Origin of the sequence: Cupriavidus sp. DB3 (assembly GCF_020418465.1) — a bacterium.
In the GTDB taxonomy this organism is placed as follows: domain Bacteria; phylum Pseudomonadota; class Gammaproteobacteria; order Burkholderiales; family Burkholderiaceae; genus Cupriavidus; species Cupriavidus cauae.
This window is the reverse complement of record NZ_JAIZPL010000008.1, coordinates 115,344-227,319: the sequence shown is the minus strand read 5'-3', so window position 1 is coordinate 227,319 and position 111,976 is coordinate 115,344. Positions and strand designations below refer to the sequence as shown.

The window sequence follows — 111,976 nt, the reverse complement described above, 5'->3', positions numbered from 1 at the left end:
GCCAGCGGGCTGGCGGCCAATGCCTCCGAGACCGCGGTCAAGGGCGGCGAGGTGGTGGGCCGCGTGGTGCAGACCATGGACGAGATCAACGGGGCCTCGAAGAAGATCGTCGACATCATCGGCGTGATCGAGGGCATCGCGTTCCAGACCAACATCCTGGCGCTGAACGCGGCGGTGGAAGCGGCGCGAGCCGGCGAGCAGGGCCGCGGCTTCGCGGTGGTGGCCGGCGAGGTGCGCAGCCTGGCGCAGCGCAGTGCCAACGCGGCCAAGGAGATCAAGGGCCTGATCGGCGATACGGTGGCGCGGGTGGACAACGGCTCGGCGCTGGTGGGCCAGGCCGGGCAGACGATGGGCGAGATCGTGCAGGCGGTCAAGCGCGTGACGGACATCATGGGCGAGATCAGCGCGGCGTCGGCCGAGCAGAGCTCGGGCATCGAGCAGGTGAACCAGGCGGTGGCGCAGATGGACGAGGTCACGCAGCAGAACGCGGCGCTGGTCGAGCAGGCCGCCGCCGCGGCCGGTTCGCTCGAAGACCAGGCCGCCCGCCTGCAGGCGTCGCTGGCCCGCTTCCGCCTGGCCGCCGACGAGCTGTTCGCCCCGTCGCTGCAGGCCCCGTCGGTTGCCAGGCCGATCGCCGCACCTGCCGCACCGGCATCGGCCGCAGCGGCAGCCAGCCGCCACGACGAGCCCGCTGGGGCCGATCGCGCCGACCGCGCAGAGCGTACCGAACGCACGGAACCGGCCTCGGCCAAGTCCGCCCCGCGCCTGCCGGGCCGTCCGGCGCCGCGCGCCGCGACAGCCGCTGCCGCCACCGCCGGTGCCGACAGCGACTGGAGCGCCTTCTGAACACCCCGCCGCGGCGGGGCGGGCGCGGCCGGCATGGCGCGCCCCCGACCATGACAGACGATGAACAGCGAAATCACCCTGTCCCTGCCGCGTGAGGCCGCGGACAAGCTGCGCGGCGAGTTTGACCATTTCGTCCGGCTCTCCACGGGGCTGGACCGGCAGTTCGTGCCGCCCTCGTTCGAGGACTTCCTGCGTGCGCGCGTGATGCACCAGGACGGGCCGCTGACCGAGCGCGCGGTCACGCGGCTGCTGAGCGGCGGCGAGTACGCGTGGGCCAAGCGTGTGTTCGACAAGCAGCTGCCGCACGCGCTGGCCAATCTGATGCGCGACGCCGAACGCTTCGGCTTCGGGCTCGCGGTGCGTTCGGAATGGTCGCAGTCCGAGCGGCTGGCGCAGGCGCGCAAGTGGGCGGTCGAGATTCTCGACCACGCCGGCGCCGATCCGGCGCTGGCCGATACGCTGGCCGAACACATCGCCAACGCCGCGGTCGACGTGCGCACGATCGAGGAACAGATGCAGACGCCCGCATGGCGCCTGGCGGACAGCCTGCGCCGGCGCGTCTACGACCTGCTGTACCTGGTGCAGACCGAACGCGGCACCGGCGCCGCGCTGACGCGGCTGGGCGAACTGCGCGCGATGGTGGGCCTCGCGCTCGACTACGGCGCGATCGACGCGCAGGAAGCGGGCCGTGTGATGGAGCAGATCGAGCATGCCCGCCCGCACCTGTTCCGCGACGAGCCGGACGATGTCTTCGCGCGGCTCGCGGCGTGGCTGCGCCGCGTTTTCAAGCCGATGCCGGCCGCGCCGTCAATGGTGGAAAGCGACAGGCGCTCGCCCTGAACGCGAAGCGTTTTCAGTCACGGGGAAATCGCCCTCGAAAACTGCGCGGAATTGCTGTGGAAGTGATTCGCGCAGCATGTCTGCTGTTACAGATTTGATCCAGATCACGTTACAAGGTTGTTACATCTTCCCGTGTCGTTTCGGCCATGTATCATCCGTACGACAATGCGCATCCCCAACGTAAGTAGGGATTGGCAGCGGCATGCGATTGCCGATATAAAGCGGACAGTCCATTTACATTCCGTAACATTTGTTACCAGATGTGAGTTTTGTAACTGGACCGGAGTAGTTCCGATCAGATGTAGTACCCGTCGCACACGCACTGAAACGATCTGGACGCCGGAGGTCTGCCACCGGTAAGCGCTGGACAAGCGGGCGAGGGTTCCTTGGTAGCGGGGATAAATTGGAAAGCAGTGAACTTCTGCAGGAGATCAGGGAGGTCAACCTCGCCTATCTGCTGCTCGCGCAACGCCTGGTGCGCGAAAACCAACTCGAAGCCATGTTCCGCCTGGGCGTCAGCAAGGAAATCGCTGACATCCTGGTCAAGCTGACGCCTGCTCAGCTGGTCAAGCTGGCGGCCTCCAACATGGTCCTGTGCCGCTTCCGGTTCGACGACCATGCGTTGCTCTCCACGCTGACGCATACCGCCAAGAGCCACGATATGCAGCAGATCCACGCTGCGATCCTGCTCGCGCGCCAGCCGGTGGAGTCGCTCAATTGAGCGCGCTGCTGCAGGCCCAACCGGCCCGGAGCTACACGGCCGCTCCGGCTGCCCCGCGCAAGAGCGTACTCCAGGATGCCAACCAGACCCAGCTCGCCATCGAGCTGATCGGCCTGGGCGCGCGCCTGCAGGTGCTCGAAGCCGAGACCACGCTCTCGCGCGACCGGCTGATCCGTCTGTACAAGGAACTGCGCGGCGTGTCCCCGCCCAAGGGCATGCTGCCGTTCTCGACGGACTGGTTCACGACCTGGCTGCCGAACATCCACTCGTCGCTGTTCTTCTCGGCCTACCAGTTCATGGTCGAGCAGGGCGAGGCGAGCGGCATTCGTGCCGTGGTCGCCGCATACCGTCTCTACCTCGAGCATGTGTCCCTGCTCGGCGGCGAAATTGTCTTAAGTTTTACGCGTGCCTGGACGTTAGTACGGTTCTTCGAGAGCAATATGCTGCAGCTTTCCAGTTGCACATGCTGCGGAGGACAGTTCGTCACTCACGCCTACGAGCCGAACGCGAACTTCGTCTGCAGCCTGTGCCGGCCGCCATCGCGCGCGGGCAAGGCAAAGAAGCCCTCGAAGGACGCCACGCCAGCGCAACCCGCCTGATTCACGCCGGGCTTGCGCGGCGAGCCAGACCGAGGCGGCACGGCGCGCAGCTTGCCGTGTCCTTCCGAGGTCCGACTCGCGCGTGTCCGACGCGTGTTTTTCTGACGGGGAATCGATCGTGCTAGTTGTTCTTGGCTATGTCGTCGTAGTGGCGGCGGTGCTTGGTGGTTACGCCATGACTGGCGGCCACATGGGCGCGCTATATCAACCGGCAGAACTGGTGATCATTGGCGGCGCCGCGGTCGGCGCCTTCATCAGCGCCAACAGCGGCAAGGCCATCAAGGCGACCTTGCGCGCGCTGCCGCAGCTGCTGCGCAGCAGCAAATACAACAAGGCGCTGTACATGGAGGTGATGGCGCTGCTGTACGTGCTGCTGTCCAAGGCGCGCCGCGAGGGCATCCTGTTCCTCGAGAAGGAAATCGCCGATCCGGCCGCCAGCAGCGTCTTCAGCCAGTATCCGCGCATCCTCGCCGACCCGGCGATGATGGAATTCCTGACCGACTATCTGCGCATGATGGTCAACGGCAACATGAATGCCTTCGAGATCGAGGCCCTGATGGACCACGAGATCGAGACCTTCAAGCACGAGGCCGAAGTGCCCGCCCACGCGCTGGCGCGGGTCGGCGATGCGCTGCCGGCCTTCGGCATCGTCGCCGCGGTGATGGGCGTGGTGCATGCGCTGGCCTCGGCCGACCTGCCCCCGTCCGTGCTGGGCGCGCTGATCGCCCATGCGATGGTCGGCACCTTCCTGGGCATCCTGCTGGCTTACGGCTTCGTCTCGCCGCTGGCCTCGCGGGTCGAGCACCAGGTTGCCGAGACGGTCAAGATGTACCAGTGCATCAAGGTCACGCTGCTGGCTTCGCTCAACGGCTATGCGCCGCTGGTCGCGGTCGAGTTCGGCCGCAAGGTGCTGTACTCGAGCGAGCGTCCGTCGTTCCTGGAACTGGACGACCACGTGCGCGAAGTCAAGAGCCTGACGTAAGCGCGCCGGCCAGCCAGTCCCCGAGCCAGTCCATTCGTCCGTCCAACGCAGGCCAAGCATGACCGATCACGCGCGCCCCATCGTCGTCCGCCGCGCTGCCGCCCACGGCAAGCCGCACGGCAACCACAGCTGGAAGATCGCCTACGCCGACTTCATGACGGCGATGATGGCCTTCTTCCTGGTGCTGTGGCTGCTGAGCACCTCGACGCCGAAGGACCTGGTGCAGGTGGCCGAGTACTTCCGCACGCCGCTGAAGGTGGCGATTGCCGGTGGGCAGAAGGTCAGCGAGTCGCCAAGCGTGATTCCCGGCGGCGGCATCGATCCGGCCAGCAAGGACGGCGAAACGCGCCGCATGCGCGAGGACGATCCGCAGTCGCTGCAGAAGCGCCGCGACCAGCTCGAGACCGAGCGCCTGCGCGCACTCAAGCAGCGGCTCGAGCAGCTGATCGAGAACAACCCGGTGCTGCGCCAGTTCCGTCCGCAGCTGCTGCTGGACATCACCAGCGAAGGGCTGCGCATCCAGATCCTCGATACGCAGAACCGGCCGATGTTCCGCACCGGCAAGGCCGTGGTCGAGCCCTACATGCGCGACATCCTGCGCGAGATCGGCCCGGTGCTCAACGAGATGCCGAACAAGGTCAGCCTGTCGGGCCATACCGATTCGTCCAACTACATGAACGGCGAGCGGACCTACTCGAACTGGGAGCTGTCGGCCGATCGCGCCAACGCCTCGCGCCAGGAGCTGATCGCCGGCGGCATGCAGGAAGGCAAGGTGCTGCGCGTGCTGGGCCTGGCCGCCACCATGCCGCTGGACAAGAACGACTCGCTGGCCCCGGTCAACCGCCGCATCAGCATCGTGGTGCTGAACCAGCGCGCGCAGGCCCGCTTCGAGGCGGAGAACGCCAGCGCGGCCGACGTCGCGGTGCGCGCCAAGGCCGGCGAGTCGGCGCAGGCGCTGCAGCAGGGCATGGAAGAGGCGACGGGCGCAGCGGCGCCCCAGGCGCGGCAGTAGCCGGCACTTAAATCAGTAACAAAATTTAATAAGACCGTCGGCGAGGTCGATAACCAGCTGGTAACGGCTCAATGCTTAGCAATCAGTGATTCAGGACGGTCATGTCTGTCGATATCGATATCACGCAGTTCTACCAGACCTTCTTCGAGGAAGCGGAAGAGCTGCTCGTTGAAATGGAGCAGTTGCTGCTCGGCCTCGACATCGAGGCGCCCGACGCGGAAGACCTCAATGCGATCTTCCGCGCGGCGCATTCGATCAAGGGCGGCGCGGCGACCTTCGGCTTCAGCGCGCTGACCGAAACCACCCACCTGCTCGAGAACCTGCTGGACCGCACGCGCCGGCGGGAACTGGCGTTGTCCAGGGCCATCATCGATACCTTTCTGGAAACCAAGGACGTGTTGCAAGACCAGCTCAACGCCTACCGCAACGGTACCGAACCCGATCCGCAGACCCTTGCGCGCATCTGTGCGGTGCTGCAGCAGCTGGCCTACGAGACCGGCGGCGAGGCCCCGGCCCCCGCACCGGTAGCGGCCGCGCCCGCCCCGGCCCCTGCTTCCGCTTCCCCCGCCGCGGCAGCTGCCCCGGCCGGCGGCGCGCTGAAGGTGCGTCTGCTCAACGTGTCGAAGGACGACCAGGCGCTGCTGCGCGAAGAACTCGGCAACCTCGGCGAGATCCTCGGCGAGACCCAGGGCGACAGCGAACTGGCGATCGAGCTGGCGACGCAATGCAGCCCGGATGACATCGTCGCGGTCTGCTGCTTCGTGATCGACGGCGAGCAGATCGTGATCGAGCCCTCGACCGGTGCAGCCGCGGCTGCGCCTGGCCCGGCGCCCGCGGCCGTGGCCGAGGCGGCGGCTGCTCCGGCGCCGGCCCCCTCCGTGCCCGCACCGGCCGCCGCCCCCGCCGCCAAGGACAAGGAGCGCGCCAAGGCCGGCGCCGCGGCCGCCCATCAGGAATCCGGCTCGATCCGCGTGCCGACCGAGAAGGTCGACCAGATCATCAACCTGGTCGGCGAACTGGTGATCACGCAGTCGATGCTGGCGCAGACCGCGTCGTCGCTCGACCCGGTGCTGTTCGACCGCCTGTTCTCCGGCATGGGCCAGCTCGAGCGCAATGCGCGCGATCTGCAGGAAGCGGTGATGTCGATCCGCATGATGCCGATGGACTATGTGTTCTCGCGCTTCCCGCGCCTGGTGCGCGACCTGGCCGCCAAGCTCGGCAAGCAGATCGACCTGGTGACCTTCGGCAAGGCCACCGAACTGGACAAGAGCCTGATCGAGCGGATCATCGACCCGCTGACCCACCTGGTGCGCAACAGCCTGGACCACGGCATCGAGACGCCCGACAAGCGCGTCGCCGCGGGCAAGGACCCGACCGGCCAGCTGATCCTGTCGGCGCAGCACCACGGCGGCAACATCGTGATCGAGGTCAGCGACGACGGCGGCGGCCTGCGCCGCGACAAGATCCTGGCCAAGGCGATGCAGAACGGCCTGCCGGTGTCGGAGAGCATGAGCGACGAGGAAGTGTGGCAGCTGATCTTCGCGCCGGGCTTCTCGACCGCCGAGGCCGTCACCGACCTGTCCGGCCGCGGCGTCGGCATGGACGTGGTCAAGCGCAACATCCAGGAGATGGGCGGCCATGTCGAGATCAGCTCGCGCCCGGGCAACGGCACCACCACCCGCATCGTGCTGCCGCTGACGCTGGCGATCCTCGACGGCATGTCGGTCAAGGTCGGCGAGGAGACCTTCATCCTGCCGCTGAACTGCGTGATGGAGTCGCTGCAGCCGAAGGCCGACGACGTGCGCACCGCCGCCAATACCGAGCGGGTGATGCACGTGCGCGGCGAATACCTGCCGCTGCTGGAGCTGCACCGCGTCTTCAACGTCGAGAACGCCGTACAGGAGCCGACCCAGGGCATCGCCATCATCCTGCAGGCCGAAGGCAAGCGTTTCGCGCTGCTGGTCGACCAGCTGATCGGCCAGCACCAGGTCGTGCTGAAGAACCTGGAGACCAACTACCGCAAGGTGCCGGGCATCTCGGCCGCGACCATCCTGGGCGACGGCAGCGTGGCGCTGATCGTCGACGTCGCCGCGCTGCAGCGCACCGGCGTGCGGCGCCAGGAGCCGGCGCTGGCTTGAGGCGAAGGCAAGAATCAACAAGGAGCAACACATCATGGCCGGCATCGGACATAGCGACACCCCCGGAAGCGAGGCGGCGGGCCAGGAGTTCCTGGTGTTCACGCTGGGCTCCGAGGAATACGGCATCGACATCCTGAAGGTGCAGGAGATCCGCAGCTACGACGGCGTGACGCGGATCGCCAATGCGCCGGACTTCATCAAGGGCGTGACCAACCTGCGCGGCGTGATCGTGCCGATCGTCGACCTGCGCATGAAGTTCCGCCTGGGCAACGTCAAGTACGACCACCAGACCGTCGTCATCATCCTGAACATCGCCGGCCGCGTGGTCGGCATCGTGGTCGATGGCGTGTCGGACGTGCTGACGCTGACCGGCGAGGCGATCAAGCCCGCGCCGGAGTTCGGCGTGTCGGTGTCGACCGAGCACCTGACCGGCCTGGCGACCGTCGAAGGCCGCATGCTGATCCTGCTCGACATCGAACGGATGATGACCAGCCCCGAGATGGCGCTGATCGAGGGCGAGGTCGCCTGAGCGGGCCTGGGCCCCAGCTGGCCCGCCGCTCGGGTTCGCCAGCCCTTCGCTACATCACGATCCCGCCGCCGTACCGCAGCCAACTACGTCCCACCCTCGTCGATCCACCGCAGACATGACGCCGCATCGAACCCCCGCTCCCCGCGCCGCGGCCCCCGCCATGCCGCTCGCCACGCTGCGGGACGACGCGCGCGACTTCCTGCTGACCGACCGCGACTTTGACAAGGTGCGGGCGCTGATCCACCGCCGCGCCGGCATTTCGCTGGGCGCGCAGAAGCGCGAGATGGTCTACAGCCGGCTGGCACGCCGCCTGCGCGCGCTGCATCTGAACGACTTCGCCAGCTACCTGGCGCTGCTGGAAGGCGACGAGTATTCCGGCGAGTGGGAATTCTTCACCAACGCGCTGACCACCAACCTGACCTCGTTCTTCCGCGAGGCGCACCATTTCCCGCTGCTGGCCGAGCATGCCAAGCGGATCGGCCGGCCGTACTCGGTCTGGTGCGCGGCGGCATCGACCGGCGAGGAACCGTATTCGATCGCGATCACGCTGGCCGAGGCGCTCGGCGAGCGCGCCGCGACGGTGCTGGCCACCGACATCGACACCCAGGTGCTGGCCAAGGCGCGTACCGGCGTCTATTCGGCCGAGCAGGTCGCGCGGCTGTCGCAAGAACGGCTCAAGCGCTTCTTCCTGAAAGGCACCGGGCAGCGTGCCGGCCAGGTCAAGGTCAAGCCCGAGCTGGCTTCGACGATCGCCTTCGAACCGCTGAACCTGCTCGCGCCAGACTGGGGCATCCGCGAGCGCTTCGATGCGATCTTCTGCCGCAACGTGATGATCTATTTCGACAAGCCGACCCAGGGCCGCATCCTGGAGCGCTTCGTCCCGCTGCTCAAGCCGCATGGCCTGCTGTTCGCCGGCCATTCGGAGAACTTCTCCTACGTGACGCGCGCCTTCCAGCTGCGCGGGCAGACCGTCTACGAACTGGCGCCGGGCGCGGCCAGGGCCGGAGCCGCCTGATGCAGACGCCGCACCTGCCGGAGGCGATCGCCACCCGCACCTACTTCGACCGCGAGTTCGGCAAGCAAGCCATCAAGCTGCTGCCCAACGAGTACTACGTCACGCGCGAGGACGTGGTGCTGACCACGGTGCTCGGCTCCTGCGTGGCCGCCTGCATCCGCGACGAGAAGGCCGGCGTCGGCGGCATGAACCACTTCATGCTGCCGGACGACGAGAACGCCGGGCCCGACCGCGTGCTGTCGGCGTCCATGCGCTACGGCTGCTATGCGCTCGAGGTGCTGATCAACGAGCTGCTGAAGATGGGCGCGCGCCGCGAGCGGCTCGAGGCCAAGGTGTTCGGCGGCGGCGCGGTGCTGGCCAACATGACCACGCTGAACATCGGCGACCGCAACGCCGAGTTCGTGCTGCGCTATCTGAAGACCGAGGAGATCCGGGTCGCGGCGCAGGACCTGCGCGGACCGCACGCGCGCCGGGTCAGCTATTTCCCGCAGACGGGCCTGGCGCTGGTGCGCCGGCTGACGCGCCAGGACGACCAGGCGGTCGTCGAACGCAGCGAGCGCGCGCTGGCGCGCGCCATTTCCGCGACGCCGGTACGCGGCGGCGTCGAGCTGTTCGGGCGGCGCGGCACCGCTTCCACCGTTTCCTGAATTCGAAGGACCCGTTTTCGACATGACCGCCGCCGCCAAGATCAAGGTGCTCTGCGTGGACGACTCCGCGCTGATCCGCAGCCTGATGACGGAGATCATCAACAGCCAGCCCGACATGGAGGTGGTCGGCACCGCGCCGGACCCGCTGGTCGCGCGCGAGATGATCAAGCGCCTGAACCCCGATGTGCTGACGCTGGACGTCGAAATGCCGCGCATGGACGGCCTCGATTTCCTCGAGCGGCTGATGCGGCTGCGGCCGATGCCGGTGCTGATGGTGTCCTCGCTGACCGAGCGCGGGTCCGAGATCACGATGCGCGCGCTGGAACTGGGCGCGGTGGACTTCATCACCAAGCCCAAGCTCGGCATCCGCGACGGCCTGCTCGAATACACCGACACCATCGCCGACAAGCTGCGCGCCGCCTCGCGCGCGCGCCCGCGGCCGGCGGCGGCGCCCGGCGCCCAGCCCGCCGAGCCCGCGCCGATGCTGCGCACGCCGCTGCTGTCGACCGAGAAGCTGATCATCGTCGGCGCGTCCACCGGCGGCACCGAGGCCATCAAGGAATTCCTGATGCCGCTGCCGCCCGATGCGCCGGCGGTGCTGATCGTCCAGCATATGCCGGCCGGCTTCACGCGCTCGTTCGCGCAGCGGCTCGACGGCCTGTGCCGCATCAAGGTCAAGGAGGCCGAGCATGGCGAACGCGTGCTGCCGGGCTACGCCTATATCGCGCCGGGCGACCAGCATCTGCTGCTGGCGCGCAGCGGCGCCAACTATGTTGCGCACCTGTCGCAGGACCCGCCGGTCAACCGGCATCGGCCGTCGGTCGACGTGCTGTTCGATTCGGCCGCCGTGCATGCGGGCAAGAACGCCATCGGCGTGATCCTGACCGGCATGGGCCGCGACGGCGCGCGCGGCATGCTGCGGATGCGCGAGGCCGGCGCCTACAACCTGGCGCAGGACGAGCAGAGCTGCATCGTGTTCGGCATGCCGAAGGAGGCGATCGCCGCCGGCGGCGCGCACGAGGTGGTGCCGCTGTCCGCGATGAGCCAGCGCGTGATGGCACGGCTGGCGACCTTCGGCACACGCGCGCAGCGCGTTTGACAACCACGCGGACGCGGCGCGGCTGGCCTGCGCGGCGCGTCCGGATAGACGCAATCATCCACAACCGTAATGGAGCCGTAGAGTGGACAAGAACATGAAGATCCTGGTGGTCGACGACTTCCCGACCATGCGCCGCATCATCCGCAACCTGCTCAAGGAGCTGGGTTTCGCCAACGTCGAGGAAGCCGAAGACGGCGCCGCCGGCCTGGAGAAGGTCAAGGACGGCAGCTTCCAGTTCGTGGTCTCGGACTGGAACATGCCCAACATGGATGGCCTGACCATGCTGCAGGGCATTCGCGCCGATCCGGCCATTGCGAAGACGCCGGTGCTGATGGTGACGGCCGAGGCCAAGAAGGAAAACATCATCGCGGCGGCGCAGGCCGGCGCCAATGGCTATGTGGTCAAGCCGTTCACCGCGGCGACGCTGGACGAGAAGATCACCAAGATCTTCGAGAAGATCGCCAAGGAAGGGGCCTGAGGCAGCCGCTATGTCCACCACGTCGAATATCAATATCGAGTCCGCCGAGCAGATCATCCAGCGCATCGGCAGCCTGACGCGCATGCTGCGCGACAGCATGCGCGAACTGGGCCTGGACAAGGAGATCGAGCGCGCGGCGCAGGCTATCCCCGACGCGCGCGATCGCCTGAGCTACATCGCCAACATGACCGAGAAGGCGGCCGAGCGCACGCTGAACGCCGTCGAGCTGGCGCAGCCGATCCAGGCCGACCTGGAGAAGCACGCCGAGGCGCTCGACAAGCGTTGGGAGGACTGGTTTGCACGGCCGGTCGAACTGGCCGACGCGCGCGAGCTGGTGCTCGACACGCGCGCCTTCCTGACCGAGGTGCCGACGCAGGCCCGCGCCACCGGCAGCCATCTGCTCGACATCATGATGGCGCAGGACTTCCAGGATCTGACCGGCCAGGTCATCAAGAAGATGATGGACATGATCCAGACGCTGGAGCAGGAACTGCTGCAGATGCTGATCGACAATGTCCCGGCCGAGCGCCGCGTCGAGGCCGGCCCGGCCACGCTGATGAACGGACCGCAGGTCAATCCGGAAGGCAAGCACGACGTGGTATCGGACCAGTCGCAGGTCGACGATCTGCTGGCAAGCCTGGGGTTCTGAGCGGCCTGTCGCTGGGCTATTCCGGCAGGTCCTTTCGCTTGCCGGAGACCGCTGTGCCGTCGGGCCGGTCCGGGGCAAAATGCGCGCCGACATGATCGATGAAGCGGTGCCAGCGCGGGGCATCGCCGGGAATATTGTCGGCCAGTGTCGCCAGCAGACTGGCCTGATCCTGCGATGGGCATGTCTCGATGAGGCGCGGCCAGGCATCGAGGGTCGGTACCGGGGTCTTCTGTTGCTGGGCCTGGGCCGTGCGAGCGCGATCCAGTGCCGCCGCCACGGCGTCGAACGGCATTGTCGACGGCGGTGTCAGGTGCGGCTGCAACAATGTGCGCGCGCGCTTGTCCAGCCCGGGATAGAGGTGCTGCACCCGCTGCTCCAGCCTGCGGAACAGCGCGTCCCGCAGGCCGGCGGGCGCGGCCAGCACGCCCCGGATGGCCGCTTCGAAGGCCGATACGCCGCAAATCCAGCGAATCCGTTCGGCCAGGCGCAGGGGTTCGAGGATGTCGCGGTGCAGCGCAGCGTTCATGCCGCGGCAGCTCTGGCTCAGCGCAAAGGCGTCGGTCCGGCGCAGGTAGCGGGCCACATGGACCAGGATCTCCACGGGCATCGCGTCCAGCCGCCGCCGGCCGGCTTCGCCTTCCGGCTGGACAGTGGCGTCGGACGGGAGGGGAGCCGGAATGTCGGGCGTGGAACGCGGCGCGGGCAAGGGGAACAAGGTACCGAAAGGCATCGGGAAGCTCGAAGAAATGAGGAGGACGATGGGGTGGGTTGCTACCGTGCGCGGACGTCGACGCGTGCCCGTGGCCTCCGGCATGGGAGCGGCAGGTGAGCGGCAGGTGAGCGGCATTGGCATCGAACCCTCGACCAAAGCGGCGAACTTCGCGAGGGTCTTTCCGAATCGCGGCCGCATTACCGCTCTCGCTTGCGCCCTTGCCCACAAAAGAAAACCCGCACGCTGCCGTTAACTCGCTGACAGGACCGTTCCCCCGGCCTCCGCTGCGCAACCCCCCATCCCATCGCCCAAATAGCGCCGCAATCCCCCGCCTATTCGGCCTAATACCCGCCGCCGCCGACTCCGATAATCGACCCCGTCGAAGGGCGGCATGCCGCTTCGCCACGGAGCGGCCATGTCCGAAGAAAGCGATCTCGAAAAAACCGAACCCGCCTCACCCCGGCGCCTGGAAAAGGCGCGCGAGGAGGGGCAGGTGGTGCGTTCGCGCGAGCTCGGCACCTTCGTGATGCTGATGGCCGGCGTGGCCGGCCTGTGGGGGCTCGGCGGCATGCTGGGCCGCAAGCTCGATACCGTGATGCGCGCCGCGCTGTCGTTCGAGCCCGCCGTGGCCCACGATCCGGCCCGCATGCTGGCCGGCTTCGCGCAGCTGGTCTGGGAATCGCTGCTGGGCGTGCTGCCCCTGCTGCTGCTGTTTGCCGCCGCGGCGCTGCTGGCGCCGATGGTGCTGGGCGGCTGGCTGTTCTCGACCAAGTCGCTGCTGCCCGATTTCTCCCGGCTGTCTCCGTTCAAGGGGCTGGGCCGGCTGTTCTCGGCGCAGTCGCTGGTCGAGCTGACCAAGGCCGTCGCCAAGTCGCTGCTGGTGGGCGGCGTGGGTTTCTGGGTGCTGTGGCGCCATCTGCCGGATGCCGTGGCGCTGATGAACGCGCCGGTGCAGGAGGCGCTGCTGCGCCTGCTCGAACTGGTGCTGCTGTGCTGCGCGCTGGCCGCCGGTTCGCTGCTGCTGGTGGCGGGCATCGACGTGCCCTGGCAATTCTGGGACTACTTCAAGAAGCTGCGCATGACCAAGGAAGAGGTCAAGCAGGAGCACAAGGAAAGCGAGGGCAACCCGCACGTCAAGGGCCGCATCCGCCAGCTGCAACGCCAGATGGCGCGGCGCCGGATGATGGCCGAAGTGCCGAAGGCCGACGTGGTGGTCACCAACCCGACCCATTTCGCCGTGGCGCTGCGCTACGAGGAAGGCCGCATGGGCGCGCCCCGCGTGGTCGCAAAGGGCACCGAGGAGGTGGCCGCGCGCATTCGCGAGCTGGCCGCCGAGCATCGCGTGCCGATCCTGTCGGCGCCGCCGCTGGCGCGCGCGCTGCACCGCCATGTCGAACTGGGCCACGAGATCCCGTCCGGGCTGTACACCGCCGTGGCGGAAGTGCTGGCCTGGGTCTACCAACTGAAACACTGGCACCACGCCAACGGGCCGCTGCCCGAGGCCCCGACCGGCCTGCCGGTGCCCGATGAACTTGCCGTACCGGAAAGCCGCGCATGAATGCATTGAACTCGCTGTTCCGACTGACGGGCGGGCAGTCCGCCGGCCAGCTGAAGGCACTGGCCGGGCCGCTGCTGATCGTGATGATCCTCGGCATGATGGTGCTGCCGCTGCCGCCCTTCCTGCTCGATCTGCTGTTCACCTTCAATATCGCGCTGTCGATCATGGTGCTGCTGGTCGGCATGTACACGCAGCGTCCGCTGGACTTCGCCGCGTTTCCGGCCGTGCTGCTGTTCTCGACGCTGCTGCGGCTGTCGCTGAACGTCGCCTCCACGCGCGTGGTGCTGCTCGAGGGCCATACCGGCCCCGACGCGGCCGGCAAGGTCATCGAGGCCTTCGGCCACTTCCTGGTCGGCGGCAATTTCGCGGTCGGCATCGTGGTCTTCGCGATCCTGGTGGTGATCAACTTCATGGTGATCACCAAGGGCGCGGGCCGTATCGCCGAGGTCGGCGCGCGCTTCATGCTGGACGCGATGCCCGGCAAGCAGATGGCGATCGACGCGGATCTGAACGCGGGCCTGATCAACGAGGAAGGCGCGCGCAAGCGCCGCGCCGAGGTCGCGCAGGAATCGGATTTCTACGGCGCGATGGACGGTGCCAGCAAGTTCGTGCGCGGCGATGCGATCGCCGGCCTGCTGATCATGTTCATCAATGTCTTTGCCGGCATGGTGGTCGGCATGGTGCAGCATGACCTGGACTTCTCGACGGCGGTGCGCAACTACACGCTGCTGACCATTGGCGACGGCCTGGTCGCGCAGATTCCGGCGCTGGTGATCTCGACCGCCGCCGGTGTCATCGTCTCGCGCGTGTCGAACAACCAGGACGTCGGCGAGCAGCTGACCGGCCAGCTGTTTTCCGATCCGCGCGTGCTGTACATCACCGGCGGCATCATCGGTTTGCTCGGCATCATCCCCGGCATGCCGCACATCGCCTTCCTGCTGCTGGCGGGTGCGCTGATCTGGTTCGGCACCTATGTCGGCAAGCGCCAGCAGGCGGCCAGGCAGACCGCCAAGCGCGAAGAACGTGCGCCGGCGCTGGCCAACGAGAACACCGAGGCCACCTGGGACGACGTCACGCTGGTCGATCCGCTGGGCATGGAAGTCGGCTACCGGCTGATTCCGCTGGTCGATCGCGCGCAGAACGGCGAACTGCTGGGCCGCATCAAGAGCATCCGCAAGAAGGTGGCGCAGGAGATCGGCTTCCTGGTGCCGGTGGTCCATATCCGCGACAACCTGGAACTGAAGCCCAACGCCTACCGCATCACGCTCAAGGGCGTGGAGATCGGCTACGGCGAGGCCGTGCCCGGCCAGTGGATGGCGATCGACCCGGGCCAGGTCAGCGGCACGCTGCCCGGCACGCCGACGCGCGATCCGGCCTTCGGCCTGCCGGCGGTCTGGATCGACAGCGGCATCAAGGAACAGGCGCAGGCGCTCGGCTACACCGTGGTCGACGCCAGCACCGTGGTGGCCACGCACCTGAACCATCTGATCCATCAGCACGCGGCCGAACTGCTGGGCCGCCAGGAAGTGCAGCAGCTGCTGGACCGCATCGCCAAGGAATCGCCGAAGCTGACCGAGGACCTGGTGCCCAAGACGATCACGCTGACGGCGCTGCAGAAGGTGCTGCAGAACCTGCTGGACGAAAGCGTGCCGATCCGCGACATGCGCACCATCCTCGATGTGATCGCCGAGCATGCGCCGAAGATCAGCGACCCGAACGAGCTGACCGCGCTGGTGCGCATGGCGCTGGGCCGCGCGATCACGCAGCAGTGGTTCCCGAACGGCGCCGACCTGCAGGTGATCGGCCTGGATGCGGGCCTGGAGCGCGTGCTGTCGCAGGCTTTGAACTCGGGCGGCAGCATCGAGCCGGGCCTGGCCGATGCGCTGCTGCAGCAGGCGCAGGGGGCGGTGGCACGTCAGGAGCAGATGGGTCTCGATCCGGTGCTGCTGGTTCCGCATGCGCTGCGGCCGCTGCTGTCCCGCTTCCTGCGGCGGACCATGCCGCAGCTCAGGGTGCTGTCGCACGCCGAGGTGCCGGACAACCGCAATATCCGCATCACCGCGATGATCGGCGGCGCGGGCTGAGTCCGCCCGGTTTCGCGTTTCGCGGCGGTACCGATCAAGGCGAGGGCGCGCTCACCGTAGCGTTCACAGCGGCGTTCACAGCGGCTTTCACTGCGGCGCCCCCTTCCGTTTGCGCGAGCCCGTCGCAACGGCAACGTCCTCGGCGGGCAGCGCCCACATCTCGGCGAGCCACCGATCGCGCGATGGCTGGTCCTTCAGCAGGCGCTCGATCAGCGAACTGAGCATGAACGAAGACGAGGCGCGTGCATCGGCCGGCAGTGCCCGCACCGCGCTCTCCAGCAGCGGCAGCAGCGCGCGGGCGTCTGCTTCGTTGCGGCATCGCAATGCCACCGCGCGCAACACGTTGGCCACGATGCCGATGCCATGGTGCTGAAGCGGGGCAAGCTTCAAGGCCTCTTCCAGCAACCAGCGCGCACGCGGGACGCTCCACTGTTCGGCGCCCCAACGGCCCTGCATCGGTGACAGCGACAGCAGCACGGCGCCGCGATGGGCCAGCGGCAGCAGGGTCAGCATTTCCGACAGCGCGTTGAGCGCCTCGGCGAGCGTGCGAGGCATCCTCGCGCAGAGCAGCTCGCCCGGATCCGCGGCAACGTCATCCGATGCCTGCACAAAGACCCCCTGCGCCGGGTAGTCGAACAGCACGGTGGCCAGCTTGCTTGCAAGCATTCGCCGGGCGGCACGCGGCAGATCCTCCAGCTCGGCGATCTGCATGCGCCACCTGTGCGGCGTGATGTCGCGCGTGGTGGCCATCGCGGCGGACAGGCGGCCGCGCTCCTCCACAGGCAGCCGTACACCGATCCGGACCAGCGCGGCATGGTGCTGGGGCGGCAGCGGCGCCAGGCCGTGGCTGGCCAGTTCCAACAGGACCGGCAGCATGGCCCCCGGGTTCACGGCCGTCTCGGCGCAATGCGCCAGCGCATGCCAGCGGTTCTCCTGGATGTCGATGGGCAGGCAGGCGACCACGTTGGCCAGGTCGCTGTACACGGCCACGGCGTGCTCCGGCGGCACGGCCGCGGCGGCGACGAACACCTGATCCCATCGCGCGGCCATTCCCGGGTCGTCGGGCGGGGTGTAGCGCAGCACCCGCGCCAGCAACGTCACGCGCCATTCCCCGGGCAGCGCCTGGGCAGCCTGCGCGATCGCCTCGCGGATCGGTCTTTCCAGTTGGTTCGCTTCCGCCTCGTCGTCGTCGTCCAGGCCGTAGTCTTCCAGGCGGTTATGCTCGGCGAGCCGGCCGAGGATCATGGCGACGTCGGCCGGCGGCAGGTGCGAGCCCACGTAGCCGATGAACGCCTGCCAACGCGGGGCAAGCTGCGCCGGCCTGTCCGCCGGATCGGCATGGTCGCGATGCACGAATTCGGTGAGCTCGGCAAGGACGTTTCGCTGCGCGGGCAGCGGAAGGCGGCGCGTCAGCGATTCGATCTCGTCCCAAGCCTGCGCGAGCCGGGCGGCCTGATCACGGGGCGCGTCCCAGACCAGCCGTTTGGCCAGGTTCGCCAGCACGTTGGCGTGGTCCTCCGGCAAGGGCATGCCGGCAGCAGCCGAGTTTCGCACTGCTGCCAGCACAATGGCCTGCGCGTGCGCGTATTCGGCTTCCTGCTTCGGTATGCCATTGGCCATCAGGGCCAGCATCCGGCCGCGCGCGTTCGGCGGCAAGGCGGACACGATACGGCTCCATTGACCGACCGCCGGCAACGGCGTGCCTGCCGTGCCGAACCACCGCAACAGCAGGCGTACCCGTGTCTCCGGCGGCGAGGCGAGCACCCGCTCGAGTAATTCGCCATGGGCCTCCGTGCAGCTGCGCGCCTGGGCGAGACGCTCCCGCGCCGGGTCCTCGGCCGCATAGAGCTCATCCCACCAAGGCCTGGCGCACGCCTGCAGCTGGGGCGCCAGCAGCTCGCCCGACGGTTCCGTCAGCAGGGGGTGCAAGGCTTGCGCGCGCTGGGCAACGGCATGGAACAAGGCGGGGCGGCTTTCCGCCGGCGCCGCCAGCACGCCGCGAATCGCGCCCTGGACGCCGGTCAGGCTGTTGATCCAGCGGATCCGCTCGCCAAGGCGCAGCGGCTCGATGACGTCGCGGCGCAACGCCTCGAATATCGGCCAGCAGGCGCGGCCAAGGGCCAGCGCCGCATTCGGCCGCAGGTAGCCGGCGATGCGTACAAGGATCTCGGTGGGCAGCAACACCAGCCGCAGATCGTCGGCGCCACGCCTGTGGGCCCGCATGACGCCGGATGGCACGGTGGCAGTCGGGAGGCAGTCGCGCGGTGTCGAATCGCAGGGGCGGACGGACAAGGGGGGCGAGGTATCGAGCGGCATGGCGGGCTGGTCGCGATCGAGCGGTCGATCGGCGGGAATCGTGAAAAAGCAGCGAGTCTGTCAGGGGCGAACGGTCACCACTTCCAAAAAGATCCGCGCTGTCGACGCAACGGAGAGCCTTCCTTGCCGCCTGCCAGCCATCGTGGGCGAAATAAAACCGCATGGCTGCCGTTAACCGGTAATCAGACCGTGCTGCCGCGATTCGCCCGGCCGGCGGCACCGTCATCGTCCAAATAGCGCCGCAATCCCCCGCCTATTCGCCCTAATAGCGCCATGCCCCCGCTCGGATAATCGAGACGTCGAAGGGGCAGGCTGCCGCTTCGCCGAGCGGCGCGCGGCGACCACACGAGAGTCGCCCCACGGCCGCCGATTCGCCGGTGCACCGAAACACCGGCGCAGGGAAAGCGGGACGGCCGACCGTTCACCTCGATCCGAACCGCTTGCTTGCCGGCGGGCACATGGCCGCCGCGCAAGACGTTGTTCCGGCCCACCGTACCGGAGCCGGACCACCGGAAGATCGGAATCGTTGCCATACCGGCGTTGCCGCGGGAACCCACTGAATCAAGGGTCGCAAGACATGAGCGTAGCCAAATTTGTGGCGGCCACCGGCCGCGAAGCCTTGCGCCAGGTGCGCGAAGCCATGGGGCCGGACGCCGTGGTGCTGTCCAACCGCACCGTCGACGGCGGCGTGGAAATCGTGGCGATGCGCGATACCGATCTCGGTGCGATCTCCGACAGCGCGCCCCGGTTCCAGCCGCCGGTGCGCGAGCCGATCCAGGTCGCGGCCGCGGAAGACATCGACGGCATCCGCGGCGAATTGCAATCGATGCGCGCGCTGATCGAGCGGCAACTGTCGGGCATCGCGGTTCCCGCCGTGCCGGCCGCCGCCGCGGATCCGCTGCGCGAGTCGCTGTTCGAATGGCTGGTCGGCGCGGGCTTTTCCGCGCAACTGGCGCGCACGCTGCTGGCGCGGCTGCCGGCCGGCTACGACCGTCCGGCCGCGATGGGCTGGATCCGCCAGGAGATCGCCAGCAAGGTGCCGGTACTGGCCGACGAGGACGCGCTGTTCGGCCAGGGCGGCGTGCTGGCGCTGGTCGGGCCCACCGGGGTCGGCAAGACCACCACCACCGCCAAGCTGGCCGCGCGCTTCGTGCTCAAGCACGGCGCCGACAAGCTGGCGCTGCTGACCACCGACACCTTCCGTATCGGCGCGCACGAGCAGCTGCGCATCTATGGCGACATCCTTGGCGTGCCGGTGCATGCGGTCAAGGACGCGTCCGACCTGCGCCTCGCGCTGGGCGCGCTGTCGCAGAAGCATCTGGTCATCATCGATACCGTCGGCATGAGCCAGCGCGACCGCAATCTGTCCGAGCAGATCGCGATGCTGGCGGACGCGCCCGCGCCGGTGCAGCGCGTGCTGCTGCTCAACGGCGCCAGCCACGGCGATACGCTCAACGAGGTGGTGCACGCCTACCGCCACGACGCCGCGCCGGGCGCCGGCATCGACGGCTGCATCATCAGCAAGCTCGACGAGGCCACCCATCTGGGTTCGGTGCTCGATGTCGTGATCCGGCATCGGCTGCCGGTGTTCTACGCCTCGACCGGCCAGCGCGTGCCCGAACACTTGGAACTGGCGCGCGGCGACGCGCTGGTTGAGCGCGCCTTCCTGATGCCGCGGCGCGGTTCGGTGTTCGCCGACGCGCAGGCCGCACGGCGTGCGCTGGCTGCTCAAGGTGCGGACGACGCCGCCGATGCGTGCCGGGGCGCGAGCAACGAAGCGCACGACGTGCTGCGCTCGATCGCGGACAGCGGCCACGCCGTGGGCGCCTGCGTCAACGCACTGCGCGACGGCTCCTATGGCTTTGCGCTGCTGCGCGAGCTGTGGGCGAGCCGCGCGGCGCAGGCCGAGCTGCGTCCGCTGGTACGCCAGGTCCGCGATGCGATCTGCCAGGACGCAAGCCGCCATTGCGAACACTTCGTGCTGTCCGCCTCGGTGACGCTGCCCTGCGCGGTACCGGGCCGGCGCGCGCCGCAGCCGTGGCAACACACGCTGTGGCTTGGCGATCGCGACGGCATGCCGCTGATGGCCACCGTGACGCCGCTGGCGCGCGCGCAGCAGGCCGGCGGCTGGGACGCCGAGATGGCCGACTGGCGCGCCGCGCTGGCCGCGCGCCGTACCGTCGTCCATCTGCTCGACACGATGCCGGCCGGCGCCACGCTGCAACGCTGGCAGTCGAGCGGCGAGCGCTGGCTGGCGTCCGTGCGCAAGAGCGCGCGCGTGCTGTGCGATGGCACGGCATGGAAGCTCGACGCGCTGGCCGACACGCTGACCTTCCACGCGCAGGCCGAACTGCGCTGGCGCGACCGCGACGCGGTGCAATGGATGGCGCAGACCCGCGTGCGCGTGGTCGAAGGGCAGGCGCGCGCGGCGCGCGGCGCCACCAGCGAAGGCGGCATCGATGCCGTGCTGCTGGCAGTGCGTACCATCGAGCGCGACAGCGGGCAGACGCTGGCCGTCGACTATCTGCTGGCCGATCCGGCGCTGGCCGGGGCCGGCGCGCAGCTCGCCCAGTGGGCGCGCTGGGGCGATGCCGCGGCGCTGCAATGCCGCACGCTGCGCCATGCGCTGGACCACCTCGGCCGCCCGGCCGGCACCTCGCCGCAAGTGTTCGACGTCGACGCGCTGGTCGCGCTGCAGGCCGGCATGACCGCCTTGCGGCTGGCCCATGCGCCGGCCGCGGCGGCGATCGATTGCCTGGCCGGTCTGGCCGGCCGCGCCGCCGCCAGGGACGCGGCGCCGGGCGCCGCCGCGCTGCTCGAAGGCCTGGGCCGCCTGCTGGCCTTGCTCGACGTGCTGGAGAACTTCCCGGGCCGCAACGCCGCGCCAGCGTCCAATGCGGTGGCGAACGAGAAGAAGGCGGGGCTTGACGCCATCGCCGTCAACAACGCCCCCACGGACGCCGTGACTACCGCCGCCACCACTGCCGTCACTTCGGCTGCCACTTCGGCTGCCACTTCGGCTGCCACTTCGGCCGCCACTTCGGCCGCCAGGCATGCCACCACGGAACCGATGCTGGCGACGCCGGCCTTGCCGGAATCCGCCCAGCATCTGGCGCAACGGATGACGCAGACGGCCGCGGGCGCGCAAGCCAACGCGTCGGCCAGGTTCGACCTGGCCGCGCTCGGAGACTGACCCAACATGCTCGCCGTCGATCAGGCCGAAAGCCTGCGCCGCATGCTGGCGCCGCGCGCCACCCGCCGTATCGCCGTGCTGGGTTGCGAGCCCGGCGCCGGTGCGACCACGGTCGCGCTGGGGCTGGCCCATGCGCTGGCGTTGCAGGGCGAGCGCGTGCTGCTGGTCGATGAAGACCTGGCGCACGCGCGCGCCACGCGCCTTGCCGGCGCTTCGCCGTCGGGCACGCTGGCCCAGGTGCTCGCCGGCGCCATCGCGGCCGAGGCCGCGGTGGGGCGCCGCGAAGCCGGCATGCCGGCGCTGCTGCCCGGCGATGCGTCGGCGTGGGGCCCGCTGCAGGCGCTGCAGGGCTTTCGCACCGTCGTCAGCGATGCGCGTCTCGGCGCCGATGGCGCGCTGTCGCGCTTCTCCGGCGCCGCGCACAACCTGGTGGTGGTGATGCGGCCCGAACGCGAATCGCTGACCGCGGCGTATGCCTGCATCAAGCGGCTGCATCACCGCTATGCCTGCCGGCAGTTCGAGCTGGTCGTCAATGGCGCCGCCAGCGAAGCGTCGGCGATGGCGATCGCCGGCAATCTGGCGCGCACCGCGGGCCAGTACCTGGGCGTGCAGGCGCGCTGCGCCGGCGTGCTGCCCGCCGACCCGCTGGTCGCGCGCGGCACGGCGCTCTCGCGCGGCGTCGTCGATGCCTTCCCTGGCGCGCCGGCCACCGCCATGCTGCGCCGACTTGCCGCCAGCATCGCTGGCTGGCCTCTTTCACCCGATCCCGAACCGATGCCCGCCGCGGGCGCGCCGGGCGCAGCGACTGCTGCCGCCGGCGCCGCGCCGCCCGCATCGGCGATGGCCTGCTAGCACTCGCGAGAATTCCACCATGTACACGATCCAGGGAAAGCTCGAACAGACCGACACCGTCCAGACCCATGCGCCGCTGGTACGGCGCATTGCCCTGCAACTGGCGGCGAAGCTGCCGGCCAGCGTGCAACTGGACGACCTGATCCAGGCCGGCATGATCGGCCTGCTCGACGCCGCCCGCCGCTACGAAGACACCCACGGCGCGCGCTTCGAAACCTACGCCAGCCAGCGTATCCGCGGCGCGATGCTCGACGAGGTGCGCGCCAACGACTGGCAGTCCCGCAGCCTGCGCCAGTCGACGCGCCGGATCGAGCGGACCGTGCGCGCGCTGGAGCAGAAGCTCGGCCGCACGCCGCTGGACTCCGAGGTCGCCGAAGAACTGGAGATGCCGCTGGACGAATACCAGAGCATGCTCAACGAGGTCTATGGCTGCCAGCTGCTGCACTACGAGGATTTCGAGCGCTCCGGCGAGGAGGATTTCCTCGATCGCCACCTGACCGTCAGCGAGGACGGCAATCCGCTGACGCTGCTGATGGAGAGCGGCATGCGCGGCGCGTTGATCCGCGCGATCGAGCGCTTGCCCGAACGCGAGAAGCTGGTGCTGTCGCTGTGCTACGACCAGGAACTGAACCTGCGCGAGATCGGCGCGGTGCTCGAGGTCACGGAGTCGCGCGTGTGCCAGATCCGCAGCCAGGCGATCAACCGTCTGCGCAGCCAGTTGCGCGGGCTGCTGTGATGGATCGCATGCCAGCTCGCCCGGTCCGGTGGTGCCGCGCGCTGCGGCGCCCGATCTCCCGGCCGATGGTGGCGGTTGCAACGGTGGCCGCGGCGACGGTGGCGGCGATGATGGCGGCCCCCGTCGCCGCCTCGCCGCTGATCCACACCAACTTCGGCGGCGAGTCGCGCCATGCCTGGACCGCCTCGGTGGTGGCGCCCGCGCTGCATGGCCGCGGCGTGCGCGCCTTGTCGGCGCCTATCCTGCCCAGCGGCTATCTGACGCAGTCCGAAGGCGTGATCACCGCGGTGCGCTGGCGTTACCGTTTTGCGCGTGTGCCACCGCCAAATCTGCAAGCCTATCTCTGTAATGCCAATCGCTGCGTGCTGCTGCCCGGGGCCGAAGGCAAGACCGATGCCTTCCGCGGCGACGACGCCGACAAGGGCTTTGTGTTCGCGTTCCGCATACCGGGACAGGGCCCGCTGACCCCCGTGTTGCAAGGCCAGGCCAGCCAGGTCACGGTCAGCTATCGCTGATGGCGGGGGCCGCGGGGACGCGGCAAGGTGACCTCGAAGTCGCCGTCATGACGATGTGATTTGCGATGTTCTTGCCGGCCCGCTACGGGTGGCATTGAATGTGCTTGTTGCCTACCGAGAATATGGCAGCGAGACATCGAAATGAGCCCCAACCGAACCAGCGGTAATCGCATCCGCCTGCTGGAAAACGGCGACGAATATTTCCCGCGTGTGTTTGCCGCGATCGCCGCCGCGCAGACCAGCGTCCTGCTGGAAACCTTCATCCTGTTCGACGACCGCGTCGGCGTGGCGCTGCGCGAGGCCTTGATCGCCGCGGCCAGCCGCGGTGTGCATGTGGCGATCACCGTCGACGGCTACGGCTCGCCCGATCTGCCGCCGGAGTTCGTCTCCGGCATGGTCGCGGCCGGCGTGCGCTTCCATATCTTCGCGCCGCGCCGGCGGCTGCTGGGCGTGCGGACCAATCTGTTCCGCCGGCTGCATCGCAAGCTGGTCGCGATCGACGGGCGCATCGCCTTCATCGGCGGCATCAACTTCTCCGCGCAGCACCTGACCGATCACGGCCCGCAGGCCAAGCAGGACTATGCGGTCGAGGTCGAGGGGCCGGCCGCCGCCGAGGTACATCGCTTCCTCGTGCAGACGCTGCCGCCGGGCGATGTCGACGTGCCCTCCGTACCGCCCGCGCCGCCGGCCGGCAACATGGCCGCCTGGCTCGTCACGCGCGACAACGACGCGCATCCGACCGACATCGAATGGGAGTACCTGCAGGCGATCCGCGCCGCGCGGCATCAGGTGGTGATCGCCAACGCCTACTTCCTGCCCGGCTATCGCCTGCTGCATGCGATCTGCGAGGCGGCGCAGCGTGGCGTCGACGTGCGACTGATCCTGCAGGGCAATCCCGACATGCTGTGGGTCAAGCGCATGGCCGACATGCTGTACGCCCATCTGCAGGACGCCGGCGTGCGCATCTTCGAGTATTGCGAGCGGCCGCTGCACGGCAAGGTTGCCGTGATCGACCGCGACTGGTCCACCGTCGGCTCCAGCAACCTGGATCCGCTGAGCCTGTCGCTGAATCTCGAGGCCAATCTGGTGATCCGCGACGCCGGCTTCGCGCGCGAGCTGCGCGCCAACCTCGACACGCTGATGGCCAATGCCTGCCGCGAGATCCCGCCCGATCGCGAGACGCCGCGCGCGCCGCTGCAACTGGCGGCCACCACGCTGATGTTCCACTTCCTGCGCCGCTTCCCCGCGTGGGCCGGCTGGCTGCCGGCGCACACGCCGAAGCTGGTGGTGGCCACCGCCGAGCCCCCGCGCCGGCCCTGGCGATTTCCCATCCTGAAGCGGGGCGCCGAATAGATGACGGCAAGACAGGCGAGTCATCCCACGGGAGCACGGCGGCGCAGCCGCTGGGCGCAGGTGCGCCGCATACTCGGCATCGCCTTCGTGGCGCTGGTGGTGGTGCTGGTGGTCAGGAAGCTGGCCGAGGTCGAATGGGCCGAGGTCTGGGTCACGCTGCAGGAATACGACTACCGCACGCTGACGCCGGCGGTGCTGCTGGTGATGCTCAGCTATTTCTGGCATTCGGCGTTCGACCTGCTGGGCCGCTGGTATGCGCGGCATCGGCTGTCGTCGCCGCGCGTGCTGGTGATTGCCTTCGTCAGCTATGCCTTCAACCTGAACCTGGGCGCGCTGGTCGGCGGCCTCGGCATTCGCTACCGGCTCTATTCGGGGGCGGGACTGTCGGGCGCACAGATCGCCTCGGTCTATACCATCGGCGTGGTCAGCAACTGGATCGGCTATCTGGCGCTGCTCGGCGCGGTGCTGGCCGCGCGCACGGTGGTGCTGCCGGTCGAATGGGGGCTCAATGCCACGTTGCTGCAGATCGCCGGATTTGCGCTGCTGGGCGTGGTCGCCGCGTATCTGGTCGCCTGCGCCAAGGCCAGGCGGCGCCGCTGGACGGTACGCGGGCATGCCTTCCATCTGCCGCCGCTGCGCTTCGCGGTGATGCAGTGCGCGCTGTCGATCACCAACTGGCTGACCATCTCGGCCATCATCCAGACCCTGCTGCCGTCGTCGGTGCCGCTGCTGGTGGTGCTGGGCGTGGTGCTGATCGGCAGCATCGCCGGGGCGGTGGCCCATATCCCGGCGGGCCTGGGCGTGCTGGAGACCGTGTTCGTGGTGCTGCTGGGCGACCGCGTCCCGCACCACGCACTGCTGGCGGCGCTGCTGGCCTATCGGGCGATGTACTACCTGTTGCCGATGCTGCCGGCGACGGTGGGATATTTCCTGCTGGAGGCGCGCGGACGGCGCGCCAGCACGGTCGAGCCGACCGCGTGAGGGAAGGGCGGACGCTTTAGCCGCTGGCCAGGCTGACGCCGCGCGGGCCGGCTTGCGCGCGGCCGTTGCGGCCGTAGACCGTCGCCGTGTCGCCGCGCTGGCGCAGCGTCTGCAGCGCGTCCTGCGTGTATTCCAGATGCGCGGACACCACGGCCCCGCTCAGCGCATTGGCCTCGGCCGCGCCGCGCGCGGTCAGCACCAGCGTGCGCCACGCGGTGGCGACGCCTTCGTCGATATGCAGTCCCACCAGCTGCCGGCCGCCGCCCACGCGAATGCCGAGCGCGGCCATCTGCGCCTGGCGCGCGGTGCCCAGCTGGGCGATCTGCTGTGCCAGTTCCTGCTTGTGCTGCACCAGCTCGCCCAGCGACTGGAAGTCGCCGGTGCGAATCGCGTTCCGTTCCTGCTGCAGGGCATCGACAAAGGCCGCGATGGCTTGCGTTTCGTGCTGCATGCTGGCGATCAGGGCTTGGCTCATGGGCGCGAAGTCGAAGGAAGTCGGTGGGGAATCGGGGGCCGGGCGGCGCGGATATCGGGATCGAACGCAGGATCGACGCAGGATCAACGCGATATCGATGCCTGCTCAGCGGCCGTTGTCCTGCGTCAGTTCGCGCAGCGTGGCCAGCAGACCGTCGGCGATCTTGCTGGGGTCCATCTTCAGGCGGCCCTCGGCGATGGCCTGGCGGATCTCGTCCACCTTGGCCTGGTCGATATCGCCGTCGGCCTCATGGGCGAGGCGCGTGCCGATATCGCGAACCTGGGTACCCAGCGGGCTCATGGTCAGGCCGCCCGCGGCCGGTGCGGCGCCCGCAACGGGGCTCGACGCGGTGCGTCCAGTGCTTTCAGCGGCACCTTCGCCGGTGCGCGGCAGAGTCGATTGGTGGATCTTCACGGGATGTCCTTGCTGGGTTTGCTCAGCTTAACGGCGCGGGGTCGCCAAACTTTAGGACGCGAATTGTGACACGCTGTAACGAAGTCGGGGGCTTGGGGGCTATTGCTGCAGCACCACCGTGTCCGCGTCCCGGACCAGCCCGTTGACCACCTGGCCGCTCTTGAGCCGCACCTGCACGGTATTGCCCGCGGCGGCGTCGGCCAGGATCTTGCCCTCGCTGCGGATCTGGAAGGCCTCGCCTTCGATGGTCACCGAGACCATCTGGCCCTGCTTGACCGCGATCGCCTTCCTGACCATGTCCATCCGCAGCGGCGAGCCGGCGGCGATCCGGTTGGCCGTGACCGCGCCTTCGAGCTGGGCCGGGTCGGTGACGACCGCGCGCGGCAGGCCGGCCAGATCGCCCTGGCGCTGTTCCAGGTCGGCCGGACCGATCGGCTGGCCGGGCGCCAGCGCATGCGCGGCGACATAGTAATCGGCCACCACCGAGACGCGCGCCTGGACGTAGCGTGTCCACGGCCGCTCGCCGCCGCAGCGCACGCCGACCGAGACGCGGCCCCAGGCCGCCGCGCCGCCCGGCAGGAACGGCTGCGGCGACACGCATTCGCGCGCGCGCCCGCCCGACGGCGGCACCACCTGGATGCTGGCCTTGCCCGGCAGCCCGGCGGTCTCGCGCAGCAGGAACTGCTCGACCGCGACGCGCACCGGATCATCGGTGAACGGCGACGGCTGCGCAGCGTGCGGCGGCGCGGAGGACGAGGGCGCGGGCGGCACGGGCGTCGTCGTGGCGGTCGCCGCCAGCGCGGCGGTGCAATGCAGCGCCGCGCAGAGCGCCACCAAGGCGAGGCGGGCCGGTGCCGATCGGTTCGAGCGATGGTGCGAGCGACGGAGCGAGCAGCGGGGCGAGCTGGACATGGCGTGATCCCGGCAGGCGGAGCGAAAAAGAAAACGGGGAAGCCGGGCGCAGGCACGCGCGTAGCGCGTGTGGGGGCGCGTGTAGACGCGATGAGCCCGGCAACGAGACCTCATTGTAGGCAGCGGCCCGCGCGCCCTCGGCCCGAAATGCGCAGATTTCCCCGTCCTATTCGTCCGATTGCACTGGCCACCCGCCACCTAAGATGGCACCCGTAAAGAAGGCCGGGTCCATTCCCGGCCGCCCTCACGCCCTTGCCGACGCAGGGGCGCGTGGTTTCGTCACACGTTCCTCGATAGCGAGAGATAGCGAGATACGGACATGATCGACAGACTCGATGCGTCGTTCCGTTTCCAGCAGGAAGCGTTGAACTTGCGCAATCAGCGGCAATCGGTAATCGCCGCCAATATCGCCAATGCCGATACGCCGGGCTTCAAGGCCCGCGACTTCGACTTTGCCAGCCAGCTGTCCGAATCGGTCGAGCGGGGGCGGCAGGCCAACGGCGTGTCGCTGTCGACCACGTCGACGCGCCATCTGCCGGGCCAGGCCTCGGTCGCCAGCGAGTTCGAACTGGCGTACCGCATTCCGATGCAATCGAGCATCGACGGCAACACCGTCGAAATGGACACCGAGCGGGTGGCCTTCGCCGACAACGCGGTCAAGTACGAGTTCGGCCTGACGGTGATGAACGCGAAGATCAAGGGCATGTTGTCCGCCATCCAGTCGTGAGGAAACCATGCCGGCAATGAATATCTTCGACGTGACGGGCTCGGCGATGGCCGCGCAGTCGCAGCGCATGAACGTCACGGCCTCGAACCTGGCCAACGCGGACAGCGCGGTGGCGCCCAACGGCCAGCCGTATCGCGCCAAGCAGGTCGTGTTCGGCCTCGCGCCGACGCCGGGCCAGGCCGATATCGGCGGCGTGCAGGTGCGTGGCGTGATGGAAGATCCGTCGCCGCCCCGCATGGTGCACAACCCCACCCATCCGCTGGCCAATGCCGACGGCTATGTGGTGATGCCCAACGTCAATCCGGTGGAGGAGATGGTCAACATGATTTCGGCGTCGCGGTCCTACCAGGCCAACGTCGAGGTGTTGAACTCCGCCAAGAACATGATGCTCAAGACGCTGACCATCGGTCAGTGATTCCGCCATATCAACGGGACCAACCGGACCAACGGGACCAACGATGACCACCACGCCACCCGTCAGCAACAACAACAGCGCGTCGAATCAGCTGGCCAACAGCGCGTCCAGCGCCGCGGACCTGCAGAACAACTTCCTGAAGATGCTCGTCACGCAGATGAACAACCAGGATCCGCTCAAGCCGATGGACAACTCGCAGCTGACCTCGCAGCTCGCGCAGATCAGCACGGTCAGCAGCATGCAGACGATGAACGCGACGCTGGGCCAGCTGCTGGCCCAGGTGAGCGCCGGCCGTGCGATGGACTCGGCCGCGCTGATCGGCCGCACGGTGATGGTACCGGGCAAGGAAGTCGCGGTTTCCGGCGGCAAGCCGAGCCAGTTCGGCATCGACCTGCCGGCCACCGCCGACGCGGTCACCGTCGACGTGCTCGACAAGGACGGCAACGTGGTGCGCACCATCGACCTGAAGGGCCAGACCGCCGGCGTGCACGACGTGACCTGGGACGGCAAGAACAACGCCGGCGGCACCGTGCCGGACGGCGAATACACGTTCAAGGTCAGCGCGACCGCGGACGGCAAGAGCGTGGAGCCGGTGGCGCTCGTCTACGGCAAGGTGCAGGCCATCAGCGGCGACGCCAATGGCGTGCTGGTCGATATCGGCGGCGGTCATACCGCGCTGGTCGACGACGTCCGCAAGATTCTTTAATCGGTAATCGGTATTCAACAGAACGCCAGCGCGGCGGTGCCATCGGCGCCGGCGCGGGCAACTTCGTACGACGCGTAACAAGGGGAAATCATGGGTTTCGGTCAAGGAGTCAGCGGCATCAATGCCGCGGCACAGAATCTGGACGTGATCGGCAACAACATCGCCAACGCGAACACCGTCGGCTTCAAGCAATCGACCGCGCAGTTCGCCGACGTGTACGCCGGCTCGAAGGTCGGCCTGGGCACGCGCGTGAACTCGGTGGTGCAGTCGTTCACGCAGGGCAATATCGAGGCGAGCGGCCGCTCGCTTGACGTGGCCATCACCGGCGGCAACGGCTTCTTCCGCATGGTCGGCACCGACGGCTCGGTCTTCTTCTCGCGCAACGGCCAGTTCCTGCGCACCGACGACGGGCGCATCACCAATGCGCAGGGCCTGCAGCTGACCGGCTACCCCGCCGGCGTGCAGCCGGGCGGCGGCGTGCAGCCGCAACCGCTGGTGGTGTCGAACGCCCAGATGCCGCCGAAGGCCACCGACCGCATCACCGCGCAGTACAACCTGGACTCGCGCGGCACCGCGCCGACCGTGCCGTTCGCCACCTCGGCCGGCAACCCGCCGGCTGCGGCGATGTTCAACTACAGCAGCACCATCGAAGTGTTCGACTCGCTGGGCAACGCGCAGCAGGTCACGGCCTACTTCCGCAAGGGCGCCACCGACGCGACCGGCACCGACTGGCAGGTCTACGTGACCGACGCCACCGGCGCGCAGCTGTCGGGTCCGAACGCGATGCGCTTCGACCTGAACGGCGCGCTGGTCACGCCGGCGCCGGGCGCGACGATTCCGGTGACCGTGCCCGCCGCCGGCGGCGCCGCCGCGATGAACATCCAGCTGGATCTGGCCGGCACCACGCAGTTCGGCGACGACAACGATCCGAAGTCGATCGTGCAGAACGGCTATACCACGGGCGCGCTGCTGGGCTTCTCGATCGAAGCCGACGGCACCATCCTGGGCAGCTACTCGAACGAGGAAACCCAGGCGCTGGGCCAGGTCGTGATGGCTTCGTTCGGCAACGTCGAAGGGCTGAAGCCCGAAGGCGACAACGTCTGGAGCGCCACCGGCGCCTCGGGCCAGCCGCTGCTCGGCTCGCCGGGCGGCAGCATGGGCCAGCTGCAATCGAACGCGGTCGAGGCTTCGAACGTCGACCTGTCCGGCCAGCTGGTCAACCTGATCATTGCCCAGCGCAACTACCAGGCCAACGCGCAGACCATCCAGGCGCAGGACCAGGTGCTGCAGACGCTGGTCAACATCTGATCGGCATGATCGGCATGATCGGCATCACCGCGCAACCACGGAAAGCCGCAGCAGTGGCCGCAAGCATTGGATAGGAATCGCAGATGGACCGCCTGATCTACACCGCCCTGTCGGGCGCCAAACAGACGCTGGACCAGCAAGCCGCGGTGGCCAACAACCTGGCCAACGTGTCGACCACGGGCTTTCGCGCGCAGGTCAACATGTTCCGCGCGGTGCCGGTGGTCGGGCAGGAGACGCCCACCCGCGCCTTCACGCTGGCCAGCACACCTGGCGCCGACATGAAGGCCGGGCCGCTGACCTATACCGAGCGTCCGCTCGATATCGCGATCAAGGGCAACGGCTGGCTGGCGGTGCAGGGGCGCGACGGCGCGGAGGGTTATACCCGCGCCGGCTCGCTGCAGGTGGGCCCGGACGGCCAGCTGCTGACCTCGAACGGCCTGCAGGTGCTCGGCGACGGCGGCCCGATCGCGGTGCCGCCCGGCTCGACGGTGACCATCGGCAGCGACGGCACCATCACCGCGCGCGGCCCCGGCGAGACCGCCAATGGCCTCGCGCAGGTGGGCCGGCTGCGGCTGGTCAATCCGCCGCCCGATGCGATCGCGCGCGGCGACGACGGCCTGTTCCGGCTGCGGCCGGGCGCCGCGCCGCTGGAGACCGACCAGACCGTGCGCGTGATCGCCGGCGCGCTGGAAGGCAGCAACGTCAATCCGGTCGAGGCGATGGTCGACATGATCGCCAACGCGCGCCGCTTCGAGATGCAGATCAAGATGATCCAGGGCGCCGACGCCAACGAGCAGCGCGCCAACGCGCTGCTGTCGAACCGCTGATCGCCCGCCCTGAGCGCCCACGCCAGGCGCCCACCAATGAATCGACAGGGCACGCCGCCGCGCGTGCCCGCCACCAAGGAACACCATGAACCGCTCTCTCTGGATTGCGAAGACCGGCCTCGATGCGCAGCAGACGCAGATGGACGTGATCTCGAACAACCTGGCCAACGTGTCGACCACGGGCTTCAAGCGCAGCCGCGCGGTGTTCGAGGAACTGATGTACCAGACCATCCGCCAGCCGGGCGCGCTGTCGTCCGACCAGACCACGCTGCCGTCGGGCCTGCAGCTCGGTACCGGCGTGCGTCCGGTCGCCACCGAGCGCATCCACACGCAGGGCAATCCGCAGCAGACCGGCAATGCCAAGGACGTGGCCATCATCGGCCAGGGCTTCTTCCAGGTCACGCTGCCGGACGGCACCACCGCGTACACCCGCGACGGCTCGTTCCAGGTCGATCAGAACGGCCAGCTGGTGACCGCCAGCGGCTTCGTGATCGAGCCGGCCATCGCCATCCCGGCCAACTCGACCTCGCTGACGATCGCGCGTGACGGCACCGTGTCGGTGACGCAACCGGGCAATGCGAACAACGTGCAGGTTGGCCAGCTGCAACTGGCGACCTTCATGAACCCGACCGGTCTGGAAAGCCTGGGCGAGAACCTGTACGTGCAGACCGACGCGTCCGGCGCACCGAACCCGACCGTGCCCGGCCTGAACGGCGCCGGCATTCTGCAGCAGAACTACGTCGAAGCGTCGAACGTCAACGTGGTCGAGGAGCTGGTCAGCATGATCCAGACCCAGCGCGCCTACGAAATCAACAGCAAGGCCGTACAGACGTCCGACCAGATGCTGCAACGCCTGACTCAACTGGGTTGAACATGAACGCCATGCTGTTCCGTCTGGGCCGGTCGGCCTGCCGTCTGGCCTGCATTCTCGGGCCGCTGCTGGCCACCGGCTGCGCGCTGGTGCCGCGCGAGCCGCTGGTGCAGATGCCGACCACGGCCCGGGCCGAGCAGCGGCCGACGATCGCGCCGACCGGCTCGATCTATCAGAACTCCTACGCCGGCAACCCGCTGTTCGAGGATCGCCGCCCGCGCAATGTCGGCGACATCCTGACCATCGTGATCAGCGAGAACGTCAACGCGTCGAAGAACTCGGGCACCAACGCCTCGCGCACCAGCAACGCGGCGCTGGCCTTCGACGCGGTGCCCCGCGCGCTCGGCGGCCTGTTCGGCGCCAGCCAGAACGCCAACATGAGCGGCGAGAACGGGATCCGCTCCAGCGGCGGTTCCAGCGCGGCCAATACCTTCAACGGCACCATTACGGTCACCGTGATCGAGGTGCTGGCCAACGGCAACCTGGTGGTCTCCGGCGAGAAGCAGATGGCCATCAACCAGGGCGCGGAATTCATCCGCTTCTCGGGCGTGGTCAATCCCCGCACGATCACCGGCGACAACGCGGTGCCGTCGACCCAGGTGGCCGACGCGCGCATCGAATACACCGCCAAGGGCTATATCGACGAAGCGCAGAACATGGGTTGGCTGCAGCGCTTCTTCCTCAACGTTTCACCGTTCTGAATCGCGTCATGTCTTTGCGCCTGGCTGTTTGCCTCCGCGGTAGTTTCCGCTCAAGCCGTCCCGGCATCTCGACGCCGGGCTTCCTGCCGCTGCTCGCGCTGGCGCTTGCGCTCGCGCTCGGCCTGCTGCTGCCGGCAGGCGCGGCCCATGCCGAGCGCCTGAAGAACCTGGCCACCATCCAGGGCGTGCGCGACAACCCGCTGGTCGGCTACGGCCTGGTGGTCGGTCTGGACAACACCGGCGACCAGACCATGCAGACGCCGTTCACCACGCAGAGCCTGAGCAACATGCTGTCGCAGCTGGGCATCACGTTGCCGGCCGGCCGCAACATGCAGCTCAAGAACGTGGCCGCGGTGATGGTGACCGCGACGCTGCCGCCGTTCGCGCAGCCGGGCAGCCAGATCGACATCGTGGTGTCGTCGATGGGCAATGCCAAGAGCCTGCGCGGCGGCACGCTGTTGATGACGCCGCTCAAGGGCGCCGACGGCCAGGTCTATGCGATCGCGCAGGGCAATCTGCTGGTCGGCGGCGCGGGCGCGTCCGCCAACGGCAGCAAGGTGCAGATCAACCAGCTGGCGGTCGGTCGCATCGCCAACGGCGCCATCGTCGAACGCGCGGTGCCGGCGTTCCAGGCGGACAACGGCGTGCTGACGCTCGAGCTCAAGAGCTCGGACTACGGCACCGCCGAGCGCGTGGTCGAGGCGATCAACCGCAACCTGGGCGGCGGCGTGGCGAGCGCGCTCGACGCGCGCGTGGTGCAGGTGCGCGTGCCGCAGGCCTCGTCGCAGCGCGTGGCGATGCTGGCGCGCATCGAGAACATCGACGTCACGCCGGCCCGTGCCGCGGCCAAGGTCATCCTGAACGCCCGCACCGGCTCGATCGTGATGAACCAGGACGTCACCGTGCAGGACTGCGCGATCGCGCACGGCAACCTGTCGGTGGTCATCAATACGCAGCCGGTGATCAGCCAGCCGGCGCCGTTCAGCGGCGGCGAAACCGTGGTGGCGCCGGTCTCCGAGATCAACCTGAAGCGCGACGGCGGCTCGCTGCAGCTGGTGCGCGCCGGCGCCTCGCTGTCGGCGGTGGTGCGCGGCCTGAACTCGCTGGGCGCGACACCGGCCGATCTGCAGACCATCCTGGAAGCGATGCGGGCGGCGGGCGCGCTGCGCGCCGAGCTCGAAATCATCTGATCGCACGGGCCATCGCATGAGCCAACCGATCCACGCTCAAGCCGATCTGTCGCAGCGCTTCGCGCTCGACACGCAGGGATTCGAAGCGCTGAAGCAGAGCGCGCGCGACGGCAGCGCCGACACGCTGAAGGCGGCCGCCAGGCAGTTCGAGGCCGTCTTCACGCAGATGGTGCTCAAGAGCATGCGCGAGGCGACGCCGCAGGACGGACTGTTCGACAACGAGCAGACCAAGCTATATATGTCGATGCTGGACCAGCAGCTGGCCCAGCACCTGTCGTCCAAGGGCATTGGCCTGGCCGAAGTCATGGCGCGCCAGCTGGCGCGTGCCAGCGGCCAGCCGCTGCCGCCGGAGGCCACCGCCGCCAGCCGCATGGACGAGGTGGCCGGCACGCTCGGTCCTCTGCTGGACGGACGCAGCACCGCAGCCGCCGGCGACGACGAGCAGGTGCCGCGCGCCGGCACCGTGGTGCCCGGCGGCAACTGGAATCCCACCGCCGGCCTGCGCCAGTACCAGGCGCAGCAGACCGGCCAGTGGCAGGGCGGCGCGGCGATGCCCGAGGACACGCCCGCCCATATCAGCGCCTTCGTCAGCCGCATGGCCGGGCCCGCGGTAACCGCCTCGCGCGCCAGCGGCGTGCCGGCACGGCTGATCCTTGGCCAGGCCGCGCTCGAATCCGGCTGGGGCCGCCGCGAGATCACGCATGCGGACGGCAGCACGACCCACAATGTGTTCGGCATCAAGGCCGGTGCGAACTGGAAGGGTCCGGTTGCCGAGATCACCACCACCGAATACGTCGACGGCCAGCCGCAGAAGATCAAGGCGAAGTTCCGCGCCTATGGCTCGTACGAGGAAGCCTTCTCCGACTACGCGCGGCTGCTCGCCAACAACCCGCGCTATGCCGGCGTGGTATCGGCCGGCTCCGCCGAGGAAGCCGCCCACGGCCTGCAGCGCGCCGGCTATGCCACCGATCCCGAGTACGGCGCCAAGCTGGTCCGGATCATGAAGAAGGTGCCGGTCTAAGGCCGGCTGCCGGTGCCCGGCCGAAGGCCACCACCGGTTCTCGCCGCTCTCCCGTCCGCGGGAGAGCGGCGGGGGAGAGGGCAAGTGACGGCCGCTGTGCCGCCAGGTCCAAAAAGCAAGCCCCGATCCCTAAAGTCCGCCGCCAAAACTGCCGTTACCACCCTCATCCACCGCCACGGTCGCGACTGCATCGCGCGGCCATGGCGACCAACAGAATCCGGGGCTAGTGCATGTCTCTCTTCAATATCGGCCTGTCCGGCCTGAACACGGCACAGAACGCGCTGACGACCATCGGCCACAACGTCAGCAACGCGGCGACCGCCGGTTACACGCGCCAGAACACCATCATCGCCTCGTCGGGCGGGCAGTACACCAGCCAGGGCTTCTTCGGCCAGGGCTCGACCACCACCACGGTGATGCGGGTCTACGATGAATTCCTGACCAGCCAGCTGCGCAGCGCCGAAACGTCGAGCGCCCATCTGGCGACGTACTCGGAACAGATCAGCCAGATCGACAGCCTGCTGGCCGACCAGAAGGGCGGCATCGCGCCGCTGATGCAGAAATTCTTCGCCGCGGTGCAGGGCGTGGCCGACAAGCCGGGCGATACCGCGGTGCGCCAGAACATGCTGAACGCCGCTCAGTCGCTGGCCGGCCAGCTGCGTTCCGCGGCCTCGTACTTCCAGAACCAGCAGGAAGGCATCAACAGCGAGATCCAGAGCTCGGTCACGCAGGTGAACGCCTATGCCAAGCAGATCGCCTCGTTGAACAGCGAAATCGCCAAGGCCACCGCGGCCAGCGGCGGCCAACCCCCCAACGACCTGCTGGACCAGCGCGACGAGGTCATCGCGCAGATGAACAAGGTCGTCGGCGTCAAGGTGGTCGCGCAGGACGGCGGCAGCTACAACGTGTTCGTCGGCAACGGCCAGCCGCTGGTGGTCGGCGCCAACTCGTACGACCTGAAGGCCGTGCGTTCGTCGGCCGACCCGTCGCGCATGGGCATCGCCTATACGCTGCCGGACGGTACCGCGATCGAGATGGATGACACGCTCTTCAGCGGCGGCAGCATCGGCGGCCTGATGCAGTTCCGCAGCGAGACGCTCGACGCCGCGCAAAACGCGATCGGCCGCCTGTCGCTGGCGATCGGCCAGACCTTCAACGCGCAGCACCGCCTCGGCATGGACCTGAAGGGCCAGATCGGCGGCGACATGTTCGCGCTGGGCTCGCCGACGGTGATCGGCAACACCCGCAATACCGGCACCGGTACCGTTGCCGCCACGATTGCCGATGCGACCGCGCTGACCACCAGCGACTACACGGTGACGTACGACGGCACCAGCTACAGCCTGGTGCGGATGTCCGACAACGAGGTGGTCGCCAGCGGCGCCGGCCCGACCTTCACGGCCGACGGCCTGAGCATCACGGTCGGCGGCACCATGGGCGCCGGCGACAGCTTCCAGATCCAGCCGACCCGCAATGTCGCGGGTTCGTTCGACCTGATCATCACCGATCCCGCCAAGGTCGCCGCCGCCTCGCCGGTGCTGGCCGAAAGCAGCGCCTCCAATGTCGGCACGGGCACCGCCAAGGTCAGCAACGTCGCGCAGGGCTTCAACGTGCCGCCCTCGAAGATCGTCGCGACCTTCGACGGCACCGCCTATACGTTCGCCGACGCCGCCGGCAATCCGGTGACGCCGGACGCCGGCCCGGTGACCAACGGCAGCGCGGTCGAATATACGTTCGACGGCGTGACGGTCAGCTTCGACGGCGCGCCCAAGGTCGGCGACAGCTTCACCATCGGCTCCAATGTCGGCGGCTCGTCCGACAACGGCAATGCGCTGGTGCTGGCCAAGCTGCAGACCGCCAAGACCATCAACGGCGTGTCGAGCTTCAATGACGCCTACGCCCAGCTGGTCAACGACATCGGCAGCCGCACCAAGTCGATCAATATCGCATCGACCTCGCAGAACAGCATCACGACGCAGGTGCGTACCGCCCAACAGTCGGTCTCCGGCGTCAACATGGACGAGGAAACCGTCAACCTGCTGCGCTTCCAGCAGCTCTATCAGGCGAGCGCCCAGGTGATCCAGACCGCCTCGTCGCTGTTCGACGCCATCATCAATATCCGCTGACGGGCCGCCCGCCTACCGAGACCAGGAAACCATCATGCGTGTCGCCACTTCCACGTTCTACCAGCTCGGCCTGTCCGCGATGAACGGCCAGCAGTCCTCGCTGCTGCACGTGCAGCAGCAGCTCGGCACCGGCCGCCGTGTGCTGAACCCGTCCGACGATCCGATCGCCGCCACGCGCGCACTGGGCGTGGCGCAGGCCGGCGCCGTCAACGAGCAGTACGCGACCTCGCGCACCCAGGCCAACATCAGCCTGGCGCTTGAGGAAAAGACGTTGCAAAGCGTGATCACCACGATCCAGAACGTGCAGACGCTGATCGTCTCCGGCGGCAACGGCACCATCAGCAACGCCGACCGGGCGTCGATCGCGGCCGAACTGCAGAGCTACTACGAGCAGCTGCTGGGCCTGGCCAATGCCGACGACGGCAACGGCCAGTACCTGTTTGCCGGCTTCAAGTCGGGCACGCCGCCGTTCGCCGCCAATGGCGGCACGGTGCAATACGTCGGCGACACCGGTTCCCAGCTGCTGCAGGTCGACGTCGCCCGTCAGATGGCGGCCGGCGATAACGGCCGCGATGTGTTCCTCAGCGTCACGGGCTCGGCCGACTACGTGATGACCGCCGACGGTGGCAACACCGGCACGGCGCTCTACGGCGCGCTGTCGGTGACCGACCCGACCGACCCGCTGTACGGCCACGCGTTCTCGATCGACTTCACCGTCGACGGCAGCGGCAATACCACTTACACCGTCACCGACAACAGCGCCGTGCCCCCCACGGCCATCGTGCCCGCGACCCCGTACGTCGCCGGCGATGCGATCCAGTTCGGCGGCGTGTCGTTCACCGTCAAGGGCGCGCCGGCCAACGGCGACTCGATGACGCTGGCCCCGGCCAAGCAGGCCGGCACCGACATCTTCGCCAACATCAAGGCGGCCATCGATGCGCTGAAGCAGCCGGTGACCACAGAAGCCGATCGCGCGCGGCTGGACAACGCCCTGGCGACCGCCAACCGCAAGATGTCCAACTCGCTCGACAACGTGCTGACGGTACGCGCGTCGGTCGGCTCGCGGATGCAGGAACTCGATGCGCTCGACACCATCGGGGCCAATCGCGACCTGAACTACGAGCAGACGCTGTCGGGATTGCAGGATCTGGACTATGCGTCGGCCATTGCCGAGTACTACCAGCGCCAGACGGCGCTGCAGGCGGCGCAGCAGTCGTTCATGCAGATTCAGGGGATGAATCTGTTCAACTATCTGCGGTAAGGGCAGGGACCATCCGTCCGGGGTGGTCCTCTTGCACGACAGGTGGGGCTGGCATCAGACCAGCACCTTTTGCATCACGCCCTGCTCACGCCCCACACGCCCCACACGCCCCACACGCCCCACTCACGTGCCGGACGGCCCGCCCGCGGGCGCCTGCTCGCCGGGGCGTTGCGCGGCCACCGACATCAGGCGCGCCTCGATATAGATGCGCCTGACCGCAGGGTAGCGAGCGCGGATCTGCCGCTCGACCCGCTCCACCGCACGCGCCATGTCGTCGCGGCCGGCGTCGGCCATGAACTGCACATCGAGCGTGACCAGTACGTCGTCGGGGCCAAAATGCATGGTCAGCGGCCTGCCTGCACGTTCAATGCACGGATCCTCCTGCGCGAGACGCTGGATTCCCAGCGCCATCTCCCGGTTCACGCCCTCGCCGACCAGCAGGCTGCGGCTCTCCACCACCAGCACCGTCGCGACGCCGGCCAGGAGCACGCCGATCGCCACTGATGCCGCGCCGTCGAGGACTGGCATGTTCCAGCGATGACTGGCGTATACGCCGAGCGCGGCGAGCACCAGGCCCGCCAGCGCGGCCGCATCCTCGGCGAGCACGGTGACGGTGGTGGGGTCCTTGCTTGCGCGCAGGGCGGTCCAGAACGGCACGTCGCCCTTTTCCCGCTGGAACTGGCGCAACGCAATGCCGAAGCTGATGCCTTCGAACACCGCGGCGCTGGCGAGTACGACGTAGTTCCAGTGCGGGTCGCGCAACGGCTCCGGATCCATCATGTGCAGGACGCCCTCGTACGCCGAGATGCCGCCGCCGACGCCGAAGATCAGCACCGCCACGATCAAGCTCCAGAAGTACAGTTCCTTGCCGTAGCCGAACGGATGCTGCGGATCGGCGGCGCGGCGGCTGCGCGCAATCCCGATCAGCAGCAGGACCTCGTTGCCGGTGTCGACCGTGGAGTGAATGGCTTCCGAGATCATTGCCGAGCTTCCCGTGACGCCGGCCACGATGAACTTCGTGATCGCGATGGCGGAATTGGCCGCGATCGCTCCATAAATGGCGACGGGAGATTTCGCGGATTTGCCCGTTGACGACGGCGCGAGGTCGCGAGGCGGGGAGTCCTTGTAGCCGATCATGGTGCCCATTTGCCAATTGACCATTTGCCCATTGCTCGGCGGCGCATTCGCGATGATGCCGCCGCTCGGTGTGCGAAGGTGGTCGTCCACCCTGATGAATGGGTCGTGATGCAACAGGCGTTCCCGAGCGGCCCTTGGCCTGCCGGTGCGGCACAGAGCGGGGCGGCACCGACTCAAGGCCGTCCGCCGCCCGGTAAATTGTTCTTGTTGCGATGTAAAACGTACGTCGGGGCAGGGCCTGCCCGTGTTCCGCGCGCCAGGATGACGGGCGGACATCTTCGACTTGCGCCGGTATTGCGCCCTGCGCGCAGGCCGGCGCCCCGCGGTTGATAGTCAGCTGGCTGCCTTTTCCTTGCGATGGGACTTCGCCTTTTGCACGGCATGGTGCGACCGCTTGTGCTTCGCCTTCGCGGTCTTGGTGGCATGGTCTTTCGTTGCAGCCGGCGCAGCGGGCTTTGCTGGCGTGGCCGGGCTGGCAGGCGTGGCTGGTGTCGCCGGGGATGCCGCCTGAGCCTGGACCGTGCCAGAAACCAGGAAGGACATGGCGGCGGCGAATACTGCCAGTTTGCCGATGGACGGAATGCGCATGACGTCTTCTCCTTGGTCGAAGGGAGAACTGCAATACGAAACGGCCGACAGCGTCGGCTTTCGGATGTCGCGGGGAAGCGCCACGGGCACCGCCCACGCGCTCCGTCCCGCTTCGATGCCGAAATCGGGACCGACAGTCCGATAACGCGCGCGTCGCGTCGAACGTTGACGGCTTCCGCATGGCGGCGGCCCGCGGAACGCATCCGGGGCGGGTCTTGGCCCGCCCTCACCTCGGCGGCATTGGGGCCGCACGCCTGCGATCAGAACAACAGGATGCCCCCCAACGCGCCGCCCCGCTGTCTTGCCGACAGCCCGTCGAACGACTTCGATCGCGTCTCGCCGACCTCAGCGACCAGCGTGATGCTCTTGGTCAGGCTGTAGTACAGGCCCGCGGTGAGATTGGCGTTGGACTTGAGGCCGGTCCCGGGGTTGTCGCTGTTGCGGCTCTGGCCATAGCCAAGGCCCAGCTTGATCCGGTCCGTTGCCTTGTAGGTCCCTTGCACAAGGTAGGCCGAACTCCGCACGTCGCCCTGGTCGGCGTCCGAAAGGATGCCCAGGCCCTTGCCGGTCTGGAAGTTTGCCAGCAGACCAAAACGCCCCGCGTTCACGGAGCCGCCGACTTCCACTGCAGTCATGTTCAGCGATCTTCCGGCAGCATCTTCGAGCCGCTGGGACTTGCCGCCGAGCCACAGCTTGTACTGGTCGGCGCCGAAATTGACGCGGCCCTGGAACTGCGGCGTGTTCTTTGCCGTGTAGTCGGGTACGCCAATCACGGGCTGCTGGTCGACCGGGCTCATCACCGCCACGTCGAAGGACAAGCCGCTGAAGGACGGCGTGGTGTAGACGAACTGGCCATAGGTGCCGACATAGGCGTAGCCCGCGCCGATATGACCCAGCGATACGCGACCGCGCTGCGTGGCACGCGTCGCGGCACCGACGCCGAGCAACGTCATGTCGTTGATGATCGCGTTGTAGCCGTACAGCCCATAGTCGCGACCGAGCTTGACCGTGCCCATGCTGCCATTGCCGAACGTCAGGTAGGCCTGGCGCACGTCCACCACGTTGTTCTGCGAGATGGCATCTCCGGTGGCAGCCGCGGCGCCGATACCGATCAGCGCGGCCACATCGTATTCGTCCTGGCGCGACTTCGCGCCAACGGACAGATAGCTCGGCAGCAGGCCATTGCCGATGACCGTGCTGTTGTCCTTGCCGCCGCAAGCGAGCGCGCGGCTGCCAAGCGCGAGGCCGCCGATGTTGTCGCCCGAGCACGAGTTTGTCGTATAAAAGGCATTGATGTTGCCGCCTACCGTCAGCGTCCAGTCGCCGGCCTGGAACTCCGCCGCGCCCGCATGGCTGGCGCAGGCCAGCGCACCGATGACGCAGGCAAGACGAATGGACAGCTGGCGCGGTTTCCGCACCGGGTGTTGGTGATGCATGGATGTCTCCTCTTGTGTTGTTGATCTGATGCGGCCGGTTCGCCGGCCGGGCGCATTGCGCAAGCGGCGTGCCGGAGCAGTGGAAGAAGAGGAGCAGATGGAAGGGTTGTGGCGCGGTGAGGCAGCGATGTGCACGCTTGAAGCAGCCGTGCCGATCGATGCGGAAAAACGAAACAGTACACTCGCCATGGGCGTGGCGAGGCGCCGCGTTCAATGACCGGCCGATGCGCCGTCCGAGAACAGTTGTTGCGGAATCGGTCAGCGACGCGCCGGCACGCCGGACAGGCGGTTCGCAACGTGCCGTGTGTCATTTCCGCTCACTGTGCTGCGCGACGAAACAAGCCGGAACAAGGATGCGATTCCGGCCGATCAGGTACAGTCAGCGGATCGAAAAGCGGAGGGAGACATGATCGTCGCTAACCGTTCGGCGGGACTGGTGGTGGTGCGCCGGATAGAAGACGAATGGCGTTGCCTGGTCCTGCGCGCGTACCGCAATTGGGACCTTCCGAAGGGAAGGCCGGAGCCTGGTGAGGCGCTGTTGGAGACGGCGCTGCGCGAGACCGCCGAGGAAACGGGTTTGTCGGCGCTGGCGATGCCTTGGGGCGATGACTATCGTGAGACCGAGCCCTACGCCAAAGGCAAGGTCGCGCGCTTCTACATTGCCTTGTCCTGCGAAGGGCAGGTCAGCCTTCCGCTCAGCGCGGAGCTCGGACGGCCGGAACATCACGAATTTCGCTGGGTGTCGTTCGCCGCGGCGCTCGAACTGCTGCCGCCGCGCTTCGGACCGATTCTGCAATGGGCGCAGACGGTGGTGGAAGCCAGCACTAAACAATATACGCAGTAAGGGATGGCAGCCGGGAAACTCACGCGGGCCAATATCGTCCAACCCGGATTCCGACCGAATTGAGAACCGTCATGCAGAAAATCTTCCTCAGTGCCGCCAGCCTTGTCTTGCTGCTGGGCGTTGTGTCCGGCTGCAGTAGTACCGGTGCCCCGGGCGACCGGCAATCCGGCATCACCATGTACGGCACCGTCGACGCCGGCGTCAGCGTCACGCGGGACAGGTAGGGCGGGACCAGCCCGTCCCGATTCGTGTTCATCCGACTGTCTGTCCGAACCGCAGTGCGTCGAGCCATTCGCCGATGACGGCACGCGCGGCGCGCTCGAGTACCGAACCATGCCGCGCCGCATCCGCGCGGATCGCCGCGATGTCCAGTCGATGCGCCGCCAGTTCATGCGCATGGCCGATCAACCAGGGCTCGATCTGCCGGTGATCGGCCTCGAGATGAAATTGCAGGCCGAGAATATGCGGCCCTAGCGCAAATGCCTGATTGGGGAATCCCGCGGTTTCAGCCAAACGCGATGCCCTCTCCGGAATCGCGAACTGGTCGCCATGCCAATGCAGTACTGGAATTTCGCCGACATGCCGCAATGGCGAGGCTCGGCCTTCCCCGGTCAGAGTCAGTGCCCCGTAGCCGATTTCCACCTTGCCTGTCGGCGTCACCGTTGCCCCCAACGCTGCCGCCATCAGTTGCGCGCCGAGGCAGATGCCCAGGGTCGGCTTGTCCAGCCTGAGCCGCGCCGCGATGGCGTCCTTCTCCGCGGCGAGAAAGGGGTAGCGATCGGTCTCGTACACACCGATCGGGCCACCCAGCACCACCAACAGATCCGCCGCCGTCACTGTCGCGCTGTCGATCGCGTCGACACCGGCCTCCAGATAGCGGACCGTATAGCCGCGCTCGATCAATAGCGGTTCAATGATGCCGAGGTCTTCAAAGGCAACATGACGGATCGCCAATGCGGTGCGATGCATGCGGTTCTGCTCCATTCAATCAAGCGATTTGCGATATTGGCTGGCAATTCGATCGGCGGGGCGGGGGCGGATGCTCCGGCCGCCCCGACGCCATGGCGAGCCCGCTTACGCCGCGGCGCGCAGCTTCACCGCCGGAAAGTCCACCGGCACGGCGAATGCCACATTGACGTAATTGGTGAACAGGTTCAGCGCCACGTGCGCGAGGATCTCGACGATTTCCTCGTCGCTGAAGCCTGCCTCACGAACGGCCCGCACATCGGCATCGTTGACCTGCCCGCGCGCCTCGACGACTCTCAACGCGAAGCGCAGGGCCGCGGCGGTCTTGGGATCGGTGGATTCGCCACCCTGCGCGGCGGACATGTCCTCGGCGCTGGCGCCCGCCTTGCGGCCCAGCGCCGTGTGGGCCGCGAGGCAGTATTCGCACGCATTGCGGTTCGCTATCGCCACGGCGATCTGCTCGCCAAGCCGAGCCGGAATGACGCCGCTGCCGAGCGCGCCGAAGCTGCCCCACATGCTCCGCAGCGCGGCAGGAGAGTTGGCCACGGCCTTGAACATGTTCGGCGTGGCGCCGAACGCGCCATGGATCTGCGCCAGCAGCGCCTGGCGCTCGGCGGTGGTGTGATTGGGATCGATCAGCGGGACGCGAGACATGTGGTCACTCCTTGAGGTGGAAGGCTGCCGTCCGAATGGAGCGGTCGGAATCAATGGTAGGTAGAATGGCTGGACGCAAAGTGCAATAACGTCCATGAAACTTGTCCTTCCATCCGAAACGCTCGCGCAGTCCACGGCCGATCCGGTGGATCGGCTGACCGCATTGCTGGACCGGTTCCGTGTCCGCACCAGGCTGTTCCATACCGGCAAGCTGTGCGGACGATCGACCTTCGAGCCGCTGCCGGGTCGCGCCTTCCTGCACGTCCTTCGCCGTGGCGAGATGGAGGTACGGCACCGGCCCGGCGACACAGATGTGCCGCGTTTCCACCTTGCCGAGCCGACGCTGCTGCTCTATCCCCGGCCCGTGCACCATCAGTTCGTCAATCCGCCCGAGGACGGCTCGGATTTCACTTGTGCGACGCTGGATTTCGACGGCGGCGAACGCAACCCGATCGTGCAATCGCTACCGTCGCTGGTGCGGGTGCCGCTGGATGCGGTGGAAGGGCTGCGGCCTGCGCTGGACCTGCTGTTCGCCGAGGCGGATCACGTCCGCTGCGGCTCGCGCGTGCTGGCCGACCGATTGTTCGAGGTCGTGCTGATCCAGCTGCTGCGCTGGATCATCGACCATCCCGCGGAGGTCGGTGTGACGAGCGGATTGATCATGGGGCTGTCCGACCCGCGCCTGGCGAAGGCGCTCGTCGCGCTGCATCGTTCGCCGTATGAGGACTGGTCGCTGGCACGGATGGCCTCGACCGCGGGCATGTCCCGCAGCGCGTTTGCCGCGGCGTTCAAGGACGCGACCGGTACGACGCCAGCGGCGTATCTGACGGACTGGCGGCTCAGCCTCGGCGCATCGATGATGCGCTCCGGGCGACCGGTGAACCTGATCGCCACGGAGCTCGGGTTTGCCAGCGCGTCGTCTTTCTCGAAGGCATTCCGGCAGCGGATGGGGATGTCGCCGCGAAAGTGGCTGGCGGAGTCCCTGTAGCGAGCGCCGCCGTCAATCGGGCGACGAGGCGGGCTTTCGCGTTCCGCCCACGCGTTGCCTTGCGAGTTTCTCTGCAGGCGAGCGCAATACCTGGGTCAGCGAACCACCGCGGCGCGGCCGCGTATGGCCGCCAGCACCAGCACGGTCGCGCACGCCTCCAGGAACGCCACGAAGTACAGGCCCGACGACAGCTGGCCGGTATTGGTCTTGAACCAGCCGATCATGTACGGCGCCACGAATCCAGCAAGGTTGCCGATCGAGTTGATCAGCGCGATGCCGCCGGCGGCAGCGGTGCCGGCGAGAAAGGCCGACGGCAGCGACCAGAACACCGGGAACGCGGCCAGGATGCCGATCGACGCCAGCGTCAGCGCCACCAGGGCCAGCATCGCACTGTGCAGCCATAGACCGGTCAGCGTCAGGCCAACGGCCGCCAGCAACGTCGCCATCGCGCAGTGCATCCGGCGTTCGCCGCTGCGGTCCGAGTGAATGCCGTTGAGGACCATGGCGATGGTGCCGGCGATGAACGGGATGGCCGATACCAGGCCGATTTGAAGATTGCCCTGCACCCCCAGTTCCTTGATGATCGACGGCGACCAGAACGCGATGGTGGCATTGCCGCTGACGACGCAGAAGTAGATCGCGGCGCAGATCCACACGCGGGAATTGGCGAACGCGGCTTTCAGCGTCGAGTGCTTGGCCGGATCGCGATTCTCGGCCTCGATGGTGCGCGTGACCAGTTGCTTCTCGGCGTCGGACAGCCAGCGCGCGTTTGCCGGCTTTTCCGGCAGGTACATCATCACGGCGATGCCGGCGAGCACCGACGGAATGCCTTCGAGCACAAACAGCCATTGCCAGTTGGCAAGCCCGTCGACGCCATCCATCGTCGTCATGATGAAGCCGGCCAGCGGGCCGCCGATCACGCCGGCGATGGCGAACGACGTCATGAACAGGCCGTTGATGCGCGCGCGCCGTGCCGCCGGGAACCAGTACGTCAGATACAGCACGACGCCGGGGAAGAAGCCCGCCTCGAACACGCCCAGCAGGAAGCGCAGCGCGTAGAACTGCATCGGCGTCTTGACGAAGATCATCGCCATCGACGCGAGTCCCCACAGGATCGTGATGCGAGCCAGCGTCTTGCGCGCGCCGATCTTCTCGAGCAGCAGGTTGCTCGGCACCTCGAACAGGAAATAACCGAGGAAGAAGATGCCGGCGCCGAAGCCGTACACCGCTTCGCTGAATTGCAGATCCTGCAGCATCTGCAGCTTGGCGAAGCCCACGTTGACGCGGTCGATCCAGGCGAGGATGAAGAGAAAGACCAGAAAGGGAATCAGGCGGATGGCGATCTTGCGATATGCCACTTCGCATTGCCGCGCCACCTCGGTGGGCTGCAAGTTCTCTAAGGCGCCCGCGGCGCCGCTCATCACGGAAGACATCGGTGTTGCTCCTTGGGTGTGGTGGGCGGGGCTGCGCTGCATTGGCGCAGCCCTCGGAGGGTCGCTGTGCTGGGGGGCACCGCAGTGGCGGCGCGGTCTTCTCTCTGCCGCGGCGTGCCGCGTGCGGCTGCTGGATCGCCGCGATGGGGCGCGACTGCGCGCCTGCCGCGCCTACCGCGGTTGACTGCGCGCCGACCGCACGCAGGGCCGCATCAGCGCAGCAGCGGCTCGATCGATCCGGCGACCTGCAGCACGCGGGCGTCCTGGCCATGCAGGCCGCAAACGCCGAGACCGATGCCGGGTGCGACCGGCAATGACACCGCGCAGCCGTCCAGGAAATTGATCACGCTCGGGTTGCGCAGCACCAGTCCGTTGGTCGCGAAGAAGTCCTCGTCACGGTCCAACGCATCGAGCCGCGGCGGGCGCATCGCGACGGTGGGCATCAGCCACGCATCGGCATCGCGCAGCCGCTCGGCGGCTTGGCGCTGCATCGCGCGACGCTCGGCGAGCAGCGTGATGTAATCTGCCGCGCTCAGTTGCTCGCCGCGCCGGATGCGCTGCGCAACCCGCTGGTCGTAGCGATCGCCATCGCGCGACAGCCACTCGCGATGCAGCGCCCACGCCTCGGCCGCCGTCAGGCCGCCGGCCGCGTTGATCTCGGGCAGGCGACGCAGCTCGGGGAAGTCGAACGGCACGATGCGCGCGCCTTGCGCCGACAGCCGCGACAGCATGTCCTCGAATGCCTGGGCGACCTCGGCCTCCAGGCCATCGCAAACGAAATCGCGGGTCACGTAGAGGCGCAGCCCTGCCAGCGAAGCCGGACGCGCGTCCAGTGCTTCGCCGCTCAGCACGGCATCGATGGCCGCGCAGCACGCAACCGATCGGGCCAACGGGCCGGCAGAATCCAGCGACGTCGACAGCGGGACGGCGCCATCGAGCGGCACGCGGCGCGCGGTCGGCTTGAAACCGGTCAGGCCACAAAACGCCGACGGAATGCGGATCGAGCCCCCGGTATCGGTGCCTAGCGCGGCCACCGCCATGCCGCCTGCGACGCTGACCGCGCCGCCAGAGGTGGACCCTCCGGCGATCCGCTCGGTGTCGAGCGGCGTGCGCGGCGTGCCGTAGTGGGGGTTCAGGCCCAGTCCCGAGAACGCGAACTCGCTCATATTGGTGCGACCGATCAGCACCGCACCGGCAGCACGCAGGCGCGCCACGGCGGGCGAGTCCGCGGTCGCCGGTGCATTGCCGTCGAGCACGCGCGAGCCGGCGCGGGTCACTTGTCCGCGCACATCGAACAGGTCCTTGATGGACACCGGCAGGCCGGCGAGAGGGGAGGCCACCAGGCCGGCGGCGCGTGCCTGGTCGGCGGCGCGCGCAGCGGCGAGCGCGCCGGCCTCGTCCACTTCGATAAAGGCAACACCGCCGGCACGGCGATGGCTGTCGATGCGCGCCAGCGCCTGCTCGGTCAGCGCGACGCTGGTGGTCTGTCCGGCGGACAGCCTGTCCGCCAGCGCCGCAATGGTCGACTCGTTCATTCGGCCACCGCCAGGCTTTCGACGCGATACGCGTGGCGCAGCGTGCGGTTGCGCACCGGGTCATGCAGTTCGACCTCGAAGGCCTCGCCATGGCCCAGCTCGCCGATCACCGCCTGGGTTCCGCAGAACATCGCCGTGCCAGCCGGCAGCGACGACTCGCCGGTCAGGCGCTGGATCAGCTCGCGCGGGTCGAGCAGGCGCGTGACCTTGCCTTCCTGGTACAGCGCGCGCTGGCCGTCGCGCACGCGCCAGCAGCGCATCTCGAGGCTGTCCCAGTGGTCGGCCACTTCCTCGAAGCGCCAGACCTGCTTGCCGACCGGCTTGTCGCACATCTGCTTGGACACCGTCACGTCATAGGCCTCGACCTTGCGGTCGGTGTGGTCCGAGCCGACGCCGACGTACAGTCCATCGCCCGCCTGCAGCAGCACCACTTCGATTTCGCCGGAGGAGTCGTCGCGCGGCACCTCGATGACATCGGCCGTGGTCAGCAGCGACGCCGCCAGCGGATAGAAGGTCGGCACGCTGGCGGGCGGCTTCACGCCGATGGCCTGCAGCTCTTCGATATGGTGCTGGACGGCCTCGAGATCGCGCCCGGTCCATCCGGCGATGATCAGACGTTGAATGTCGAGGGCGAGTTCGCCCCCGCCGGCGACTTGGAAATGCAGTGTCGGCATTGCGTACTACCTTGATTGGGGAAAAGAGGGGGTTAGAGCGTCCGGATGATGTTCTTCCGGAATTCGTCGATATGCGTGCGGACCGCTTCCCGCACCGCCGGCACATCCCGGCGCTCCAGCGCGTCGACGATCTCCAGGTGCTCCTGGTAGACGTTCTCGAGATGCTGCGGGTCGGACAGCGACAGGAACCAGAAGCGCGCCTGCTTTTCGTGCAGGCCGCGCAGCAATTCGGCCAGTACCCGATTGCGGGAGGCGGCGGACATCGCCCTATGGAACTTCAGGTCCAGCGATGCCAGCGCGGGGATGTCACGACCGGCGATCAGCGGGGGCGAGCGATCGACGATGTCGCGCATTGCCTTGAAATCGCTGTCGTGGCCGCGCTCGCAGGCCAGCGTGGCGCACAGCACCTCGTTGGTGGCGCGAACCTCGATCATGTCCAGCACTTCGTTCAGCGACAGCGGGGTCACCAGCACGCCCTTGCGCGGCATGATCGACACCAGCCCTTCGACCTCCAGCCGATGCAGCGCCTGATGGACCGGCGTGCGGCCCAGCCCGAGCATGGCCGCCACCTGGGCCTCGTTCAATGGCTCGCCAGGCCGGAATTCGCATGAAATGATGCGCCGCTTGATTTCCGTATAGGCCAGTTCGCGCATGGCCGCCCCGGTCTGGGAGGCGGTCTGCTTGCCACTGTCGTCGTCGGTTCCTACCAGTCGAATGGATGTCGCCACGGTCCGGTTCTCGTTCTCTCTGAAGTTGGAGTGATACTAGTGTGATATTTCACAGAGAACAAGAGCCGGATTTATCAGGGTTTACGCGGAGTTGCCTTCAGGCGGGCGGTTCTCCCCGCGCGGCGTTATGGGCGCCGAGGTCGATAAAGACCTTCCCGCCCTGGACCCGCACCGGATAGCTGCGAACGCCCTCCGTCACCGGCGCGCACACGGCCGCACCGGTCCGGACGTCGAACTTGCCCTGATGCAACGGGCATTCGATCTCGTGTCCGTCGAGGAACCCGTCGCACAGCCTCGCGTGGCCATGCGTGCAGAGGTTGTCGGTGGCATAGATCTCGCCATCGACGCCGTACAGCGCGATCTCGCGTCCGCCCACATCCACGGCGATCACATCGTCCTGCGGCACACTCGCAAGCGGAGCGGCCTCGGTCCAGCCTTCGGTCATCGTTGTCTCCAGCATCAGATCGGATAGATCAGCGAGTTGGGGATCATCTCGCTGTCGAATATGCAAAGCCGCGAGGCGAAACGCAGGCCATCGGGCGTGCGCACGACGGTGTCGAGATAGCGGCCGGCGTTCAGCACATCGGTCAGCTGATCGGGTTTGGTGCGCAGTACCGCGTAATTGGCCTCGGACACGATGCGCTCGCCGTCGGCGCTGCGCACCAGCGGCGCGCCGACGATGTGGCGCTGGTAGTAGGGATCGTGGAATAGCGTTTCGCGAATGCCGTAGATGCGATCGCGCAGCATGGCCTTGCTTTCGAACGACAGCGTCGCCAGCGGCAGGCCGCGTTCGTGGTTCTCTCGCGGCTGGACCTTGTAGATACAGTCGTCGGTGAAGAAATCGGGCCAGCGGTCCCAGTCGCCGTTGTCGACGACGCTGGCGTAATCGGCGTACAAGGTCAGCAACGCGTGGTAGTCGGCGAATTCCATCTTCAGACCTCCATTACCTTGCGCCAGTAGGCGTACATGCCGCGAATCAGCGTCTCGGTCACCATATGGTCCGTGTTCTCCGCGGTGCGTCCGCCCAGTTCGGCCAGCACGCGATGCCATGGCTTTTGCGCAAAGCCTTGCTGCGAGCATTCGATGGCCTCGCCGTCGTCGGCAGAGACGAAGCCGGCGGGGCCGAACAGATTGGCCTGGCGCAGGCGCCGGCGCGTCATGGTCTCGTCGTCGTCCTCGAAGCCGAAGTGTGTCCAGACGAAATCGAAGGTATCTGGACCGCGCGGCTGGATATGCCGCGTGGATACCGAATTGACCTGCTGCTGGAAGATCACGCTGGGAAAGATGGTCATCATCACCGCGGTGGGTTCGCCCCACCAGGGCTCGTGCACGATGTCGAGCAGCCGATCGTCCTGCAATGTCATCTGGTCCTTGAAGCTGGCGACGCCCGAAGTCACGTCGCTCTTTCCGCCCTGTCCGCGCGTCGAAACCATCGCGGCGTGACGCAAATGCGAGTCCATCACCAGGCGCGCCTTGTTGTCGGCGCGCCAGAGGCCGAAGGTCACGAACCACGTATGCAGCAGGCCGGGGTGGTAGGGGTCCTTGATGTTCTCCTGCATCAGCTTCCAGTTGCCCGGGATGCGCTGTTTGTTGTAGCCGAGCAGCTTCAGCTTGCGGCCGTTGAAGAGACGATCGAAGTAGCCGAGGATGTCCGGGCCGAGATAGGTCTCCAGCGGCTCGACCTCGTGATCGAACGACGCGAAGACGACGCCGCCGCGCGTAGCGACCTTCAGCCGGGTCAGGCCGTGTTCCTCCGGCCGGAAATCCGCGGGCATGCCGCCGTTGATCTTGCCGTCCTGCTTGACCCCGCGCCGAAACGGCACGCCCTGCAGATTGCCCTTCAGGTCGTAGTTCCACTGGTGATACGGACAGTGGAAGTCCTTGCGATTACCGCTGCGCTCGCGGCAGAACTTCATGCCGCGATGCGCGCAGACGTTTTCGACCACATTGATATCGCCGTCCGCATCGCGGATCACGATGACGGAGCGCTCACCAATCGCGGTGCGCTTGAAATCGCCGGGATTGGGAATCTCGGCCTCGAGGGCGACATAGTTCCAATGGCCGCGATAGAAGCAGCGCTCCAGTTCGCGCTGGTAGAGCTGCTGGTCGGTGTAGACGCGAAATGGGATGCGGCTGATGCCGTCGTCGGTCCATATCGGGTCGCTGCGTGGGGCGTTGCTGTCCATGCGATGTCTCCTGTTCTTGTTGGACGGTTGGCTGTCGTTGGTCAGTGCATTCGGGGCGCGGGTGGATCAATCGTTCGATGCGTAGAAGGCGTCCGCGTAGATATGGTCGCCGCGGATGCCGCGATCACGCAGCAGTACCGTCGCGGCCTCGACCATCGGCGGTGCGCCACATAGATAGGCACGCCATCCGTTCAAATCGGCGTAGTCGTGCGCGACCGCTTCCGTGACGAGCCCGGTGCGCAGATCGCGGTCGCTGCCCGTCTCAGTGGAAACCACGTCGATGCGCAGGCGCGGATGCCGTTGCGCCAGTTCGTTCAACCAGTCCAGCCCATACACGTCGCGCGGCGATCGAATGCCGAAGTACAGATGGATTGGATTCGAGAGCCCGGCGGCGATCGCGCCTCGCACGATGGCGAGCACCGGCGCCAGGCCCGTTCCTCCGGCAATGCAAAGAATGGGATCGCCATTGCGCGTGCGCAGATACGACGTCCCAAGCGGTCCGCTGACGCGAACGGTATCGCCGACCTTCAGCTGTTCACGGATATAGCCGGTGACGCGGCCTTGCGGAACCATCCGCACATGAAATTCCAGTTCCCCATCGCCCGGCAGCCGTGCCATGGAGTAGGGGCGAATATGGTCCGGCGTGAATTGCAGCATCGCGTATTGGCCCGGAGTAAATGACATCAGCTTGGCCGGCGCGATTCGAATCAGCTTGATGTCGTGCGTCAGGTCCGCCAGTGCGGTCACCGTGCCCTTCACGATGCGAGCGGGGTGGACGACCACCTCGTCGGGCTCGGGGATCTCGATGGTACAGGGACCCATCACCATCGATTGGCAGGCGAGCAGGGCACGTCCGCCCTGCTCATCGTCGTTGATGGGGGCGTGGGCGCTGTCATCGCCGGCTGGCCGCGCATCGCCCTCGACCAGACGACAGCGACAGGTGCCGCAGCGGCCCGCCATGCAGCTGTACGAGATCGGCACGCCATGCTGCTGCAACGCGCGCAGCAGATTCTCGCCCTGCGGCACGTCCAGACGCTGTCCATGGGGTAGGACGCGGACTTCCATGTCGTCTCCGGTTCGTCGTTGTTGTTGTGGTTGTAGTGGGGGTGGTCGTTATAGTCCGGACCCATCATCGGACATCGGCAGTGATAAACCAATAGAATCCCGCTTATATGACCCATTCACCAAAGTGATAACGAGAGAGGGGGAGACATGCGGCTGCAGGACGTCGATCTGAATCTGCTCGTCGTGTTCGAGCACCTGCTGCGGCTGCGTACTGTGTCCGGAACGGCTCGCGAACTTGGCCTGACGCAACCGGCAGTCAGCAACGCGCTGGCGCGATTGCGGCGACTCTTCGATGACCAGCTGTTCGTGCGCAGCGCCAAGGGGATGCTGCCGACGCCGGTGGCGGAGGACCTCGCGGAGCCGGTCGCCTATGCATTGGATGCGTTGCAGTCAGCCCTGAACCGCAAGGTCGAGTTCGACCCATTGCGCAGCGACCGCAGCTTCCAGCTGGCGATGACCGATATCGGCGAGGTGCACTTCATTCCCAGGCTGATGAGCGCGCTGCGCGAGAGGGCGCCGGGCGTGTCGATCGCCACCGTGCGCAATACCGCGATCGACCTCGCCGACGCGATGAGCGTGGGGCAGGTCGATCTGGCGGTGGGCCATCTGCCCGAACTGCCATCAGAGTTCTACCAGCGCCGGCTGTTTCGCCAGCGCTACGTCTGCATGTTTCGCGCGGGCCATGCGCTGGACAAGCGCACCGTGCGACTGCAGGACTTCGAGCGCGCGGACCACGTCGTGGTAACCGCGGCCGGCACCGGCCACGCCCGCGTCGACGAAATCCTCGCCAAGCTCGGGGTCCGCCGCAACATCCGCCTGCGCGTGCCGCATTTCGTCGCGCTGGCCGATATCGTCGCCACCACGGACCTGGTGGCGACCGTCACCGAGAAGTTCGCCGAGCGCAGCGCGGCGTATTTCGGCCTCAAATCGATCCGCCATCCGGTCGATCTGCCGGACATCCAGATCAATCTGTTCTGGCATGGGCGCTATCACCGGGATCCAGGAAATCAGTGGTTGAGGGATTTGATTTTTGAGTTGTTTGCGGAGGGGTGAGCGCGCCCCGCAAGGCAAGATCGGCGCCGCGGCTGGAGCATTTCGAGACCCGACTTCAGTAGGGCAAACTTCGTGACTTCGACACGTTAAGAAGTTGCGATAACGCGGAATGAATCTATTTCCGTAAACCTTCCTACTAATCGGGGGTACTGCGGTTCTCTAGCCTGCGCAACCATTCTGACTCGCCGCCGGCAATGCGATCTGATTAGTTGCCATGCGGCGCCCCGGCACGGTGGTGATGCCTACCGATGTTCGAGCATGTCCATGAGAACGCCGGGCGATAGGCACTTTAATGAGGCGTTAAGGAAGTGGCGAAGCTACTGAAGGATGGAAATCTCAGTGGTATAGCGATCGCGATGGCTCCTGTCGTGGGGGTTGCATTGGTATTTTCCGTGGTCTATTGGCTGGAGAGCTATCTGGGACGCTTGATAAGCTTCTCGATTGGATTGACCCTCGTCGCCGCAGCGGGATATGCCGGGCGAGCAAAAGCAATTGGATTGCGCTCCTTAAGAGGAACGGAATGGCATTAGATGAAAAGAACTTATGATGATAATAATTGAGATGGCTAAAACATCAGCGTCAGCCTGAGATTCTATGGTAGGAGAGGACATAATGCCGGTAAATAAAAAGGATCTGCAGCAGTTCGATCGGGCAAGGTGGACGTTGATTGTGGTTTCGGTATTTATATTTTGCTTATTTTTTGCCGGGTTTGCCGTCTTCGATTCCCCTATTTTTCACACCGTATTGGTTGTTGCTTATGTGCCTTGGGGAATATTCTTTGTCCGCAAAAACTACCGCTGCCCGAAGTGTCGTGCGATTCCCCGGTTACCACCTTTTATGGCCATAGATCTTGGCCCAAAGATATGTAGAAAATGTGGCCTGGATTTCGGTGGATGTGAGCCCGTGGAATCACGCGAATAGAGGGCGGCGCAATGGCGGTTTGGGTACGCAGCCCATCGCCATTTAGAGCGATAGTGAGCGGACGTTACGCCAATAAGAAGATTTGCGGAGCGAAATAGATGGATATCGGGATCGGTGTGGTCTTGATTTGTGTTGCTTCAATGTTTATAACTTGGCTTGTATTTGGTAAAAATTTAACAGATACAAGAACAACCAAATTCTTGTATTGGATTAAGTCGAGTGTATTTATGGGGGTGTTGGTTTTTGCGTGGATGGCCTATAAAGAGCCGGCGTTAGGATTTGTGCCAACCATTGCGATCGCAATGGCGCTGTCTGGGTTTGTTAATCTCGTTAGATCACAATGGGTTTTCCTGTTTCCGTAGAGTTTGCTTCCGCTCCGATCCCGGCCTGATTTCATTTTGACGACATGCAAATTAGGCCATTGGTTGCAATAGGGAAATCTTGAAGCCGGCCTTCTTCCCCAACATCCTGATCATCACCGGCCTGATGGCCGCCGGCAAATCGTCGGTGGCTCAGGCCATCGCGGAGCGGTTGCCAAAGTCCGTCCACCTGCGTGGCGACACGTTCCGCAAAATGATCGTGAACGGCAGAGCGGAGATCACAGCCGAACTGACGCACGAGGCCCTGCAACAACTCTCGCTGCGCTACCGCCTGGCGTGCGACGCGTGCGAAGCCTATGCCGATGCGGGCTTTACCGTGATCTATCAGGACGTGATACTCGGCGAGTATCTGAACGAGGTCCACACGAGGCTGTCCCGCTGGTCCCCCGGCGTACTGGTGCTCAACCCCACGTTGGACGTGGTCGCGCGGCGCGATGCCGAACGGCGCAAGACCGCCTATGCCGGTGATTGGACCCCTGCGTCGCTGGCTGCAGGGCTGGAGCACACGCCGCGAATCGGCTTGTGGCTCGATACATCGGCCATGACGGTGGAGGAAACCGCCGACTTCGTATTGCGCCACGCAGAGGCAACCAGGATCGCCGAACGCTAGAGTGCGAATGCGACCACCGTCGTCGCAATCAATCGGGCCGCATCCCAAGAAAGGCCGTCATTATCTAATTGCCTTACCATTCGATCATTGCAAAGCGGCCAACTCCGCCGCATCCAACGATCGAAGACAAGCCATGGCACTGACAATCACCCCCGGAACGACGACCCGCACGCTGATTCGTGGCGAGGCTGGCGATATCGAACTGCTGATCGACTCGCCGAAAGACGCGGTGCAGGGCATTGCCGTGGTCGGCCATCCGCATCCGATGCAGGGCGGCACTGCCGACCACAAGGTGCCGCACCAACTGGCCCGTGAATTGAGCGCGCACGGTTTTCTCGCCGTGCGGCCCAATTTTCGCGGCGTCGGTGCGACGCAGGGCGAGCACGATGCCGGTGTTGGCGAGACGAACGACATGCTGGCGGTAGTCGACCATCTGCGCGGGCAGTACCCGGGTCTGCCGCTGGCGCTGGCGGGCTTCTCGTTCGGCGCCTTCGTTGCGGCGCTGGCATCGGTCCAGCTTACGCAACGCGGCGTCGCGATCGATCATCTGATTCTGACCGGCATGCCGTCCGGCCCCGTTGCGAATCACCGCAGCTACGATACGCCGCCGGTCCCGGCGAATGCCCTGGTGATTCATGGGGAGAACGACGAGCGCGTCGCGCTGTCGGCCATCTTCGATTGGGCCCGCCCGCAGCAGTTGCCGGTCGTGGTGGTGCCCGGCGCGGACCATTTCTTCACCGGCAAGCTGCCGGTGCTGAGGCGCCAGGTCGCGAGATATCTGGAGCGTCCGCCCGCATCCACCGAGGCGTGAATCGGCCGCGTGGGCCTCGTCAGCCCCGGCGCAGCTGCGCCGATCAGCCGCATGGGCTTCGCCTAGCCCGGCGAAGCTCCACCGATCAGCCTGACCCCCTTCCACTGCCCGCTCGCGACCATCTCCGACACGATGGTCTGCAGCGCGGCCTCGACGCTGCGGCACGCCAGGCTCAGGCTTGCCGACGACGACAGGCACAGGCTGACGCGCCGCTCCAGCGTCGCGTCGGCGATCGACATCGCCGCGAGCGCTTCATCTTCGTCGCCGGCCAGCGCCGACCACGGCAGGATGGTCCATCCCAGTCCCTCGCGCACCACGGACAGCAGCACCGATACCGCGCTGGTCTCCGCGACCAGGCGGCATTGCAGGCCGGCACTGACCAGCGCGCGGTCGCACAGCACGCGGACCGAATTGGGGAAGCTGGGCAGCAGCAGCGGCAGCGCCGCGGCCTGCGCCAGCGTGATGGTGTGGGGATGTCCCGGATGTCCCGGACGTCCTGGAATCGGCCGGCCGACCAGCATCAGCTGTTCGTCGAGCAGCGGGGTCGATTGCATGTTGGGGCGCTGTTGCACGTCCATTGCCACGGCGAGATCGAGCTTCTGCAGCGCCAACGATTCGGCCAGATCGGCGCTGGAGCCTTCGACGATCTCCAGCGTGATATCGGGGAAGTGCTCGGTCACATGCCGCAGCAGCGGCAGGGCCAGCACGCGGGAGGTGCTGGTCGGCAATCCCACGCTGACGTGGCCGCACGGCACGTCGCGGCCGTGCTGTACCGCGGCCTTGGCCTCTTCCATCTGCCGCAGCACCATCTTGGCGTGGCGGTAGAGGATAAGGCCGGTGTCGGTGGGTCTGGTGCCCGAGGGGCCGCGCACCAGCAATCTGGCGTCGAGTTCGGCTTCGAGGTTGGCGACGTGCTGGCTCAGCGAGGGCTGGGCGATATGGAGCGCATCGGCCGCGGCGGTGATGCTCTCCAGTTCGACGATGCGCGCGAAATAGCGCAGCTGCTTCAGGTCCATATTCGGCGAGGCGGTGGCATGGTGGCCCACGCCAATCGGTCGCGAATGCGGCCGGATCGGCGGCGGGGCACGCCGGCAATGTAGCATCCGCCGGCGCCCCGCTGCGCGTTCCGCAGCGGGGCCCGCCACAGGACCAGCCGCGGGACTAGCGGCGAATCGGCAGATCGAGATACGAAGCCAGCTCGCCGCCGAGCCGGATCGACAGCCGCGGCGGACGGCCGTGCGGCACCTGCGGGAAGTGCCCACGGTCCGCGCCGGCGATCGACAGACGCAGCCGGCTTCCGGCGGCCAACGTCCACGCGACGGGCAGCATCGCAAAGTGCAGGCGCTCGGTCCGCCCCGGCACCAGACGCGCCGCGTCGGCCTTCGCGAACGTGCGGTAGGGCCACGTGGTGCGGTATTCCGGCGGGCACGGCGCGGTCTTGCGATGCAGCGCGCGCAGCATGCCTTCGGTGATGTAGCGCACCCGCCCGGACGCCTCGACCTCGGACAGGAAGACATGCAGCGCGGCGTCGGGCTGCGAGCTGGCGAGGCCAATGTTCAGCACGACATGGCCGGCGATCGACAGCGGCGCCGTCAGCACCGCGCCATCGAAGGACAGCAGGTCCTGCTGCCGTTCACTCCAGTCCGGGTAGTAGTCCTCGATATTGGCCGCGCCGAGCCGCTCATAGCGGGTTTGGCGGCCGGTGGACCAGTTGAAGTCGGCCATCGTGTCGCGGTCCGATTCCGCCGCGGGACATGCCGGCGACAGGCTTTCCGCATCCTCAGACAGATACAGCCGCTGCGTGTCCTGCACCGGCGGCCACGTCGCGGCCGCATGCCATTGCTCGTCGTGCACGCTGTAGTAGTGGACGCGGGTCTCCCGCTCGAGCCCGGTCGGCAATTGCATCAGATGATGATCGAAGAAGCGCAGCACCTCGGCCAGCAGCGGGAAGTCGGAGGCGGCGTGGTTGCGCCACGGCGAAATATTGGTGCGCGCGCCGTGGTCCCAGGGGCCTAGCAGCAGCCGGCTGTCGTGATTGGGCAGTGAAAGGAAGCGGGTGATCGCGCCATTCGCATAGCCGCCGCCGTCGTACCAGCCCGAGATCGAATACACCGCGACGTCCTCCGCAATGCCGTCGAGATAGCGATAGGGGCTGCAGCTGCCCGAATCGAGCGCCGGGTCGTGCTGCGTGGCGCCATCGCGGAAGGCGAACTCCGGCGCCAGATCGGCCAGCGCGAAGTTGTTGCGATGCTGCTCGATGGCCGCTTGTACCAGGCTGCCGTCGGTGTCCGCGTCGACCCGCTCCGGTCCATCGAAGCGCGGATCGTTGAAGTAGGGATAGCGGGCCAGCAGCGCGCGATCGTCCTGATCGAGCGCGACCATCAGTTCGTCATAGGCCTGCACCCAGACCTTGGACAGCAGGCCGCCCGGGTACAGCTGCTCGCTGTAGATGTCGGAGACCGCGAACAACGGGGCGATCGCCTTGACCGCGGGATGGCCCGTGCTGGCCAGGAAACAGGCGGCCGCGCCCAGATAGGAGATGCCGGTCGAGCCGATGCGGCCATTGGACCAGGGCTGCGCCACGATCCAGTCCGCGATCTCGAAATAGTCGTCACGCTCGGTCGGCGAACGCAGCGCGTCACGCGTGCCGAAGCTGGCGCCGGTGCCCCGTACGTCGACCACCACCACGGCATAGCCCTTCGGTACGAAGGCGTCGCGGTATTTCGCGGTATTGGGGCTCGGTTCCGCACCGGGCTCGCGCAGCCGGAAACGGCGGAAATAGGGCGTGAAGATGACGATGGTCGGATAGCGCGCCGGCGCATCGTTGTCGCGGACCTGCCCTTCGGCCTCCAGCGGCTGCGGCACGAAGACATCGACCGCGAGCCGGCATCCGTCGCGCATCGTCACATAACAGGACAGCGGCGCATCGGGAATAGAAAAGCGCGAGGGGCGCGTTTCGAGATAGGCGCTGGCCGGCGTTTTCCAGGCATTGCCGCGGAGATCGATATCGGACATGAATCTTGCGTTGAGGTCGGTTGGCTTGCGGCAATGGTAAGCAGCGCCCCCCGAGCCCCGGAAAGACGAAATGCCGATATGGATATAGGGCTGGCCTATGGCATGCTGCGCCGCGGCGCGCAAGATCGGCCGCGAGCGCATCGAGATGCGCCAAAGCGGGGCCGAATGCCGATGCAAAACGCGGGGCATGCACCGCGGCGATTCCCGATGCCCCCGGGAGGGGCAGCCCGGAATCCGCCATAGGTTCGACCTATGGCGACATCGAGATTCCGTATTGGTTGGCACTCGCGCGAATTCTTACCATCGCTCTACAAGCCGGATCGATGGCGGCGCATTGCGCCGATGGAGGTCGCGTGGCGCGCCGGTGCGAATGCAGCCAGCGAAACGCAGCCAGCGAAACGCAGCCAGCGAACTGAGCCAACGAGTCGCAGCCAGCGAAACGCAGCCAGCGAACTGAGCCAACGAGTCGCAGCCAGCGAAACGCAGCCGTCGAGACCATTTCAATTCGCATGATTGGGGAGAACTGCAGATGTACCGTTCCTTGATGGGCACCGCGATGGCGGCCCTGATGACGCTGTCCGGCGCCGCGATGGCCCAGGATGCCTATCCCAACCGTCCTGTCCGGCTGATCGTGCCGCAGTCGGCGGGCTCGGGCGGCGACGTGGTCGCGCGGATGCTGGGCGACAAGCTGAGCCAGGAGCTGGGTCGGTCCGTGGTGGTCGACAATCGCGCCGGCGCCAACGGCATCATCGGCACGTCCTTCGTGGCCAAGCAGCCCGCCGACGGCTACACGCTGCTGCTGACCGGTGTGTCGCAGGTCAGCTTCAACCAGCATCTGTACAAGTCGCTGCCCTACGATCCGCAGAAGGACTTCACCTTCATTGCTCCCGTGGTCGATACGCCGTTCGTGCTGGTGACCAGCAAGGCCAGCGGCATCACGTCGATGGCCCAGTTCATCGAGAAGGCGAAGGCCAAGCCCGGCGGACTGACTTTCGGCAGCGCCGGCGTCGGCAATTCCACTCATCTGGCGATGGAGATGCTGGCCGACAAGGCCGGCATCAAGCTGACACACGCCGCCTACAAGGGCTCGGGTCCGGCGCTGACCGGCGTGATCGCCGGCGAAGTCGATGCGATGGTCAGCGTGGTGGGTTCGGCGCTGCCGCAGATCACGGGCGGCAACGTGGTGCCGGTGGCGATCGTCGGGCAGAAGCGCGCCAAGGAGTTGCCCAATGTGCCGACGGTCAAGGAAGCGGGTCTGGACGTGCCCGTGATGCCTGGCTGGTACGCCTTGCTCGGGCCGGCCAATATGGATGCCAAGGTGGTGGCTCGGCTGAATGCGTCCGTGCAGGCCTTCCTGTCGGATCCGCAGGTCAAGAGCAAGCTGGCGTCGCTCTATCTGGAGCCGCTGGCAGGGTCGGCCGAGGCGATCAAGCAGCGCGCCGTGACCGACGCCAAGGTCTGGGGCGAGTTCATCAAGCGGCGCGGGATTCAGAACTCGTGACGGTCGGACAGCTCAAGGGCGGCCATGCAAGGGCCATTCGAGAGGCTATTCGAGGGGCTATTCAAGGGGTTATTTGAGCCCGCAGCCCGGCGGCGTCGAATAAGGTCGCTGTCGCCCCCCGCACGCGGGAGCCCGGTGACCCGACTTCGCACACCGCCGAACTCCCGCACGGCCGGGGAAGACCAGCCTCTCGGGCGGCAGCGCGATACCGCTAACTCTGCAACTCCGGCACGTTGCCGGCTTCCTCGTGCACGGTCAGGCGATCGTCGACATCCTGTACGCCCGCGATGGCCCGCACGGCTGCGATCAGTGCCTCGTGTTCGGCCGACAGGATGTGTCCGCTCAGCCAGACTCGCCCGCCCACCACGGCCACGTCGATCGCGCCGGGATGGCCCACGAGACGGCCCATTTCCGCGCGGACGCGCTCGGCGATGGTGTTGTCATCGGCCGAGTGCTTGCCCAGGCCGGTCGCGCTGCGCACCTTCGCCGCGATGCCCTGCATCCGGTCGGTTATCCGTTTTGCCTGCTTCTCCGCGAGATCCTGCATGTCGTGGCGGCTTGCCTCGGCCTTGTCGCGCAACTCCGCGCGGCGCCGGCGGCCCGACTGCGGATCGAACAGGTACATGATCGCCGCGCCAACCGCCGCCGCGACCGCAAATGGCAGCAGGCCCGGCTTGCTGCCGTGCGTTTCGCGCTGCATGCCTTCCCGCCGCTCCTCGTGCATTCCGTCGTTCATTTGCGCCTCCTTGAGAACAATGGCTACACCCCCCGCCCGGCGGCGGGGAAGCGATTAAAGCGGGGAGCATCAGGTGTGCCAGTTCGACGGTGCGGAAGGAGAGCCGGCGTGGTGGGCGAAAGCGGCGTGCGAGCTCGCAGATAAAGCGATCCGGCGCCCCGGCGGGGAGGTGAAATTTACCGATGGGGAAATCAGTGTTGCAGAGACGCCTGCAGAGGGGCCTGCAGAAGGGCGTGCAGAGCGGGCCTGCAGAGCGGGCCTGCAGAGGGGGGCCTGCAGAGGGGGCCTGCAGAAGGGCTGGTAGAAGGGCTGGCAAGAGGGCCGGCAGAAGCGCTGACAAAAGCGCTGGCAGAAGGATTTGCAGGGAGGCTTTAGGGACGCGGCTTCGCCGCGATTCGACGTGGTGCCGCCTTTTCCGCCTCATTGACCCCGTCGTTCTCCAATACTTCGGCCACGCGCGTCTTCAACATCGGCACCACCTCTTCACCGAACCACGCGTTCCGCTGGAACCACGCCACATTGCGCGGCGAGGGATGCGGCAGCGGAACATATCGCGGCCCATATTCCGCCCACGCCATCACGGTCTCGGTCAGCGACGGCTTGTTCGCGGCGCCGAGAAAATACCGCTGCGCATGGAGGCCGACGAGCAGCGTCAGCTCGATGTGCTTCAGCCCGGCCAGAATCCGGTCCATCCACATCGGCGCGCACTCCGGCCGCGGCGGCTTGTCGCCACTGGCAGCGCGGCCGGGATAGCAGAGGCCCATCGGCACGATGGCGAATCGGGTCGGGTCGTAGAACGTCTCGGCATCGACGCCCAGCCACTCGCGCAGCCGCTTGCCGCTGGCGTCGTTCCAGGGGATGCCAGTCTGGTGGACCTTCGTCCCCGGCGCCTGGCCGACGATCAGGATGCGGGATTGCGGCGAGGCCTGCAGTACAGGGCGGGCGCCGAGCGGCAAATCCGGTTCGCAGGCCCTGCAGGCCCGGACTTGGGCCAGCAGCGCGCCGAGTTCTATTGTTCGGTGAATCTTCATACGTCCGGTATTACGAGTGGCGCGATGGCTTTACAGAGGAACTCTGCTAGCGCCGTACTTTTTGTGACGGGGAGAAAATCCGCGATAGTGCCCTTTCGCGACACTACGTCGGCCCTTAGTGTCGCAAATTCCCCGATTCCCGACACTACCCGAATGTTTAATGTCGCGATTCGAGCGTTTCCCGACACTACGACATGCTTGATGTCGCGATTCACGCGTTTCGCGACACTACGCGGTGACGAGTAGCCCGGCGTTGACGGGGGCCGTCGTGGGCCCAGGGCGGTGCGAGCAGCACCTGAACCTTTTACAATCTGCGTTGCAAAGTGATGTACGGCTCACAACGTGCCAACCGCGTACCGGCAGTATCGCGGTTTGAGAGCGCCCACCGGAGGACCGGGGCCCGACGGCATGCTTCTTGCCCCGCCCCGGTCATCAGCGAACCACCAAAAGGCCCGCATGAAGCCACGGCAAGACGGTCGCAAGGGAGGCAAGGCAATGAAACGCATCGGCGAGACCGCCCGGTTGCGCGACACTCTGGAATCGGCCGACGACAGGACGGCGGCCAGCGGGGCCGTGCCGGTGCCGCCGGCCGAAGCGCTGACCGGCGAGGTTTGGCGCAAGGGTGCGCGTGTCACGCTGCCCGTCAGGCAATTGCGGCCCACGCAAATGACCGTTGGCCTGTATCACGTCCAGAGCAAGATGGACGTCACCCTGCGCCATCAGGGCCGCAAGCAGATCGAGCTGATGGAGCGGCATCGCATCCATGTCGTGATCGGGCCCGGCCCGGCCTTCTACGTCATCGACCACCATCACTGGGCGCGCGCCTGGTATGAGCTCGGCATCGAAAGCGTGCCGGTGGTGATCAAGCACAACTGGAGCGCGCTGCCGCCCGATCGCTTCTGGCTGGAGATGGAGGCCCGGCATCTGGTCCATCCCTACGATCAATACGGCGAGCGGCAGGGGCTCGCCGCCCTGCCGCATTCGCTGGCCGAGATGCGCGACGATCCGTACCGCAGCCTGGAGGCCTTCGCCCAATTGGCCGGCGGCTACGACAAGGTCAAGCAGGCCTATCCCGATTTCCGCTGGGCCGATTTCTTCCGTCGCCATATCGACGGGCGCCTCGACACGGTGCCCGGTTTCGCGCTGGCGCTCGCGCATGCCGTCAAGCTGGCGCGCAGCAGCAAGGCGCGCGGCTTGCCGGGTCATCTCGATGACCGGGAGGATGGCAAGACTCGCGGCAAGGCTGGCGGCAAGGCTGGCGGCAAGGCGAAGCTCGGTTCCATCGGCAAGGACAAGGGCACCAAGTCCAGTAAGTCCGGCGGCTCCGGCAAGTCCGGCAAGTCCGACGGAAAGGCGTGATGACGGCGCGCGCGCAGGCGAGCACGATCGCGCCGGCGGCGGCCTTGCCCGAGCGCCTCGATGGGCTGCCCTGGTCGCGCTGGCACTGGCGCGTGGTGATCGCGCTCGGCGTGGCATGGGTGCTCGACGGTCTGGAGGTCACGCTGGTCGGTTCGCTCGGCGGCGTGCTGCAGCGGCCCGATACGCTGGGGCTGTCGGCCGCGCAATTCGGCTGGTCGGGTTCGATCTATATCGCCGGCGCGGTGCTCGGCGCGCTGATCTTCGGCCGCCTGACCGATCGCCTTGGCCGCAAGCGGCTGTTCCTGCTGACGCTGGCGGTTTATATGGGCGCGACGCTGGCGACCGCCTTCTCGCCGAACTTCGCGGTCTTTGCGCTATGCCGCTTCGTCACCGGCCTGGGTATCGGCGGCGAATACGCGGCGATCAATTCGGCGATCGACGAACTGGTGCCGGCACGCGTGCGCGGCCGCGTGAGCCTCGCGATCAATGGCAGCTTCTGGCTGGGCGCGGCACTCGGTGCGGGCCTGAGCCTGGTGCTGCTGGACCCGCGCGTGCTCGGTCCCGAACTGGGCTGGCGCGCGGGCTTCGCGCTGGGCGCGATCCTGGCCGTGGCGATCCTGCTGGTGCGGCGCGACGTGCCGGAGAGCCCGCGCTGGCTGCTGACGCATGGCCGCCCGGAAGAGGCGCTGCGGATCGTCGAGCGGATCGAGGCCGAGGTCTACGGGCATTCGGCGCATACCGCCCGCGACGACACCGTGCTGCGAAAAATGCCGCGCACCGCGGGACAGGCGACGCCGTGGCGCGAGGTCGCCGACGTGATGCTGCATCGCTATCGGAGACGCACCGTGGTCGCGCTGGCGCTGATGATCTCGCAGGCCTTCTTCTACAACGCGATCTTCTTCACCTACGCGCTGGTGCTGACGCGCTTCTACGCCGTGCCCGATGCCCGCGTGGCGCTCTATCTGTTTCCCTTCGCGCTCGGCAACGTGCTTGGCCCATTGATCCTTGGCCCGCTGTTCGACCAGGTCGGCCGGCGCAGGATGATCGGCCTGACCTATTGCCTGTCCGGCGTGGGGCTGGCGCTGACCGGCTGGGCCTTCGTGCAGGGCTGGGTCGAGGCGCGCGGCTTGGCGCTGTGCTGGTCGGCGGTATTCTTCCTCGCGTCGGCCGCGGCAAGCTCCGCGTATCTGACGGTCAGCGAGGTCTTCCCGCTGGAAATCCGCGCACTGGCCATCTCGATCTTCTTTGCGATCGGCACCGGCGCCGGTGGATTCGTGGCGCCGGCGCTGTTCGGCATGCTGGTCGAAACGGGCAGCCGGGAAGCGGTGGCGATCGGTTATGCGATCGGCGCGGCGCTGGTGATCGTCGCCGGGCTGCTGGCGTGGCGATACGCGATCGACGCCGAACGCAAGCCGCTGGAGGCGGTGGCGGCGCCGCTGCGGCCGTATCGCGACTGAGCACGACTGAGCACCACTGAGCACGACTGAGCACCACTGAGCACGACTGAGTGCGACTAAACGCGCCGGCACGCCGCCGTCACCCTCACCAGCCGTTGTGCGCCGCGCCGCTATCCACGCGCCGGTGCGCGGCAAAGCGTTGCAGCAGGAAATCGACCAGCGCGCGCGTCTTCGCCGACAGATGGCTGCGCGTCGGGAACACGATGTAGATATCGGCGTTCGGCAGGCTCCATTCCTTCAGCACCGGCTGCAGCTCTCCGCTGCGCAATAGCGGCGCCACATCCCATTCCGAACGCACCAGGATGCCATGCCCTTCGCGCGCCCAGCCCAGCGCCGATTCCCCGTCGTTGGTGCTCAGTGGGCCGCGCACCTTGACGGTCTCCTGCCGCGTGCCGCTGCGCAAATGCCAGGTGCCGAACGTCTCGTCGCTCTCGCGAATGAAGATGCACTGATGCCGCGTCAGGTCCTGCGGCGTGGCCGGCATGCCGGCGGCCTTCAGATACGCAGGGGTGGCGCACAGCAGGCGGCGATTGTTGGCCAGCAGCCGCGCAGTCAGCCGCGCGTCCGGCAACTCCCCGAAGCGGACCGACGCATCGAAGCCCTGTTCGACCAGATTGACCGGGCGGTCGCTCAGATGCAGCTGCACCTCGACGCGCGGATGCAGCCGCGCGAAGGCGGACAGTGCCGGCGCGATATACCGGCGGCCAAAGCCCAGCGTCGCACTGATCCGCAACAGACCGTGCGGCGTCGCGCCGCTGCCCGCCACGGTGCGCTCCAGCGCCTCCAGTTCGGCGAGCACGCGCGCGCCTTCGACCAGATAGGTCTCGCCCTCGGGCGTCAGGCTGAGCCGCCGCGTGGTCCGTTGCAGCAGGCGCACGCCGAGGCGCCGCTCGAGCGCGGCCAGGCGCTTGCTGACCGCGGGGGGCGTGACGCCGAGTTGCTGCGCGGCGGCGGCCAGGCTGCCGTGCTTGTTGACGGTGGCGAAGAAGGCGAGATCGGAGAAGCCGTCCATGAAGGGTGGATCTGGTGGAGGGGGAGCCGAGCGACCGACGGGAGTGGTGATTCGTGAATCGCAGTTAATCAAGCATGATCCGGCCGGAAATTATGCTGGTTTTCATCAATGATACGATGCCTTCCACAACAAGACCAATAACGAAACCAATAACGAAACCAACAACGAACCCCCGAGTGGACGGAGACAACGATGAAACTGCAACTCCTTTGCGCCGGCCTGACGCTGGCTTTCGGTAGCACGGTCGTCGCCGCGGGCGCGTATGCGCAGGGCTATCCCGAGCGGCCGATCAAGCTGGTGGTGCCCTACGCGCCGGGCGGCAGCGCCGATATCGCGGCGCGGCTCGTCGCCGACGAATGGGCCAAGGCGCTCGGCGGCACCATCGTGATCGAGAACAAGGGCGGCGCCGGCGGCAATATCGGCGTCGATGCGGTCGCCAAGGCGGCCGGCGATGGCTACACGATCGGCCTGCAGACGGTGTCGCTGGCGATCAATCCGTCGCTGTTCGCGAAGATGCCGTACGACACGCAGAAGGACCTGGCGCCGATCGGCATGGTGGCGAGCTCCCAGCATGTGCTGGTGGTCAACAACCAGCTGCCGGCCAAGGACCTGAAGGGGCTGCTGTCGATGCTGAAGGCCCAGCCCGGCAAGTACACCTATGGATCGGCGGGCCCGGGCAGCACCTTCCACATGGCGGCCGAGCTGTTCAAGAGCGTGGCCAATGTGCCGATCGAACATATCCCGTATCGCGGTGGCGGTCCGGCGCTGATGGACACCATCGCCGGCCAGGTCAACATGAGCTTCCCGGTGCTGTCCGCCGCGCAGCAGCAGGTGCAGGCCGGCAAGCTGCGCGCGATCGGCGTGACCGGACCCAAGCGCTCGCCGCTGATGCCCGATGTGCCCACCATCGCCGAGGCGGGCCTGCCGGGCTATGCCTTCGAGACGTGGTTCATGGTGTTCGCCCCGGCCGGCACGCCGCAGCCGGTGATTGCCAAGCTGAACGCCGCGCTCAATACCGCGTTGAACGCGCCGGCACTGAAGGCCCGCATGGTGCGCGAGGGCTTCGATCCGATGCCGTCCACGCCGGAGCAGGCCCGCGCCCGCCTCGCCAAGGAAATGCCGCTGTGGGCCAGGCTGATCAAGGAGCGCGGCATCTCGGCGGAGTAAGCCATAAGCCAGGCACATTGCCCGCGACAGGCGCCGCGGAACATCGCGGCATGACATATCGCCTCATTCGGAACCCTGCATGATTCCCCGCACGCTATATCGCAAGCTGGTCGATTCGCATACGGTCGCCAGACTGGACGACGACAACGTCCTGCTGTTCTGCGATCTGCATCTGATGAACGAGTACACCAGCCCGCAGGCCTTCGCCGGCCTGCACGAGCAGGGCCGGCCGGTGCTGATGCCGGGGCAGAACGTCGCCGTGGTCAGCCATATCATCCCGACGCATCCCGGCGCGATCCGCGTGATTGCCGACCCTGCGTCGGCCCTGCAGGCGAGCAACCTGAAGGCCAACTGCGACCGGCACGGGATTGCGCTGTTCGATACCAACGACCGGCTGCAGGGCATCGAGCATGTGGTCGCGCCCGAGCACGGCATGATCCGGCCCGGCATGGTGGTGATCTGCGGCGACAGCCATACCACCACCTATGGCGCGCTGGGTGCGCTCGGCTTCGGCATCGGCACCTCGGAGGTCGAGCATGTGCTGGCGACGCAGACGCTGGTCTACCGGCTCGCAAAGGACATGCGGATTCGCGTCGACGGCACGCTGCCGGCCGGCACCACGGCCAAGGACCTGGTACTGATGATCATCGGCCGGATCGGCGCGCAGGGCGCACGCGGCTATGTGGTCGAGTTCTGCGGCAGCGCGATCGAATCGCTCAGCGTCGAGGCCCGCTTCACGCTGTGCAATATGGCGGTCGAGGCCGGCGCGCGCGGCGCGCTGATCGCGCCCGACGCCACCGCCATCGAGTACGTGCTGCAACGCGCGCCGGATATCGATGAGGAACTGCAGCCGCAGGCGCTTGCCGCCTGGCGCGCACTGCGCAGCGATGCCGACGCGGCCTTCGACGTCGAACACCGTTTTGATGCCAGCGACGTGGCGCCCCATGTCACCTGGGGCACCAGCCCGGATCAGGTCGTGCCGGTGGGCGGACGGATCCCCGATCCGCTGGAACAACCGGAGGGCCCCGCACGCCGCAGCACCGAACAGGCGCTGTCCTATACGCGCCTGGAGCCCCGCGCGCCGATCGCCGGCACGCCGATCCAGCATGTGTTCATCGGCTCCTGCACCAACGCCCGCATCGAGGACTTGCGTGCGGTGGCCCAGGTGGTGCGCGGCCGGCGCGTGGCGGACGGGGTACGCGCGATGGTGGTGCCCGGCTCGGGCGCGGTCAAGGCGCAGGCCGAGGCCGAGGGCATCGCCGCGCTGCTGATCGACGCCGGCTTCGAATGGCGGCAGCCGGGCTGCTCGATGTGCCTGGCGATGAACGACGACGTGCTGGAGGCCGGCGTGCGCTGCGCCTCGACCACCAACCGCAATTTCGAAGGCCGGCAGGGCAGGGGGGCGATCACCCATCTGATGAGCCCTGCGATGGCGGCCGCCGCCGCCGTGACTGGCCGCATCACCGATGTACGCGCACTGGAGCGCCACCATGACTGAACCGCTTCGTATCGACGGCAAGGCCGCGGCGATCCGCATCGAGAACCTGGACACCGACCAGATCATGCCGAAGCAGTTCCTGCGCGGCATCGACAAATCGGGGCTGGCGCAAGGGCTGCTGTACGACCTGCGCTTCGACGCGAAGGGCGAGCCGCGCGCCGACTTCGTGCTCAATCGCCCGCAATACGCCGGCACGTCGATCCTGATCGGCGGCTCCAACTTCGGTTGCGGCTCGAGCCGCGAGCATGCGGTCTGGGGTTTGCAGCAGTACGGCATCCGCGCGGTGATCGCGCCGAGCTTCGGCGAGATCTTCTATTCGAACGCGATGAACAACAGGCTGCTGCTGGTGATGCTGCCGCCGGAGCAGGTCGCCGCGCTGATGGAGATCGTCGAGGCCAGCGACGGTGGTCCGGTCGGCATCGACATCGAAGCGATGCGGGTGCACGCCGAGGGCTTCGATGCCGGCTTTACGCTGTCGGCGCGCCATCGCGAGATGTTCCTGCAGGGGCTGGACATCATCGGCCTGTCGCTGGCGTATCGGCAGCAAATCGAGGCCTTCGCCGAGCGGCGCTGGGCCGCCGAGCCTTGGACGCGCGACATCGCCGCGGTGACGCGCCGACGGCTCGGCGGTAGCGCCGGGTAAGCATCGATTGCCTGCCGCCTGCCTATACTCAATGCAGCCCGCCGGCCTTGACCGGTGTCGCGCCGGCGGCGCCTGGGCGGACCTCGATCCGCCATTTCATGCAGGCAGCGTCAGGAGGCAGCAATGGGACGCAAATATATCGATTGCCGGGAAATTCCCAGCGACACCAAGTGCACGGTGGCGATCAGCGCCGACAGCGAGGAAGAACTGCTGGAGGCCGCGGTGCAGCATGCGGTGGAGGTCCATCATCATGACGATTCGCCGCAGCTGCGCGAGCAGCTGAAGGCAGCCTTCAAGGAAGGCGCGCCGCCGGCATGATGGGCGCCGGCAGCGCCGATGGCGATCACGATGACCCGCCGGCTTCGAGCCGGCGGTTTCGTTTCTGCCGGCGCGACGTTGCGCGCGGCCGGTCTCTCAGGCCGGGGTCGCGGCGAGCGCGGCGTTTTCGCGCTTGAGCGTTGCGCGGGCGCTGGCGACGGCCCGCCGCCGCGCCGCGAGTTCCGCGGCGGCCGCGTCGAGCTCTGCCTGCATCGTGACGAGACGCGCGCGCACCAGCGTGGGCGACGGACCGCCGGCGGCCATGCGGGCGCCGACACCCTGCACCGGGTCCAGGCAGCGCTGCACCGCCTCTTCGCTCAGGCCGATCGCGCGGCCGATCTGCTGGCGCGCGGCGATGTCCACCATGTCGCTGGTGATGCGGTCGGCGGGCAGTTGCGCGTCCAGCGCCTGGCGCACCACGGCGCCGACGATATGGTGCGCCTCGCGGAATGACAGATCGGCCTCGCGCACCAGCGCATCGGCAAGATCGGTGGCCGCGGAGAAGTCCCGGCGCGCGCGCAGCAGCATATTGTCGCGCAGCGGCGTGGCCGAGCCGATCACCAGCGTCAGCAGCCGGGCGCTGCGCAAGCATTCGTCGGCGCATTCCCAGAAGCTGCGCATGCTCTCGCGGTTGCCGTCGCCGGTATGCGAGAAGTTGGTGCCCTTGACCGTCGACAACGCGGCGGTCAGCAGGCCGGTCAGATGCGCGCCCTTGCCCTTCAGGTATTCGAGCACGACCGGGTTCTTTTTCTGAGGCATGATGCTCGACGTCCCGGCCACGCTGTCGGGGAAGTCGATCAGGCCGAATTCCGGCGTCGACCAGACGAAATAGTCCTGTGCGATGCGGCTCCAGCCGACGGCGGCGATCGTCATCGCCGACATCATCTCCCAGGCGAAATCGCGCGATGCCACCGCGTCGAGCCCGTTGGCGACGCAGCGCGAGAACCCGAGCAACCGTGCGGTTTCCTCGCGCTGGATCGGGAAGGCGGTACCCGCGAGCGCGCCGGCACCGAGCGGGCAGGCATCGAGCGCATCGAGCGTGCGCAGCAGCCGTTCGGCATCGCGGGCAAAGGCGTCGGCCAGACCGACGAGGTAATAGCCGTAGGTGATCGGCTGCGCCGCCTGCAGATGCGTGTAGCCCGGCATCACCGTGTCGGCGTGCTGCCGCGCCATCGTCAGCGTGGTCGTGAGCAAGGCCTGGATGGCCTCGAGCAGCGCCAGCCCGGCATCGCGGGCGCGCAGCCGATCATGCGTGGCGAGGATGTCGTTGCGGCTGCGTGCCACATGGAGCCGGCCGCCGGCGTCGGCGCCCGCGGTCTGCATCAGCTGCGCTTCGTAGTTGAAGTAGGCGTCTTCGCGCGCCGGGTCGAGCGGCACCGCGTCGGGGCCCGCGCGTTCGATCTCCTCCAACGCCCGCGCGATCCGCGCCGCCATCGCGCGCGGCACCAGCCCGGCGGCATGCAGCATCAGCAGATGGGCCTGGTTGATGTCGGTGAGATAAGGGAAACCGCTGGCGAAATCGCGGTTCAGCCGTGGCAGGTAGATCAGCTCGCACACTTCGGGAGCGGTGGCCTGCTGCAGGCGGCGGCTGACTTTGGAAGCGGTGTGGTTTGCGGTGCTGTTGGTGGCGCTGCTGGCGCTGTTGGCGCCGTAGGTGGTGTCGATTGCGTTCGTGTCCATATGGCCCGGGGGGATAGGGGAATTGGCATTGCGTTGTGGGCCAGTATGGAAATCGTCCCCCATATCGTCAAATCACAATCTGCGGTTGGCGCATACCAATTTGATATACCATCGCCACGCGCCTTCTCCACCACGACACGATGAACTTCAAGCAGATCGAAACCTTCCGCGCGGTGATGCTGGCGCGCTCGATGACCATCGCCGCGGAGCAACTCCATACCTCCCAACCGAACGTCAGCCGCGTGATCGCGCAGCTCGAGCGCGAGGCCGGCTTTCGCCTGTTCGAGCGCATTGCGGGCCGGCTGGTGCCGACCGTCGAGGGCGAGGCGCTGTTTCGCGATGTCGAGCGTGCCTTCGTCGGCCTGGATACGCTGCGCGATTCGGCGCGTGCGATCCGGCAGCTGGGAACCGGCGCACTGCGCATCGGCGCGGTGCCATCGATCGCGATGAGCGTGATGTCGCCCGCGATCCGCGAATTCCGCAAGCGGCATCCGGACGTCGCGATCTCCGTCCATACCAGCGATTCGCCGATGGTCGCCAAATGGACCGCGACGCGGTTCTGCGATTTCGGCCTGGTGTCCTACGTGGTCGATACGGCGGGCGTCGAGGCGACTTTGCTGCGCGATGTGCCGGGCGTCTGCATCGTGCCGGCCGACCATCGTCTCGCGCGCAAGCGCCGCATCGTGGCCAGCGATCTCGATGGCGAGACCTTTATCTCGCTGACCCATGGCGACGGCACGCGCGCCGCCATCGACGCCGCCTTCGTCCCCGATCGCCGCAAGCTGACGCTGGAGACGCCATACGCGGCGACGATCTGCACGATGGTCAGCATGGGTCTCGGCGTCAGCGTGGTGAATCCGGTGGTGATCCGCAGCCTGCGGATTGCCGGCGTCAAGGCGCTGCCGTTCGAGCCGGCGATCGTCTTCAACAGCTACGTGCTGCGCGCCCGGCAGCATCCGGAGCCGGCGCTGGCGCGGGCGTTTCTCGATTGCCTGCGGCGGGCGATCGGCTGAGTGCAAGACCGGCAGACGCCGCCGTCGCTACAATGACCCACGGTGATCCCACCGCCATCCGACCAACGCAACGGAATTCACGCCATGCCAAAACATATCGGCATCGTTGGCTGCTCCGCCGAGGGCGCCGCGCTGTGCTATCGGACCATTTGCGCCGAAGGCGCGCAGTTTCTCGGGCCGCACGGGCATCCCGAGATCTCGATGCATACGCCTTCGCTGGCCGACTATGTTGCCTGCCTGGATCGCGGCGACCTGCGCGGTGTCGGCGAGCTGATGCTCGATTCCGCCAACAAGCTGGCGCGGGCCGGCGCCGATTTCCTGATCTGTCCGGACAACACGATCCACCAGGCGTTCGAACATGTCGCGCCGCATTCTCCGCTGCCGTGGCTGCATATCGCCGAGGTGGTCGCGGACGAAGCGGCTCGGCGTGGTTATCGCAAGGTTGGCGTGACCGGTACCCGGTGGCTCGTCGACAGCGAGGTCTATCCGGAAAAACTGGCGGCGCGGGGCATCGAGGCGGTACGACCTGGTTTGCAGGAGCGCGCGGAAATCGGCCGGCTGATCATGGACGAGCTGGTCCGCGGCGTGCTGCGAACCGAAACCACCGCGTACTTCCAGAGCGTGATTGCCGGTCTGAAGGCACAGGGCTGCGAGGCGGTGGTGCTCGGCTGCACCGAGATTCCACTGATCATCAGCGATGCCAATTCGCCGCTGCCGACGCTCGACTCGACGCGGCTGTTGGCCCGCGCTGCGTTGCGGCTCGCGGTGGAGCCGGACAAATGAAGCACAATGTTGTGGCGTCCATGCCACAAATCTGCCGTCGCAGCGCGGGGTATTTGCAGCGGACTTGTTGCGTCGCAGCAGATGGTATATAGTCGAGTCTGTCTCCTCCACCACCTCGGTGGATTCCAGCCGCGCGAAACTTCGCGCGGTTTTTTTTCGCCCCTACGAAGGCGGCGAGCCGTGCCTGGTCGGGTCGGTTTCCCCGGCGATTTCCGCATATCGTAAGACGCGCCGCGAGAATGGCGGCTTGCGGGCGTCACGCTGCACCACACCGGCGATCCGCCCGCACCATCGCGCGGCAAGCCCGCACCACCGCGGCGAATACACGGTCCCGGCCGTCAATTTATTGCGTTGCAACATCGAATCTCATAGAGTGGCTGAAACGTCGATTTCCGCTACCCGATGCGCGTTGTATCCGCTCTGACTCGCCCAGTTTCCGCCGTCGCCGCCGCCATCCTCGCCACCGTTCGCGAGACGGCCATGAAAGCCCGCGCCGGGGGCCTGTGCCGCCGCGGCGTGGTCTATGGCGCCTCCTTTCTCGCCCTGGCCACGATGGGCTGGCTGGGCGCCGACCAGGGCCTGCTATGGTCGGCCACCGCTTCGATCTGGACCTGCCTCGCCGATCCGGGCGGCACCGCGCGAGACCGGTTGCCTCCGCTTGCCGCGGTGGGCGTCGGTGGGGCGCTCGCCAGCGCGCTCGGGGGTGCATTGGCTGGCAGTCCCGTGGCCGCCGTGGTGGTGGTGCTGACGGCCGGCCTTGCCGCCGGCATGGTCGAACTGCGCGGCACGGCCGCTGCGTTGTCGGCCAAGTTGCTCTACGTGGTGTTGATCGCGGCCTGCCTGCAGCCGGTGGGCGAGGCGAACGCCGCCACATGGGCGCTGGCGTTGGGGCGTGACTATCTGCTTGGCGGCGTGTTTGCCTGCGTGGTGTCGCTGGCGCTGCTGCCGTCTGCACGCGATACGCGGCCGCGGCCACAGATGGTGGCGATCTTCGCGGCGCTGGAGGCGCTGGCTCGCACGCTGGCCGCAGCGGCCGCGCTCGCCGGCGACCCGAACTCCGGTACGCACGACGATGGGCGGACCGATATCGGCAAGCGGCGCGTTCGCGAACGGATCGAGCAGGCGCGCGAACTGATCGCGACGCAGCGCTCGTGGTTCGATCCGGCCACGTTGCTGTATTACCGCTATCTGATTGCGATGGCCGAGGCGGTGTTCGCCCTGCTGATCGTCGCTTCCGAGTTGCGCGGCAGGCTAGGCCATGAACGGCTGCCGCTGCGCCACCTGCATCGCTGCCTCGACGACCTGCGCGAGCAGATCGAGCAGGGTCTGGCGCGCCACGTGGCCGATCTGCCCGCGCTGACGCGGTCGATGTATCTGCAGCTCAAGCGCCTGCACGGCCAGGTCGCCAATGCCAGCGCCCCGCCGTTGTATCACGCCGCGCTGGCATCGCTGGCGCGCTTTCCCGACTTTGCCGCATGGCGCGCGTCTTTCCATTGGCCGCGCCGCTCGCTATGGATCGGCCTGCGCGCGTGGGGAACGACGCTGGCCGAGCTCGGTGCGCGCGATGCGCGCGTGACGCGCCACGCGGCCCGGCTGGCACTGGCCGGCGGCCTCAGCCTGCTGCCCGGTCTGGTCTGGCAGCTCGATCATGGCTACTGGGTCGCGGTGACCGTGATCATGGTGCTGAGCCCGCAGCTGCAGACCACGCGCCGTATTTCGCTGCAGCGCTTCGCCGGCTCGCTGGGCGGCGCGCTGCTGGCCTGCATGGTGGGGCTGCTGCATCCCACCGCCCCAGTCGCGCTCGCGATCAGCGCGGTGTCGCTGTCCGCTGCCTATGTGGCCCGCCTTGCCGGCAGCCCGGGCCTGTTCGCACTGATGCTGACGCCGGCGGTGATCCTGTTTTCGTGGATCGGCGAACCTGCTTCCGACAGCAGCCACGTCGCAATGCTGCGCGGCGCCGATACCGCGTTCGGCTGCCTGATCGCGCTGGCGAGCTATCTGGTGCTCGCCCCGCGCGCCGAGTTGTCACGCGCCCGCCGCCGCGCGCGGGAAGCGGTGGCCATCCATGCGATCTATCTGCGGGCGGCCTTTGCGCAGGCACTGTCCGATGCCGAACTGGAACCGTCCGAGACGCGGCTGGAAGCGCTGCGCGTGGCCGCGGGCCGCGCATCGGTGCGCGCGGAACAGGCGCTCGAGCAGGCCGGCGCCGAACTGGGCCCGGCCATCGTGGCGGAATTCGCGCGGCTGCATGTGACCGTGCGGAAGATGGCGGCGCTGGCCGGCGTGATTCGCGCGGAGGCGGTCGGCAGCGAAGCGCCGGTACCGGCGAGCGCCGACACGCGGCGTTGGCTTGCGCAGGTGCAGGACGAACTGGCGACGCTGGCGGCGAGGCCAGGGGAGGCTGCAGCGACCGACATCGCCGTGAAGAGCGAAGACACCAAGCACGACGGCACCCATCAAGCCGCGCCGCCATGGCGCGACCGCTTCCTGCTCGAACAGGGGATGCTCGCCCGCCGCTATGCCGCGCAGGCGCACGCCGGCGTGACGGCGATCGCCACGATGGTTCCCGCGCGCGGCGGCCGCTGGCGCCGCGTCCTGGCGGCCGGCTGAACGGCTCATGAACGGCTCATGAACGGCTCATGAACGGCTCATGAACGGCTCTTGAACGGCTTCCTGGCCGGCATCGACCGGTTTCCGAGCGGCTTCCTGCCCAACCAGCAAAAAAGCCCGACGGCAGGTCGCCGTCGGGCTTCGGGAATTGCCGGCGCGAGGCCGGCATCGGACGCTATGGCGTACGCTTACGCGCCGATCGGCTTGCCGTCCTTGTGGCGAACCACGATGGTCGACGAGCGCGCCGGCAGGCTGGCGCTGGGCCATGCGCCGTTCGGGTGCTGGATGTTGATGAAGAACGTCGTCAGGTCCGGCGTGTAGGCGATGCCGGTGATCTCGCAGCCGTGCGGGCCCACCAGGAAGCGCTTGCACTCGCGGGTCTGCTGGTCGACGTAGTGCATCGAGTTGGCACCGAAGATGTCGGTCGTGCTGCTGCCGGTGCCGGCATCGGTCTGCACCCACAGGCGGCCCTTCGGATCGACGCGGATGCCGTCCGGGCTCGAGAAGGTGTCGCCGACGATGTTGCCCTTCAGGTTGTCCGCGGCCAGCGACGGGTCGCCGGCCAGCAGGAAGATTTCCCAGGTGAAGGTGGTCGCCAGCGGCGAGTCGCCCTGTTCCTTCCAGCGGACGATGTGGCCGTGCGGGTTGGTGGCGCGCGGGTTGGCCGCATCGGTGACGCGGCGGCCGCCGTTGTTGGTCAGCGTGCAGTAGACGGTCTTGTCCAGGCCCACGGTGATCCATTCCGGACGGTCCATCAGCGTGCCGCCGGCGACGCGGGCCGCGGCCTTGGTCTTGATCAGCACGTCGGCCTGGGTGTTGAAGTCCACCGTCGTCGGCGCCGGCGGCGTGGTCGACTGGGTGTAGTTGCCCGGATCGCTGGCGCCGGTGACCAGGCCGTTCTTGCCTTGGGTCAGCTCGACCCACTGGCCCGAGCCGTCGGCGTTGAACTTGGCCACGTACAGCGTGCCCTGGTCGAGCAGGTTGGCGTTGGCGGCGCGGTTGTTCGGATCGAAGGCATTGCTCGGGATGAACTTGTAGATGCAGCCCGGGGTGCCGTCGTCGCCCATGTAGAACGCCACGCGGTTGCTGGCGTCCGTCATGTACGCGGTGTTCTCGTGGTCGAAGCGGCCCATCGCGGTGCGCTTGGTCGGCGCGCCCAGCTGGTTCAGCGGGTCGATCTCGACCACCCAGCCGTAGCCTTCTTCCGGGTTCGACTGGTCGAGGTAGTTGTCGGTGGTCTCTTCGCAGGTCAGGTACGTGCCCCACGGCGTGGCGCCGCTCGAGCAGTTGTTCAGCGTGCCGACCACGCTGCCGCCGAGCGCGGCAGCGGCCGGGCCGCCCACCTTGTAGATGGTGTTGCCGGTATAGCGCTTGTTGTACTGCGAGTCGCGCTTGACGCGCCACTTGCCGTCGGCGAATTCGATTTCGATGATCGACACGCCGACCGACGACAGCGCGATGCGCTTCTGCTCGGCCGTGGCCGTGGCTTCGTCGTAGCTGGTCGGAAACAGGATGGCCGAATCCATCGCTTCGTGATTGATCGCCAGCAGGCCGCCCTTCTGCGGGTCGACGCCGGGGATCTCGAAGAAGTGCATGCCGTCGTGGTTGCCGCCGGCCTGGCGCTCGGTTTCCGCCGAGCTCTGGAATGAGCCGCTATAGCCGACCGAGCCGATTTCGACCGGATCGCCGGCGGAGAACAGGACCTCGTACGAGTAGTTCTCGGGCAGCGTCACCGTGTCGGCGGTGACCTTGTCCGCCACCGGGTTGAAGCCGATACTGTAGTCCAGTGGCTGGCTCGGGGTCGGGCCGGGGGCCGGAGCCGGGGCCGGCGCGGGATCGTCGTCGCCACCGCAGGCAGCCAGCAGGCCGGTCGAACCGAAGACCGACAGCAGCGACAGGCTCAGGCCGCCACGCAGGACCTTGCGACGGGCCGGGTTGGCGGCGACGATCTCTTCGAGCGTCTGGCCGGGAACGGTGATGTAGCCTTCAGCCGCACGGCGCGGCTCGCGCGCCTTATCGGTGATGTAAGACATGACGGGGGGACCTCCCTTTGTTGGATTGAATGCCGGGCATCGCATCGCGGCCTTATCGAGGTCTTATCGAAGCCTTATCGAAGCGATATCGAGGGCAATCGAAGACATTTCGCGGCCGCATCGTGCCAATGCGATGAATGCAGCGGCAAGTGCAAATTGACGGCGAGGTGGATGCTAGGGGCGGTCCGTGACGTCGCGATGAAAAGATGTCTGATGCAATGGCATCAAGTGCGGCGGAAGGCGCGGCCGGCGGCCTTGGCGACGAAACTTCATCGGGATTTCATCGGCGTGTCATCGCGCCGTCATGCCGGCGTGTTTCAGCCGGCCTTGCGGAAGGTCAGGTTCAGGCGAAGCGTCCCCAGCAGCGGATGGTCGCCGTCGGCCAGTGGCGCGATGCCGTGATAGAAGAGCCGGCTCGGCCCGCCCCAGACGACGATATCGCCGTGCGCCACGCGGATGCGGGCGGGACGGTCGGCGCGTCGCGCGCCGCCGAACAGAAACACCGCCGGCAGTCCCAGCGAGACGGAAACGATCGGCGCATGCAGATCGCGCTCGTTGCGGTCCTGATGCAGCGACAGCCGCGTGCCGGGCGCATAGCGGTTGATCAGGCAGGCGTCGGGCGCAAAACCGGGATAGCCGGCCGCCGCGGCGGCCTCGCGTGCCAGTTCGGTGAAGACCGCCGGCATCGCGGGCCAGGGCCGGCCGCTGTCCGGGTCGTTGGGGTCATAGCGATAGCCGCGCTCGTCCGACACCCAGCCGAGCGTGCCGCAATTGGTCATCGCCACCGACATGCGAAAGCCGCCGGGCGTGACCAGATGACGGAAGGGGGCTTGGGCGTGGACCTGTTCGATTGCCTGGCGCAGCGCCAGCGCGCGGGACAGCGCGAAGCCGCGCAGCACCACGGCACCCGGCCCGATCGCTTCGCTGTGTTCCCCGCCGCGGCTGTCGGGCTCGGGCAGGTTGTCGAACAGGTCGAAGGTCATGGGGGGACGGCGCGTGTCGATTCACTGGGAGAGGGAATGATACGCCGGCGGGTGGAATCGCCCGCAGGTTGACTTCCCTCTCCCGCGCGCGGGAGAGGGGTTGGAGGAGAGGGAGCCCACCCAGCTGACTATCCGCCTGCTCAGGCGAACGTATCGACCTCACCCAGCGCCACGCGACGCGGCGCCGCCGGTGCCGTCGCCGTCTGGGCCGCGCCAGGCTGCTGGAACTCCGTCACGCCCTGGGCGAAACCCTGGCCGCGATGCTGCGGGGCCTGCTGTTGCCCCTGGCCCGGCTGGCCGGCGAACTGCTCGGCGCCGACCGAGGTCTGGCCGAGCTGGATGCCGCTGTCGGCCATCGCATGGCGCAGTTGGGGCAGGGCGGCTTCGAGCGCCGCGCGCACGCTGGCGTGCGGCGAGACGAACTGGGCCTGGGCCTGGTCGTTGACCACATTGAGCACGACCTTCAGCGGACCAAGGTCGGGCGGGTTCAGTTGCAGTTCGGCGGTGTGGTTGCCCTGCGTGGTCAGGCGGACCATCTGCTGGCCCAGGGCCTGCGGCCACTGCGGATCGCCGACGCGCGGGGCCAGCGGCAGCGTGACTGCGGCTTGCGCGCCCGATTGCGCACCGAGCGTGGTGGCGGTGCCGTGCGCCAGCGGCGTGGCACCCTCGATCGGCGCGGCCATCGCGCCGTTGTCTTCACCCGGTGCCTTGGCGGCGGCCGACGCGGCCTGCAGGGCGGCCTGCAACGCGGCCGTCGGCGATACGGTGGTGCTGCTCGCCGCCGCAGCGGGCTGCTGTGCAGGGGCAGCGAACTGGCTGGCGGCGCCGTCGCGGCCGCCGGCAGCGCCGTCCTGCTTGCCGCCGGTGTCGGCGGATGCCTGCCCTTGCGCGGCGGTCAGCGCGGACCTGGCAGCCGCGTCGAACGACACGGCGGGCTTGCCGGCATCCGCATCGGCCGGCGTGGCGGGCTTGGCCGCGGCCGCGTCCGGCGCGGTGGTGGTCGTTGCCAGCGCCGCGCGTTGCGACGCGATGGTGTTCAGGGTGTCCTCGGCCAGCGACGATGCAGCTTCTGGTGCGGGGGCCGCAGCCGGCAACTGGCCGGCGATGGCAGCGTTCGCCGCGACAGGCGTGGCCGTGCCAGCCGCCGGGCCCGTGCCGGCCGCGGCCGCAGCCGCCGCACCAGCCGGACCAGCCGCGGGCGCGGCCGGCAGCATCGCCCCCAGCAGCGTCGCGGCGGCCGCGGCTGCGGCGTTGTCGTGGGTGCCGGTCTCGTCGTCGGCCAGATCGGTGCTGTCCTTCCGGCCTTCGGCGGCGCCCTCGGCCTTGCCGGTGCTCCCCTGCGTCTTGCCGGCATCGGCGCCGGCGTCGGCCGGGTCCGCCTTCTTGCCGGTCTCGGCAGCGTTCTTGCCTGCGCTGTCGGCCGTTTTGCCGCTCTTGGCCGGCTGCTGCTGTTGGCTGGCCGCGCTCGCTTCGCCGGCCTGCGTCTGGCGTGCGCGCGCCAGGGCATCGCCGAACTCGCTCGCGCCCGAAGCGGGCTGCGGGTTGCGCGGAGCGTTGGCGGGTGCGGCGCCGCCGCTGACGATTTGGCTGATGTCGATCATCTGTACTTGCTGGCTTATTGGTTGTGTCCGCTGCCTACCTGCTGCCGGGACAGGCGCGCGGCGTACTCATCGGTGGCCCGCTGCTCGCGGCGCGCGGCAATCTGCTGCTCGCGCGACTCCGCACGCGCAATCAGCGTGTCGAACGAGTTCAGGCGCTGCTTCTGCTTCTGCCAGTTGGCGCGGCCGGCCAGCAGCTGCGATTCGGCCTTGGCGAGCGCCTCCGTCTGCTGGCGGATCGCGGCGTCGAGCGAATCGAGGAACTGGGAGAAGTCGTGCCAGCGCGCCGACGGCATGCCGTTCTGCATCAGGGCCTGCATGCGCGCGCGGTATTCCTGCCGGTACTGGGTCAGCGCGGCGAGCTGCTGCTCGGCCTGCGTGCGCTGGCCCTGCAGCCGTCCGAGTTCGCGCGCGGCGGTGTCGGTGTCGTTCTGGGCCAGGTCGGCCAGCGTGTTCAACGGGGAGGTCTTAGCCATTTGCGCTCCTGTCGAAGAGCAGATGCAGTTGATCGATCGATTCGCCGTACCCCGCGCGCTCGTGAATGTCCTGCTGCAGGAAGGCTTCCATGCGCGGATGCAGGCGGATCGCCAGATCGAGTTCGGGGTCGGCGCCCGGTACGTAGGCGCCGACGCTGATCAGATCGCGGTTGCGCTGGTAGCGCGACATCAATTGCTTGAAGCGGCGCACCGAGCCGAATTGCTCCGGCGAGATCAATGCGGTCATCGCGCGGCTGATCGAGGCCTCGACGTCGATCGCCGGATAGTGGCCGGCCTCGGCCAGGCTGCGCGACAGCACGATATGGCCGTCGAGGATCGCGCGCGCCGAATCGGCGATCGGATCCTGCTGGTCGTCGCCTTCGGCCAGCACGGTATAGAAGGCAGTGATCGAGCCGCCGCCCTCGGCGCCGTTGCCGGCGCGCTCGACCAGCGTCGGCAGCTTGGCGAACACCGAAGGGGGGTAACCCTTGGTTGCCGGCGGCTCGCCGATGGCCAGCGCGATCTCCCGCTGGGCCATCGCATAGCGCGTCAGCGAATCCATGATCAGCAGCACATGGCGGCCCTGGTCGCGGAAATACTCGGCCAGGCGCGTCGCGTAGGCGGCGCCCTGCATGCGCAGCAGCGGCGAGGTGTCGGCCGGCGCGGCGACCACCACGGAACGGGCACGGCCTTCCTCGCCGAGGATGTTCTCGATGAAGTCCTTCACTTCGCGGCCGCGTTCGCCGATCAGGCCGACCACGATCACCTCGGCGCTGGTATAGCGCGCCATCATGCCGAGCAGCACGCTCTTGCCGACGCCGGAGCCCGCGAACAGGCCCATGCGCTGGCCGCGGCCGACGGTCAGCATGCCGTTGATCGCGCGCACGCCAACGTCGAGCACCGTATCGATCGGGGCGCGCGACAGCGGATTGATCTGCGAGCCGGCCAGCGGTACTTCGCGCGCGGCCTGCAACGGGCCGAGGCCGTCCAGCGGCCGGCCCGCGGCGTCGAGCACGCGGCCGAGCAGCCCCTCGCCGACCGGCAGCCGCTTGGAGCCGGGCTCGCGCGGGGCGCTGTCGCCGCTGGGCAGCGGCGACGGTTCGAGCGGATAGACGCGCGCACCGGGCACCAGGCCCAGCACGTCCGATTGCGGCATCAGATAGAGGCGGTCGGCACCGAAGCCGACCACTTCGGCCTCGGCCATGCGCGGACCCTGGCCGCTCACGCCGGCATGGCCGGGGATTTCGATCAGGCAGTCGCTGCCGACCGGCAAGCGCAGGCCGACGGCCTCCAGCACCAGCCCGGCGGCGCGCGTCAGCCGCCCGCAGCTGCGCTTGCTGTCCAGCTCGGCCACGTTGGCGGCGGCGCCGGCCAGCGCATCGCGCCAGCGCTGGCCATGCAGCTGCGGCGCGCTGCTCGGGGCGGGGTTTGCCGCAGGGGCGGCAACGGGCTCACGCATCGGGCGCTTCCCAGGGATCGTTGCGGCCGAGGGCCTTGACCACGCGGCTCCAGCGCGTGGCCAGCGTCGCATCCAGCTCGCCGCTGGCGGCGCTGGCGATGCAGCCCCCGCGCGCGACCGTCGCATCGGCGCGCACCGACCAGCCGGCCGCTTCCAGCTCGCCGGCCAGGTGCGTCTGTACCAGCTCGATATCGTCGGGATGGAGCAGCAGGCAGGGCGCGCCGGACAGCGCCGGCTCGTTGGCCAGCAGCTCTCGCACGGCGGGCAGCAGCACGGCCGGGTTGTGCGCGACGGTGTCGTGCACCAGCTTGCGGGCGACGTCGAGCGCCAGCGCGATCAGCGTCTGGCCGACCTCGTCGTCGATGCGGCGCAGCGCGGTGGCGAAGGTGCCGGCCAGTTCCTGCAGGCGGGCGGCCTCCTGGCGCGCGGTCTCGAGGCCGCGCGCATAGCCTTCGCGATGGCCGTCGCCGTAGCCCTGGGTCTGGCCCTGCGTGTAGCCCTGGGCGTAGCCTTCCTTGCGGGCGCCCTCGCGCATCGCGTCGAGCGCGGCGAAGTCGATCGGCGGCGGCGCCGGTTCGTCGGGTTCGGCTTCGAACTTGGGCGGCGGAGGCGGCGGCGCGTCGAAGGCCGACATCTTCCAGCGGCGCCAGCCGTTGCTGTCGCGGCCACGGTCGCCAGGCTTGCCGCCGGCGGCCGGCATATCGGTGCCGAACGCGTCGAAGCCTTCGAAGCCCGTGCTGTCGCGGCCGCCGCGCAGGTTCAGCCCGGCGGAAGGGGCCGACGAAGGGGCCGACGGAGCGGCGGACGAAACGGCGGACGAAACGGCGGACGAAGCGGCGGACGCGGACGGCACCGCGGCGCGGGCCTGGGCGCGCGGCTCGTAGCGCGCGCCGAAGCCGTCGTCGCGATCGTCGTCGAGCGAGCCGCCGAGGTGGTGGCCCAGCGCCTGCCGCGCGTAGGGATTAGACATAGGCATCGTCGCCGGCTCCGATCTGGATTTCGCCGGCGTCGGCCAGGCGTCTTACCACCTGCAGGATGCTCTTCTGCTCGGCCTCGACCTGCGACACGCGCACCGGGCCCAGCGCTTCGAGGTCCTCGCGCAGCATCTCTCCCGCACGGGTCGACATGTTGCGGATGAACTTGTCGCGCAGTTCCTGCGGCGCGCCCTTGAGCGCGACGATCAGCGACTCGGTGGCGATTTCCTTCAGCACGCGCTGGATGCCGCGATCGTCCACTTCCAGCAGGTTCTCGAACAGGAACATCTCGTCGATGATCTTCTGCGCGAGGTCGCTGTCGTGCTGGCGCACGCCGGCGATCACCGCTTCCTCGTGCGTGGTGTTCATCAGGTTGATGATCTCGGCCGCGGTGCGGATGCCGCCCATGCGGCTGCGCTTCAGGCTCTGGCCGGCCAGCAGCTTGGTCAGCACGTCGGTCAGTTCCTGCAGCGCGCCCGGCTGCACGCCGCCGAACGTCGCGATCCGCAGCACCACGTCGTTGCGCAGGCGGTCGGTGAACAGTGCCAGCACCTCCGAGGACTTCTGGCGGTCCAGGTGGATCAGGATGGTGGCGATGATCTGCGGATGCTCGTCGCGGATCAGCTCGGCCACCGAGGTCGCGTCCATCCAGTTCAGCGAGTCGATGCCGCTGCCCGGGTCGCGCGATTCCAGGATGTCCTCGATCACCGACAGCGCGCGTTCCTCGCCCAGCGCCTTGTTCAGGACGCTCTTGATGAACGTGCTCGAGTCGACCGACAGCGCAAGGAACTGCTCGGTCTCGCTGCGGAACTCGGCCAGCACGGCCGCCATTTCTTCTCGCGTGACGGCGTTCAGCGACGCCATGGCCGAGCCCAGCGTCTGTACTTCGCGCGGCGACAGGTGCTTGAACACCTCGGCCGCCGCATCCTCACCGAGCGACATCATCAGGATGGCGCTCTTCTGCAAGCCCTCACCGTTCATCGCTAGACATCCAGTTCTTGATCACACTGGCGACCAGACGCGGGTCGCGTTGCGCGGCGTCGCGCACCAGGGCGAGATCGCTTTCGTATTTGGCGGTCAGGCGCAGCACTTCCGGATCCGGCTGCTGCTCCTCGACCGGCAGCAGCACGGACTCGGCCGCGTTGGCCTCGGCGGGCGGCGGCAGCGGCGGCGCGGTGTACTTGCGCACGATCGGCCGTGCCACCTTGAACCACACGAACAGGGCCAGCAGTGCCAGCAGCAGGTATTGCGCGGCGGTCTTGGCCAGCTCGATCATTTCGGGTTGCTTCCACAGCGGCAGTTCCGGTTTGATTTCCTCGCCGGAAGTGAACGGGCTGTTGACCACATTGAGCGAGTCGCCCCGCGCCGGCGAGAAGCCCATGGCCTCCTTGGCCAGGTTCTCGATCTGCGCCAGTTGCGCCGCGGTCAGGGGCTCGCTGGTGATCTTGCCGTTCGCGCCGGCCACCTGGCGATGATTGACCACCACCGCCACCGACAGGCGGCGGATGCCGCCCGGTGCCTGCTGCACGTGGCGCACGGTGCGGTCCAGCTCGTAGTTGGTCGTCGAGTCGCGGCGGGCGCTGCTCGGGCCGGCCTGTGCGCCGGCGAGCGCGGCCTGCGTGTTGGCGGTGCCGGCTTGCTGTCCCTGGGCCTGCTGGCCGGTCTGGCCTTGCTGTCCTGGCTGGCCCTGCTGCCCTTGCTGGCCCGGCTGCTGCGTGACCACCGGTGCGGCGGCCTGCAGCGGCGGCTGGTTCGACAGCGCCCCCGGCACGCCGCCGACCGGCGAGCCGCCTTGCTGGTTCGACTCGCTGGTCTGCTGGCTGCGGATCGCCGCGCGGGTCGGATCCTGGTTCGGCTTGAACGACTCGTCGGTGTGCTCGACGATATTGAAGTCCACGTCGGCGGTGACCTGGGCCTTCACATTGCCCTGGCCGACGATGGGCGCGAGGATCGACTCGACGCGCTGCACATAGGTGCGCTCGAGCGTCTGCACATACTTGAGCTGCGTGGCATCGAGCATGCGCTCGTTGCTGCCGTTGCCCGACAGCAGGTTGCCATGCTGGTCGACGATCGAGATCGACTTGGGCGTCAGCTCCGGCACGCTCGACGACACCAGATGGCTGATCGCCGCGACCTGGCCTTCGTCGATGGCGCGGCCCGGATGCAGCGTCAGCACGATCGAGGCGGTCGGCTTCTGGCGCTCGCGCACGAACAGCGTGGGCTTCGGAATGGCCAGATGCACGCGCGCGGACTGCACCGCGGCGATCGATTCGATCGAGCGCGCGAGCTCGCCTTCGAGTCCGCGCTGGTAATTGACCTGTTCGGCGAACTGGCTGATGCCGAACTTCTGGTTGTCCATCAGCTCCATGCCGGCGTTGCCGCTCTTGGGCAGGCCCTGCGACGCCAGCCGCAGCCGCATCTCATGGACCTTGTCGGCCGGCACCATCACCGCACCGCCGCCCTCGGCGAACTTGTACGGCACGTTCATCTGCTGCAGCGACGCGATCACCGCGCCGCCATCGCGTTCGGACAGGTTGCTGTACAGCACCTTGTAGTCGGGGCTGCGCGACCACAGCACGCCGACCGCGATCGCCGCGGCCAGCGCGGCGCCGCCCAGCATCAGCGGCAGGCGCGGATTGCCCTTGAAGCGCTCGATCAATTCCGAGCGGTTGCCCAGCACGGCTGCCGCATTCATGCGCGGGCCTCCGTATTGGCCGACCCGCCGAGCCGGCCGGGCAGGGGCGAACCTTGCCGGGGGCGCAATGCGCCGCCCTGGCGGTGGCCGATGTCGGCATGGCTCAGATCACGCAGCAGACAAAACACGCGTACTCTCCGCGATAGTTAAACAAAGGGGCGCCGGTGTCGTTAATGCATTCGCTGGCAGCAAACCAGGGATGCGGGTGGGGAGCGGCAAGGCGACAGCCCGCCAGACCCGGCACGGTAGCGATGATCGGTTACCGAGCGCACAGACAATCCGGGGAATAGGACGGCTTTTCGGTCCGATTTCGGCCTATGCCGGGCCGGACGCGGCAGGTACGCTTCGGCTGCTGGATTGGGCGGGGCCCGCGTTTGGCGTTCCCAAGCCCTTCCGATCGACCCATTCAGGGGTGCCGGCCTCGTTTCGGCGCCTCGCCAATCACGGAAAAGACAGACCGATGAGTTCGATTGCATCCATCGAAGGCATGCTGCAGCAGCTGCGCGGCCTGGCGCAGAGCGCGTCGGGCACGACTTCCCAGACCGCCCCGGCCGCCGCCTCCGGCTTCGCCGGCGAGCTGCAGCGCTCGCTGCAGAAGATCAGTGGGGCCCAGGAACGCGCCTACGGCCTGGCCGAGGCGTTCGAGCTCGGCAAGCCGGGCGTCGCGCTGAACGACGTGATGATCGAAATGCAGAAGGCCAGCATTTCGTTCCAGACCGGCGTGCAGGTGCGCAACCGGCTGGCGATGGCGTATCAGGAAGTGATGAATATGGCGGTGTAAGCGTCGTGCTTGCACGCGGTAGCGCCGCGCCGCGCTTCGCTCCCTTTTTTCAGACTTCTGCCTCCGGCCACAGCCGCGGAAAGACGAAACGAAGGCTTTGTAACGGCAGTGCGAAGTGCAGATCATCGCGGTGCGATCCCGATCGCAGGATGCCGAAGTCGATCAGGGAGCGCGTCACGCGGCGTGTCGTGGCCGCGCTTTCACCAAGAATCTGAGCGAACTCGCCTCGGCTCAGAGGACGCATCAGCGCCGCAGTCTCCAGGGCCAGCAGGGTTTTTTCCGGCTTGATCAGTGATTTTTCCGAGCCGATTTGCCATGGGTTGGCATGCAGATAGGCCAGCAAATGATGCAACCTGGATCGCAGGCCCGCAAAATCCATCATGCCCAACATGAAGTCGATTTGGTCCAGGCAGCAGTCCAGGAAATACAGCACGAAGTTGACCAACTCTTCCTGAGACAAATTCCCGCGGCCGTCGAGGTCATTCCGGCGTTGGAGGTCGGCATTGGCCAGTCTTGCGTAATACGTTTCCTGGCTTCGCGCGAAGGCCCGCAGCGGCGACCATAGTCCCTGCGTCAGTCCGATGCGGTGAAGTATCAAATGGGTATGCAGCCGACATACCCGGCCGTTGCCATCAATAAATGGATGAACCCACGCGAGCCGGTGGTGGGAGCAAGCCGTGGCGATCAAGATGCTCTCCAGTCCACGTATGCGCCGGTAGCATCCGCTCCATTCCCTCATCAAGCGCGGAATGACAGCCGGCTCGGGCGCGATGTGTTTTCCTACGCGAACCGACTTTCCACGATATTCGCCCGGGATTACGTTTTCGCCTTGCTCGCTTTGCCGGTATTCGGCCGGCATGGCGTCAAAGAACAGGCGGTGAATATGCTGGACAAAGACAGGGTCGAACAAATCTTCGATCTGCATGCCGGCCAAGCGCTGTTCCAACGCCTCCTCGGTACGGATGTGCGCGATGGCGAGCAGTTGCTTGGTTTTCTCGTCGCTGTCTGTTGAGTACTGCCGTCGCAATGCCTGCTCGATATTGGCGGGCGTCGTGTGCTGCCCTTCAATCTTGTTCGAGTAGTAGGAGTTCATGCTCCGCAATAACGGCGCCACTGCTTGTCCGACAGGTGTCTTCTGGTATGCCGAGAGAACCTGGACCTTCTGTAGAAGCGTACTTGTCCGCTCTCGTGGTTCTGAGAGCACCCGTTCTTCGGGGAAAAGCGGCTGGAACGACGAAGTGTCGAGCATGGTGCGCAGGGAGAACGGCGATTGAGCGGATGGTCGGAGCGATTGTTGTGGGGTTTTATATCCTACAAGTCGTTGAAAGGAAAGGAATTTCCTTAAAAGCCTGTAGAGATCGTAGTAGGGATGGGTGGTGAGAGAGCAGCCGATAGCTTGCCGCCCCGTGGTGGCCCGGTCGATGAGACGGCTCTGAAAAATGCCTAGGAGCGTTATTCGATCCGCACGATTCCGGTATCGACTTCCAGTCGATGCAGCCACGCCAGCAGTTCGGCCACCGCCGTGTAGAGCTGAGGCGGGATCTGGCTGTCGAGGTCGACCTGCATCAGCAGGTTGACCAGCGTCGGGGAGTCGTGGACATAGACGCCGGCCTCGCGGGCCTGCGCGATGATCGAGTCGGCGATCAGGCCGTAGCCCTTGGCCACCACCCGCGGGGCGGCATCGTTCTGGCGGTACGACAGCGCGACCGCCGCGCCGCGGGGCGAGTCCTGCTGGCTCATGCGGTGCCCTCCGCGTCGGTGTCCCGGCGGATCGAGAAATGCAGCAGGTCGATGCCGCGCGCGCCGAGGTTGTCGCGCAGCCGGCCCTGCGCGCTATCGAGCATCCGCACGATGCGGTCTTCCTGTACCGCCAGCCGGGTTTCCAGGCCGTTCGGCGTCAGCGTCAGGCGCGCTTCCACCGTTCCCAGCTGAGGCAGTTCCAGCACCAGGCGGCTGGACCATGTGCGCTCGTCCGCGGTGTCGCCGTGCTCGCCGGAGGACCCATGCTCCTGCTGCCGTTCGGCGATGTCCCATTGCATCGGCGTGCCGGGCCACGCCTCGCCGGCCCAGCGGAACTGCTGGGTGGCCAGCAGTTCGAGCTGCTGACGGACGATGCCTTCGGTATTCGGATGGATGGCGGGCGCGGCTTCCGCTTTCGCCAAGTTGGGCGTCGCGTCGGGCCGTGCCTGTGCGTCGTCGGTGGTCACGCTCAGCAGGGTCTGCGCGCCGGCCTGACGGGCGGCGTCGTTGGCGGCGGCCCGGTAGGCCTGCGCGGCTGCCTGCAGCGAGCGTGGCGTTTCGTTGCCGCGCAGGGCATCTGCGCCGCGCGCGCCGGTGTCGCCCGCGGTCGCGGCGGGATCGTCGGCGCTGGCTTCGGGTCCCCCGCTCGCGGCCGAGCGGGCGGCATTCAACGCGGCGTCGAGCACGGCCTGCGAGGGTTCGGCGGCAGCCAGCGCCTGGATCGCGCTGCTCAGGGCCTGGGCGTCGGTGGGCGAGGCGGGAAGCAGGTTCGGCAGGGGAGCCGTGCTCGCCGGTTGCATCGGCGCACCGGGCTGCTGTCCGTAGGGCCCCGTCGCGGACCCTGGAGTAGACGCGGCCCCACTCTGCAGTGCCCCGCCGGCGCCAGCCCCGGGATAGGGATGTCGGCCGATTCCCGCCTGCGGCTCGCGCGCCAGACTGGCCAATCCACGTTCGCCGGCGATCCATTGCGCCAGATGCGATTCATAGAACAGGCCGCTGTCCTGCACCAGATGCATCAGCGCCTGCCGAACCTGCGTGGTTCCCTCGGGCAGGCGCGTGGGCGGCACGGCCAGCAGCGGTCCGGCGCTGCGCAGCGGCGCGGCGGAGCCCTGCGCCAGCAAGGTAAGGATGGTACGGGCGGCGAAGCTCAGGGTTTCGCGGGTGGAGCCTGTCGGCGTGGTGGCCGGAGGCTGGCCCGGTGCGCCGGCGCGTACCGGCAGTTCGACGGCCCCGGTGGACGTGCCGTCGGATTGCCGCACCGTGGCGCCGCCGGGACTGGCGGTTGGAATCAGCGCGGCCAGCTTGTTGGCCGACACCTGCGCGCGCAGCGTGTTGGCATCGAGGCTTTGCCCTGACGGCGAACCGGGCGGCAGATGGATCGCGGTCATGGGGAGGGTTCCGGATGGTCCGCTGGGTCACCGGTTTGCCGGCGACGGCCAGCGGGACCCGGCATGGAGTCAGGCAGGGCTGCCGTAGGCGTGCGAAAGATTCTGGCGGCGGCGCGAGTCGCCCAGCAGCTGGCCCAGACGGGCCAAGTGCGGCAGCATCAGGTCGCGGATGCGGGCGTCGTACGCCAGGATCCGGTCGAGCAGCGCGTGGCGGCGCATCCGTTCTTCGGCCGAGACCGGAACGTTGTGCTCGAGCTCACGCAGGCGGTCCACGACGGCCAGGTAGACCTTCTGCACGTCGTTGAACGCGGTCCAGTTTTCCGCCTCGGCGGCTTCGAGCATCTGCTCGGACAGCACCAGCAGTTCCTCGTAGTTCAGCACGGTGGGAGACACGGCGTGCATGATCAGTTCTCCTGTGCTTCGGCGACGGCTGCCGGCTGCACGGCATTGTCGCCGGCTTCTGACTCACCGATCTGCGCCCATGCGGTGGCGAGGTTTTCCAGCAGCGCGTCGACCTCGTTGAGCAGCGTGACATCGCTGCGTACATTGGCCAGCAGCAGGCGGCGGGTCATGTAGTCGTACAGCGCTTCGAGATTGGCGGCGATCTCGCCGCCGGTGTCGTGGTCCAGCACCGCGCGCAGGCCGTTGTCGACGATGTCGATCGCCTTCGAGATGGCGTTGCCGCGCTCTTGCACGTCGCCGGCATCGAGATGGAACTTGGCCCGCGCAATGGCCGAGCGGGCGCCGTCGTACAGCATGGCGATCAGCTTGTGCGGGCTGGCGCTCATGGCTCCGGTCTGCACGCCGACCCGTGCGTAAGCGTTGATTGCTTGGCGCGCATACATGATGGCGATCCTTGCCGTTGGTTACTTCTTGGTCTGGTTGGCCAGCGCGGCGAATTGCTGGTTCAGATAGCTGCTGGTCTGGTTCAGGTTGCTGACCAGCAGATCGAGCTGCGTGAACTGCGCGCGGTAGCGCTCGATGGTCGCGTTGACGCGGTCCTCGACCTGCGTGTAGCGGTCTTCCAGATCCTTCAGCGTATCGGTCAGGCCATCGGTCGCAACCTTGATCGCGCCGTTGGTTTCGTTCAGGTCGTCGATCGCGTCGGTGATCTGCTTGCCGAAGCCGCCGGTGCCGGTGGTATGCGAGAACATCGATGTAATACCGCCGAGGTCCTCATTTATCGCCTTCGTCAGCTTGGCATCGTCGATTGCCAGCGTGCCGTCTTTGGTGAACGCGACACCGATCTCAGACAGCGTGATGGTGCCGCCGTTGCCGTCAGGCTGCGGCACGTTCAGCATGCTGCGCAGGCGCGTCTGGATCGAGCGCAGCGTGCTGTCGCCGTTCAGCGCGGCGCTGCTGCCGGTGGTCGTGTCGAACGAGGTCAGCGACTTGGCCGTGCTCTGGATATTGTTGTAGGCGGTGACGAAGCCCTGGATCGCGGCCTTGATCGCGTCGTTGTCGCGCGTCACGGTCAGGCTGCTCGTGCCGGTCTTGTTTAGCGTCAGCGTCACGCCCTGGGCCGCATCGGTAACGGTATTGCTCTGGCTGACGACGTCGATGCCGTTGATCTTCAGCTTGGCGTTGGTCGCTCGCACCGTTTCCTGCATGCCGCTCGGCTGGGTTGCCTGAGTCGGGTCGAAGCCAACCAGATTGCTCAATTCGGGGCTGTCCGCCGTAATCCGCATGCTGGATTTCTCGCCCGTCGTGTTGGACGTCAGCACCAGGCGATAGGGCGTGCCGCTGCCGTCATTGACGATGCTGGCGGTGACGCCGACGTTCGCTTTGTTGATGGCATCGCGAATGCCCTGCAGCGAGTTCTCACCGGGTTTGATTTCGACGGTCTTGGTGCGCGCCGCATCGGCGGTGAAGCCCAGCGGATCGGTATAGCCGCCGGTGCCCTCGTTGTAGCCCTGGCGCTCGCCGAATTCGAAGGTGATCTTGCCGGTGCCGATCGCGGTGGTCTGGCTGGCTACGTTGGTGCCAACCAGCGATTGCGCCTGCGCGAGGCTGGTGACGTTGACCGAATAGGTACCCGGCACGGCGTTGGAGCCTGCAGCGGCCGACATGACGTCGGTCGACCCAGCCACTGCCTTGGCTGCTCCGAACGTGGCAGCCTCGGACAGCTTCTTGGCGGCGCTTTGGTAGGCCGACAACACGCTCTTCAACGTACTGAACGCCGAGAGCTTGGCTTGGTAACTGGACGCCTGGCTTTCGAGCAGCTTCAGCGGAGCCTTCTCGGCGGTCTCGAGCTTCTCGAGCAGCGAGCCGAGTTCCAGTCCGGAGCCGATACCGATGTTGGAGATGGTAGCCATAGTCTTCTGCCTTTGTTGTTCAGCTTGTCTACGATGCGCGGGTCGTCATGCCGCCTGGCGGACGAACATGCCCTGCAGCCTGTCCAGCGCGCGGGCGAACCGCAGCACTTCCTCGGTCGGCATCTGACGGATCAGCTCGCCGGTTTCCTTGTCGATGACCTTGGTCACGACGCGGTGGGTAACTTCGTCGATCTCGAAGCGCAGGCCGATTGACGTGGTCCGAAGCACCTCGGTCAGCTCTCCGATCGCTTGGCGGATGTCGACCGCTGCCTCCCCGGCCTCGCCTTCGACGGCCGGCGGGATGGCCGGGTCCGCGCCGCCGGCGACCGGCGGCCATGCAGCGGCCGTGCGCTGCGGCACGGCCGACAGGGCCACGCCGGAGGCCGTGGCGACGGGCGAGACGGTGGGAGGTGCCATGGTCGATTCCGCTTCGGTTCGGTTCGATCTGGGCGCTTCCGAAGAAACGCTTTGCAGGCAGCGAACTGCCTGCAAAGCATTCCCAGCGGAAAACCAGGCCTTGCGGCCCGGCCTTCCGCGCCGTTGCGAATTAACGCAGCAGCGACAGCACGTTTTGCGTGGTCTGGTTGGCTTGGGCCAGCACCGAGGTACCAGCTTGCTGCAGGATCTGCGCGCGGGTCATGTTCGACACTTCCGTTGCGTAGTCAGCGTCCTGGATGCGCGAGCGCGAAGCCGACAGGTTGGTCACGGTGGTGCCCAGGTTCGAGATCACCGAGTCGAAACGGTTTTGCACCGCACCCAGCGAGCTGCGCAGCGTGTCGACCTTGGAGAGGGCGGCGTCGAGCTTGGCCAAGGGGCTGGCAGTCGCGACACCGGTGAACTGTGCGGTCGGGGTGGCGGCAGCGTCACTGATATCAATCGTGGCTGCGGCACCGTTGCCGTACGACGTTCCGGCACCTACGGTCGAAGTCACAGCGTAGTTGCTGCCATTTACCGTCGCGTACGTCGCCGGGGCGTTGCCGGCGGCGCCGTAGCTGACCTTCACGAACTCGGTGAAGGCCTTGGCGGTAACGGTGTTATCGGTGTATGTGCCGGAAACCGTAGCGAGCGTGATTTCATCGGCATCACCAGCGCCTGCGCCCAAGGCGGTAGTTGCGGCATAGTACTCGTCGCCGACCTTAAGGACGTAGGCGTCCGCTACTGCGGCACCGGTCTTGTCCTGCACTTGATGCAGCGTAACGGAGTTGATATCGACGGACACGCCAGCATCCTTCAGCTGTTGGAGTGCACCGGACATATCAATGCCGGCGTCGCCTAGGCTGGTGGGGAGCTGAGTGGTGAGATCGATTGCGGCACCAACGTTCAACGCGGTTTTTTTGACGGTAAAACCTTCGAGACCCAGGGTCTGCGCGGTAATCTCTTTCAGACTGATATCGATGGTCTCGGTGTCGTTTGCGCCGACTTGTACTTTCAGCGTGCTATCTGCAGCCAGAACCTTAACTCCGTTGAACTGGGTTTGAGCCGACACGCGGTCGATCTCATCGAGGCGCTGCTTGATTTCGTCCTGGATCGACTGCAGGTCGGAAGCCGAGTTCGAACCGGTGGCGGCTTGTACGGCCAGTTCACGGACACGCTGCAGGTTGTTGTTGACTTCCGTCAGCGCGCCTTCGGTCGTCTGCGCCAGCGAGATGCCGTCGTTGGCGTTGCGCTGAGCTTGCGTCAGGCCGCGGATGTTGGCGGTGAAGCGGTTAGCAATCGCTTGACCAGCCGCGTCGTCCTTGGCGCTGTTGATACGCAGGCCCGAGGACAGGCGCTGGATCGCGGTGTTCAGCGCCGATTGCGACGTGTTCAGGTTGTTCTGAGTCATCAGAGACAACGAGTTGGTATTAATGACTTGCGCCATGGTACGACTCCTATTTGCAATGTTTTATGCATTCCGGCGGGTGCCGTAACGTTGGCTGCCTGCACTGCAGGGCGTGAAGTGCCTCCGTTGCCAAGGTTATCGACCGGGCTGCCGAAAGGTTTAGAGTGATCTTCGGGCGTCGGCGCGGAAAGCTGTCATTGCTATGCTGCGGGCGGCTCCGGAGCAGGCTCAGGCGCGCCGCCGCGGCCGCGTGCGGGGGGTGAAGAGGCGGACGAACTCGGGCGGCACCTCGTCGCGGGGAAACTCGATCGGCTGCCCGTCGACGTTGGCCGGGGTGATCGCCGCGATCGCGTGCTTGTAAACGACCTGAGGCGCCGGGTCGCCCGGGGCGGTGGCGAGCAACACCATATAGGTGTCGGCGCCCACCACGACCCCGTGCAGGCGCACGCCGCTGGTCAGGTGGAGCACCACCGGATGCCGGCTGGCGCGGTGGAAAGCCAGTTGTCGGTCCTGTAGCTGACGGCCCGGGCGAATACTTCTGATTTCCTGAAACTTCACGACTTCTCCGGTCGAGCCCGATTGGGTTCTGTCGGCAGACAACGGTACGGGGATCAGGCGCGAGCCGGCGCGGATGCGGCGTGAAGGTATCCGTATTGGCGAGAGCCTGATCGTGGCGAGGGATGAAACATTCGCTCTCGGTACCGGCGCGAGGGGAGTCATCGCGTGTCCTTGCGGCCGTGGCGCTTGTTGTTCGCGGATGTTCTGCCTCGACGGTCGGACTGGCGGTGCTGCCAGAAGAGAAGGGGAATACTTCGACCCGGAGAGTAACAAATTTTTACAACTTGGGGATCGAAGGGGCTCGGTCAACCGTCTAGAGGTAAACCTCTAATTAAATACTTGCATACATCTGCCGATACACGAGACGGTGCGCTGCCTGAAGTGCTTTTAGAGTCGCGCTGGTAGGGATGAGGTGCATCGAAAGCCGGTTTCCCTCCGAGTAGGTACTCACCTCGGCGCTTTTGGGCGTGTCGCCCGACGGTCTGTCCCTGTTTTATTTGTAAAACAAAGTAAGCGTCACTATCGGCATTTACCCTGATGGAAACTCTATTTACACCTCATCTAAGCACCGCTATAGTCGGCCACGAGCCAATCGGCTCTAGCAGTCCTGGAAAGCCTACGAGCACCCCGCGCGTGGGCTTCTTTTTTTGCCGCGTCCTGTGCAATGCCGGACGTCTTCGCCGCCTCAGGCGGAATACCGGATGCTCGGCGTCAATTGGACACCTGTCCCGTCTCGAGCGATCGGTGGAGCTGACGGGGTTTTTGCCCCTTGTTTTTCATTTGGCATGGCATCCGTGCCCACCGCTTGTTTCCTGACATCTCCGCCTGACGCCCGAAGCCGGGCCCTATCCGGCTTGATCCCGCCGTATCGGTTTGCCCATCAAGAAAGCGCCCCCTTCTGCCGTTAGCGATGCACCGTCGCGCATGCGCGCGAGGCGTCGACTACGAGAGAAAAAGGGGGCGGTATGGGAGGATGGAAGCATTTTGGCATTGGCGCGCGGCTGGCGGGGGCCTTTGCCGCGATGGTGGCGCTGCTGGCCGTGGTGGCCGGTTTCGGACTGATCGCGCTTGGCGACATGAACGCGTCGATGCGGACGACCGTCGAGCAGCGTCTGCTGAAGGTGATGGAACTGGACGGCGTCAAGGAGGGCGCGCAGGCCATCGGCATCATGGTGCGCGACGCGGTGCTGACCGAGGATCCGGCCGTGGTCCAGCAGAACGTCGGCCGCGTCAACGAGCGCCGCAAGCAGATGAGCGCCACGCTCGACGAGCTCTCCAAGCTGATCGCCGCCACCGATAACGCCGGCCTGAAGCAAACCTTCGATGAACTGGGCAAGCATCGCGCCGCCTATAACGCCCAGCTGGACCAATTGCTGACGCAGTTGCAGGCTGGCGAGTTCGTCGCCGCGCGCGCCGGTTTGATCGTCACGCTGCCCGCGGCGCAGGCGGCGTACTTTGAACGCCTGGACACGCTGATCGCCTCGGGTCGCAAGATGGCCATCGAGGCGGTGGAGCAGGCCCAGGCCGACTATCTGTTCACGCGCAATCTGCTGCTCGCGCTCGGCGCGGTGTCCGCGCTGCTGGCCGTCGGCCTGGCCGTGGCGATCACGCGCTCGATCGCCGGACCGGCGCGGCAGGCGCTGGCTGCCGCCGAGGCGCTTGCGCAGGGCGACCTGGCCTTCGCCATCCGCGCCAAGGGCAACGACGAGATGGGCCGGATGCTGAAGGCAATGCAGCGCGCCTTCGCGGAGCTGTCCGTGCTGGTGCGCGGCATCCAGGGCGCCTCGGGCGCGATCGACGGCGCCACGCGGGAGATCGCCAAGGGCAACACCGACCTGTCGCAACGTACCGAGGAGCAGGCGGCCTCGCTGGAGCAGACCGCGGCCTCGATGGAGCAGCTGACCTCGACCGTGCGCCAGAACGCCGACAACGCCCGCCAGGCCAACCAGCTCGCCGTGAACGCCTCGGCCGTGGCCGCCGAGGGCGGACGTACCGTGCGCAGCGTGGTCGAGACGATGCAGGGCATCTCGCAGTCGTCGGCCAAGGTGGCCGAGATCATCGGCGTGATCGAGGGCATTGCCTTCCAGACCAATATCCTGGCGCTGAACGCCGCGGTCGAAGCCGCGCGCGCCGGCGAACAGGGGCGCGGCTTCAGCGTGGTCGCGGCTGAAGTGCGCAGCCTCGCGCAGCGCAGCGCCGCGGCGGCCAAGGAGATCGGCGAGCTGATCAACCGATCGGTGGAGCAGGTCGAAGTCGGTGCCCGCCAGGTCGAGCAGGCTGGCGGCACCATGGACGGCATCGTGGAAGCCGTTCGCCGCGTGACCGACATCATGGGCGAGATCTCGGCCGCCAGCGCCGAGCAGTCGACCGGCATCGAACAGGTCAACCGCGCGATCGCGCAGATGGAAAGCGTGACGCAGCAGAACGCCGCGCTGGTCGAACAGGCGGCGGCCGCCGCCGAGAGCCTGCAACAGCAGGTCGCCGGGCTGGTGCAGGACGCGGCCAAGTTCCGCGTCGAGGCGTCGCCCGCTGCATTGCCGCGTGCCGCGGAACCGGTCCGGGAACGGGCGCTCGCCATGGCGGCGCCGTTGGGGAAGTCGTCGGCGCAAGGGGTCATGTCGACCGCGGCGCGGAGCGAGCCCGCTGCCGACAGGCGCCACCGCGAATCCAGAGCCGGCAGTGCCGCCGCAACGCCTGCGAAGGCCCGACCCGCGGCGCTACGGCCGTCCGCCTTGGCGACGGAAGCTTCCGGTGCTGGGGCCGACGACTGGCAGAGTTTCTGAACATATCTCGCCAGGCGAAAGCAGGCCGATGGCATAGCTCATAGCTCCCAGGACCACTGCGATCCTCCGTTTGTCGCGCACAATCGACAAGCAAAGGAGGCCAGAAATGAATCGCGCTTTAATAGGCAATGCCATTCGCCAGCAACGAATGGCGCTTGGCTTGACGCAGCAGATGCTGGCCAGGATGGCCGACATCTCTCGACAGACCGTGAGCGGCATCGAGCATGGCCGTATCAACTTCACGCTCGATATGCTTGGTCGGTTGGGCGATATCCTGGGGCTAACGCTACAGGTTGCGGAGATTCATCCGAGGGCCATCGGGCCCTTGCGGAGTTCAGAGGGTAGCGAAAGCGTGCAGAAACGCACACTTTTAAGCAAGCGCCTACAATGACCTCCTGTCCTTCATTAGAAAAGCCGGTCCGACCAGTGGGGTCGTGCACCGGCTATGTTGTTTCTCCTTGCCCGCCCGATGATCGCTCCCGCTCGTTCTGGCCTGCGCCTTGTCGGCGCGGCTGCCTCCATTGCGGCCTCCGCAGATTCTCCGACGTCGCCTGCGGCGTCATCCCTCCCGCCAAGGCCTCTTCACCCCGGCGAGCCGACCGGGTCTCCACCGGTCCCGGTGATGCAGGTCATCTTCGGCCTGATGCTGGCGATCCTGCTCGGGGCGCTCGAGCAGTCGATCGTCGCCGTGGTGCTGCCCGAGATCGCCCTGCGCCTGAACGGGTTCGACGTGATGGCCTGGGTCGTGTCGGCCTACCTGATTGCGTCGACGGTCGCCACGCCGATCTACGGCAAGCTGTCCGACGTGCTCGGCCGGCGCTCGGTGCTGTCGTTCGCGATCGTGCTGTTCCTGGTGGCCTCGATCGCCTGTGCGCTCGCGCAGACCATGCCGCAGCTGATCGTCGCGCGCATCCTGCAGGGGCTCGGCGGCGGCGGGCTGATCTCGGTATCGCAGGCCGCCATTGCCGACGTGGTGCCGCTGCGCGAGCGCGGCCGCTATCAAGGCTATGTCAGCGGCGTGTGGGCGGTCGCCAGCATGGCGGGCCCGGTGATCGGCGGCTACCTCGCCCACTATCTGTCGTGGCGCTGGATCTTCTGGATCAACCTGCCGCTGGCCCTGCTGGCGCTGGTCACGGTGCGCCGCGCGCTGCGCCATCTGCCGGCCGGCGGCGGCAGCAAGCATCGGATCGACTATCTCGGCGCGCTGCTGTTCGGCGGTGGACTGACCGGCGTGCTGGTGTTCCTGACGCGCCTGGGCCAGGGGCACGACGTCTGGCGCGCCGATTCGCTGAGCCTGCTCGGCGGCGGCCTGGCGGCGCTGCTGCTGTTCGTCTGGCAGGAGCGCCGCGCGGCCGATCCGGTGATTCCCTTGGCGATGCTGCGCGTCCCGACGGTGGCGATCTGCTGCATCACGCTGTTCCTGTGCTTCTTCCAGTTGATCGCGATGTCGGTGCTGCTGCCGCTGCGCTTCCAGGTGGTCGGCGGCGCGCAAGCCGACAGCGCGGCGCTGCGGCTGGTGCCGTTGACGCTGGCGATTCCGTTCGGCGCCTTCATCGCCGGTCGGCTGATGACCTGGAGCGGCCGCTACAAGCCCTTGCAGCTGATCGGGTCGGCCGCGGCACCGCTGGTGATCGCGGCGCTGGCCTTCGTCGATCCGGGTGCGGTGGTGCTGACCGCGATCGTGATGGTGGCGCTGGGCCTGGCGATCGGCCTGCAACTACCGAGCGCGCTGGTGGCGACGCAGAACGCGGTGCCGCCGCAGCAGGTCGGCGTCGCCACCGCGCTGACGGCGTTCTCGCGGATGCTCGGTGGCGCGGTCGGCGTCGCGGTGCTGACCACCGTGCTGATCGCGCTGCTGCGCCACAGCGGCATGGCGGTCAGCCCGCTGCCCGGCGGCGAGGACGTGCTGATGCATCTGTTCCGCGAGGTGCTGTCGCTGGGCGATGGCGCCGAGGCCGCCGTCGTGCGGCAGACCGCCGAGCGCGCCTTCCGCGCGCTGTTCCTCGCCAGCGCCGCGGTATCGCTGCTCGCGCCGCTGCTGGTCGTGCGGCTGCGCGAGGCGACGCTGCGCGGCAGTCCGGTCAAGGCGGCGGCGAGCGTCGAATAGCGGCCGAATCATCGGGGCGCGCCGCGTCATTCGAGGCGGCACACCCCGATGGCCCATCTCGCTCAATCCCGCTCACTCGCGCTCAATTGCACTCAATCCGCGTCCCATCCCACCCGATCCCGCTGGGTCAGTCCAGATCGACGACCTCCAGATCGACGACCCGGCCCGGGCAGAGGATATGGTTCGGATCGAGCGTCCGCTTCAGCAGGCGCATCACGGCCAGTTCCTCGGGCGTGCGCGAGCATCCCAGGAACGGCTTCTTGTGCGTGCCGATCCCGTGCTCGGCGGAAATGCTGCCGCCGAACTCCTGCACCACGCGATAGACCACTTCGCTGATCGCGTGCTCCGGAAAGTCCGGCAGCGCGACCCCGGGCAGATAGACGCTGACATGCAGATTGCTGTCGCCGACGTGCCCGAAGTTCACCAGCTCGGCGGTCGACCACCGGTCCAGCACGGCGGCGCGCAGGGCTTGCGCGAACTCGCCGATCCGGCCGATCGGCAGGCTGACGTCGAAGGCGGCGTTGGGCGCCCACATCACCGGAAACTCGGCCACGGCGTCGCGCAACTGCCAGAAGCTCTGCGCCTCCTTGTCGCTGGTCGCGACCGCCGCGTCCTGGATCAGGCCCGCATCCATCGCCGTCTCCAGCATCGACTCGAAGGCGGGCGCGTCCTGGCCGGTGTCGTCGCCCTGCAGGTCGAGCAGCACGTAGAAGGGATGGCCCGGAGGCAGCGGCGCACGTACGCCCGACACGCGCGTGGTCACCAGCTCGTAGAAGTCGGCCCACATCACCTCGAACGCGGACAGCCTGCCGGCCAGCTTGCGCTGCGCATGGCGCAGCAGCTGCACCACGTCCTCGTAGCGGGACAGCGCGCACAGCGCGGTCTGCGTGCTGGCCGGCAGCGGCGCCAGCTTCAGCACCGCACGCGTGATCACGCCGAGCGTGCCTTCGCTGCCGATGAACAGCTGGCGCAGGTCGTAACCCGCATTGTTCTTCAGCATCTTGTTCAGCGACGTCAGCACGGTGCCGTCGGCCAGCACCGCTTCGAGTCCCAGCACCTGGTCGCGCATCATGCCGTAGCGGATCACGCGATTGCCGCCGGCATTGGTGGCGATGTTGCCGCCGATCTGGCAGCTGCCGCGCGCGCCAAGGTCCACCGGCAACAGCCATTCCGCGGCGCGCGCGGCCTCCTGCGCGGCCTGCAGCGTGGTGCCGGCCATCACGGTCATCGTGCCGGCCTGATCGTCGATCTCCTCGACGCCGCGCATTCGTTCCAGCGACAGCACCAGTTCGCCGCCGGCGGGCGTCGCGGCGCCTGCCAGTCCGGTCAATCCGCCCTGCGGCACCACCGCTTGCCGATGGCGATGGCAGATCGCCAGTACCGCGGAGACCTCGGCGGTATTGCGCGGCCGCGCCACCGCGATCGGCGGCACCGGATCGAGCGGGGCGTACCAGTCCTTGCGAAAGCGCGTTTCGATGGCGTCGCCGGTCTGCAGGCCGGCGGGGTCGAGCACGGCGGCCAGTTCGGACAACAGGGCGTCACGGCTGCTTGCCGCAGCGGGTTGGGTTTCAGTGATCGAAGTGGTCATGAACGGTCTGGTAGCGGGGTCGGATGGACAAAGAAAAGGGCGCGGGATTCGGCTTCGCGCTTGGCTCTGCGCTCGGTTCGGCGCTCCGCTCGGCACTCGGCTCCGCGCTCACGCCCCGCTCCACGCCTCGCGGTTGATCTTGACCGGCGATTCGCGTCGCGGCGCCTGCGTGCGGGCCAGATGCTCCATCGCCGGTTCGATGACCTCGGCGAGCTTGCGGAACGACGGCCCGATCTCTTCCTCGGGCACGCAGGCATAGCCCATCAGCAGGCCCTGCCGCGCCTGTGTCTCGTCGCTGTAGTAGCGTGACAGCGGCCGCGCGCTCAGGCCCTGCGTGCGTGCCGCCATGCTGATGCCCAGATCGTCCGCGCCCGGCGGGAGATGCATCACCAGATGCAGTCCGGCCTCGTGCGTGGAGGTGGGCCAGTCCGCGCCGAAGCGCTCGGCGATCGCCTCGCGCAGCAGGCTCTGCCGCTGCGCATAACGCAAGCGCACGCGCCGGATGTGGGTGGCGTAGTGCCCCTCCTCGATGAAGTCCGCCAGCACCGCCTGCTGGATCAGCTGCCCCTCGCGGAACAGCTCCGACAGCCCGATGGCGAAATGCGGGGCCAGCGGCTTGGGCAACACCATGAAGCCCATGCGGATGCCGGGAAACAGCGTCTTGGAAAACGTACCCATGTAGATCACGCGATCGTGCTCGTCGAGTCCTTGCAGCGACGCGAGCGGGCGGCCCTCGAAGCGGAATTCGCTGTCGTAGTCGTCCTCGACGATCCAGACCCCGCGCTGACGCGCGTACTCGAGCAGCATGCGCCGGCGCGACAGGCTCATTACGGTGCCGAGCGGGTACTGATGCGACGGCGTGGCAAAGATGAAGCGCGGCGGATTCTGCAGCGTCGCCGCGTCCGGCGCGATGCCCTCGCCATCGACCGGCACGGGAATCGGCTCCACGCCCGAGTTCGACAGCAGGCTGCGCGTGCCCCAGTAGCCGGGGTCTTCCATCCAGGCCTTGTCGCCGGGGTCCGCGAGCAGCCGTGCGATCAGGTCGATCGCCTGATGGATGCCCGTCGTCATGATGATCTGTTCGGGATCGCACCGTACGCCGCGCGCCAGGCGCAGATGCTCCGCGAGGACGCGGCGCAGCGGCAGATAGCCGCCGTTGTGCGCATAGGTCAGCAGCTCGGGACGCGGCTCGCGCCAATGCTTGTTCAGCAGGCGGTTCCACACCGCGCGCGGAAACAGCGAGACGTCGGGCACGCCGGCCATGAACGCACCCCATTGGCGATCGGACGCACCGGCATGCGACACCAGATGCTGGCCGCGCCGCGACAGCGCAAAGCGGTTCGGGTTTTGCTGCGCTGCAGGCACGGTGATGGTGCCATTCGCGGCGCCAACCTTGTGCAATGCACTATGGTCGGGAAAGGTGTGCGACACAAAGGTGCCACTTCCCGTCGATGCCGTGACGTAGCCCTCGGCCAACAGCTGCTCGTAGGCATACAGCACGGTGTTGCGCGAGACCCCGACCTCCTTGGCCAGCATCCGCGAAGCGGGCAGCTTGCACCCCGCGGGGATCGTACCGGCAAGGATTTCCTGGCGAATGATCTGATAGACCTGCCGGTTCATATGCGTACCGGCCTTGTCGGCGCTGCCGTCGGCCGGCCGTTCCAGCCGTTGCAGCAGCAGCTCGGACAGAATGGACTCTTTCAAAAATGGCTCCAGCAAAAACGGCAAATATGGACCTATCTATGGTGCCAACTGTGCGCTAATTTCCCACCCATCGCGTGCCGGTGCAAGCAGTTTTCACATCGGCGAGCCTCGCAGCCCGGCGTTCCAAGGAGCCCCCATGCAAGATTCGGCAAGCCAACTCAGTACCTCTGACATCGCCGGCGCCGTGCGCTCGCTGTTGCCCTATATGGTCCAGACGCTGTCGGGCTTTGTCGCCGCCGCCAGCCCGTCGGGGCAGGAGCAACCCGCGGCGGAATTCATCGAGCAGGCCTTGCGCGATCTGGGACTCGAATCGGAGCGCATCCATCTGCGCGCCGATGCCATCCGGCATCTGCCGTTGTTCTCGCCGCCGTGCTGCCCCGATGGCGGCCGCTACAACCTGCTGGCCACCCATCGGCCCGTCGCGAAGGGTGGACGGTCGGTGCTGTTCAACGGCCATCTCGACGTGGTGCCCACCGGCCCCGAATCGATGTGGCGCAATCCGCCGTACACGCCGGTGGTCGAGGACGGCTGGCTCTATGGCCGCGGCTCCGGCGACATGAAGGCCGGCATCGTTTGCGCGCTGGCCGCGTTCAAGGCGCTGCGCTCGCTCGGCGTGCAGCCGGCCGGCGCGGTCGGCTTCAACGCGGTGCTCGAGGAAGAGAACACCGGCAATGGGGCGCTGGCGACCGTGGCGGCGCTGCGCAGCGCGGTCGGCGCCGGCAAGCTGGCCGCCTTCGATACCGTGATCATTCCGGAGCCGCTGGGCGAGGGCTTGATGAGCGCGCAGGTCGGCGTCTACTGGATGTTCATCGAGCTGACCGGAAAGCCGGCCCACGCGGCCTACATGACGTCCGGCGTCAATCCGGTCGAGGCGGGCGTGGCCGTGATGGAAGACCTGCGCGAGCTCGAGGCCGAATGGAACCGGCCCGAGAACCGCCCGCCGGTATATCGCGACCACGCGCACCCGATCAACTTCAACCTCGGGCAGATCCGCGGCGGCGAATGGAATTCGTCGGTGCCGTGCACCTGCACGCTCGGCGTGCGCATCGGCTTTTATCCACATATGGACATCGACGAGACCAAGGCCATCGTCGAGGCGCGCATCCGCGCCACCGTCGCGCGGCTCGCCAGCAATCTCGAACTCGCCATCCGCTACGAGGGCTTCCATGCGCCGGGCTGCGAGTTCGATCTCGACGTGCCGAGCATGCAGGCGCTGGCCGAGGCCCATCGCAAGGTCCACGGCGAGCCGGTCAAGCGCGAGGCGACCACCGCCACCACCGATGCGCGCCATTTCCGCCTGATGCTCGATACCCCGGTGACGTGCTACGGGCCGGTCGCCCGCAACATCCACGGCATCGACGAATCCGTGTCGCTCGACAGCATGGTGCGGGTGACCACCACGTTGGCGCAGTTCCTGCACGACTGGTGCGGCGTGGAGCCGATTGCCACGGCATGACGATCCAAGTGCAAGCAGTGCCCTCAGTACCCGCTGTTCACAACGACAAGGAAACGAGCCGATGAAACGAGTTACGACGCGCTTTCAACAGCGCCTGGCTTCGCTGGCGATCGCGGCGGCAGGCCTGTCCCTGTTGCCGCTGGCGCTGCCCGCCGGCAACGCCGCCGCACAGACCACCGGCGGCACGCTGTCCGGCATCGTGCAGCCCGAGCCGCCGATCCTGGTCAGCGCGCTCAATTCCCAGGCGCCGACGCAATACATCGCCGGCAAGATCTATCAGGGCCTGCTGACGTACACGCCGGACCTGAAGCCGCAGCCGGAGCTGGCCAAGTCGTGGAAGATCTCGCCCGACGGCCTGACCTATACCTTCGAGCTGCAGAGCGGCGTCAAGTGGCACGACGGCAAGCCGTTCACCTCGGCCGACGTGGTGTTCTCGATCGACAAGCTGCTGCGCGAGGTCCATGTGCGCACGCGCGCGGTGCTCAACAAGTACATGGCGTCGATCCGCGCGGTCAACGACACCACCGTCGAGATCAAGCTGAAGGAGCCGTTCCCGCCGTTCATCTCGATGTTCGAGACCGGCACCATGCCGATGATGCCGAAGCATCTGTACGAGGGAACCGACTACCGCAACAACCCGGCCAACCAGAAGCCGGTCGGCACCGGCCCCTTCATGTTCAAGGAGTGGAAGAAGGGCGCCTATATCAAGCTGGCGAAGAACCCGAACTACTGGAAGAAGGGCAAGCCGTATCTGGACGAGCTGGTCTTCTACGTGATCCCGGATTCCGCCTCGCGCGCGGTGGCGTTCGAAAAGGGCGACGTGCAGGTGCTGCGCGGCGGCGATGTCGACAACGTCGACGTCAAGCGCCTGCGCGCGCTGCCCAACGTGGAATACACCACCAAGGGCTGGGAGCTGTTCTCGCCGATGGCGAGCATGCTGATGAACCAGCGCAAGCCGCCGTTCGACAACGTCAAGGTGCGCCAGGCGGTCATGCATGCGCTGAACCGCAAGATGATCGTCAACAACATCTTCTTCGGCATGGGCAAGCCGGCGGTCAGCCCGTTCGCCTCGACCACGCTGTTCTTCGACAAGAACATGCCGGCGATGGACTTCAACCTGAAGAAGGCGCGCGACCTGATCAAGGAATCGGGCGTCAATGTCGGCCAGTACCCGATCAAGATCCTCGCCACCTCGTATGGCGCCAACTGGGACCGGCTGGACGAGTACGTCAAGCAGATGCTCGAGCAGCTGGGCTTCAAGGTCAGCATCGAATCGGCCGACGCCGGCACCTGGGCCGCGCGGGTCAGCAACTGGGACTTCGACCTGACCACCACCTACACCTACCAGTACGGCGATCCGGCGCTGGGCGTGGAGCGGCTGTACGTCGCGCGCAATATCGTCAAGGGCACGCCGTTCGCCAACGTGCAGGGCTACAACAATCCGAAGGCGGACGAACTATGGGCGAAGGCGGGTGCCACCATGGACCCGGCCGAGCGCCAGAAGCTCTATAGCGAGGTGCAGCGGATCCTCGTCAACGACGTCGCCAACGCCAACCTGTTCGAGCTGGAGTTCCCCACGCTCTATCGCAAGAACGTGAAGAACCTGGTGACCACGGCGATCGGCCTGAACGAGTCGTTCGACAACGTCTCGATCGAGAAGAACTGAGCGCTGTAGCGCCATCCGAAGCGCCCCCGGTGTTCTCCCCCTCTCCCGCCAGCGGGAGAGGGGCAGGGGTGAGGGTGACCGTCCCAACGAAGTGCTGTCCGCCGCCGATCGCCCGCGTGGAGCCTGCCGTGAATTTCCTTTCCTTTCTGATCTCGCGTCTTGGCAAGGCCATCGTGGTCGTGCTCGGCGTCGTCATCATCAATTTCTTCCTGATCCGCCTGGCGCCCGGCGATCCGGCCACCGTGATGGCGGGCGAGGCCGGCGCCGGCGATGCCGCCTTCGTCGGCCAGCTGCGCGAGCAGTTCGGCCTGGACAAGCCGCTGCTGACGCAGCTCGGCATCTATCTGAAGGGCGTGGCCCAGCTGGACCTGGGCTATTCGTACCGCAACCATCTGCCGGTGCTGGACCTGATCCTCGACCGCCTGCCGGCCACCTTCCTGCTGATGAGCGGCGCCTTCGTCTTCTCGATCGTGCTGGGCGTGCTGCTTGGCGTGATCGCCGCGCGTACCCGCTATGAGAACCGCCGCCGCTGGATCGACAGCGCGGTGATGTCAGGCGCGCTGCTGCTGTATGCGACGCCGCTGTTCTGGCTGTCGCTGATGGCGATCATCCTGTTCTCGGTGGTGCTCGGCTGGCTGCCGGCATTCGGCATGGAGACCATCGGCGCCGGCTACACCGGCATGGCGCGCGTCAAGGACGTGGCGCTGCACATGATCCTGCCGACGATCTCGCTCGGCTGCTTCTTCATGGCGGTCTATGTGCGGCTGACCCGCGCCTCGATGCTGGAGGTGATGGGCATGGACTACGTGAAGACCGCGCGCGCCAAGGGCGTGCCGGCCAACCGCGTGATCCGCGTGCACGTGCTGCGTAACGCGCTGCTGCCGGTGATCACCTTCGCCGGCATCCAGCTCGGCCAGATGGCCGGCGGCGCGGTGCTGACCGAGACGGTGTTCTCGTGGCCGGGCATTGGCCGCCTGATGTTCGATGCGCTGCTGCAGCGCGACTACCAGCTGCTGCTGGGCATCTTCTTCGTGACGTCGGCCCTCGTCGTCTTCTTCAACCTGCTGACCGACGTGCTCTATCGCTTCATCGATCCGCGCATCTCGGTCGGCGGCAAGGGAGCCACCGCATGAAAGCCTTCCTGCAACGCTATTGCCGCAACTACGGCGCGGTCATCGGCGCGCTGGTGCTGCTCGCCGTGATCGCCTTCGCGCTGTTCGCCCCGGTGCTCTACGAGGATTCGCCGTGGCTGATGGTGGCCGATCCGCTGGTGCACCCGTTCGCCGATCCGGCCTATCCGTTCGGCACCGACATGCTGGGCCGCGACATCACCGCCGGCATGCTGTACGGCGCGCGGGTATCGCTGCTGGTCGGTGTGATCTCCACCGCGGTCGCGCTGTTGTTCGGCATCCTGATCGGCGCGGTAGCCGGCTACTGCGGCGGCCGTATCGACGACGCGCTGATGCGCTTTACCGAGTTCTTCCAGACGATTCCGCAGCTGGCGATGGCGGTGGTCATCGTCGCGATCTTCAATCCGTCGATCTATTCGATCGTCGGTGCGATTTCGGTGGTGTCCTGGCCGCCGGTCGCGCGCCTGGTGCGCAGCGAATTCCTGTCGCTGAAGCAGCGCGAGTTCGTGCAGGCCGCGGTGGTGATCGGCCAGAAGCCGCTGCGCATCATCGCCACGCAGATCCTGCCCAATGCGATGTCGCCGATCATCGTGTCGGCCTCGTTCATGGTCGCCACCGCGATCCTGACGGAGTCCGCGCTGTCCTTCCTGGGGCTGGGCGACCGCAACATGATGAGCTGGGGCTTCATGATCGGCGCGGCCCGCACGATGATCCGCGAGGCATGGTGGATGAGCGTGTGGCCGGGCGTGGCGATCCTGCTGACGGTGCTGTCCATCAACCTGATCGGAGAAGGCTTGAACGACGCCATGAATCCGCAGCTGCGCCGCCGCGGCGAATGAGGGAGCCAGCCATGCCTGTCCAACCGATGCATCCTCATCAAAGTTCCCACGGCGACCACGGCGCCCACGCGGCGCAGGTTTCCGCGCCGCTGCTGTCGATCCGCGACCTGACCATCGCGCTGCCCAAGGGCGGCGACCGCCCTTACGCGGTGCGCGACATCTCCTACGACCTGCATGCCGGCGAGATCCTGTGCATCGTCGGCGAATCGGGCTCCGGCAAGTCGATGAGCGCCAACGCCATCATGGGGTTGCTGCCGTCCTACCTGAAGCCGCAGGGCGGCCGCATCCTGTTCCGCGGCAAGGACCTGCTGGCGCAGGACGAAGCCACCTTGCTGGCGATGCGCGGCAAGGACATGGCGATGGTGTTCCAGGAGCCGCTGTCCGCGCTGAATCCGGTGATGACCGTCGGCGACCAGATCGCCGAGGTCATGCGCGTGCACCACGCCTATCCGGGCGAGGCGCGCATGCGCCGCGTGCTGGAGCTGCTCGACTTCGTCGGCCTGCCCGATCCCGCGACGCTGGTGCACAGCTTTCCGTTCCGGCTCTCGGGCGGCCAGCGCCAGCGCGTGGTGATCGCCATGGCGCTGGCGCTGGAGCCCGCACTGCTGATCGCCGACGAGCCGACCACCGCGCTCGACGTCACCACGCAGGCGCAGATCCTGGCGCTGATCAAGCGCATCCAGGCCGAGAAGGGCATGGGCGTGATGTTCGTGACCCACGATTTCGGCGTGGTGGCCGAGATCGCGGACCGCGTCGCGGTGATGGAGAAGGGCGTGCTGGTCGAGATGGGAAGCGCCCAGCAGGTGCTGAACCACCCGCAGCACCCCTATACGCGCCGGTTGATCGGCGCGGTGCCGCACGGGCGGTGCGGCGAAGCGGACGGCCAGGCCGCGGAGACGGTGCTGGACGTGCGCGATCTGCGCAAGACCTATGTATCCGGCGGCGGCCTGTTCTCGCGCAAGCGCGTGGTCCATGCAGTCGACGGCGTCAGCTTCACCGTGCGGCGCGGCGAGACGCTGGGCATCGTCGGCGAGTCGGGCTCGGGCAAGTCGACCATCGGCAAGTGCCTGCTGCGGCTGACCGATATCGACGGCGGCACGCTGCTGTTCCAGGGCCAGGACATCGCGCGGATGCCGGAACGACGCTTCCGTCCGCTGCGCAAGGACGTGCAGATGATCTTCCAGGACCCGTTCGCCTCGCTCAATCCGCGCCATACCGTGGGCCGGATCGTCAGCGACGGGCCGGTAGCGAGCGGCGTGCCGCGCGAGCAGGCGCAGGCCCGGGCGCGCGAACTGCTGCAGCTGGTGGGGCTGGAGGACTCGGCCTTCGACCGCTATCCGAACCAGTTCTCCGGCGGGCAGCGCCAGCGCATCGGCATCGCGCGCGCACTGGCGCTCGAGCCCAAGCTGCTGGTGGCCGACGAGTCGGTGTCCGCGCTCGACGTCTCGGTGCAGGCGCAGGTGCTGGAGCTGCTGGCCACGCTGCAGAAGCGGCTCGATATCGGCCTGATCTTCATCACGCACGACCTTCGCGTGGCGGCGCAGATCTGCCACCACGTGATCGTGATGCACAAGGGCAAGGTGGTCGAATCCGGGCCGCCGGCCCAGATCTTCGACGCGCCGCGCCACGACTACACGCAGCGGCTGATCGCGGCGATCCCCGGCAAGGAGTGGGATCCCAAGGCGATCCGCGCCGCCGCATGACAACGCCTTGGCCCGGCCGGCAAGCCCGAATGCCGTCCGCGCGCCCAACCCGAAGCTCCATGGAGAAGACGATGAAGAATGCCGAACTGGTCCGCCGCAAGGATGCCGCCACGCCCCGTGGCGTGGGCGTGATGTGCAATTTCTACGCCGAACGGGCCGAGAATTCGGAGATCTGGGATGTCGAGGGCCGCCGCTATATCGACTTCGCCGCGGGCATCGCGGTGCTGAACACCGGCCATCGGCACCCGCGCCTGGTCGCCGCGGTGCACAAGCAGCTGGAACGCTTCACGCATACGGCCTACCAGATCGTGCCCTACGCCAGCTATATCGAGCTGGCCGAGAAGATCAACCAGCGCGCGCCGGGCCAGTGGGCCAAGAAGACCGCATTTTTCACCACCGGCGCCGAGGCGGTCGAGAACGCCATCAAGATCGCCCGTGCCGCCACCGGCCGGCCCGCGGTGATCGCCTTCTCCGGCGGCTTTCACGGCCGCACGATGATGGGCATGGCGCTGACCGGCAAGGTGGTGCCCTACAAGGTCGGCTTCGGTCCCTTCCCGGGCGAGGTCTATCACGCGCCGTATCCGTGCGAGCTGCACGGCGTGTCGGTCGAGGATTCGCTGAAGGCGCTGCAGGTCCTGTTCAAGGCGGACGTCGATCCGAAGCGCGTCGCGGCCATCATCTTCGAGCCGGTGCAGGGCGAGGGCGGCTTCAATGTCGCGCCCGACGCCTTTGTCAAGGCGCTGCGCGCGCTCTGCGATGAGCACGGCATCCTGCTGATCGCCGACGAGGTGCAGACCGGCTTCGGCCGCACCGGCAAGCTGTTCGCGATGGAGCATTACGGCGTGGCGCCGGACCTGACCACCATGGCCAAGAGCCTGGCCGGCGGCATGCCGCTGTCGGCGGTGTGCGGCCGTGCCGAGATCATGGACGCGCCGGCGCCGGGCGGGCTCGGTGGCACCTATGCCGGCAATCCGCTCGCCGTCGCCTCGGCCCTGGCGGTGCTGGAGGTGCTGGAAGAAGAAAACCTGATCGCGCGCGGCGCCGCGCTCGGCCAGCGGCTGATGGACCGGCTGCACGGCCTGCGCCCGCGCGTGCCCCAGATCGCGCAAGTGCGCGGCCTCGGCGCGATGGTCGCGGTGGAGTTCCAGCAGGCCGACGGCAGCCCCGATGCGGAGTTCACGCGCGAGGTGCAGAACCGTGCGCTGCAGAAGGGCCTGCTGCTGTTGTCGTGCGGCGTGCACGGCAATGTGATCCGCTTCCTGTTCCCGCTGACCATCCCCGATGCGGTGATGGACGAGGGGCTGGACATCCTCGCCGACGTGCTGGTCCGCTGATCCGCCGATCCGCCGAGCGATACCGCCCCCATTCCCCCGGAGCTGATGATGCAATTGAACGATACCGGCCTGCTGCGTGCGCAGGCCCTGGTCGGCGGCGCGTGGGTCGACGCCGACCGCGGCGAGTCCTTCGTCGTCACGAATCCCGCCACCGGTGCGCCGATCGGCAAGGTGCCGATGATGGGCGCGGCCGAGACGCGGCG

The 111,976-nt window shown here is 67.3% G+C and carries 105 protein-coding genes (1 of these 105 running past the window's edge); 62 read left to right on the top strand and 43 right to left on the bottom strand.

All coding sequences use genetic code 11. From position 1 onward, the window contains the following. The 13 genes from K7G19_RS23360 to cheZ form a co-directional block, all read left to right on the top strand. A partial coding sequence (locus tag K7G19_RS23360; protein ID WP_226109402.1) for a methyl-accepting chemotaxis protein occupies nt 1–846 on the top strand: 846 nt, incomplete at its 5' end. Nucleotides 847–906: 60 nt separating this feature from the next. After that, nucleotides 907–1,686, top strand: coding sequence for a DUF4088 family protein (locus K7G19_RS23355; RefSeq protein ID WP_149319443.1), 780 nt, complete (start codon nt 907–909; stop codon nt 1,684–1,686). A gap of 403 nt (nt 1,687–2,089) precedes the next feature. Then, nucleotides 2,090–2,407 (top strand): flagellar transcriptional regulator FlhD, encoded by a 318-nt coding sequence (flhD, locus tag K7G19_RS23350; RefSeq protein ID WP_149319444.1) that lies wholly within the window; start codon nt 2,090–2,092, stop codon nt 2,405–2,407. After that, a complete protein-coding gene (gene flhC / locus K7G19_RS23345; protein ID WP_006579237.1) occupies nt 2,404–3,006 on the top strand; it encodes a flagellar transcriptional regulator FlhC in 603 nt (200 codons plus the stop codon). The genes flhD and flhC overlap by 4 nt, the downstream gene beginning before the upstream one ends. A 118-nt stretch (nt 3,007–3,124) precedes the next feature. After that, the gene (motA, locus tag K7G19_RS23340; RefSeq protein WP_006579238.1) at nt 3,125–3,988 is read left to right on the top strand and encodes a flagellar motor stator protein MotA; all 864 of its coding nucleotides are present in this window, start codon (nt 3,125–3,127) and stop codon (nt 3,986–3,988) included. Between the two features lie 58 nt (nt 3,989–4,046). After that, the gene (motB, locus tag K7G19_RS23335; protein WP_149319445.1) at nt 4,047–5,000 is read left to right on the top strand and encodes a flagellar motor protein MotB; all 954 of its coding nucleotides are present in this window, start codon (nt 4,047–4,049) and stop codon (nt 4,998–5,000) included. Between the two features lie 101 nt (nt 5,001–5,101). Beyond that, a complete protein-coding gene (gene cheA / locus K7G19_RS23330; RefSeq protein ID WP_226109400.1) occupies nt 5,102–7,138 on the top strand; it encodes a chemotaxis protein CheA in 2,037 nt (678 codons plus the stop codon). A gap of 34 nt (nt 7,139–7,172) precedes the next feature. Next, on the top strand, nt 7,173–7,667 hold the full coding sequence (locus K7G19_RS23325; protein WP_149319447.1) for a chemotaxis protein CheW: 495 nt from the start codon (nt 7,173–7,175) through the stop codon (nt 7,665–7,667). A gap of 115 nt (nt 7,668–7,782) precedes the next feature. Beyond that, nucleotides 7,783–8,682 carry a CheR family methyltransferase gene (locus tag K7G19_RS23320; protein ID WP_150084769.1) on the top strand — a complete coding sequence of 300 codons (900 nt, stop codon included), beginning with the start codon at nt 7,783–7,785 and terminating at the stop codon, nt 8,680–8,682. Beyond that, nucleotides 8,682–9,329: a chemoreceptor glutamine deamidase CheD gene (gene cheD / locus K7G19_RS23315; RefSeq protein WP_226109398.1), complete on the top strand. Its 648-nt coding sequence runs from the start codon at nt 8,682–8,684 to the stop codon at nt 9,327–9,329. Before K7G19_RS23320 ends, cheD begins: the two co-directional genes overlap by 1 nt. 22 nt (nt 9,330–9,351) lie before the next feature. Continuing rightward, the gene (locus K7G19_RS23310; RefSeq protein ID WP_226109396.1) at nt 9,352–10,428 is read left to right on the top strand and encodes a chemotaxis response regulator protein-glutamate methylesterase; all 1,077 of its coding nucleotides are present in this window, start codon (nt 9,352–9,354) and stop codon (nt 10,426–10,428) included. A gap of 82 nt (nt 10,429–10,510) precedes the next feature. Beyond that, on the top strand, nt 10,511–10,906 hold the full coding sequence (gene cheY / locus K7G19_RS23305; protein WP_006577576.1) for a chemotaxis response regulator CheY: 396 nt from the start codon (nt 10,511–10,513) through the stop codon (nt 10,904–10,906). A gap of 10 nt (nt 10,907–10,916) precedes the next feature. Next, nucleotides 10,917–11,555: a protein phosphatase CheZ gene (cheZ, locus tag K7G19_RS23300; RefSeq protein WP_149319450.1), complete on the top strand. Its 639-nt coding sequence runs from the start codon at nt 10,917–10,919 to the stop codon at nt 11,553–11,555. A gap of 16 nt (nt 11,556–11,571) precedes the next feature. Here cheZ and K7G19_RS23295 read toward each other — a convergent pair whose 3' ends face one another. Continuing rightward, nucleotides 11,572–12,285: an F-box protein gene (locus tag K7G19_RS23295; protein WP_149319451.1), complete on the bottom strand. Its 714-nt coding sequence runs from the start codon at nt 12,283–12,285 to the stop codon at nt 11,572–11,574. 397 nt (nt 12,286–12,682) lie between these two features. Between K7G19_RS23295 and flhB the strand changes: the two genes are divergently transcribed. Further along, on the top strand, nt 12,683–13,825 hold the full coding sequence (gene flhB, locus K7G19_RS23290; RefSeq protein ID WP_150084627.1) for a flagellar biosynthesis protein FlhB: 1,143 nt from the start codon (nt 12,683–12,685) through the stop codon (nt 13,823–13,825). Beyond that, a complete protein-coding gene (gene flhA / locus K7G19_RS23285) occupies nt 13,822–15,909 on the top strand; it encodes a flagellar biosynthesis protein FlhA (RefSeq protein ID WP_226109394.1) in 2,088 nt (695 codons plus the stop codon). Before flhB ends, flhA begins: the two co-directional genes overlap by 4 nt. 87 nt (nt 15,910–15,996) lie before the next feature. Here flhA and K7G19_RS23280 read toward each other — a convergent pair whose 3' ends face one another. Further along, nucleotides 15,997–18,225 (bottom strand): hypothetical protein, encoded by a 2,229-nt coding sequence (locus K7G19_RS23280; RefSeq protein ID WP_226109392.1) that lies wholly within the window; start codon nt 18,223–18,225, stop codon nt 15,997–15,999. Nucleotides 18,226–18,802: 577 nt separating this feature from the next. On the opposite strand from K7G19_RS23280, the gene flhF reads away from it, so the two are divergent. From flhF to K7G19_RS23250, 6 genes are all read left to right on the top strand, one after another. Then, nucleotides 18,803–21,418, top strand: a complete 2,616-nt coding sequence (gene flhF, locus K7G19_RS23275; RefSeq protein ID WP_226109390.1) for a flagellar biosynthesis protein FlhF — start codon at nt 18,803–18,805, stop codon at nt 21,416–21,418. Nucleotides 21,419–21,424: 6 nt separating this feature from the next. Then, complete coding sequence (locus K7G19_RS23270; RefSeq protein WP_226109389.1) at nt 21,425–22,270, top strand: flagellar biosynthesis protein FlhG; 846 nt, start codon at nt 21,425–21,427, stop codon at nt 22,268–22,270. A 19-nt stretch (nt 22,271–22,289) separates the two neighbouring features. Then, nucleotides 22,290–23,006: an RNA polymerase sigma factor FliA gene (locus K7G19_RS23265; RefSeq protein WP_053824398.1), complete on the top strand. Its 717-nt coding sequence runs from the start codon at nt 22,290–22,292 to the stop codon at nt 23,004–23,006. Between the two features lie 110 nt (nt 23,007–23,116). Beyond that, a complete protein-coding gene (locus tag K7G19_RS23260) occupies nt 23,117–23,521 on the top strand; it encodes a flagellar protein FlhE (RefSeq protein WP_370639593.1) in 405 nt (134 codons plus the stop codon). A gap of 141 nt (nt 23,522–23,662) precedes the next feature. Then, nucleotides 23,663–24,874: a cardiolipin synthase ClsB gene (gene clsB / locus K7G19_RS23255; RefSeq protein WP_149319457.1), complete on the top strand. Its 1,212-nt coding sequence runs from the start codon at nt 23,663–23,665 to the stop codon at nt 24,872–24,874. 60 nt (nt 24,875–24,934) lie between these two features. Next, complete coding sequence (locus K7G19_RS23250) at nt 24,935–25,855, top strand: lysylphosphatidylglycerol synthase domain-containing protein (protein ID WP_226109388.1); 921 nt, start codon at nt 24,935–24,937, stop codon at nt 25,853–25,855. 16 nt (nt 25,856–25,871) lie between these two features. On the opposite strand, the gene K7G19_RS23245 is transcribed toward K7G19_RS23250, so the two are convergent. The 3 genes from K7G19_RS23245 to flgA all read right to left on the bottom strand — a co-directional run bounded on the left by K7G19_RS23245 (nt 25,872) and on the right by flgA (nt 27,656). Further along, nucleotides 25,872–26,330, bottom strand: coding sequence for a flagella synthesis protein FlgN (locus K7G19_RS23245; protein WP_150084622.1), 459 nt, complete (start codon nt 26,328–26,330; stop codon nt 25,872–25,874). A 105-nt stretch (nt 26,331–26,435) separates the two neighbouring features. Next, nucleotides 26,436–26,744: a flagellar biosynthesis anti-sigma factor FlgM gene (gene flgM / locus K7G19_RS23240; protein ID WP_149319459.1), complete on the bottom strand. Its 309-nt coding sequence runs from the start codon at nt 26,742–26,744 to the stop codon at nt 26,436–26,438. A gap of 99 nt (nt 26,745–26,843) precedes the next feature. After that, on the bottom strand, nt 26,844–27,656 hold the full coding sequence (gene flgA / locus K7G19_RS23235) for a flagellar basal body P-ring formation chaperone FlgA (protein ID WP_226109387.1): 813 nt from the start codon (nt 27,654–27,656) through the stop codon (nt 26,844–26,846). 319 nt (nt 27,657–27,975) lie between these two features. Here flgA and flgB point away from each other — a divergent pair, with 319 nt between their 5' ends. The 11 genes from flgB to flgL all read left to right on the top strand — a co-directional run bounded on the left by flgB (nt 27,976) and on the right by flgL (nt 38,809). Beyond that, entirely contained in the window at nt 27,976–28,383 is a 408-nt protein-coding gene (flgB, locus tag K7G19_RS23230; protein WP_149319460.1) for a flagellar basal body rod protein FlgB, read from the top strand. Nucleotides 28,384–28,390: 7 nt separating this feature from the next. Continuing rightward, nucleotides 28,391–28,798, top strand: coding sequence for a flagellar basal body rod protein FlgC (gene flgC, locus K7G19_RS23225; RefSeq protein WP_006579133.1), 408 nt, complete (start codon nt 28,391–28,393; stop codon nt 28,796–28,798). 43 nt (nt 28,799–28,841) lie between these two features. Continuing rightward, nucleotides 28,842–29,504, top strand: a complete 663-nt coding sequence (gene flgD, locus K7G19_RS23220) for a flagellar hook assembly protein FlgD (protein ID WP_149319461.1) — start codon at nt 28,842–28,844, stop codon at nt 29,502–29,504. A gap of 90 nt (nt 29,505–29,594) precedes the next feature. Beyond that, nucleotides 29,595–30,812: a flagellar hook protein FlgE gene (flgE, locus tag K7G19_RS23215; RefSeq protein ID WP_226109385.1), complete on the top strand. Its 1,218-nt coding sequence runs from the start codon at nt 29,595–29,597 to the stop codon at nt 30,810–30,812. Nucleotides 30,813–30,895: 83 nt separating this feature from the next. Next, a complete protein-coding gene (flgF, locus tag K7G19_RS23210) occupies nt 30,896–31,639 on the top strand; it encodes a flagellar basal-body rod protein FlgF (RefSeq protein ID WP_226109383.1) in 744 nt (247 codons plus the stop codon). Between the two features lie 85 nt (nt 31,640–31,724). Beyond that, nucleotides 31,725–32,510, top strand: a complete 786-nt coding sequence (gene flgG / locus K7G19_RS23205) for a flagellar basal-body rod protein FlgG (protein WP_023264122.1) — start codon at nt 31,725–31,727, stop codon at nt 32,508–32,510. Nucleotides 32,511–32,521: 11 nt separating this feature from the next. Further along, the gene (gene flgH / locus K7G19_RS23200) at nt 32,522–33,211 is read left to right on the top strand and encodes a flagellar basal body L-ring protein FlgH (RefSeq protein ID WP_226109422.1); all 690 of its coding nucleotides are present in this window, start codon (nt 32,522–32,524) and stop codon (nt 33,209–33,211) included. A gap of 8 nt (nt 33,212–33,219) precedes the next feature. Next, complete coding sequence (locus tag K7G19_RS23195; RefSeq protein ID WP_223819819.1) at nt 33,220–34,401, top strand: flagellar basal body P-ring protein FlgI; 1,182 nt, start codon at nt 33,220–33,222, stop codon at nt 34,399–34,401. Between the two features lie 16 nt (nt 34,402–34,417). After that, the gene (flgJ, locus tag K7G19_RS23190) at nt 34,418–35,422 is read left to right on the top strand and encodes a flagellar assembly peptidoglycan hydrolase FlgJ (RefSeq protein ID WP_149319463.1); all 1,005 of its coding nucleotides are present in this window, start codon (nt 34,418–34,420) and stop codon (nt 35,420–35,422) included. A 230-nt stretch (nt 35,423–35,652) separates the two neighbouring features. Then, entirely contained in the window at nt 35,653–37,548 is a 1,896-nt protein-coding gene (gene flgK, locus K7G19_RS23185) for a flagellar hook-associated protein FlgK (protein ID WP_226109381.1), read from the top strand. 34 nt (nt 37,549–37,582) lie between these two features. Continuing rightward, nucleotides 37,583–38,809, top strand: a complete 1,227-nt coding sequence (gene flgL, locus K7G19_RS23180; RefSeq protein WP_226109380.1) for a flagellar hook-associated protein FlgL — start codon at nt 37,583–37,585, stop codon at nt 38,807–38,809. A gap of 123 nt (nt 38,810–38,932) precedes the next feature. Here flgL and K7G19_RS23175 read toward each other — a convergent pair whose 3' ends face one another. The 3 genes from K7G19_RS23175 to K7G19_RS23165 form a co-directional block, all read right to left on the bottom strand. Beyond that, a complete protein-coding gene (locus K7G19_RS23175) occupies nt 38,933–40,060 on the bottom strand; it encodes a cation diffusion facilitator family transporter (protein ID WP_226109379.1) in 1,128 nt (375 codons plus the stop codon). Nucleotides 40,061–40,279: 219 nt separating this feature from the next. Continuing rightward, nucleotides 40,280–40,534: a hypothetical protein gene (locus tag K7G19_RS23170; protein ID WP_223819817.1), complete on the bottom strand. Its 255-nt coding sequence runs from the start codon at nt 40,532–40,534 to the stop codon at nt 40,280–40,282. A 260-nt stretch (nt 40,535–40,794) separates the two neighbouring features. Next, nucleotides 40,795–41,970, bottom strand: a complete 1,176-nt coding sequence (locus tag K7G19_RS23165) for a porin (protein WP_226109378.1) — start codon at nt 41,968–41,970, stop codon at nt 40,795–40,797. Between K7G19_RS23165 and K7G19_RS23160 the strand changes: the two genes are divergently transcribed. The 3 genes from K7G19_RS23160 (at nt 41,969) to K7G19_RS23150 (ending at nt 43,038) form a co-directional block, all read left to right on the top strand. Next, complete coding sequence (locus K7G19_RS23160; RefSeq protein WP_226109377.1) at nt 41,969–42,187, top strand: hypothetical protein; 219 nt, start codon at nt 41,969–41,971, stop codon at nt 42,185–42,187. The genes K7G19_RS23165 and K7G19_RS23160 overlap by 2 nt on opposite strands. A gap of 189 nt (nt 42,188–42,376) precedes the next feature. Continuing rightward, complete coding sequence (locus K7G19_RS23155) at nt 42,377–42,814, top strand: NUDIX domain-containing protein (RefSeq protein ID WP_226109376.1); 438 nt, start codon at nt 42,377–42,379, stop codon at nt 42,812–42,814. A 71-nt stretch (nt 42,815–42,885) separates the two neighbouring features. Next, nucleotides 42,886–43,038 (top strand): hypothetical protein, encoded by a 153-nt coding sequence (locus K7G19_RS23150; protein ID WP_190286434.1) that lies wholly within the window; start codon nt 42,886–42,888, stop codon nt 43,036–43,038. A 28-nt stretch (nt 43,039–43,066) separates the two neighbouring features. Here the strand turns inward: K7G19_RS23150 and K7G19_RS23145 are convergent, their stop codons facing one another. After that, nucleotides 43,067–43,783: a glutamine amidotransferase gene (locus K7G19_RS23145; protein ID WP_226109375.1), complete on the bottom strand. Its 717-nt coding sequence runs from the start codon at nt 43,781–43,783 to the stop codon at nt 43,067–43,069. 105 nt (nt 43,784–43,888) lie between these two features. Further along, on the bottom strand, nt 43,889–44,434 hold the full coding sequence (locus K7G19_RS23140) for a carboxymuconolactone decarboxylase family protein (RefSeq protein WP_226109421.1): 546 nt from the start codon (nt 44,432–44,434) through the stop codon (nt 43,889–43,891). 145 nt (nt 44,435–44,579) lie between these two features. Between K7G19_RS23140 and K7G19_RS23135 the strand changes: the two genes are divergently transcribed. Next, nucleotides 44,580–45,422 carry an AraC family transcriptional regulator gene (locus K7G19_RS23135; protein ID WP_226109420.1) on the top strand — a complete coding sequence of 281 codons (843 nt, stop codon included), beginning with the start codon at nt 44,580–44,582 and terminating at the stop codon, nt 45,420–45,422. Between the two features lie 95 nt (nt 45,423–45,517). Here the strand turns inward: K7G19_RS23135 and K7G19_RS23130 are convergent, their stop codons facing one another. The 8 genes from K7G19_RS23130 to K7G19_RS23095 form a co-directional block, all read right to left on the bottom strand. Further along, entirely contained in the window at nt 45,518–46,855 is a 1,338-nt protein-coding gene (locus K7G19_RS23130; protein WP_149319468.1) for an MFS transporter, read from the bottom strand. 212 nt (nt 46,856–47,067) lie between these two features. After that, nucleotides 47,068–48,390, bottom strand: coding sequence for an amidase (locus tag K7G19_RS23125; protein WP_226109374.1), 1,323 nt, complete (start codon nt 48,388–48,390; stop codon nt 47,068–47,070). Next, nucleotides 48,387–49,064, bottom strand: a complete 678-nt coding sequence (locus K7G19_RS23120) for a DUF2848 domain-containing protein (protein WP_226109373.1) — start codon at nt 49,062–49,064, stop codon at nt 48,387–48,389. Before K7G19_RS23120 ends, K7G19_RS23125 begins: the two co-directional genes overlap by 4 nt. A gap of 32 nt (nt 49,065–49,096) precedes the next feature. Beyond that, the gene (locus tag K7G19_RS23115) at nt 49,097–49,780 is read right to left on the bottom strand and encodes a GntR family transcriptional regulator (RefSeq protein WP_370639592.1); all 684 of its coding nucleotides are present in this window, start codon (nt 49,778–49,780) and stop codon (nt 49,097–49,099) included. 109 nt (nt 49,781–49,889) lie between these two features. Next, on the bottom strand, nt 49,890–50,237 hold the full coding sequence (locus K7G19_RS23110; RefSeq protein WP_149319472.1) for a non-heme iron oxygenase ferredoxin subunit: 348 nt from the start codon (nt 50,235–50,237) through the stop codon (nt 49,890–49,892). Between the two features lie 14 nt (nt 50,238–50,251). Next, the gene (locus K7G19_RS23105; RefSeq protein ID WP_226109371.1) at nt 50,252–50,722 is read right to left on the bottom strand and encodes an aromatic-ring-hydroxylating dioxygenase subunit beta; all 471 of its coding nucleotides are present in this window, start codon (nt 50,720–50,722) and stop codon (nt 50,252–50,254) included. A 2-nt stretch (nt 50,723–50,724) separates the two neighbouring features. Then, nucleotides 50,725–51,978, bottom strand: a complete 1,254-nt coding sequence (locus tag K7G19_RS23100) for an aromatic ring-hydroxylating dioxygenase subunit alpha (RefSeq protein ID WP_226109369.1) — start codon at nt 51,976–51,978, stop codon at nt 50,725–50,727. Between the two features lie 66 nt (nt 51,979–52,044). After that, nucleotides 52,045–53,043: a 2Fe-2S iron-sulfur cluster-binding protein gene (locus tag K7G19_RS23095; RefSeq protein WP_226109368.1), complete on the bottom strand. Its 999-nt coding sequence runs from the start codon at nt 53,041–53,043 to the stop codon at nt 52,045–52,047. Nucleotides 53,044–53,190: 147 nt separating this feature from the next. Between K7G19_RS23095 and K7G19_RS23090 the strand changes: the two genes are divergently transcribed. The 5 genes from K7G19_RS23090 to K7G19_RS23070 all read left to right on the top strand — a co-directional run bounded on the left by K7G19_RS23090 (nt 53,191) and on the right by K7G19_RS23070 (nt 56,818). Continuing rightward, nucleotides 53,191–54,096 carry a LysR family transcriptional regulator gene (locus K7G19_RS23090; protein WP_226109367.1) on the top strand — a complete coding sequence of 302 codons (906 nt, stop codon included), beginning with the start codon at nt 53,191–53,193 and terminating at the stop codon, nt 54,094–54,096. A 308-nt stretch (nt 54,097–54,404) separates the two neighbouring features. Next, nucleotides 54,405–54,626 carry a hypothetical protein gene (locus tag K7G19_RS23085; RefSeq protein WP_226109366.1) on the top strand — a complete coding sequence of 74 codons (222 nt, stop codon included), beginning with the start codon at nt 54,405–54,407 and terminating at the stop codon, nt 54,624–54,626. Between the two features lie 489 nt (nt 54,627–55,115). Then, complete coding sequence (locus K7G19_RS23080; RefSeq protein ID WP_226109365.1) at nt 55,116–55,379, top strand: hypothetical protein; 264 nt, start codon at nt 55,116–55,118, stop codon at nt 55,377–55,379. A gap of 79 nt (nt 55,380–55,458) precedes the next feature. Further along, the gene (locus tag K7G19_RS23075) at nt 55,459–56,007 is read left to right on the top strand and encodes an AAA family ATPase (protein WP_226109364.1); all 549 of its coding nucleotides are present in this window, start codon (nt 55,459–55,461) and stop codon (nt 56,005–56,007) included. Nucleotides 56,008–56,140: 133 nt separating this feature from the next. Further along, nucleotides 56,141–56,818, top strand: coding sequence for an alpha/beta hydrolase (locus K7G19_RS23070; RefSeq protein WP_226109416.1), 678 nt, complete (start codon nt 56,141–56,143; stop codon nt 56,816–56,818). Nucleotides 56,819–56,880: 62 nt separating this feature from the next. Here the strand turns inward: K7G19_RS23070 and K7G19_RS23065 are convergent, their stop codons facing one another. Both K7G19_RS23065 and K7G19_RS23060 read right to left on the bottom strand, forming a co-directional pair. Beyond that, nucleotides 56,881–57,864 (bottom strand): LysR substrate-binding domain-containing protein, encoded by a 984-nt coding sequence (locus K7G19_RS23065; RefSeq protein WP_226109363.1) that lies wholly within the window; start codon nt 57,862–57,864, stop codon nt 56,881–56,883. Between the two features lie 115 nt (nt 57,865–57,979). Next, nucleotides 57,980–59,833, bottom strand: a complete 1,854-nt coding sequence (locus K7G19_RS23060) for a CocE/NonD family hydrolase (RefSeq protein WP_226109361.1) — start codon at nt 59,831–59,833, stop codon at nt 57,980–57,982. Between the two features lie 529 nt (nt 59,834–60,362). Between K7G19_RS23060 and K7G19_RS23055 the strand changes: the two genes are divergently transcribed. Beyond that, nucleotides 60,363–61,334: a tripartite tricarboxylate transporter substrate binding protein gene (locus tag K7G19_RS23055; RefSeq protein ID WP_226109359.1), complete on the top strand. Its 972-nt coding sequence runs from the start codon at nt 60,363–60,365 to the stop codon at nt 61,332–61,334. 211 nt (nt 61,335–61,545) lie between these two features. Here K7G19_RS23055 and K7G19_RS23050 read toward each other — a convergent pair whose 3' ends face one another. Continuing rightward, nucleotides 61,546–62,034, bottom strand: a complete 489-nt coding sequence (locus K7G19_RS23050) for a YtxH domain-containing protein (protein WP_226109357.1) — start codon at nt 62,032–62,034, stop codon at nt 61,546–61,548. A gap of 407 nt (nt 62,035–62,441) precedes the next feature. Continuing rightward, nucleotides 62,442–63,101, bottom strand: coding sequence for a uracil-DNA glycosylase family protein (locus K7G19_RS23045; RefSeq protein WP_226109356.1), 660 nt, complete (start codon nt 63,099–63,101; stop codon nt 62,442–62,444). A 495-nt stretch (nt 63,102–63,596) separates the two neighbouring features. Here K7G19_RS23045 and K7G19_RS23040 point away from each other — a divergent pair, with 495 nt between their 5' ends. Further along, nucleotides 63,597–64,460, top strand: a complete 864-nt coding sequence (locus K7G19_RS23040; protein ID WP_149319486.1) for a ParB-like protein — start codon at nt 63,597–63,599, stop codon at nt 64,458–64,460. Then, nucleotides 64,460–65,917, top strand: coding sequence for an MFS transporter (locus K7G19_RS23035; RefSeq protein WP_226109355.1), 1,458 nt, complete (start codon nt 64,460–64,462; stop codon nt 65,915–65,917). The genes K7G19_RS23040 and K7G19_RS23035 overlap by 1 nt, the downstream gene beginning before the upstream one ends. A gap of 85 nt (nt 65,918–66,002) precedes the next feature. Here the strand turns inward: K7G19_RS23035 and K7G19_RS23030 are convergent, their stop codons facing one another. After that, a complete protein-coding gene (locus K7G19_RS23030; RefSeq protein ID WP_226109354.1) occupies nt 66,003–66,929 on the bottom strand; it encodes a LysR substrate-binding domain-containing protein in 927 nt (308 codons plus the stop codon). 192 nt (nt 66,930–67,121) lie between these two features. On the opposite strand from K7G19_RS23030, the gene K7G19_RS23025 reads away from it, so the two are divergent. The 4 genes from K7G19_RS23025 to K7G19_RS23010 all read left to right on the top strand — a co-directional run bounded on the left by K7G19_RS23025 (nt 67,122) and on the right by K7G19_RS23010 (nt 70,555). Then, nucleotides 67,122–68,096, top strand: coding sequence for a tripartite tricarboxylate transporter substrate binding protein (locus K7G19_RS23025; RefSeq protein WP_150084599.1), 975 nt, complete (start codon nt 67,122–67,124; stop codon nt 68,094–68,096). A gap of 79 nt (nt 68,097–68,175) precedes the next feature. Next, nucleotides 68,176–69,594 carry a 3-isopropylmalate dehydratase large subunit gene (leuC, locus tag K7G19_RS23020; RefSeq protein ID WP_226109353.1) on the top strand — a complete coding sequence of 473 codons (1,419 nt, stop codon included), beginning with the start codon at nt 68,176–68,178 and terminating at the stop codon, nt 69,592–69,594. Continuing rightward, nucleotides 69,587–70,237 (top strand): 3-isopropylmalate dehydratase small subunit, encoded by a 651-nt coding sequence (gene leuD, locus K7G19_RS23015; protein WP_149319490.1) that lies wholly within the window; start codon nt 69,587–69,589, stop codon nt 70,235–70,237. Before leuC ends, leuD begins: the two co-directional genes overlap by 8 nt. Before the next feature lie 123 nt (nt 70,238–70,360). After that, on the top strand, nt 70,361–70,555 hold the full coding sequence (locus K7G19_RS23010) for a DUF1059 domain-containing protein (protein ID WP_149319491.1): 195 nt from the start codon (nt 70,361–70,363) through the stop codon (nt 70,553–70,555). Nucleotides 70,556–70,651: 96 nt separating this feature from the next. Here the strand turns inward: K7G19_RS23010 and argH are convergent, their stop codons facing one another. Then, nucleotides 70,652–72,235 carry an argininosuccinate lyase gene (gene argH, locus K7G19_RS23005; RefSeq protein ID WP_226109352.1) on the bottom strand — a complete coding sequence of 528 codons (1,584 nt, stop codon included), beginning with the start codon at nt 72,233–72,235 and terminating at the stop codon, nt 70,652–70,654. Between the two features lie 140 nt (nt 72,236–72,375). Here argH and K7G19_RS23000 point away from each other — a divergent pair, with 140 nt between their 5' ends. From K7G19_RS23000 to K7G19_RS22990, 3 genes are all read left to right on the top strand, one after another. Continuing rightward, nucleotides 72,376–73,248, top strand: coding sequence for a LysR family transcriptional regulator (locus K7G19_RS23000; protein WP_150084596.1), 873 nt, complete (start codon nt 72,376–72,378; stop codon nt 73,246–73,248). 84 nt (nt 73,249–73,332) lie between these two features. Next, entirely contained in the window at nt 73,333–74,031 is a 699-nt protein-coding gene (locus K7G19_RS22995; protein WP_149319494.1) for an aspartate/glutamate racemase family protein, read from the top strand. 480 nt (nt 74,032–74,511) lie between these two features. Further along, on the top strand, nt 74,512–76,641 hold the full coding sequence (locus tag K7G19_RS22990; protein ID WP_226109351.1) for an FUSC family protein: 2,130 nt from the start codon (nt 74,512–74,514) through the stop codon (nt 76,639–76,641). 188 nt (nt 76,642–76,829) lie between these two features. On the opposite strand, the gene K7G19_RS22985 is transcribed toward K7G19_RS22990, so the two are convergent. From K7G19_RS22985 to fliF, 8 genes are all read right to left on the bottom strand, one after another. Beyond that, nucleotides 76,830–78,674: a PhoX family phosphatase gene (locus K7G19_RS22985; protein ID WP_226109349.1), complete on the bottom strand. Its 1,845-nt coding sequence runs from the start codon at nt 78,672–78,674 to the stop codon at nt 76,830–76,832. A gap of 317 nt (nt 78,675–78,991) precedes the next feature. Beyond that, nucleotides 78,992–79,657 carry a DNA oxidative demethylase AlkB gene (gene alkB, locus K7G19_RS22980; RefSeq protein ID WP_226109347.1) on the bottom strand — a complete coding sequence of 222 codons (666 nt, stop codon included), beginning with the start codon at nt 79,655–79,657 and terminating at the stop codon, nt 78,992–78,994. A 140-nt stretch (nt 79,658–79,797) separates the two neighbouring features. After that, complete coding sequence (locus K7G19_RS22975) at nt 79,798–81,258, bottom strand: flagellar hook-length control protein FliK (RefSeq protein ID WP_226109345.1); 1,461 nt, start codon at nt 81,256–81,258, stop codon at nt 79,798–79,800. Between the two features lie 14 nt (nt 81,259–81,272). Further along, nucleotides 81,273–81,731, bottom strand: a complete 459-nt coding sequence (gene fliJ / locus K7G19_RS22970; protein ID WP_149319499.1) for a flagellar export protein FliJ — start codon at nt 81,729–81,731, stop codon at nt 81,273–81,275. Further along, a complete protein-coding gene (fliI, locus tag K7G19_RS22965) occupies nt 81,724–83,190 on the bottom strand; it encodes a flagellar protein export ATPase FliI (RefSeq protein ID WP_149319500.1) in 1,467 nt (488 codons plus the stop codon). Before fliI ends, fliJ begins: the two co-directional genes overlap by 8 nt. Further along, the gene (fliH, locus tag K7G19_RS22960; RefSeq protein WP_226109343.1) at nt 83,183–84,160 is read right to left on the bottom strand and encodes a flagellar assembly protein FliH; all 978 of its coding nucleotides are present in this window, start codon (nt 84,158–84,160) and stop codon (nt 83,183–83,185) included. Before fliH ends, fliI begins: the two co-directional genes overlap by 8 nt. Beyond that, nucleotides 84,153–85,145, bottom strand: coding sequence for a flagellar motor switch protein FliG (gene fliG, locus K7G19_RS22955; RefSeq protein WP_023264265.1), 993 nt, complete (start codon nt 85,143–85,145; stop codon nt 84,153–84,155). Before fliG ends, fliH begins: the two co-directional genes overlap by 8 nt. Next, the gene (gene fliF, locus K7G19_RS22950; protein ID WP_226109341.1) at nt 85,135–86,859 is read right to left on the bottom strand and encodes a flagellar basal-body MS-ring/collar protein FliF; all 1,725 of its coding nucleotides are present in this window, start codon (nt 86,857–86,859) and stop codon (nt 85,135–85,137) included. Before fliF ends, fliG begins: the two co-directional genes overlap by 11 nt. Nucleotides 86,860–87,319: 460 nt before the next feature. Here fliF and fliE point away from each other — a divergent pair, with 460 nt between their 5' ends. Then, nucleotides 87,320–87,640 (top strand): flagellar hook-basal body complex protein FliE, encoded by a 321-nt coding sequence (gene fliE / locus K7G19_RS22945; RefSeq protein WP_006577184.1) that lies wholly within the window; start codon nt 87,320–87,322, stop codon nt 87,638–87,640. Nucleotides 87,641–87,689: 49 nt separating this feature from the next. On the opposite strand, the gene K7G19_RS22940 is transcribed toward fliE, so the two are convergent. The 9 genes from K7G19_RS22940 to K7G19_RS22900 all read right to left on the bottom strand — a co-directional run bounded on the left by K7G19_RS22940 (nt 87,690) and on the right by K7G19_RS22900 (nt 95,463). Then, nucleotides 87,690–88,733 (bottom strand): Fic family protein, encoded by a 1,044-nt coding sequence (locus tag K7G19_RS22940; RefSeq protein ID WP_226109339.1) that lies wholly within the window; start codon nt 88,731–88,733, stop codon nt 87,690–87,692. Between the two features lie 359 nt (nt 88,734–89,092). Next, nucleotides 89,093–89,380, bottom strand: a complete 288-nt coding sequence (locus K7G19_RS22935; RefSeq protein ID WP_149319505.1) for an EscU/YscU/HrcU family type III secretion system export apparatus switch protein — start codon at nt 89,378–89,380, stop codon at nt 89,093–89,095. After that, nucleotides 89,377–90,768, bottom strand: a complete 1,392-nt coding sequence (locus tag K7G19_RS22930) for a flagellar hook-length control protein FliK (protein WP_226109337.1) — start codon at nt 90,766–90,768, stop codon at nt 89,377–89,379. Before K7G19_RS22930 ends, K7G19_RS22935 begins: the two co-directional genes overlap by 4 nt. Nucleotides 90,769–90,837: 69 nt before the next feature. Further along, on the bottom strand, nt 90,838–91,170 hold the full coding sequence (locus tag K7G19_RS22925; protein ID WP_226109335.1) for a flagellar protein FliT: 333 nt from the start codon (nt 91,168–91,170) through the stop codon (nt 90,838–90,840). A 2-nt stretch (nt 91,171–91,172) separates the two neighbouring features. After that, nucleotides 91,173–91,613, bottom strand: a complete 441-nt coding sequence (gene fliS / locus K7G19_RS22920; RefSeq protein WP_226109334.1) for a flagellar export chaperone FliS — start codon at nt 91,611–91,613, stop codon at nt 91,173–91,175. Nucleotides 91,614–91,634: 21 nt separating this feature from the next. Further along, nucleotides 91,635–93,083, bottom strand: coding sequence for a flagellar filament capping protein FliD (fliD, locus tag K7G19_RS22915; RefSeq protein ID WP_226109333.1), 1,449 nt, complete (start codon nt 93,081–93,083; stop codon nt 91,635–91,637). A gap of 45 nt (nt 93,084–93,128) precedes the next feature. After that, on the bottom strand, nt 93,129–93,500 hold the full coding sequence (locus tag K7G19_RS22910) for a flagellar protein FlaG (protein ID WP_226109332.1): 372 nt from the start codon (nt 93,498–93,500) through the stop codon (nt 93,129–93,131). A gap of 130 nt (nt 93,501–93,630) precedes the next feature. Beyond that, nucleotides 93,631–94,944, bottom strand: coding sequence for a FliC/FljB family flagellin (locus tag K7G19_RS22905; RefSeq protein ID WP_226109331.1), 1,314 nt, complete (start codon nt 94,942–94,944; stop codon nt 93,631–93,633). A gap of 189 nt (nt 94,945–95,133) precedes the next feature. Continuing rightward, on the bottom strand, nt 95,134–95,463 hold the full coding sequence (locus K7G19_RS22900; RefSeq protein ID WP_226109330.1) for an RNA chaperone Hfq: 330 nt from the start codon (nt 95,461–95,463) through the stop codon (nt 95,134–95,136). Between the two features lie 965 nt (nt 95,464–96,428). Here K7G19_RS22900 and K7G19_RS22895 point away from each other — a divergent pair. From K7G19_RS22895 to K7G19_RS22885, 3 genes are all read left to right on the top strand, one after another. Continuing rightward, nucleotides 96,429–98,246, top strand: coding sequence for a methyl-accepting chemotaxis protein (locus tag K7G19_RS22895; RefSeq protein ID WP_226109329.1), 1,818 nt, complete (start codon nt 96,429–96,431; stop codon nt 98,244–98,246). Between the two features lie 106 nt (nt 98,247–98,352). Beyond that, entirely contained in the window at nt 98,353–98,637 is a 285-nt protein-coding gene (locus tag K7G19_RS22890; RefSeq protein ID WP_226109328.1) for a helix-turn-helix transcriptional regulator, read from the top strand. 231 nt (nt 98,638–98,868) lie between these two features. Beyond that, nucleotides 98,869–100,353 (top strand): MDR family MFS transporter, encoded by a 1,485-nt coding sequence (locus K7G19_RS22885; protein ID WP_226109327.1) that lies wholly within the window; start codon nt 98,869–98,871, stop codon nt 100,351–100,353. A gap of 127 nt (nt 100,354–100,480) precedes the next feature. On the opposite strand, the gene K7G19_RS22880 is transcribed toward K7G19_RS22885, so the two are convergent. Beyond that, nucleotides 100,481–101,941, bottom strand: a complete 1,461-nt coding sequence (locus tag K7G19_RS22880; protein ID WP_226109326.1) for an FAD-binding oxidoreductase — start codon at nt 101,939–101,941, stop codon at nt 100,481–100,483. 108 nt (nt 101,942–102,049) lie between these two features. Continuing rightward, on the bottom strand, nt 102,050–103,645 hold the full coding sequence (locus K7G19_RS22875; RefSeq protein WP_190286291.1) for a PLP-dependent aminotransferase family protein: 1,596 nt from the start codon (nt 103,643–103,645) through the stop codon (nt 102,050–102,052). 136 nt (nt 103,646–103,781) lie between these two features. Here K7G19_RS22875 and K7G19_RS22870 point away from each other — a divergent pair, with 136 nt between their 5' ends. The 7 genes from K7G19_RS22870 to gabD all read left to right on the top strand — a co-directional run. Further along, a complete protein-coding gene (locus K7G19_RS22870; RefSeq protein ID WP_226109324.1) occupies nt 103,782–105,101 on the top strand; it encodes an ArgE/DapE family deacylase in 1,320 nt (439 codons plus the stop codon). 61 nt (nt 105,102–105,162) lie between these two features. After that, entirely contained in the window at nt 105,163–106,767 is a 1,605-nt protein-coding gene (locus tag K7G19_RS22865; RefSeq protein WP_149319517.1) for an ABC transporter substrate-binding protein, read from the top strand. A 128-nt stretch (nt 106,768–106,895) separates the two neighbouring features. Continuing rightward, the gene (locus K7G19_RS22860) at nt 106,896–107,900 is read left to right on the top strand and encodes an ABC transporter permease (protein ID WP_226109322.1); all 1,005 of its coding nucleotides are present in this window, start codon (nt 106,896–106,898) and stop codon (nt 107,898–107,900) included. Continuing rightward, nucleotides 107,897–108,736, top strand: a complete 840-nt coding sequence (locus K7G19_RS22855; RefSeq protein WP_226109320.1) for an ABC transporter permease — start codon at nt 107,897–107,899, stop codon at nt 108,734–108,736. The genes K7G19_RS22860 and K7G19_RS22855 overlap by 4 nt, the downstream gene beginning before the upstream one ends. Before the next feature lie 26 nt (nt 108,737–108,762). Next, on the top strand, nt 108,763–110,439 hold the full coding sequence (locus K7G19_RS22850) for an ABC transporter ATP-binding protein (protein ID WP_226109414.1): 1,677 nt from the start codon (nt 108,763–108,765) through the stop codon (nt 110,437–110,439). A 71-nt stretch (nt 110,440–110,510) separates the two neighbouring features. Continuing rightward, the gene (gabT, locus tag K7G19_RS22845; RefSeq protein ID WP_226109318.1) at nt 110,511–111,773 is read left to right on the top strand and encodes a 4-aminobutyrate--2-oxoglutarate transaminase; all 1,263 of its coding nucleotides are present in this window, start codon (nt 110,511–110,513) and stop codon (nt 111,771–111,773) included. A 48-nt stretch (nt 111,774–111,821) separates the two neighbouring features. Next, nucleotides 111,822–111,976: the beginning of an NADP-dependent succinate-semialdehyde dehydrogenase gene (gabD, locus tag K7G19_RS22840; RefSeq protein WP_226109412.1), read on the top strand. The gene runs 1,303 nt beyond the window's last position; only the first 155 of its 1,458 coding nucleotides appear in the window; the start codon lies at nt 111,822–111,824; its stop codon lies off the right edge, out of view.

Bases quoted from the DNA above. Each gene is read 5' to 3' on its own strand.
- K7G19_RS23355 (WP_149319443.1), top strand. From the start codon at position 907: ATGAACAGCGAAATCACCCTGTCCCTGCCGCGTGAGGCCGCGGACAAG.
- motB (WP_149319445.1), top strand. From the start codon at position 4,047: ATGACCGATCACGCGCGCCCCATCGTCGTCCGCCGCGCTGCCGCCCAC.
- cheA (WP_226109400.1), top strand. From the start codon at position 5,102: ATGTCTGTCGATATCGATATCACGCAGTTCTACCAGACCTTCTTCGAG.
- K7G19_RS23325 (WP_149319447.1), top strand. From the start codon at position 7,173: ATGGCCGGCATCGGACATAGCGACACCCCCGGAAGCGAGGCGGCGGGC.
- K7G19_RS23320 (WP_150084769.1), top strand. From the start codon at position 7,783: ATGACGCCGCATCGAACCCCCGCTCCCCGCGCCGCGGCCCCCGCCATG.
- cheD (WP_226109398.1), top strand. From the start codon at position 8,682: ATGCAGACGCCGCACCTGCCGGAGGCGATCGCCACCCGCACCTACTTC.
- K7G19_RS23310 (WP_226109396.1), top strand. From the start codon at position 9,352: ATGACCGCCGCCGCCAAGATCAAGGTGCTCTGCGTGGACGACTCCGCG.
- cheZ (WP_149319450.1), top strand. From the start codon at position 10,917: ATGTCCACCACGTCGAATATCAATATCGAGTCCGCCGAGCAGATCATC.
- K7G19_RS23295 (WP_149319451.1), bottom strand. From the start codon at position 12,285: ATGCCTTTCGGTACCTTGTTCCCCTTGCCCGCGCCGCGTTCCACGCCC.
- flhB (WP_150084627.1), top strand. From the start codon at position 12,683: ATGTCCGAAGAAAGCGATCTCGAAAAAACCGAACCCGCCTCACCCCGG.
- flhA (WP_226109394.1), top strand. From the start codon at position 13,822: ATGAATGCATTGAACTCGCTGTTCCGACTGACGGGCGGGCAGTCCGCC.
- K7G19_RS23280 (WP_226109392.1), bottom strand. From the start codon at position 18,225: ATGCCGCTCGATACCTCGCCCCCCTTGTCCGTCCGCCCCTGCGATTCG.
- flhF (WP_226109390.1), top strand. From the start codon at position 18,803: ATGAGCGTAGCCAAATTTGTGGCGGCCACCGGCCGCGAAGCCTTGCGC.
- K7G19_RS23270 (WP_226109389.1), top strand. From the start codon at position 21,425: ATGCTCGCCGTCGATCAGGCCGAAAGCCTGCGCCGCATGCTGGCGCCG.
- K7G19_RS23265 (WP_053824398.1), top strand. From the start codon at position 22,290: ATGTACACGATCCAGGGAAAGCTCGAACAGACCGACACCGTCCAGACC.
- K7G19_RS23260 (WP_370639593.1), top strand. From the start codon at position 23,117: ATGGCGGCCCCCGTCGCCGCCTCGCCGCTGATCCACACCAACTTCGGC.
- clsB (WP_149319457.1), top strand. From the start codon at position 23,663: ATGAGCCCCAACCGAACCAGCGGTAATCGCATCCGCCTGCTGGAAAAC.
- K7G19_RS23245 (WP_150084622.1), bottom strand. From the start codon at position 26,330: ATGAGCCAAGCCCTGATCGCCAGCATGCAGCACGAAACGCAAGCCATC.
- flgA (WP_226109387.1), bottom strand. From the start codon at position 27,656: ATGTCCAGCTCGCCCCGCTGCTCGCTCCGTCGCTCGCACCATCGCTCG.
- flgB (WP_149319460.1), top strand. From the start codon at position 27,976: ATGATCGACAGACTCGATGCGTCGTTCCGTTTCCAGCAGGAAGCGTTG.
- flgC (WP_006579133.1), top strand. From the start codon at position 28,391: ATGCCGGCAATGAATATCTTCGACGTGACGGGCTCGGCGATGGCCGCG.
- flgD (WP_149319461.1), top strand. From the start codon at position 28,842: ATGACCACCACGCCACCCGTCAGCAACAACAACAGCGCGTCGAATCAG.
- flgE (WP_226109385.1), top strand. From the start codon at position 29,595: ATGGGTTTCGGTCAAGGAGTCAGCGGCATCAATGCCGCGGCACAGAAT.
- flgF (WP_226109383.1), top strand. From the start codon at position 30,896: ATGGACCGCCTGATCTACACCGCCCTGTCGGGCGCCAAACAGACGCTG.
- flgG (WP_023264122.1), top strand. From the start codon at position 31,725: ATGAACCGCTCTCTCTGGATTGCGAAGACCGGCCTCGATGCGCAGCAG.
- flgH (WP_226109422.1), top strand. From the start codon at position 32,522: ATGCTGTTCCGTCTGGGCCGGTCGGCCTGCCGTCTGGCCTGCATTCTC.
- K7G19_RS23195 (WP_223819819.1), top strand. From the start codon at position 33,220: ATGTCTTTGCGCCTGGCTGTTTGCCTCCGCGGTAGTTTCCGCTCAAGC.
- flgJ (WP_149319463.1), top strand. From the start codon at position 34,418: ATGAGCCAACCGATCCACGCTCAAGCCGATCTGTCGCAGCGCTTCGCG.
- flgK (WP_226109381.1), top strand. From the start codon at position 35,653: ATGTCTCTCTTCAATATCGGCCTGTCCGGCCTGAACACGGCACAGAAC.
- flgL (WP_226109380.1), top strand. From the start codon at position 37,583: ATGCGTGTCGCCACTTCCACGTTCTACCAGCTCGGCCTGTCCGCGATG.
- K7G19_RS23170 (WP_223819817.1), bottom strand. From the start codon at position 40,534: ATGCGCATTCCGTCCATCGGCAAACTGGCAGTATTCGCCGCCGCCATG.
- K7G19_RS23160 (WP_226109377.1), top strand. From the start codon at position 41,969: ATGGATGTCTCCTCTTGTGTTGTTGATCTGATGCGGCCGGTTCGCCGG.
- K7G19_RS23165 (WP_226109378.1), bottom strand. From the start codon at position 41,970: ATGCATCACCAACACCCGGTGCGGAAACCGCGCCAGCTGTCCATTCGT.
- K7G19_RS23155 (WP_226109376.1), top strand. From the start codon at position 42,377: ATGATCGTCGCTAACCGTTCGGCGGGACTGGTGGTGGTGCGCCGGATA.
- K7G19_RS23150 (WP_190286434.1), top strand. From the start codon at position 42,886: ATGCAGAAAATCTTCCTCAGTGCCGCCAGCCTTGTCTTGCTGCTGGGC.
- K7G19_RS23145 (WP_226109375.1), bottom strand. From the start codon at position 43,783: ATGCATCGCACCGCATTGGCGATCCGTCATGTTGCCTTTGAAGACCTC.
- K7G19_RS23140 (WP_226109421.1), bottom strand. From the start codon at position 44,434: ATGTCTCGCGTCCCGCTGATCGATCCCAATCACACCACCGCCGAGCGC.
- K7G19_RS23130 (WP_149319468.1), bottom strand. From the start codon at position 46,855: ATGTCTTCCGTGATGAGCGGCGCCGCGGGCGCCTTAGAGAACTTGCAG.
- K7G19_RS23125 (WP_226109374.1), bottom strand. From the start codon at position 48,390: ATGAACGAGTCGACCATTGCGGCGCTGGCGGACAGGCTGTCCGCCGGA.
- K7G19_RS23120 (WP_226109373.1), bottom strand. From the start codon at position 49,064: ATGCCGACACTGCATTTCCAAGTCGCCGGCGGGGGCGAACTCGCCCTC.
- K7G19_RS23110 (WP_149319472.1), bottom strand. From the start codon at position 50,237: ATGACCGAAGGCTGGACCGAGGCCGCTCCGCTTGCGAGTGTGCCGCAG.
- K7G19_RS23105 (WP_226109371.1), bottom strand. From the start codon at position 50,722: ATGGAATTCGCCGACTACCACGCGTTGCTGACCTTGTACGCCGATTAC.
- K7G19_RS23100 (WP_226109369.1), bottom strand. From the start codon at position 51,978: ATGGACAGCAACGCCCCACGCAGCGACCCGATATGGACCGACGACGGC.
- K7G19_RS23095 (WP_226109368.1), bottom strand. From the start codon at position 53,043: ATGGAAGTCCGCGTCCTACCCCATGGACAGCGTCTGGACGTGCCGCAG.
- K7G19_RS23090 (WP_226109367.1), top strand. From the start codon at position 53,191: ATGCGGCTGCAGGACGTCGATCTGAATCTGCTCGTCGTGTTCGAGCAC.
- K7G19_RS23080 (WP_226109365.1), top strand. From the start codon at position 55,116: ATGGATATCGGGATCGGTGTGGTCTTGATTTGTGTTGCTTCAATGTTT.
- K7G19_RS23070 (WP_226109416.1), top strand. From the start codon at position 56,141: ATGGCACTGACAATCACCCCCGGAACGACGACCCGCACGCTGATTCGT.
- K7G19_RS23060 (WP_226109361.1), bottom strand. From the start codon at position 59,833: ATGTCCGATATCGATCTCCGCGGCAATGCCTGGAAAACGCCGGCCAGC.
- K7G19_RS23055 (WP_226109359.1), top strand. From the start codon at position 60,363: ATGTACCGTTCCTTGATGGGCACCGCGATGGCGGCCCTGATGACGCTG.
- K7G19_RS23050 (WP_226109357.1), bottom strand. From the start codon at position 62,034: ATGCAGCGCGAAACGCACGGCAGCAAGCCGGGCCTGCTGCCATTTGCG.
- K7G19_RS23045 (WP_226109356.1), bottom strand. From the start codon at position 63,101: ATGAAGATTCACCGAACAATAGAACTCGGCGCGCTGCTGGCCCAAGTC.
- K7G19_RS23040 (WP_149319486.1), top strand. From the start codon at position 63,597: ATGAAACGCATCGGCGAGACCGCCCGGTTGCGCGACACTCTGGAATCG.
- K7G19_RS23035 (WP_226109355.1), top strand. From the start codon at position 64,460: ATGACGGCGCGCGCGCAGGCGAGCACGATCGCGCCGGCGGCGGCCTTG.
- K7G19_RS23030 (WP_226109354.1), bottom strand. From the start codon at position 66,929: ATGGACGGCTTCTCCGATCTCGCCTTCTTCGCCACCGTCAACAAGCAC.
- K7G19_RS23025 (WP_150084599.1), top strand. From the start codon at position 67,122: ATGAAACTGCAACTCCTTTGCGCCGGCCTGACGCTGGCTTTCGGTAGC.
- leuC (WP_226109353.1), top strand. From the start codon at position 68,176: ATGATTCCCCGCACGCTATATCGCAAGCTGGTCGATTCGCATACGGTC.
- leuD (WP_149319490.1), top strand. From the start codon at position 69,587: ATGACTGAACCGCTTCGTATCGACGGCAAGGCCGCGGCGATCCGCATC.
- K7G19_RS23010 (WP_149319491.1), top strand. From the start codon at position 70,361: ATGGGACGCAAATATATCGATTGCCGGGAAATTCCCAGCGACACCAAG.
- argH (WP_226109352.1), bottom strand. From the start codon at position 72,235: ATGGACACGAACGCAATCGACACCACCTACGGCGCCAACAGCGCCAGC.
- K7G19_RS23000 (WP_150084596.1), top strand. From the start codon at position 72,376: ATGAACTTCAAGCAGATCGAAACCTTCCGCGCGGTGATGCTGGCGCGC.
- K7G19_RS22995 (WP_149319494.1), top strand. From the start codon at position 73,333: ATGCCAAAACATATCGGCATCGTTGGCTGCTCCGCCGAGGGCGCCGCG.
- K7G19_RS22990 (WP_226109351.1), top strand. From the start codon at position 74,512: ATGAAAGCCCGCGCCGGGGGCCTGTGCCGCCGCGGCGTGGTCTATGGC.
- K7G19_RS22985 (WP_226109349.1), bottom strand. From the start codon at position 78,674: ATGTCTTACATCACCGATAAGGCGCGCGAGCCGCGCCGTGCGGCTGAA.
- alkB (WP_226109347.1), bottom strand. From the start codon at position 79,657: ATGACCTTCGACCTGTTCGACAACCTGCCCGAGCCCGACAGCCGCGGC.
- K7G19_RS22975 (WP_226109345.1), bottom strand. From the start codon at position 81,258: ATGATCGACATCAGCCAAATCGTCAGCGGCGGCGCCGCACCCGCCAAC.
- fliJ (WP_149319499.1), bottom strand. From the start codon at position 81,731: ATGGCTAAGACCTCCCCGTTGAACACGCTGGCCGACCTGGCCCAGAAC.
- fliI (WP_149319500.1), bottom strand. From the start codon at position 83,190: ATGCGTGAGCCCGTTGCCGCCCCTGCGGCAAACCCCGCCCCGAGCAGC.
- fliH (WP_226109343.1), bottom strand. From the start codon at position 84,160: ATGTCTAATCCCTACGCGCGGCAGGCGCTGGGCCACCACCTCGGCGGC.
- fliG (WP_023264265.1), bottom strand. From the start codon at position 85,145: ATGAACGGTGAGGGCTTGCAGAAGAGCGCCATCCTGATGATGTCGCTC.
- fliF (WP_226109341.1), bottom strand. From the start codon at position 86,859: ATGAATGCGGCAGCCGTGCTGGGCAACCGCTCGGAATTGATCGAGCGC.
- fliE (WP_006577184.1), top strand. From the start codon at position 87,320: ATGAGTTCGATTGCATCCATCGAAGGCATGCTGCAGCAGCTGCGCGGC.
- K7G19_RS22940 (WP_226109339.1), bottom strand. From the start codon at position 88,733: ATGAACTCCTACTACTCGAACAAGATTGAAGGGCAGCACACGACGCCC.
- K7G19_RS22935 (WP_149319505.1), bottom strand. From the start codon at position 89,380: ATGAGCCAGCAGGACTCGCCCCGCGGCGCGGCGGTCGCGCTGTCGTAC.
- K7G19_RS22930 (WP_226109337.1), bottom strand. From the start codon at position 90,768: ATGACCGCGATCCATCTGCCGCCCGGTTCGCCGTCAGGGCAAAGCCTC.
- K7G19_RS22925 (WP_226109335.1), bottom strand. From the start codon at position 91,170: ATGCACGCCGTGTCTCCCACCGTGCTGAACTACGAGGAACTGCTGGTG.
- fliS (WP_226109334.1), bottom strand. From the start codon at position 91,613: ATGTATGCGCGCCAAGCAATCAACGCTTACGCACGGGTCGGCGTGCAG.
- fliD (WP_226109333.1), bottom strand. From the start codon at position 93,083: ATGGCTACCATCTCCAACATCGGTATCGGCTCCGGACTGGAACTCGGC.
- K7G19_RS22910 (WP_226109332.1), bottom strand. From the start codon at position 93,500: ATGGCACCTCCCACCGTCTCGCCCGTCGCCACGGCCTCCGGCGTGGCC.
- K7G19_RS22905 (WP_226109331.1), bottom strand. From the start codon at position 94,944: ATGGCGCAAGTCATTAATACCAACTCGTTGTCTCTGATGACTCAGAAC.
- K7G19_RS22895 (WP_226109329.1), top strand. From the start codon at position 96,429: ATGGGAGGATGGAAGCATTTTGGCATTGGCGCGCGGCTGGCGGGGGCC.
- K7G19_RS22890 (WP_226109328.1), top strand. From the start codon at position 98,353: ATGAATCGCGCTTTAATAGGCAATGCCATTCGCCAGCAACGAATGGCG.
- K7G19_RS22885 (WP_226109327.1), top strand. From the start codon at position 98,869: ATGCAGGTCATCTTCGGCCTGATGCTGGCGATCCTGCTCGGGGCGCTC.
- K7G19_RS22880 (WP_226109326.1), bottom strand. From the start codon at position 101,941: ATGACCACTTCGATCACTGAAACCCAACCCGCTGCGGCAAGCAGCCGT.
- K7G19_RS22870 (WP_226109324.1), top strand. From the start codon at position 103,782: ATGCAAGATTCGGCAAGCCAACTCAGTACCTCTGACATCGCCGGCGCC.
- K7G19_RS22865 (WP_149319517.1), top strand. From the start codon at position 105,163: ATGAAACGAGTTACGACGCGCTTTCAACAGCGCCTGGCTTCGCTGGCG.
- K7G19_RS22855 (WP_226109320.1), top strand. From the start codon at position 107,897: ATGAAAGCCTTCCTGCAACGCTATTGCCGCAACTACGGCGCGGTCATC.
- K7G19_RS22850 (WP_226109414.1), top strand. From the start codon at position 108,763: ATGCATCCTCATCAAAGTTCCCACGGCGACCACGGCGCCCACGCGGCG.
- gabT (WP_226109318.1), top strand. From the start codon at position 110,511: ATGAAGAATGCCGAACTGGTCCGCCGCAAGGATGCCGCCACGCCCCGT.